At 71.3% G+C, this 115,343-nt stretch carries 85 protein-coding genes and 1 pseudogene (2 of these 86 only partly in view); 57 read left to right on the top strand and 29 right to left on the bottom strand.

From position 1 onward, the window contains the following. The 3 genes in view from RUR_RS04645 to RUR_RS04635 are tightly spaced (each overlapping or abutting the next) and all read right to left on the bottom strand, a layout consistent with a single transcriptional unit that may run on beyond the window. Positions 1 to 2,080 carry the 5' portion of a transglutaminase TgpA family protein gene (locus RUR_RS04645; protein WP_283133591.1) on the bottom strand. The gene continues 290 nt to the left of window position 1, outside the view, so only the first 2,080 of its 2,370 coding nucleotides appear in the window; the start codon lies at positions 2,078 to 2,080; the stop codon falls past the left edge of the window. Further along, positions 2,077 to 3,330 carry a DUF58 domain-containing protein gene (locus tag RUR_RS04640; protein WP_283133590.1) on the bottom strand — a complete coding sequence of 418 codons (1,254 nt, stop codon included), beginning with the start codon at positions 3,328 to 3,330 and terminating at the stop codon, positions 2,077 to 2,079. Before RUR_RS04640 ends, RUR_RS04645 begins: the two co-directional genes overlap by 4 nt. Continuing rightward, positions 3,327 to 4,223: an AAA family ATPase gene (locus tag RUR_RS04635; RefSeq protein ID WP_283134013.1), complete on the bottom strand. Its 897-nt coding sequence runs from the start codon at positions 4,221 to 4,223 to the stop codon at positions 3,327 to 3,329. The genes RUR_RS04640 and RUR_RS04635 overlap by 4 nt, the downstream gene beginning before the upstream one ends. A gap of 639 nt (positions 4,224 to 4,862) precedes the next feature. Between RUR_RS04635 and mraZ the strand changes: the two genes are divergently transcribed. The 18 genes from mraZ (at position 4,863) to RUR_RS04545 (ending at position 24,836) form a co-directional block, all read left to right on the top strand. Further along, the gene (gene mraZ / locus RUR_RS04630; RefSeq protein ID WP_283133589.1) at positions 4,863 to 5,294 is read left to right on the top strand and encodes a division/cell wall cluster transcriptional repressor MraZ; all 432 of its coding nucleotides are present in this window, start codon (positions 4,863 to 4,865) and stop codon (positions 5,292 to 5,294) included. Between the two features lie 197 nt (positions 5,295 to 5,491). Further along, positions 5,492 to 6,475: a 16S rRNA (cytosine(1402)-N(4))-methyltransferase RsmH gene (gene rsmH, locus RUR_RS04625; RefSeq protein WP_283133588.1), complete on the top strand. Its 984-nt coding sequence runs from the start codon at positions 5,492 to 5,494 to the stop codon at positions 6,473 to 6,475. Between the two features lie 106 nt (positions 6,476 to 6,581). Beyond that, positions 6,582 to 7,190, top strand: coding sequence for a cell division protein FtsL (ftsL, locus tag RUR_RS04620; RefSeq protein ID WP_283133587.1), 609 nt, complete (start codon positions 6,582 to 6,584; stop codon positions 7,188 to 7,190). 309 nt (positions 7,191 to 7,499) lie between these two features. Next, complete coding sequence (locus RUR_RS04615) at positions 7,500 to 9,185, top strand: peptidoglycan D,D-transpeptidase FtsI family protein (protein ID WP_487250712.1); 1,686 nt, start codon at positions 7,500 to 7,502, stop codon at positions 9,183 to 9,185. A 22-nt stretch (positions 9,186 to 9,207) separates the two neighbouring features. Then, positions 9,208 to 10,755, top strand: coding sequence for a UDP-N-acetylmuramoyl-L-alanyl-D-glutamate--2,6-diaminopimelate ligase (locus RUR_RS04610; protein WP_428846967.1), 1,548 nt, complete (start codon positions 9,208 to 9,210; stop codon positions 10,753 to 10,755). Next, positions 10,752 to 12,140, top strand: coding sequence for a UDP-N-acetylmuramoyl-tripeptide--D-alanyl-D-alanine ligase (locus RUR_RS04605; RefSeq protein ID WP_283133585.1), 1,389 nt, complete (start codon positions 10,752 to 10,754; stop codon positions 12,138 to 12,140). The genes RUR_RS04610 and RUR_RS04605 overlap by 4 nt, the downstream gene beginning before the upstream one ends. Further along, complete coding sequence (gene mraY, locus RUR_RS04600; RefSeq protein WP_283133584.1) at positions 12,137 to 13,195, top strand: phospho-N-acetylmuramoyl-pentapeptide-transferase; 1,059 nt, start codon at positions 12,137 to 12,139, stop codon at positions 13,193 to 13,195. Before RUR_RS04605 ends, mraY begins: the two co-directional genes overlap by 4 nt. Then, entirely contained in the window at positions 13,177 to 14,571 is a 1,395-nt protein-coding gene (gene murD / locus RUR_RS04595; protein ID WP_283133583.1) for a UDP-N-acetylmuramoyl-L-alanine--D-glutamate ligase, read from the top strand. Before mraY ends, murD begins: the two co-directional genes overlap by 19 nt. Further along, positions 14,568 to 15,941 (top strand): putative lipid II flippase FtsW, encoded by a 1,374-nt coding sequence (gene ftsW / locus RUR_RS04590; RefSeq protein ID WP_283133582.1) that lies wholly within the window; start codon positions 14,568 to 14,570, stop codon positions 15,939 to 15,941. The genes murD and ftsW overlap by 4 nt, the downstream gene beginning before the upstream one ends. Continuing rightward, positions 15,938 to 17,026, top strand: coding sequence for an undecaprenyldiphospho-muramoylpentapeptide beta-N-acetylglucosaminyltransferase (murG, locus tag RUR_RS04585; protein WP_283133581.1), 1,089 nt, complete (start codon positions 15,938 to 15,940; stop codon positions 17,024 to 17,026). The genes ftsW and murG overlap by 4 nt, the downstream gene beginning before the upstream one ends. After that, positions 17,023 to 18,426 carry a UDP-N-acetylmuramate--L-alanine ligase gene (murC, locus tag RUR_RS04580; protein WP_283133580.1) on the top strand — a complete coding sequence of 468 codons (1,404 nt, stop codon included), beginning with the start codon at positions 17,023 to 17,025 and terminating at the stop codon, positions 18,424 to 18,426. The genes murG and murC overlap by 4 nt, the downstream gene beginning before the upstream one ends. Then, complete coding sequence (locus tag RUR_RS04575) at positions 18,423 to 19,088, top strand: cell division protein FtsQ/DivIB (RefSeq protein ID WP_283133579.1); 666 nt, start codon at positions 18,423 to 18,425, stop codon at positions 19,086 to 19,088. The genes murC and RUR_RS04575 overlap by 4 nt, the downstream gene beginning before the upstream one ends. Positions 19,089 to 19,287: 199 nt before the next feature. Next, positions 19,288 to 20,889: a cell division protein FtsZ gene (ftsZ, locus tag RUR_RS04570; RefSeq protein WP_283133578.1), complete on the top strand. Its 1,602-nt coding sequence runs from the start codon at positions 19,288 to 19,290 to the stop codon at positions 20,887 to 20,889. A 97-nt stretch (positions 20,890 to 20,986) separates the two neighbouring features. Further along, entirely contained in the window at positions 20,987 to 21,694 is a 708-nt protein-coding gene (locus tag RUR_RS04565) for a YggS family pyridoxal phosphate-dependent enzyme (RefSeq protein WP_283133577.1), read from the top strand. An 86-nt stretch (positions 21,695 to 21,780) separates the two neighbouring features. Next, positions 21,781 to 22,275: a cell division protein SepF gene (locus tag RUR_RS04560; protein ID WP_283133576.1), complete on the top strand. Its 495-nt coding sequence runs from the start codon at positions 21,781 to 21,783 to the stop codon at positions 22,273 to 22,275. Between the two features lie 71 nt (positions 22,276 to 22,346). Continuing rightward, entirely contained in the window at positions 22,347 to 22,634 is a 288-nt protein-coding gene (locus RUR_RS04555; protein WP_283133575.1) for a YggT family protein, read from the top strand. Positions 22,635 to 22,688: 54 nt separating this feature from the next. Continuing rightward, complete coding sequence (locus RUR_RS04550) at positions 22,689 to 23,555, top strand: DivIVA domain-containing protein (protein WP_283133574.1); 867 nt, start codon at positions 22,689 to 22,691, stop codon at positions 23,553 to 23,555. A 69-nt stretch (positions 23,556 to 23,624) separates the two neighbouring features. Then, positions 23,625 to 24,836, top strand: coding sequence for a hypothetical protein (locus RUR_RS04545; RefSeq protein ID WP_283133573.1), 1,212 nt, complete (start codon positions 23,625 to 23,627; stop codon positions 24,834 to 24,836). Positions 24,837 to 24,861: 25 nt separating this feature from the next. Here the strand turns inward: RUR_RS04545 and ileS are convergent, their stop codons facing one another. Beyond that, the gene (ileS, locus tag RUR_RS04540) at positions 24,862 to 28,017 is read right to left on the bottom strand and encodes an isoleucine--tRNA ligase (RefSeq protein WP_283133572.1); all 3,156 of its coding nucleotides are present in this window, start codon (positions 28,015 to 28,017) and stop codon (positions 24,862 to 24,864) included. A gap of 559 nt (positions 28,018 to 28,576) precedes the next feature. Here ileS and RUR_RS04535 point away from each other — a divergent pair. Genes RUR_RS04535 through RUR_RS04525 form a run of 3 tightly spaced genes read left to right on the top strand, consistent with a single transcriptional unit; the run spans position 28,577 to position 30,472 of the window. Next, complete coding sequence (locus RUR_RS04535; RefSeq protein ID WP_283133571.1) at positions 28,577 to 28,960, top strand: TraR/DksA family transcriptional regulator; 384 nt, start codon at positions 28,577 to 28,579, stop codon at positions 28,958 to 28,960. Beyond that, positions 28,924 to 29,550 carry a signal peptidase II gene (gene lspA / locus RUR_RS04530; protein WP_428846963.1) on the top strand — a complete coding sequence of 209 codons (627 nt, stop codon included), beginning with the start codon at positions 28,924 to 28,926 and terminating at the stop codon, positions 29,548 to 29,550. The genes RUR_RS04535 and lspA overlap by 37 nt, the downstream gene beginning before the upstream one ends. Continuing rightward, entirely contained in the window at positions 29,543 to 30,472 is a 930-nt protein-coding gene (locus RUR_RS04525) for an RluA family pseudouridine synthase (RefSeq protein ID WP_283133570.1), read from the top strand. The genes lspA and RUR_RS04525 overlap by 8 nt, the downstream gene beginning before the upstream one ends. 7 nt (positions 30,473 to 30,479) lie before the next feature. On the opposite strand, the gene RUR_RS04520 is transcribed toward RUR_RS04525, so the two are convergent. From RUR_RS04520 to RUR_RS04510, 3 genes are read right to left on the bottom strand one after another with little or no spacing between them, the layout of a single operon-like run. Next, on the bottom strand, positions 30,480 to 31,958 hold the full coding sequence (locus RUR_RS04520) for a serine/threonine-protein kinase (RefSeq protein ID WP_283133569.1): 1,479 nt from the start codon (positions 31,956 to 31,958) through the stop codon (positions 30,480 to 30,482). A 3-nt stretch (positions 31,959 to 31,961) separates the two neighbouring features. Next, the gene (locus RUR_RS04515) at positions 31,962 to 32,279 is read right to left on the bottom strand and encodes an AzlD domain-containing protein (protein WP_283133568.1); all 318 of its coding nucleotides are present in this window, start codon (positions 32,277 to 32,279) and stop codon (positions 31,962 to 31,964) included. Positions 32,280 to 32,283: 4 nt separating this feature from the next. Then, positions 32,284 to 32,955, bottom strand: coding sequence for an AzlC family ABC transporter permease (locus RUR_RS04510; protein ID WP_283133567.1), 672 nt, complete (start codon positions 32,953 to 32,955; stop codon positions 32,284 to 32,286). Positions 32,956 to 33,132: 177 nt separating this feature from the next. Between RUR_RS04510 and RUR_RS04505 the strand changes: the two genes are divergently transcribed. Further along, complete coding sequence (locus RUR_RS04505; RefSeq protein ID WP_283133566.1) at positions 33,133 to 33,480, top strand: hypothetical protein; 348 nt, start codon at positions 33,133 to 33,135, stop codon at positions 33,478 to 33,480. Between the two features lie 56 nt (positions 33,481 to 33,536). Next, a complete protein-coding gene (locus RUR_RS04500; protein ID WP_283133565.1) occupies positions 33,537 to 35,441 on the top strand; it encodes a hypothetical protein in 1,905 nt (634 codons plus the stop codon). An 11-nt stretch (positions 35,442 to 35,452) separates the two neighbouring features. Here the strand turns inward: RUR_RS04500 and RUR_RS04495 are convergent, their stop codons facing one another. Further along, positions 35,453 to 36,073, bottom strand: a complete 621-nt coding sequence (locus tag RUR_RS04495; RefSeq protein WP_283133564.1) for a hypothetical protein — start codon at positions 36,071 to 36,073, stop codon at positions 35,453 to 35,455. Positions 36,074 to 36,262: 189 nt separating this feature from the next. Between RUR_RS04495 and RUR_RS36700 the strand changes: the two genes are divergently transcribed. After that, complete coding sequence (locus RUR_RS36700) at positions 36,263 to 37,186, top strand: chorismate mutase (RefSeq protein WP_346349013.1); 924 nt, start codon at positions 36,263 to 36,265, stop codon at positions 37,184 to 37,186. Positions 37,187 to 37,194: 8 nt separating this feature from the next. Here RUR_RS36700 and RUR_RS04480 read toward each other — a convergent pair whose 3' ends face one another. Beyond that, the gene (locus RUR_RS04480; protein WP_283133563.1) at positions 37,195 to 38,604 is read right to left on the bottom strand and encodes an amino acid permease; all 1,410 of its coding nucleotides are present in this window, start codon (positions 38,602 to 38,604) and stop codon (positions 37,195 to 37,197) included. A gap of 196 nt (positions 38,605 to 38,800) precedes the next feature. On the opposite strand from RUR_RS04480, the gene RUR_RS04475 reads away from it, so the two are divergent. Both RUR_RS04475 and RUR_RS04470 read left to right on the top strand, forming a co-directional pair. After that, positions 38,801 to 39,043 carry a hypothetical protein gene (locus RUR_RS04475; RefSeq protein WP_283133562.1) on the top strand — a complete coding sequence of 81 codons (243 nt, stop codon included), beginning with the start codon at positions 38,801 to 38,803 and terminating at the stop codon, positions 39,041 to 39,043. Beyond that, positions 39,040 to 40,944, top strand: a complete 1,905-nt coding sequence (locus RUR_RS04470; protein WP_283133561.1) for a hypothetical protein — start codon at positions 39,040 to 39,042, stop codon at positions 40,942 to 40,944. The genes RUR_RS04475 and RUR_RS04470 overlap by 4 nt, the downstream gene beginning before the upstream one ends. Positions 40,945 to 41,812: 868 nt before the next feature. Here the strand turns inward: RUR_RS04470 and RUR_RS04465 are convergent. Further along, positions 41,813 to 44,089, bottom strand: a complete 2,277-nt coding sequence (locus RUR_RS04465; RefSeq protein ID WP_283133560.1) for a transglycosylase domain-containing protein — start codon at positions 44,087 to 44,089, stop codon at positions 41,813 to 41,815. A gap of 75 nt (positions 44,090 to 44,164) precedes the next feature. Then, positions 44,165 to 45,475, bottom strand: coding sequence for a UDP-N-acetylglucosamine 1-carboxyvinyltransferase (gene murA / locus RUR_RS04460; RefSeq protein ID WP_283133559.1), 1,311 nt, complete (start codon positions 45,473 to 45,475; stop codon positions 44,165 to 44,167). Between the two features lie 180 nt (positions 45,476 to 45,655). Between murA and RUR_RS04455 the strand changes: the two genes are divergently transcribed. Continuing rightward, complete coding sequence (locus tag RUR_RS04455; protein ID WP_283133558.1) at positions 45,656 to 46,183, top strand: hypothetical protein; 528 nt, start codon at positions 45,656 to 45,658, stop codon at positions 46,181 to 46,183. Between the two features lie 28 nt (positions 46,184 to 46,211). Here the strand turns inward: RUR_RS04455 and ybaK are convergent, their stop codons facing one another. Then, positions 46,212 to 46,691 (bottom strand): Cys-tRNA(Pro) deacylase, encoded by a 480-nt coding sequence (gene ybaK, locus RUR_RS04450; RefSeq protein WP_283133557.1) that lies wholly within the window; start codon positions 46,689 to 46,691, stop codon positions 46,212 to 46,214. After that, on the bottom strand, positions 46,688 to 47,359 hold the full coding sequence (locus tag RUR_RS04445) for an LON peptidase substrate-binding domain-containing protein (protein WP_283133556.1): 672 nt from the start codon (positions 47,357 to 47,359) through the stop codon (positions 46,688 to 46,690). The genes ybaK and RUR_RS04445 overlap by 4 nt, the downstream gene beginning before the upstream one ends. A 62-nt stretch (positions 47,360 to 47,421) precedes the next feature. Between RUR_RS04445 and RUR_RS04440 the strand changes: the two genes are divergently transcribed. The 9 genes from RUR_RS04440 (at position 47,422) to hisF (ending at position 53,616) form a co-directional block, all read left to right on the top strand. Further along, complete coding sequence (locus tag RUR_RS04440; RefSeq protein ID WP_283133555.1) at positions 47,422 to 47,745, top strand: YidH family protein; 324 nt, start codon at positions 47,422 to 47,424, stop codon at positions 47,743 to 47,745. A gap of 57 nt (positions 47,746 to 47,802) precedes the next feature. Further along, positions 47,803 to 49,107, top strand: a complete 1,305-nt coding sequence (gene hisD, locus RUR_RS04435; protein WP_283133554.1) for a histidinol dehydrogenase — start codon at positions 47,803 to 47,805, stop codon at positions 49,105 to 49,107. Between the two features lie 4 nt (positions 49,108 to 49,111). After that, positions 49,112 to 50,218, top strand: coding sequence for a histidinol-phosphate transaminase (locus RUR_RS04430; protein WP_283133553.1), 1,107 nt, complete (start codon positions 49,112 to 49,114; stop codon positions 50,216 to 50,218). A 49-nt stretch (positions 50,219 to 50,267) separates the two neighbouring features. Beyond that, the gene (hisB, locus tag RUR_RS04425; RefSeq protein ID WP_283133552.1) at positions 50,268 to 50,864 is read left to right on the top strand and encodes an imidazoleglycerol-phosphate dehydratase HisB; all 597 of its coding nucleotides are present in this window, start codon (positions 50,268 to 50,270) and stop codon (positions 50,862 to 50,864) included. Continuing rightward, a complete protein-coding gene (locus tag RUR_RS04420; protein ID WP_283133551.1) occupies positions 50,865 to 51,020 on the top strand; it encodes a hypothetical protein in 156 nt (51 codons plus the stop codon). Further along, positions 51,017 to 51,658 carry an imidazole glycerol phosphate synthase subunit HisH gene (hisH, locus tag RUR_RS04415; RefSeq protein WP_428846958.1) on the top strand — a complete coding sequence of 214 codons (642 nt, stop codon included), beginning with the start codon at positions 51,017 to 51,019 and terminating at the stop codon, positions 51,656 to 51,658. Before RUR_RS04420 ends, hisH begins: the two co-directional genes overlap by 4 nt. Before the next feature lie 129 nt (positions 51,659 to 51,787). Further along, complete coding sequence (locus RUR_RS04410) at positions 51,788 to 52,126, top strand: hypothetical protein (protein WP_283133549.1); 339 nt, start codon at positions 51,788 to 51,790, stop codon at positions 52,124 to 52,126. A gap of 3 nt (positions 52,127 to 52,129) precedes the next feature. Next, on the top strand, positions 52,130 to 52,855 hold the full coding sequence (priA, locus tag RUR_RS04405) for a bifunctional 1-(5-phosphoribosyl)-5-((5-phosphoribosylamino)methylideneamino)imidazole-4-carboxamide isomerase/phosphoribosylanthranilate isomerase PriA (RefSeq protein ID WP_283133548.1): 726 nt from the start codon (positions 52,130 to 52,132) through the stop codon (positions 52,853 to 52,855). Next, entirely contained in the window at positions 52,852 to 53,616 is a 765-nt protein-coding gene (gene hisF / locus RUR_RS04400) for an imidazole glycerol phosphate synthase subunit HisF (protein WP_283133547.1), read from the top strand. The genes priA and hisF overlap by 4 nt, the downstream gene beginning before the upstream one ends. A 33-nt stretch (positions 53,617 to 53,649) precedes the next feature. Here hisF and RUR_RS04395 read toward each other — a convergent pair whose 3' ends face one another. Beyond that, the gene (locus RUR_RS04395) at positions 53,650 to 54,291 is read right to left on the bottom strand and encodes a TIGR03085 family metal-binding protein (RefSeq protein WP_283133546.1); all 642 of its coding nucleotides are present in this window, start codon (positions 54,289 to 54,291) and stop codon (positions 53,650 to 53,652) included. A gap of 146 nt (positions 54,292 to 54,437) precedes the next feature. Here RUR_RS04395 and RUR_RS04390 point away from each other — a divergent pair, with 146 nt between their 5' ends. From RUR_RS04390 to RUR_RS04315, 16 genes are all read left to right on the top strand, one after another. Then, positions 54,438 to 56,255, top strand: coding sequence for an ABC transporter ATP-binding protein (locus RUR_RS04390; RefSeq protein WP_283134009.1), 1,818 nt, complete (start codon positions 54,438 to 54,440; stop codon positions 56,253 to 56,255). Between the two features lie 37 nt (positions 56,256 to 56,292). Further along, on the top strand, positions 56,293 to 58,074 hold the full coding sequence (locus RUR_RS04385) for an ABC transporter ATP-binding protein (RefSeq protein WP_283133545.1): 1,782 nt from the start codon (positions 56,293 to 56,295) through the stop codon (positions 58,072 to 58,074). 15 nt (positions 58,075 to 58,089) lie between these two features. Then, positions 58,090 to 58,428, top strand: a complete 339-nt coding sequence (gene hisI / locus RUR_RS04380; RefSeq protein ID WP_283133544.1) for a phosphoribosyl-AMP cyclohydrolase — start codon at positions 58,090 to 58,092, stop codon at positions 58,426 to 58,428. Further along, positions 58,425 to 58,997, top strand: coding sequence for a Trp biosynthesis-associated membrane protein (locus RUR_RS04375; protein ID WP_283133543.1), 573 nt, complete (start codon positions 58,425 to 58,427; stop codon positions 58,995 to 58,997). The genes hisI and RUR_RS04375 overlap by 4 nt, the downstream gene beginning before the upstream one ends. Continuing rightward, on the top strand, positions 58,997 to 59,203 hold the full coding sequence (locus RUR_RS04370; RefSeq protein ID WP_283133542.1) for an HGxxPAAW family protein: 207 nt from the start codon (positions 58,997 to 58,999) through the stop codon (positions 59,201 to 59,203). Before RUR_RS04375 ends, RUR_RS04370 begins: the two co-directional genes overlap by 1 nt. A 94-nt stretch (positions 59,204 to 59,297) precedes the next feature. Continuing rightward, the gene (locus RUR_RS04365; RefSeq protein ID WP_283133541.1) at positions 59,298 to 59,642 is read left to right on the top strand and encodes a CD225/dispanin family protein; all 345 of its coding nucleotides are present in this window, start codon (positions 59,298 to 59,300) and stop codon (positions 59,640 to 59,642) included. Next, positions 59,642 to 60,079 carry a DUF2752 domain-containing protein gene (locus RUR_RS04360; RefSeq protein ID WP_283133540.1) on the top strand — a complete coding sequence of 146 codons (438 nt, stop codon included), beginning with the start codon at positions 59,642 to 59,644 and terminating at the stop codon, positions 60,077 to 60,079. Before RUR_RS04365 ends, RUR_RS04360 begins: the two co-directional genes overlap by 1 nt. 223 nt (positions 60,080 to 60,302) lie before the next feature. Further along, entirely contained in the window at positions 60,303 to 61,145 is an 843-nt protein-coding gene (trpC, locus tag RUR_RS04355; RefSeq protein WP_283133539.1) for an indole-3-glycerol phosphate synthase TrpC, read from the top strand. Beyond that, positions 61,132 to 62,364, top strand: coding sequence for a tryptophan synthase subunit beta (gene trpB, locus RUR_RS04350; protein ID WP_283133538.1), 1,233 nt, complete (start codon positions 61,132 to 61,134; stop codon positions 62,362 to 62,364). The genes trpC and trpB overlap by 14 nt, the downstream gene beginning before the upstream one ends. Then, positions 62,361 to 63,158 carry a tryptophan synthase subunit alpha gene (gene trpA / locus RUR_RS04345; RefSeq protein ID WP_283133537.1) on the top strand — a complete coding sequence of 266 codons (798 nt, stop codon included), beginning with the start codon at positions 62,361 to 62,363 and terminating at the stop codon, positions 63,156 to 63,158. The genes trpB and trpA overlap by 4 nt, the downstream gene beginning before the upstream one ends. 297 nt (positions 63,159 to 63,455) lie before the next feature. After that, complete coding sequence (locus RUR_RS04340; RefSeq protein WP_283133536.1) at positions 63,456 to 64,037, top strand: MauE/DoxX family redox-associated membrane protein; 582 nt, start codon at positions 63,456 to 63,458, stop codon at positions 64,035 to 64,037. Beyond that, on the top strand, positions 64,037 to 64,783 hold the full coding sequence (locus RUR_RS04335; RefSeq protein ID WP_283133535.1) for a DsbA family protein: 747 nt from the start codon (positions 64,037 to 64,039) through the stop codon (positions 64,781 to 64,783). Before RUR_RS04340 ends, RUR_RS04335 begins: the two co-directional genes overlap by 1 nt. A 20-nt stretch (positions 64,784 to 64,803) precedes the next feature. Further along, positions 64,804 to 65,829 (top strand): prolipoprotein diacylglyceryl transferase, encoded by a 1,026-nt coding sequence (gene lgt, locus RUR_RS04330; protein WP_428846954.1) that lies wholly within the window; start codon positions 64,804 to 64,806, stop codon positions 65,827 to 65,829. Then, positions 65,826 to 66,587 carry a VIT1/CCC1 transporter family protein gene (locus tag RUR_RS04325; RefSeq protein ID WP_283133534.1) on the top strand — a complete coding sequence of 254 codons (762 nt, stop codon included), beginning with the start codon at positions 65,826 to 65,828 and terminating at the stop codon, positions 66,585 to 66,587. The genes lgt and RUR_RS04325 overlap by 4 nt, the downstream gene beginning before the upstream one ends. Positions 66,588 to 66,590: 3 nt before the next feature. Continuing rightward, positions 66,591 to 67,685 (top strand): hypothetical protein, encoded by a 1,095-nt coding sequence (locus RUR_RS04320; RefSeq protein WP_283133533.1) that lies wholly within the window; start codon positions 66,591 to 66,593, stop codon positions 67,683 to 67,685. Between the two features lie 310 nt (positions 67,686 to 67,995). After that, positions 67,996 to 68,727: a hypothetical protein gene (locus tag RUR_RS04315; RefSeq protein WP_283133532.1), complete on the top strand. Its 732-nt coding sequence runs from the start codon at positions 67,996 to 67,998 to the stop codon at positions 68,725 to 68,727. Here RUR_RS04315 and RUR_RS04310 read toward each other — a convergent pair. Next, positions 68,702 to 70,243: a bis-aminopropyl spermidine synthase family protein gene (locus tag RUR_RS04310; protein ID WP_283133531.1), complete on the bottom strand. Its 1,542-nt coding sequence runs from the start codon at positions 70,241 to 70,243 to the stop codon at positions 68,702 to 68,704. The two genes, RUR_RS04315 and RUR_RS04310, sit on opposite strands and share 26 nt — an antisense overlap. A 220-nt stretch (positions 70,244 to 70,463) precedes the next feature. Between RUR_RS04310 and gltB the strand changes: the two genes are divergently transcribed. Both gltB and RUR_RS04300 read left to right on the top strand, forming a co-directional pair. Beyond that, on the top strand, positions 70,464 to 74,987 hold the full coding sequence (gltB, locus tag RUR_RS04305; protein ID WP_283133530.1) for a glutamate synthase large subunit: 4,524 nt from the start codon (positions 70,464 to 70,466) through the stop codon (positions 74,985 to 74,987). A gap of 12 nt (positions 74,988 to 74,999) precedes the next feature. Beyond that, a complete protein-coding gene (locus RUR_RS04300) occupies positions 75,000 to 76,490 on the top strand; it encodes a glutamate synthase subunit beta (RefSeq protein ID WP_283133529.1) in 1,491 nt (496 codons plus the stop codon). Positions 76,491 to 76,603: 113 nt separating this feature from the next. On the opposite strand, the gene RUR_RS04295 is transcribed toward RUR_RS04300, so the two are convergent. Beyond that, entirely contained in the window at positions 76,604 to 77,011 is a 408-nt protein-coding gene (locus tag RUR_RS04295; protein WP_283133528.1) for a type II toxin-antitoxin system VapC family toxin, read from the bottom strand. After that, complete coding sequence (locus RUR_RS04290) at positions 77,008 to 77,265, bottom strand: hypothetical protein (RefSeq protein ID WP_283133527.1); 258 nt, start codon at positions 77,263 to 77,265, stop codon at positions 77,008 to 77,010. Before RUR_RS04290 ends, RUR_RS04295 begins: the two co-directional genes overlap by 4 nt. A 116-nt stretch (positions 77,266 to 77,381) precedes the next feature. Here RUR_RS04290 and pyk point away from each other — a divergent pair, with 116 nt between their 5' ends. The 3 genes from pyk to rpoB all read left to right on the top strand — a co-directional run bounded on the left by pyk (position 77,382) and on the right by rpoB (position 83,967). Further along, positions 77,382 to 78,842, top strand: a complete 1,461-nt coding sequence (gene pyk, locus RUR_RS04285) for a pyruvate kinase (RefSeq protein ID WP_283133526.1) — start codon at positions 77,382 to 77,384, stop codon at positions 78,840 to 78,842. 1,020 nt (positions 78,843 to 79,862) lie between these two features. Next, complete coding sequence (locus tag RUR_RS04280) at positions 79,863 to 80,252, top strand: VOC family protein (RefSeq protein WP_283133525.1); 390 nt, start codon at positions 79,863 to 79,865, stop codon at positions 80,250 to 80,252. A 259-nt stretch (positions 80,253 to 80,511) separates the two neighbouring features. Continuing rightward, positions 80,512 to 83,967, top strand: a complete 3,456-nt coding sequence (gene rpoB, locus RUR_RS04275; protein ID WP_283133524.1) for a DNA-directed RNA polymerase subunit beta — start codon at positions 80,512 to 80,514, stop codon at positions 83,965 to 83,967. 131 nt (positions 83,968 to 84,098) lie between these two features. Here the strand turns inward: rpoB and RUR_RS04270 are convergent, their stop codons facing one another. From RUR_RS04270 to RUR_RS04215, 12 genes and pseudogenes are all read right to left on the bottom strand, one after another. Further along, positions 84,099 to 85,103 (bottom strand): LLM class flavin-dependent oxidoreductase, encoded by a 1,005-nt coding sequence (locus RUR_RS04270; RefSeq protein WP_283133523.1) that lies wholly within the window; start codon positions 85,101 to 85,103, stop codon positions 84,099 to 84,101. Beyond that, positions 85,103 to 85,831 (bottom strand): thioesterase II family protein, encoded by a 729-nt coding sequence (locus tag RUR_RS04265; RefSeq protein ID WP_283133522.1) that lies wholly within the window; start codon positions 85,829 to 85,831, stop codon positions 85,103 to 85,105. Before RUR_RS04265 ends, RUR_RS04270 begins: the two co-directional genes overlap by 1 nt. Positions 85,832 to 86,009: 178 nt before the next feature. After that, positions 86,010 to 91,184 carry a non-ribosomal peptide synthetase gene (locus tag RUR_RS04260; protein WP_283133521.1) on the bottom strand — a complete coding sequence of 1,725 codons (5,175 nt, stop codon included), beginning with the start codon at positions 91,182 to 91,184 and terminating at the stop codon, positions 86,010 to 86,012. 2 nt (positions 91,185 to 91,186) lie between these two features. Beyond that, positions 91,187 to 91,528: an acyl carrier protein gene (locus tag RUR_RS04255; RefSeq protein ID WP_283133520.1), complete on the bottom strand. Its 342-nt coding sequence runs from the start codon at positions 91,526 to 91,528 to the stop codon at positions 91,187 to 91,189. Between the two features lie 41 nt (positions 91,529 to 91,569). Further along, positions 91,570 to 92,499, bottom strand: a complete 930-nt coding sequence (locus RUR_RS04250; protein WP_283133519.1) for a TauD/TfdA family dioxygenase — start codon at positions 92,497 to 92,499, stop codon at positions 91,570 to 91,572. Continuing rightward, the gene (locus tag RUR_RS04245) at positions 92,489 to 93,796 is read right to left on the bottom strand and encodes an MFS transporter (RefSeq protein WP_283133518.1); all 1,308 of its coding nucleotides are present in this window, start codon (positions 93,794 to 93,796) and stop codon (positions 92,489 to 92,491) included. The genes RUR_RS04250 and RUR_RS04245 overlap by 11 nt, the downstream gene beginning before the upstream one ends. Beyond that, entirely contained in the window at positions 93,765 to 100,826 is a 7,062-nt protein-coding gene (locus RUR_RS04240) for a non-ribosomal peptide synthetase (protein ID WP_283133517.1), read from the bottom strand. The genes RUR_RS04245 and RUR_RS04240 overlap by 32 nt, the downstream gene beginning before the upstream one ends. 94 nt (positions 100,827 to 100,920) lie before the next feature. Next, positions 100,921 to 101,106, bottom strand: a pseudogene (locus tag RUR_RS04235) (MbtH family protein); the annotation flags it as partial. 19 nt (positions 101,107 to 101,125) lie between these two features. After that, on the bottom strand, positions 101,126 to 106,582 hold the full coding sequence (locus RUR_RS04230; protein ID WP_283133516.1) for a type I polyketide synthase: 5,457 nt from the start codon (positions 106,580 to 106,582) through the stop codon (positions 101,126 to 101,128). Further along, positions 106,579 to 111,552: a non-ribosomal peptide synthetase gene (locus RUR_RS04225; RefSeq protein WP_283133515.1), complete on the bottom strand. Its 4,974-nt coding sequence runs from the start codon at positions 111,550 to 111,552 to the stop codon at positions 106,579 to 106,581. Before RUR_RS04225 ends, RUR_RS04230 begins: the two co-directional genes overlap by 4 nt. 965 nt (positions 111,553 to 112,517) lie before the next feature. Further along, positions 112,518 to 114,368, bottom strand: coding sequence for a fibronectin type III domain-containing protein (locus tag RUR_RS04220; protein ID WP_283133514.1), 1,851 nt, complete (start codon positions 114,366 to 114,368; stop codon positions 112,518 to 112,520). Positions 114,369 to 114,433: 65 nt separating this feature from the next. Next, a protein-coding gene (locus RUR_RS04215) for a chitinase (RefSeq protein ID WP_283133513.1) crosses the window boundary here: on the bottom strand, positions 114,434 to 115,343 show its 3' portion. 872 nt of this gene lie beyond the right edge of the window; only the last 910 of its 1,782 coding nucleotides appear in the window; the start codon falls outside the window, past its right edge; it ends in the stop codon at positions 114,434 to 114,436.

Below are 115,343 nucleotides of genomic sequence, written 5' to 3'. Positions count from 1 at the left end.
GTCCCGTACACCGCTCGGCCAGCCGCCGCGCCAGTGAGCGCGGACTCTCGCTCCCCAGGCGGGGGATACCGAGATCGGTGAGCGTGTCGGAGAGCTCGGCCCACACCGTCACCACCATCGCGGGCGAGCCCGGCGCCTGACGCCGTACCCGGCGCCGCCGGAGCGCCCGCTGCGCCACCCGGGCGCCCGCGGGAAGCAGCAGGACGGCCGCCGTCGCGAGGACGCCGGCCCCCGCCCAGGCCCAGGCGCCCAGACCCTCGTCCACGGCGACCGGAGCGCCGACCGGGCGGTTAAGCGCATCCGGATCGCGGTTCTCCCGGTTGTCCGCCGAACCCGGGGTGGGTGCCGCGGAGGGGTCGGTCGAGCCCTGGGACGACGCGCTCTGGTTGTTCGTGGGGCCGCCGGTCACCTCCGGCCTGGTGTAGCCGGGTGTGCTCGCGGTGCCCTGCCCGGTGGAGGGGGTCGGCTCGAACCGCAGCCATCCCGCGCCCTCGAAGTAGAGCTCGGGCCAGGCGTGGGTGTCGCGGGTGCTCACCGCGAAGTTGCCCTGGTTGAAGCTGCCACCGGTGTACCCGACGGCGACCCGTGCGGGGATGCCGAGGACCCGCGCCATGACCGCCATGGCCCCGGCGAACTGCTCGCAGTACCCGGTGCGGCCGCGCATCACGAAGTCGGAGAGCGCCTGGCCGCTCTGCCCCTGGGTCGCCAGGCTGTAGGTGAAGTTGCCCGGCTTGGTGAACCAGTTCTGCAGGGCCACGGCCTTGTCGTACGCCGTCCGCTCCGCCCCGGTCACCTCGCGGGCCTTCTCCTGGATGTCCGCCGGCAGGTCGGGCGGGAGGGCGAGGTACCGCTCGGCCAGCGCCGGGGAGGGCCTGCCCGCGGCCCGCAGTTGCTCCCGGGTGGGCCGTACGTCCAGGCCGACGACCCGGTACCCCAGCCCGCCCGCCTCCTGCTGGGTGGAGAACACCATGAGGGTGCCCGCGTCGGCCCGCCAGTCCCCGTCCGCCTCGACCTCGGTGGGGGGATAGGGCATCGGCAGGAAGCTGAGCTGCTTGACCCGCTCGTCGATGCGGATCCGGGAGTCGATCCGGCCGCGTTGGACGTCCGGTGACAGGCCCTCCGGCGGCGGGAGCGGGCCCTCGCTGATCCGGTCCTCGGCCCTGCCCTGGGGCGGTGTCATGGTCCACTGGGTGCCGTCGAAGACGTCGAGTGAGTAGATGCGCAGGTACCTGGCGATCGAGTCGTTGTTCTGGTACGTCATCACGGTGAGCTCGACCGGGAGGTTGAGGTTGCCGCGCAGGCTGGCGATGGGGTTGGGGAAGGTGACCGTGTTGCCGCCGGGCCCCTCGCCGACCCCGAAGGCGAAGATCGGGTTGGGGGTGAGGGAGGGCAGCATCGCGGGCACCACGACGGCCAGGCCCACCGCGGCCACACCGATGCGCTTCCCGGTCACCGCCAAACGGGTCACGTCGGGTCCGGCGGACCCGGGGTTGCGGCGCAGCAGCACCGGCTTGCCCCACCGGCGGACCCGCTCCCGGCCGTCCACCACGAGCAGGACGACGTAGCCGACCGCGCCGAGGATGAACACCGGCCAGCCGATCGGGGCCGTGCTGATCGCGGCGGGCACGGTGAAGAGCCCGAGCAGGGGGAGGCCGCTGAGGGCGGCCCGGCGCAGCCGTATCGCCAGCAGGTCCACCAGCAGGGCGATGACGCCCACCCCGCCGACGGTGAGCAGGATGACGCCGGGGGAGGCGGGGACGGGCGCCGGATAGTTCTGGATCTCGTCGAAGCCCTTGGCCGCGATCTCGGCCAGCCGGAGCAGCGACGTCGTGGTGGGCACGAAGCCGCCCCACGCCTCTTCGCCCGCGTGGGTGACGGTGAGGTAGAGCAGCAGCGCGATCGCGGCGGGGACCGAGGCGAGGGCGGGGGGGATGGACAGGCGCCCCGCCAGCGTCGCCGTCCCGATCACCACGAGGACGGCGCCGAGGGCGGCGAGGAACCAGTCGGCCCCGTCGATGAGGGGGTACAGCGACAGGGTGACCGCCGTGGTCGCCAGGACGGCGGCAATCGGCAGCTTCATGCGACGATCCTTCCGTGCTGGGCCACCGCAGGCCACGCATCGCTCAGGGACTGACCCGCCGCGAGCCTGACGATCCGCCAGCCCGCGCCGCGGAGCGTCTCCGCCGCCCGGTCGACCGCCTGCGCGGCCGGGCCGACCGCGCTCGGATGGAGGTCCAGCCAGGTGGGCAGGTCCAGCAGGACGGCGACCCCGGTGATCCCGCCGTGCCGGAGCCGGGCGAAGGCGGTGAGCTCGTCGTCGGACAGCGAGCCGAGCACGGCCACGATCAGCCCGTCGCCGCCGCCCTCCTTGAGCGCGGAGACGCCCCGGTCCAGGCTGCGCCCGCCGGACTGCCGGATCAGGGCGAGGTGGTCGAGGAGCGACCAGGCCAGGCTCTGCTCCGGCAGGTGGACGCTCCCCTCGTCGGTGACGTAGCGGAGCCCGAGCCCGTCCTTGGCGAGGTGGACGCCGATGGAGGCCGCGGCCGAGACGGCCGTCTCGAACGAGGAGCCGGCGCCTTCGCCGCCGTGGACCTGCCGCCGGGTGTCGAGGAACAGCGCGCCCCGGCTCTGCCGCTGCTGCTCCTCCCGGCGCACCATGAGTTCGCCGTGCCGCGCGGTGGAGCGCCAGTGGACCCGGCGCAGGTCGTCGCCCTGCCGGTACTCGCGTGGGGCGACGTCGTCGTCCCCGGCGGAGGAGACGGCGCGGGTACGGCTTTCGCCGCCACCGGTCCATTCGCCGGAGAGCCGGGCGGGGGGGAGCGCGACGACGCGGGGCATGACGGTCAGCGAGTCGGTGATGGTGAAGGCGCGGACCAGTTCGACGAGGCCGAACGGGTCCGCGATGCGCACCGAGAGCGGGCCGAGCTGGTAGCGCCCGCGCAGGTCGGAGCGGACCCGGTAGACGATCTCCCGGGCGCCCCGCGCCTCCACCCGGTCCAGCACGAACCGGGGCCGGTTGCCGAGGGCGAAGGGGATCTGGTCCTCGATGAGGAGCAGTCCGGTGGGGAGTCTGGTGACGTTCTCCAGCCGCAGGGTCACCTGGCTCTCGGCGCCGATCTCGACCCGGGCCGGGTCGAGCCGCCGGGCGCAGGACAGGCGGTATCTGGTCCGGGCGACCACCATCATCGCCAGGAGCGGCAGGGCGAGGATGAGGACGGCGATGCGCAGCAGGTCGTGCTCGCCGAGGACGAACGCGCAGAGGAGCGCCGCCGACCCGGCCGCGAGGAAGGAGCGGCCCCGCGTGGTGAGGGCCGCCAGCGCGCCTCTCACTTCTCCGGCACCGGGACGCGGTGGACCAGTTCCGACACGACCTGTTCGGGGGCCCTCCGTCCGGCCTGCGCCTCGGAGCTGGGCAGGAGACGGTGGGCCAGTACGGGCACCGCCAGCTCCTGCAGATCGTCGGGGATCACGTAGTCGCGCCCCTCCAGCGCGGCGTGGGCCCGGGTCGCCCGGAGCAGTTGCAGCGTGGCGCGCGGGGAGGCGCCCAGGCGCAGGTCGGGGGAGTGCCGGGTGGCGGTGACGAGGTCGATCGCGTATTTCTTGATCGCCTGGGAGATGTACACGCCCCGTACGGCCTCGATGAGGCGGCGGACCTGGGCGCCGGTGGCGACGGGCTCCAGCTTGTCCAGGGGTGAGGAGGAGCCGTGCACGTCGAGCATCTCCAGCTCGGCGGCCGGGGAGGGGTAGCCCATGGCGATCCTGGCGGTGAACCGGTCCCGCTGCGCCTCGGGGAGCGGGTAGGTGCCCTCCATCTCGATGGGGTTCTGCGTCGCGATCACCATGAACGGGGATTCCAGCTGGTACGTGGTCCCGTCCACCGTGACCTGCTGTTCCTCCATGCACTCAAGCAGGGCGGACTGGGTCTTGGGGGAAGCCCGGTTGATCTCGTCGCCGACCACGATGCTCGCGAAGACGGGGCCGGGCTTGAACTCGAACTCGCGGAGCTGCTGGTTGTAGGCGCTCACTCCGGTGATGTCGCTGGGCAGCAGGTCCGGGGTGAACTGGATCCGGCGTACCTGACAGTCGATCGACCGGGCGAGCGCTTTGGCCAGCATCGTCTTCCCGACGCCGGGGACGTCCTCGATGAGGAGGTGTCCCTCGGAGAGCAGGACGGTGACGGCCAGCCGGACGACGTCGGGCTTGCCTTCGATCACCGACTCCATCGAGCTGCGGATGCGGTGCGCGGTGGCAGCGAGATCCTCCAGCTGGTCTTCGATGTCGTGGGGTACTGCCACCAGGCCTCCTGGAGGTGCGAAGGTCGGATTCCCACGGCGTGTTCCGGCGACCCGGCCGCGGGGGGATGTCTCCATTGTCAGCTTTGACGGTACGTCGCGGTTGGATTCAGGGCGACTTTGGACAATATTCCGGATAATCATCCCTAGTGTGGACAGTTTCTGAGCATTGCCAGCGCCCCGGCGCACCCGGCCAGGTCAGGGGGCTTCACCGCCCCACTTTTCCCCACCCGTCTTCCCGCGCCCGCGCGCTCCGTCCGGACGGCTCCGTACAGGCCTTTCGATCAAGGCGCTGACCTGCACATTCGCGCTGTGTAGCGAAATGGGCACACACGGTTGTCCCAGGTGGGAGGGGGGTGACTCGTGTGGATGAATACCGCGACACACCGGCGCGCCGAGCGCGCTCCACTTTGCTCCACCTGCTGTGACCTGCGAAAACGCACCCATTTTGGCGTCCAATGCGGCTTAGAATCAGTTGACCGTGGGGAGAAGTGGAGTATGGTGGGGGCCAGTGGAGGACAAGAGGCTGCTGCGTGAGGTGTGCTCCACGAGGCACAGGAGGTGGGGCCGGTGTTTCTCGGCACTCACCAGCCGCGCCTTGACGACAAGGGGCGGCTGTTCCTGCCGGCGAAATACCGTGAGGAGCTGGCGGAGGGTCTGGTGATCACCAAAGGCCAGGAGCGCTGCCTCTACGTCTTCCCCGTAGAGGAGTTTCAGCGCCTTACCGAGGCTCTGCGCACCGCGCCGGTGACCGCCAAGGCGGTCCGGGACTACAGCCGTGTCTTCTTCGCCAGCGCATCCGACGAGGTCCCCGACAAGCAGGGGCGGGTCACGATCCCTTCAGGTCTGCGGGACTATGCCGGGCTCAGCCGGGACTGCGTGGTCATCGGGGCCAACACCCGGCTGGAGATCTGGGACGCGCAGGCGTGGGAGAAGTATCTGGCGCAGCAGGAACAGGCGTTCGCCGATCTCTCTGAGGAGGTGCTGCCAGGGGTCCTTTGAGCAGAGCACTCGTCGGTTTCACGTCGTTCGGCGAGGTCTCCACCCGCACCCGGCCGGCTGATGCACCTTCCCCGGTGTCAGACGGCGACTCACATGGCATGCGGATGGGGACCTGGCTGAGCGGTCTGGAGGGGAAACCGGATTTCCGGCGAGTTGGACGCCAATCCGCGAGTAGGTGTCGAGAGGGGGATTCGACGATGCGTGTTTCCGCTGACGAACGGCACGTTCCGGTGATGCTGGAACGTGTCCTTGAGCTCTTCGCCCCCGCCCTGGATGTGGACGCCCCCGTGCTCGTGGACGCCAACCTCGGGCTCGGCGGGCACGCGGGCGCCCTGCTGGCGGCCCATCCCCGGCTCCGCCTGATCGGCGTCGACCGGGATCCGGCCGCGATCGAGCACTCGACGTCACGTCTGGCGCCGTACGCCGCGCGCGCCGACCTCGTCCAGGCGGTCTCCGACGAGATCCCGGACGTGCTGCGCCGCCTCGGCGTCGACCGCGTGCACGGCGTCCTGTTCGACCTCGGGGTCTCCTCTCCCCAGCTCGACGAGGCCGGCCGGGGGTTCGCCTACTCCTACGACGCGCCCCTGGACATGCGGATGGACCCGGGGCAGGAGCTCACCGCCGAGATCGTGGTCAACACCTACCCACCCGGCGAGCTGGCGCGCGTCCTGCGCGTGTACGGCGAGGAGCGGTTCGCGGCCCGGATCGCCGCGTTCGTCGCCAGGGAGCGCGAGCGGGAGCCGATCACCTCGACCAAACGCCTCGCCGACCTGGTCCGCGAGGCCATCCCCGCGGCGACCCGCCGCAGCGGCGGAAACCCCGCCAAGAGAACGTTTCAGGCGTTGCGCATCGAGGTGAACGGGGAGCTGACCGCGCTGGAGAGCGCGCTCCCCGCCTGCCTGGACGCGCTCGCCGTCGGCGGGCGGGTCCTCGTGCTCGCCTACCACTCCCTGGAGGACCGGATGGCCAAGCAGGTCCTCACAGCACGGACCAAGGACACCAGCCCACCCGGGCTGCCCGTCCCGCTCCCCGGTCACCTGCCGGAGTTCCGGCTGCTGACCAGAGGCGCGGAGACACCCGGCGAGGAGGAGCTGGCTCGCAATCCCCGAGCGGCGTCGGCCCGGTTGCGGGCCGCCGAGCGGATCGGGGACCGGGCCGGTGAGCCGGGAGGGACGAAGTGAATGTCGGTGAGTCAGGCGGAGCGGGAGCGCAGAGATGAGCAGTGACCAGCGGGTAAGGCGGCCACGGGCCACACCGGTGCCCTCCAGGCTGTCCTCTTCGGCGCCTGTGTCCACGCAGGCGCCGCGGACCGTGCGCAAGGTGGACGGCGCCGCGCCGGCGGAGGCGGTCCGCCGCCGGGCCAAGGCGGCCGAATCGGCCGTTCCGGCGGGGTCCGCCACGGCCAAGCCCGTACCGGCCCCCCGGCGTGCACCGGCGAAGGCCCCGGTCAAAGCGGCCGAGGCCCCGGTCACCGCACCCCGGCGACCGCGTCCCGCGTCCTCGCCCCGCCCGGTGGTCGCCCCGCGGCCCGCGCCGGCGCGGGCCCCCGGGGGAACGGCCCCGGCGGGTACGGCCCGCCGGCCGGTCGGCCGGCGCAGGCCCGGCCGGGCGCCGTTCGTCCTGCTCGTGGTCGTCCTGCTCGGCGGCGGGCTGATGAGCCTGCTGCTGCTGAACGTGGTGCTCACCCAGGACTCCTTCCGGCTCACGCAGCTCACCACCAGCACGGCCCAGGTCCAGCAGCAGACCCGCAAGGCGCTGGAGGACATCGCCCGGGCCAGGTCGGCGAACCGGCTGGCCGAGAGCGCCCGCAGGCAGGGCATGCGCGACGGCGGCGATCGGCCGGAGTTCCTGGACGCCGGGTCCGGCGCCGTGCTGCCCAAGTCCGGCCGGCCGTAGCGAGGGAGCAGCGTGGAAGAGTCGGGGGGCCGCGGTCCCGGCCCGGGGCGCGGCAGGCCGCCCGGGCCCCGGCGGCCCACCGCCGGTCCCACCGTCCGGCCCGCACGGGGTTCGGGACGTCCCACCCCGGTGGGGCGGCCCCGGCCGCAGCAGCCACCGCGCGCGCCGGCCACCCCGACGAAGGGCACCCCGCCGCCGCAGCCGCGGCGGCCCGCGGCCGCCCGTACCCCGCCACGGCCCAGGAAACGACGGTTCGCCGAGGTCCGGCTGGGCGATCCGGTACGGCGGATCCGGGTCGCGCTGCTCGTCATGGCGTTCGTCCTGTCGCTCTTCGCCGGCCGCCTGATCCAGATTCAGGGGCTGGACTCCAAGACGCTGGAGGCCCGGGGGCTGGAGTACCGGGAGCGGCTGGAGACCCTGAAGGCGCGGCGGGGCATGATCACCGACGTCAAGGGCAATCCGCTCGCCCTGACCTCCGACGCCCGGGAGGTGTACGTCGACCCCAAGGAGGTGGCCAAGAGCACCAAGCCGGGGGCCGACGAGGTGGCGAGGTTCCTCGCGCAGACGCTGCAGCGTTCGCCCGAGGAGATCCTCGCCAAGCTGAAGAAGACGACCACCCAGTACCAGGTGATCGCCAGAAACGTGGACCCCGCCGTGGGCGCCCAGATCGCCGCCAAGAAGTGGGTCGGGGTGCGCGTCAAGCCGCACTATCGGCGGCTCTACCCGGCGGGTGACCTCGCGGGCGGGCTGGTGGGCTTCGTCAACGCCGCCGGCAAGGGCGCCTCGGGGCTGGAGCTCCAGTGGAACGACGTCCTCGCCGGCAAGGACGGGAAGCAGACCGTCGAGGCCGGGCAGCTCGGCGAGAGGATCCCGTTGACCCGCAGCGCCCGCGAGGCCCCGGTCCCCGGCAAGGACCTCCGGCTGACCATCGACGGGGACATCCAGTGGGCCGCCCAGGAGGCGCTCGCCGACCAGGTGAAGCGGACCGGGGCCAAGAGCGGCAGCATCGTCGTCATGGACGTGCGGAGCGCCGACCTGCTGGCGGTCGCCAACGCCCCCGAACTCGACCTGGAGGCGTGGGAGGAGGCGCCGGAGGCCGACCGGACCAGCCGGGCCGTGACCGACGTCTTCGAGCCGGGCAGCACCAACAAGGTCATCACCGCGGCGGCGGCGCTGGAGACCGGGGTCGCGCGTCCGGACAGCGTGATGCGCGTCAGGGACAGGATCAGGTGCGCGGACCGGGTGCTCAAGGACGCCCACGCGCACAAGCCGGAGAACCTCACCTTCTCCGGGGTGCTCGCCACCTCCAGCAACGTCGGCACGGTCATGGCCGCCAACCAGGTGGGCAGCGAGGGACTCCACCGGTTCCTGCGCGCCTTCGGCTTCGGCGACCGGACCGGCGTCGGCTACCCCGGCGAGGCCGACGGGCTCCTGCCCGCGCCCCAGACCTGGTCGGGCAGCCAGCGGTGCACGGTCTCCTACGGCCAGGGCGTCGCGGTGACCGCGTTGCAGATGGCGAGCGTCTACCAGACCATCGCCAACGGCGGGGTACGGCTGACGCCGAACCTGGTGGCCGGGACCACCGGGGAGAACGGCGAGTTCGTCGCGGCGGAGCGGCCCGAGGGGGTCCGGGTGGTGAGCGAGCGCACGGCGCGGGAGCTCTCCCTCATGCTGGAGGCGGCCACCACCCAGGGAACCGGGGCCCGGGCCCAGGTTCCCGGGTACCGGGTGGCCGGCAAGACCGGTACGGCGCAGCGGTGGGACTCCGAGTGCCGGGGCTACTGCGGCTACACGGCGACCTTCGTCGGCTTCGCGCCGGCGGACCGGCCCAGCGTGGTGGCCTTGGTGGTGCTGCAGGCGCCGAGCAACGGATACTACGGCGGCGACATCGCGGCCCCGGTGTTCAAGCGGGTGATGTCGTTCGCGTTGAAGTCCCGCAAGGTTCCACCCACCGGCACCACGCCGCCACAGGTGCGCATTCGCGCCGACGGGTGACGAGTACGGGTACGCTCTCGCCGTGCAGCCCCCAACGCCTTCGACGACACTCCGGCCTTCGACGCCGCCGGTCCGGCCGCTCGCCGGTCTCGCCGGTCTGCTCGGCCTGCCGGAGTCACCACGCGGCGAGATCACCGGGATCACCATCGACTCCCGCCGGGTCCAGCCCGGGGATCTCTACGTCGCGCTGCCCGGCAACACCGCGCACGGCGCGGAGTTCTCCCGCGACGCCCTGAACGCCGGCGCCGCGGCGATCCTCACCGATCCCGCCGGCGCCGACATGGCGGCCGCCACCGGGCTGCCGGTGCTGACGACGCCCGATCCCCGGTCGGTCCTCGGCCGGGTGGCCGCGTGGATCCACGGCGACCCGGCCGACGGCCTGGTGCTGATCGGGGTGACCGGGACCAGCGGCAAGTCCACCACCACCTTCCTGCTGGAGGCCGGACTCCGGGCCGCCGGGCACACCACCGGCCTGGTCGGCGGGGTGGAGATCAGGGTGGGCGACCGGCGGCTCGACAGCGGGCTCACCACACCCGAGGCGACCGACCTGCACGCGTTGTTCGCCCTGATGCGGGAGGAAGGGGTGACCGCGGCCGCGATGGAGGTGTCCAGCCACGCCCTCGCCATGGGCCGGGTGGACGGGGTCCACTTCGACGTCGCGATGTTCACCAACCTCTCCCAGGATCACCTGGACTTCCACCGGGACCTGCAGGAGTACTTCGAGACCAAGGCGAGGCTGTTCCGTCCCGAGCGGGCCCGGGTCGGCGTGGTCAACGTTGACGACGTGCACGGACGGGACCTCGTCGCCCTGTCCCGCATCCCGGTCACGACGTTCTCCGCCCTGGGCGCCGCGGACGCGGACTGGCGGGCCGAGGACGTGCGGATCGACGCGGACGGGGGTGCCTTCCGGGTCGTGGGGCCGGGGGGCGTCGAGGCGGACGCGACGGTCCGGCTGCCCGGCCCGTTCAACGTGGCCAACGCACTCGGCGCGATCGTCGCCCTGGTGGAATCCGGCATCACCCTGCAGAGCGCGGTCCACGGTGTGGGTACGCTGGCCGGTGTCCCCGGCCGCATGGAACGGGTGGACGAGGGACAGGCGTTCCACGCGATCGTCGACTACTCCCATAAGCCGGGCGCGGTGGATTCGGTGCTCCGGGCCCTGCGCACGGTCACGGCCGGGCGGTTGATCATCGTTCTCGGCTGTGGCGGCGACCGGGACCGGGGAAAGCGCCCGTTGATGGGGGAGACCGCGGTGCGGTTGGCGGACATCGCCATTCTCACCAGCGACAATCCCAGAACCGAGGATCCGCTGCACATTCTCGCCGCCATGATGGAGGGGGTGCTGAAGGTGCAGCAGGCCGATCGGGGGCACGTGGTCGTCGAGCCGGATCGGGCCGAGGCGATCGCTCTGGCGGTCGGCCGGGCGAGGCCGGGGGACGTCCTGGTGGTGGCAGGAAAGGGACATGAGCGCGGGCAGTACGTCCAAGGGGAGGTGCTCCCCTTCGACGACCGGCAGGTCGTCCGGGAGGCGATCCGCCGCCATATCGAGGAGAACGGGGAGAATCAGTGATCCCGCTGACGCTGGGCCGGATCGTCGAGATCACTTCGGGCGCGCTCGCCGGTACGGCGGACCCGCACGCGACGGTGACCGGACCGGTTGTGATCGACTCCCGTGAGGCGGCCCCGGGGACGCTGTTCGCGGCGATCAAGGGCGCCAGGGTCGACGGTCACGACTTCGCCGAGCAGGCGTACCGGGTCGGCGCGGCGGCCGTACTCGCCTCGCGGCCCCTGGAGTGCGAGGGGGCCGAGGCGATCCCCACGGTGATCGTCGGCGACGTGGTGCGGGCGCTCGCCGACCTGGCGACCGCGGTCGCCCGTGAGCTGCCCCGGACCACCGTGCTGGGGGTGACCGGCTCCGCCGGCAAGACCTCGACCAAGGACCTGATCGCGCGGCTGACCAGGCGCATGGGGGACACGGTGTCGCCGCCGGGGTCGTTCAACAACGAGATCGGCCACCCGCTGACCGTGCTCCGGGCCGAGGCCGGCACCCGCTTCCTCGTGCTGGAGCTGAGCGCCCGCGAGACCGGGCACATCGCCCACCTCACCCGGATCGCGCCCCCGTCCGTCGGGATCGTGCTCAACGTGGGGACCGCGCACCTGGGGATCTTCGGCGGGAAGGAGGCGATCGCCCAGGCCAAGGGGGAGCTGGTCGAGGCGCTGCCCGCCACGGGCACGGCGATCCTCAACGCCGACGACCCGCTGGTCCGCGCGATGGCCGACCGGACCCGGGCGCGGGTCCTCCTCTTCGGCCGCGCGGTGGACGCGGCGATCCGGGCCGAGCAGGTGACGATCGACGACCGGGCCCGGGCCTCCTTCACCCTGGCGACCCCCTCCGGCTCCGCCCAGGTGCGGCTGCGCCTGTACGGCCCGCACGCGGTGGGCAACGCGCTCGCCGCCGCGGCGGCCGCCTACGAGCTCGGGATGCCGCTGGCGACCATCGCCGAGGTGCTCTCCGAGGCCGAGCCGGAGAGCCGGTGGCGGATGGAGGTGCGCGAGCGCCCCGACGGGGTGGTCGTGGTGAACGACGCCTACAACGCCAACCCCGACTCGATGCGCGCCGCGTTCGAGGCCCTGGAGGCCCTCTCCGCGGGACGCAGGAGGTTCGCCGTGGTCGCCGCCCTCAGCGAGCTCGGCGACCACGGTCCGGAGCTGAACGAGGGCGTCGGGCGGCTCGCGGTACGGCACGGCCTGGCCGGGCTGGTGGTGGTCGGCGCGAACGCCGAGCCGGTGCTGCGCGGCGCCCGGGGGATTCCGGCGATCCACGTCCCCGATGTGGAGTCGGCGGTCGCCGAGCTCGCCCCCCGGTTGCGCGAGGGCGACGCCGTGCTGGTGAAGGGCCCCCGCGCGATGGGGCTGGAACGGGTCGCCGAGGCGCTCACGGGAGGCGACCGATGAGGGATATCCTCGTCGCCGGGGCGGTGGCGCTCTTCATCGCCCTGCTCTGCACACCGCTCGCGATCCGGCTCTTCTCCCGGCGGGGCTACGGCCAGAACATCCGGGACGAGGGCCCGTCGGGGCACCACGAGAAACGCGGTACCCCCACGATGGGCGGCACCGTCATCATCGTCGGGGCGCTGATCGGGTACGCGGTCGCCCACCTGGCCACCTGGACCCCGCCGACCGTCTCGGCGCTGCTGGTCCTGTTCCTGATGACCGGCCTCGGGCTGGTCGGGTTCCTGGACGACTTCATCAAGATCTACAAACGGCGGAGCCTGGGCCTGCGCAGCGGGGCCAAGTTCACCGGCCAGGTGATCATCGGTGTGATCTTCGCGGTCCTGGTGGTCAGGTTCCCCAACGGGTACGGCACCACCCCGGCCATCGCCTCGATCTCCTTCCTCCGCGACTTCCTCCCCATCGGCCTCCCGCTCTTCATCGTCTGGACCCTGCTGTTCATCGCGGGCTTCTCCAACGCCGTCAACCTCACCGACGGACTCGACGGCCTGGCCAGCGGGGCCGCCTGCATGACGCTGGGCGCCTACGTCCTGGTGGGCAACTGGCAGCTCCGCAACGGGTGCGCCCCCGACGGTCTCGGCGACAACTGCTACTGGGTCCGCGACCCCCTCGACCTGGCGGTGGTCGCCGCGGCGGTCCTCGGCGCCTGTTTCGGCTTCCTGTGGTGGAACGCCCCGCCCGCGAAGATCTTCATGGGGGACACCGGCTCCCTCGCCATCGGCGGCGTCCTGGCCGGGCTCGCCATCACCACCCGGACCCAGCTCCTCCTGATCGTCCTCGGCGGGCTCTTCGTCATCATCACCCTCTCGGTGATGATCCAGGTGGGCTCGTTCAAGATGACGGGCCGCCGGGTATTCAAGATGGCCCCCCTCCAACATCACTTCGAGCTCTCCGGATGGGCGGAGACCACGATCGTGGTGCGCTTCTGGCTGATCGCGGCGATGTGCATCGCGCTCGGTCTCGGAATCTTCTACGTCGAATGGATGCCCAAACCGTGAACGTGAACGGCTCCCGGATCTGCGTCGCGGGGCTCGGGGTGTCGGGTACGGCCGCGGCCCGGGTCCTGGCCGAGGCCGGCGCCGAGGTGACCGTGGTGGAGTCCCGGCGGGGCGAGGCCGAGCGGGAGCGGGCGGGCGAGCTCGCCCGCCTCGGGGTACGGGTGCGCTTCGGCGACGTGGAGACCGCGCCGCCCGGCACCGAGCTGATCGTCACCTCGCCCGGGTGGTCCCCGGCGAGCCCGCTGCTGCGCGGGGAGATCCCGGTGATCGGCGAGGTGGAGCTGGCCTGGCGGCTCCGGCCGGAGAAGGCCGCGCCCTGGCTCTGCGTCACCGGCACCAACGGCAAGACCACGGCCGTGCGGATGCTCGCCGCCATGCTGACGGCCGCCGGGCACCGGGCTCTCGCCGTGGGCAACGTGGGCACCCCGATCGTCGAGGCCGTCCACGGGGATCACGACGTGCTCGCCGTCGAGCTCTCCAGCTTCCAGCTGCACTGGTCCGCCACGCTCGCGCCGCACGCGTCGGCCGTCCTCAACCTCGCCCCCGACCACGTCGACTGGCACGGCTCCGTCGAGGCGTACGCGGAGGCCAAGGCGCGGGTCTTCGAGCGGGCCGGGCATGTGGTCCACAACGCCGACGACACGTGGTCGAGCCGCCTCGCCGAGCCCTACCGGGGGAGCGGCGCCCAGGTGGTCGGCTGCACCCTCGCGGTGCCCCGGCCCGGGCAGTTCGGGATCGTGGAAGACCTCCTCGTCGACCGTGCCTATGTGGAGAACCCGGCGGAGAACGGCACGGAGATCGCCACCTTCGCCGACATCCGCCCGCTCGCCCCGCACAACGTCGCCAACGCGCTGGCCGCGGGGGCGCTGGCGCGATCCTTCGGGGTTCCCCCCGACGCGATCGCGCTTGGGTTGCGGGGGTTCGTCCCCGACCCGCATCGGATGGCCGCGGTCGGCCGGGCCGCGGGGCTGGACTGGGTGGACGACTCCAAGGCGACCAACCCGCACGCCGCCGCGGCCTCCCTGGCGGCCTACCCCTCGATCGTGTGGATCGCGGGCGGCCTCATCCGCGGCGGCGGGTCCGACCTGGACGACGTCGTCCGCCGGGCCGCTCCCCGGCTCCGGGCCGCGGTGCTGATCGGTACGGACCGGGCAAAAATTCATGAGTCTCTCGCGCGACACGCGCCCGATGTCCCCGTGATCGAGCTCGCCGAGACCGACACTTCTGTCATGGATCGCGTCGTGACCGAGGCCGTACGGCTCGCCGCCCCCGGCGACACAGTCCTGCTCGCCCCCGCGGCGGCGTCGCTCGACATGTTCACCGACTACAAAGCCCGGGGGGAAGCCTTCGCCGCGGCCGTCCGCCGGCTTCCATGAGGGCGGGGGACGGGTCCGGGAAGACCGCCGCCACCGCCAAGACCGCCGCACGGCCCAAGGCCTCGCCCGCGTCCGCGACGCGCCTCGCGAACCCCGCCGAGGCGCTCGGCGGGCAACTGGCGGCGGTACGGGAGCTGCTCGGCCGTCCGCTCACCTCCTACTATCTGGTGATCGGCTGCGGCAGCCTGCTGCTCGCGCTCGGGCTGATGATGGTCCTCTCCGCCTCCAGCGTGCACGCCCAGCAGACCTGGGGCACGCCGTTCGAGCTCTTCGGGCGGCAGGCGATCTCGGTGTCCGTCGCCCTGCCGGTGATGTGGTTCTGCGCCCGGGCCTCGCCCCGCTTCTTCCGCCTGGCGGCCTACCCGCTGATGGCCATGGCGATCATCGGGCTTACCCTGGTGCTGTTCATCGGCAGCGAGGAGTTCGGCGCCCAGCGCTGGATCTACCTCGGGCCGCTCAACTTCCAGCCGTCCGAGCCGGCCAAGCTGGCGCTGCTGCTGTGGGGCGCGGACCTGCTGGCGCGCAAGGAACGGCAGGGCACCCTCAAGGAGTGGCGGCACCTGCTCATCCCGTTGATGCCGGGTGTGGTGCTCATGGCCATCCTGGTGATGGTGGGCCGCGACCTCGGTTCGACGATCATGCTTCTGCTCATCTTCCTCGCCTTGCTCTGGGTGGTCGGCGCGCCGATGCGGCTGTTCGGCGGAATGGTGGGCGTCGCAGGCTCCGCCACCGTCATCATGATCATCCTTGAGCCGTTCCGCCTGAGTCGGATCCAGGGGTGGCAGGATCCGTGGAAGTACGCCTCCTCCGACGGCTTCCAGCTGGTCCAGGGGCTGATGGCGATGGGCTCGGGCAAGTGGTTCGGCCGGGGGCTCGGCGCGAGCCGGGCGAAGTGGAACTACGTGCCGCACGCGGAGACCGACTTCATCTTCTCCATCCTCGGCGAGGAACTCGGGCTGCTCGGCACCCTGGTCGTCGTCGGGCTCTACGGCCTGCTCGGCTACGCCGGGCTGCGGATCGCGGCCCGGGCCGACGACACCTTCGTCCGTCTCGCCGCCGCCGCGGCCACCGCGTGGATCACCGGCCAGGCCATCGTGAACATCGGTGCCGTCATCGGCCTCCTCCCGATCACCGGAATCCCGCTCCCCCTCGTCTCCTACGGCGGGTCGGCGCTCTTGCCCACGCTCGCCGCACTCGGCATGCTGCTGTCGTTCGCCAAGCGCGAGCCCGGGGCGCAGGCCGCTCTTGACGCTCGTGGACCCGGACCGCTGGCTCGGGCTCTAAGCTGGCTTGGCGTGAGAACCGGGAAACCACGGATTCCCGGGGCTCCTCAAGACCCGAGATCTGCGAACGCGAAGGGACCGAGATGAGAGTGGTCCTCGCCGGTGGCGGCACCGCCGGCCATATCGAACCGGCGCTGGCCCTCGCCGACGCTCTGCGCCGGGAGGACCCAAACATCGGCATCACCTGCCTCGGCACCGAGCGCGGCCTGGAGAGCCGCCTCGTCCCCGGCCGGGGTTACGAGCTGGCGCTGATCCCCGCGGTGCCGCTGCCCCGGGCGATCACCCCGCGCCTGCTGACCGTCCCGGGCCGGCTGGCCAGCGCCATCAACGCGGCCTCCCACGTCCTGGACCGGGTCCGGGCCGACGTGCTCGTGGGCTTCGGCGGCTACGTGGCCACCCCCGCCTACCTCGCGGCCCGGCGCCGGGACGTCCCGCTGGTGGTGCACGAGGCCAACCCGCGGGCCGGCCTGGCCAACCGGCTCGGCGCCCGGCTCACCGAGCACGTCTTCACCGGTCACCCCGACGCGGCCCTGCCGCGCGCCGAGTACATCGGCATCCCGCTCCGGGAGCAGATCGTCTCGATGGACCGGTTCTCCCTCGGGGACAAGGCCCGGTCCTACTTCGGGCTGGAGTCCGACCGGCCCACCCTGCTGGTCTTCGGCGGCTCCCAGGGCGCGCGCACCCTCAACCAGGCGATGGTCGACGCCGCCCCCCACCTGCGCCGGGCCGGGATCCAGGTCCTGCACGTCATCGGGCCCAAGAACACGGTGGACAACGAGCCGCCCGAGGGCGACCCGCAGTACGTCGTCCTCCCGTACGTGGACCGGATGGACCTGGCCTACGCCGCGGCCGACTTCGCGCTCTGCCGGAGCGGCGCGATGACCTGCGCCGAGCTCACCGCGGTCGGGCTGCCTGCGGCGTACGTGCCGCTGCCCCACGGCAACGGCGAGCAGCGGCTCAACGCGCAGCCGATCGTCGCGGCGGGCGGCGGCCTAATGGTCGACGACGCCGACCTCACCCCGGAGTGGATCATCGCCAGTCTCCTGCCCCTCCTCTCGGACCTGGACAGGGTCGCCGCGATGTCGGACGCGGCCCTGCGCATGGGCCGTCGCGACGCCGACGTCGTGCTCGCCCGCAAGGTGCTGTCGATCGTGAGGAGCAGGCGCGGATGAATTCGGGGCGGGGGGCGACCCGATCGGCGGACGAGCTGGGGCGGGTGCACTTCATCGGAATCGGCGGGGCCGGGATGTCGGGGATCGCCCGCATCCTGATCAAGCGGGGCGTGCCCGTCTCGGGGAGCGACTCCCGGGGCTCGCAGATCCTCGCGGACCTGCGCTCGATGGGCGCCAGGGTCGAGGTGGGGCACGCCGTCTCCCACATCAGGAACGTGGACACGGTCATCGTCTCGACCGCCATCCGGGACTCCAACCCCGAACTCGGCGAGGCGCTCCGGCAGGGGCTGCGGGTGCTGCACCGGGCCGCCGCGCTCGCCGCCCTCATGGAGGGCCGGCGCGGGATCGCCGTCGCGGGCACCCACGGCAAGACCACCACCACCTCGATGCTCACCGTGGCCCTGCAAAAGTGCGGGGTCGACCCGTCCTACGTGGTGGGCGGGCAGCTGGTCACCACCGGGCTGGGGGCGGACGAGGGCACCGGGGACGTCTTCGTCGCGGAGGCGGACGAGAGCGACGGCTCCTTTCTCATGCTCACTCCGGAGATCGCGATCGTCACCAACGTCGAGGCCGACCATCTCGACAACTACGGGGAGCCCCAGGCGGTCCACGACAGCTTCGCCCGGTTCGTCGACCGGGTCTCCGCGACCTTGGTGGTCTGCGCCGACGACCCGGGTGCCGCCGCGCTGATCGCCCCGGCCCGGGCCAAGGGCCTGACCGTGATCACCTACGGGGAGTCCGCCGGAGCCGACTACCGGGTGACCGGGATCGTCCCCAACGGGTTCGGGGTAACCTTCACGGTCGAGGGGCACGGCACGCTGAGGCTCTCGGTGCCGGGGCGGCACAACGCGGTCAACGCGACCGCGGTCGTCGCGACGGCCCTCGCCCTGGGGTTCGGCTTCGAGGCGGTGGCGAGCGGGCTCGCCGCGTTCACCGGCGCCAAGCGCCGCTTCGAGCTCAAGGGCTGCGCCGGGGGCGTCTCGGTCTTCGACAGCTACGCGCACCACCCCACCGAGCTCGCGGCCGACCTGCGGGCGGCGCGGGACGTGGCGGTGGGGGACGGCGCGGGGACGGGCCGGGTCATCGCGGTCTTCCAGCCCCACCTCTACAGCCGCACCCGGTTCTTCGCCGCCGAGTTCGGCGCCGCGCTCGGCCTCGCCGACGAGGCGATCGTGCTGGACGTGTACGGCGCCCGCGAGGATCCCGAGCCCGGGGTCTCGGGGGCGCTGATCGCCGAGCGGGTGCCGCACGGCCGGGTGGTCTACGCTCCGGCGACGACCGAGGTGCCCCGCCTGGTGGCGGCCCGGGCGCGCCCGGGCGACATCGTGCTGACGATGGGGGCGGGGGACGTCACCGAGCTCGGCCCCAAGATCGTGGTCCTGCTCGAAGAGCGCGGATGAACTGGAAGGCCGCGGTTTCCGGCCTGGCGGCGGCGGCGCTGCTCGGCGGCGCGGCCTGGGTGCTGCTCGTCTCCGATGTGGTGGGGGTGGCCAGGATAGAGGTGGTCGGTCGGGATCGGCTGCCGGAGAGCCAGGTGGTCGCCTCGGCGGGGGTTCCGCTGGGCTTCCCCATGCTCCGCCTGGACCTCGACGACCTGGAGCGCAAGGTGAAATCGATCAAGCAGGTGGAGACGGCGGAGATCGTCCGCGAGTGGCCCGGAACCCTCCGGATCAGCATCAAGGAGCGGGTTCCGCTGGTCATGGCCGAGATCGCGGGCAGGTTCGTGCAGATCGACCGGCACGGTGTGGCGGTCGAGATCACCGCCACCTCCCCGGAGCGGCGGCTGCCCCGGCTGAACGTCGCCCGCATCGGTCCGGACGACCCCGCCACCAAGTCCGCGCTGACCGTGCTGAACACGCTCCCGGACGAGATCGTCCGCCGGCTCTCCGCGCTGGAGGCGCCGACCCCGGAGGGGGTGACCCTGCGGTTCACCGACGGCAGGTCGGTGATCTGGGGCGGACCCGAACGGGCCGCGGAGAAGCTGAAGGCTCTCTCGGCGTTGTTACGGCTCCGCGGGACGATCTATAACGTAAGCTCTCCGGGGGCGGTGAGTGTCAAATGAGCCGCTCGCGGGACGAGACGCAAATCAGACAGGACGCGACACGCCGGGTCGCATTGTGCGAGGTTAGTTGACCCTGGGGAGGCGCAACCCTACTGTCCCTATCAATCCTCAGGTTGACATAACTCTAAATCTCAACTTGAGGGTGAGGGTTTCTCGCGCCCGAGAATCCGGAAGTTAGCGATCGGAAAGGCCCTTCGTCGTGGCAGCACCGCAGAACTACCTCGCGGTCATCAAGGTCGTCGGTATCGGCGGCGGCGGCGTCAACGCCGTCAACCGAATGATCGAGGAAGGCCTGAAGGGTGTTGAGTTCATCGCCATCAACACCGACGCCCAGGCCTTGCTGATGAGCGACGCCGACGTCAAGCTCGACGTGGGGCGGGAGCTCACCCGCGGGCTCGGTGCGGGCGCCAACCCCGAGGTCGGGCGGAAGGCCGCCGAGGACCACCGGGAGGAGATCGAGGAGGTCCTCCGCGGGGCCGACATGGTCTTCGTCACCGCGGGTGAAGGCGGCGGGACCGGCACCGGAGGCGCCCCCGTGGTCGCCAACGTCGCGCGTTCGCTCGGCGCGTTGACCATCGGCGTGGTGACCCGGCCGTTCAGCTTCGAGGGACGCCGCCGGGCCAACCAGGCGGAGAAGGGCATCGAGATCCTCCGCGGCGAGGTCGACACCCTCATCGTCATCCCGAACGACCGCCTGCTCTCGATCTCCAACCGACAGGTGAGCGTGCTCGACGCCTTCAAGGCCGCCGACCAGGTCCTGCTCTCCGGTGTGCAGGGGATCACCGACCTCATCACCACGCCCGGCCTGATCAACCTGGACTTCGCCGACGTCAAGTCGGTCATGTCGGGGGCGGGCTCGGCGCTCATGGGCATCGGCTCGGCCCGGGGCGACGACCGTTCGGTGGCCGCCGCCGAGATGGCGATCTCCAGCCCGCTGCTGGAGGCGAGCATCGACGGCGCCAAGGGCGTGCTTCTCTCGATCTCCGGTGGCTCGGACCTCGGCCTGTTCGAGATCAACGAGGCGGCCCAGCTCGTCTCCAACGCCGCTTCGATCGACGCCAACATCATTTTCGGTGCCGTGATCGCCGACGAGCTCGGCGACGAGGTCCGGGTGACCGTGATCGCCGCGGGCTTCGACGAGGACAACGGCAACGAGCGTTCCGACGCCAGGACCGAACCCCAGCCGGCGCAGTCGCAGGCGGTGAGCGCGCCGACTCCGGCGGCCCCCGCCAAGTCGCCCGCCTTCGCCCCGGCCCGCCCGTCGGCCGCCGCGACCCCGCAGGCCAGGACCGAGACGCCGGCCGCCCCGGTGAGTGCGCCGGTGGTCGCCGCCTCCCCGGCCTCCTCGACCCGCCCGCCGGCCACCCCGTCCGCGAGCGCCACCCTGGCCGTCTCGGCGGCCGCGGTGAGCGCGGCTCCGCCTGCCACGGCACCCTCCCTCGCCTCCGCCGCCGGTGCGCCCGCGCCCGGTCAGGCGGCGCCGTCGCCCGCCCCGGTCACGCCGGTCACGCCCGCCTTCGGTGACGGGCAGGCGCGGGAGCGCGACACCTCGCCGGTGCGTGAGGTGGGGCGGGACACGCCCAGGGAACCGCTGCGGGACTCCGCCCGGGAGGGCGGCGTCGCGTCGTCGGCCTTCTCCGGGTTCGGCGGCTCGGATCAGCCCGTCACCTCCACCACGGCTTCGGTGCAGCCGCTCACCCCGCGGGGGGCCGCCGCCCGCCGGAGCCCGGTGGTCTTCGAGGAGGACGACGAGCTGGACGTCCCGGACTTCCTCAAGCCCAACTCCGAGCCGGGCCGATAAGTGGGGCTGGTTTTCCACTTGGGGTGAGGTTTCTCCACCTGGTCCAGGTGGGGGGACCGCGTCCGGATCGGAGGCCGCGACCGTGCACGATAGAGATGTGACTGATCTATCGCGGTATGAGCAGATTGCGGCAAATCTCACAATTGTTGAGAAGCAGATCGTGGAGGCGTGCGCGGCCGCCGGGCGCGACCGGGGTGAGGTGACCTTGATCGCCGTCACCAAGACCTACCCGGCCTCCGACGTCGCGGTGCTCGCCTCGCTCGGGGTCCGCGATGTGGGGGAGAACCGGGACCAGGAGGCCGCGCCCAAGGCGGTGGACTGCGCCGAACTCCCGTTGACCTGGCACTTCATCGGTCAGCTGCAGACGAACAAGGTCCGGTCGGTGGCCCGTTACGCCGATGTGGTCCACTCGGTGGACCGGATCCGGCTGGTCGAGGCGTTGAGCCGGGCCGTGGCGGAGGCCGGCAGGCCGCCGCTGCGGTGTCTGGTTCAGGTGGCCTTGGACGACGATCCCGCGCGGGGCGGTGTGATCCCGTCCGAGGTTCCCCGGCTCGCCGAGGCGGTCGCCGGGACGCACGGGCTGGTGCTGGCGGGCGTGATGGCGGTGGCCCCCCTGGGCGTGGACCCGGCCGGGGCGTTTGCCCGGCTCGCAGAGGTTTCGGCGGCCGTGACCGGGATCGCGCCGGGGGCCGGTGTGATCTCCGCGGGGATGAGCGGGGACCTCCTTCCGGCGATCGCGCACGGTGCGACACATGTAAGGGTCGGTACGGCGTTGCTCGGCCGTAGAAAGCCCTTCGTCAGGTAATGTCCCTTCACATGGGCTCAGCGGCCCATAAGTGGTCGATCAGCGGAGATCCGCTACCGCGAGAGGACGACGGAGGACGGGCACGAATGGCCGGCGCGATGCGCAAGATGGCGCTCTACCTCGGTCTCGTGGTTGACCACGATGAAAAGCCCGAGGATTACGACGACTACGACGACTACGACGAGCACACGACGGTGCACGACCGCGGGGTGCTCAACCCGGTTGACCCAGACGTCGAAACGGAGTCAGTGGTGCCGTCACCCCGTAACGCCGCGGCTGTGATCGAGCGAAGGCAGAGCGATCTGGCCCGGATCACCACGCTGCACCCTCGCACCTACAACGAAGCCCGTACCATCGGGGAGCATTTCCGCGAAGGAACTCCGGTCATCATGAATCTGACCGAAATGGTTGACAGTGATGCAAAGCGGCTCGTTGATTTTGCGGCAGGTCTCATCTTTGGCCTACATGGCAGCATTGAACGTGTTACCAACAAGGTGTTCCTGTTGTCCCCAGCCAATGTCGAGGTGACTGCGGAGGATAAGGCCCGAATCGTGGAACGCGGGTTCTTCAATCAGAGTTAGAGTTCCAGTATGAACAGTGTCCGGCCGCAGATCCGGGAGTGGCGGCGGGGAGAGGGAGGCGGGACGCGACCGTGACGATCATCAAACAGGTCCTGGTCTTCGTCCTCTACATCTACCTGCTGCTTCTCATCGGAAGGATGATTTTCGAAACGGTGCAGGCCTTCGCCCGGTCCTGGCGTCCCGCCGGGGTCGTGTTGGTGATCGCCGAGGCCACCTACACGGTGACCGATCCCCCGCTGAAATTCCTCCGCCGTTTCATTCCGAACCTGCGGTTGGGTACGGTGGCTCTCGACCTGAGCTTCACCTTCCTGTTCATATTGGTCTGGTTCATGATCCAATTCGTGTCCAACGCGCTCTAATCTGATCGGGTACCGTTCTTCCGGACAGACTCCCAGCGCGCCAAGGAGACCAGCATGCCGCTGACCCCCGCCGATGTGCGGAACAAGCAGTTCAGTACGACCCGGCTAAGGCCGGGTTACGACGAGGAGGAGGTGGACGCCTTCCTCGACGAGGTCGAGGCCGAGCTGGACCGCCTCATTCAGGAGAACGAGGAGCTCCGCGCCAAACTGGCCGAGTGCCTCCGGGGCAAGGTGCCCGGGAACATGGCGGCGATGTCGTCGGCCCCGGTCATCGAGTCCAAGGCGGAGATGCCCGAGCCGATGAAGGCGCCCGACCCCATCCGCCCCCCCGAGCCGGTCGCCCCGCAGCCCATGCCCGTCGGCATGGGGATGCCCCCCGCCGAAGACAACATGGACACCGCGGCCCGGGTGCTCGCCCTCGCGCAGCAGACCGCGGACCAGGCCATCGCGGACGCCCGGCGCGAGGCGGACGAGACGGTCACCCGTGCCCGTCGTGAGGCCGACGACATCCTCGGCAAGGCGCGCCGCCAGGCCGAGCAGATCATCGGTGACGCACGCGGCCGGGCGGAGACCCTGGAACGCGACGCGCAGGAGCGGCACCGCCAGGCCATGGGCTCCCTGGTGCAGAACCGCGAGCAGCTTGAGCGCGAGGTGGAGAACCTGCGCTCCTTCGAGCGGGAATACCGCAGCCGGCTCAAGTCCTACTTCGAGATCCAGTTGCGGGAGCTGGACGCCGCGTCGGCCGACAGCGGTGCCTTCCCCGCGCTGGGCGCCACGATGAAGGGCGGACCGCAGATGGTGCACGCGGACGCACGGGTCGGGCAGCAGCCGGTCACCGGGCCGAACCCGTTCGTCATCGAGCCCGCGCAGCACACCGGCGCCTTCCAGACGGTGGACGTGCCGCCCCACGAAGGCCGGTAGGGTAACGGGTCATTGGTCACATCGCCATAGACCTATGTCTCGGAGCCTCCCGTGATCATTATTAGCGCAGTGTTGGTGTTCGTCGCGATCGGCCTGCTGATCGCCGGTGTCCTGATCACCATGCCGGTCCTGGTGACGATCTCGATCTGGGTGAGCGTGCTCTCCCTGATCTCCCTGCTCATCGGGGTGATCCTGCGACGGCATGAGTTGTTCGGCAGCGGCGCCCAGACGGCCGTTCCCTCGATGCCGGCGTTCCCGACGCTCCCGGCGCAGCCCTTGGGTGCACCGGTGCAGCCGGCTCCGGTCGTGGCACCGGGAGTGCCGAGCCAGGCGTCCGCCGCCGCGGCTCCGGTGCACACGGTGCCGCTGCAGGCGCCCCAGGCGTCCGGACCGGCGGTCACCGCGCCACCGCCCGATCTCGTGGCGCCGGCCTCACCGGCCTTGGCCGGTCCGGCCGTCCGGGAGTCCGGCCATTCCCTCTCCCCCGACGCCATCGTCCTGGTCATCCCGGGGCGGAAGCGCTATCACCTTCGGGGGTGCAGGCAGGTGGTCGGGCGAGATCACGAGGAGCTCACCCACGAGGAAGCGCGCGAAGAGGGTTTCAGCGCCTGCACGACCTGTCTTCCCGACTCCTCTGCGGTGTCCCCGGTGTCACGCCGTACCGTCGCTCCGGACACCGAGTCAACGTCGAACCCACCGGGAGCGCTCTCCGCCGAAGGCGGCCCGGCGACGGACTACGTCGTCGAAGCCGTCGTCGTGGAGGACCGCCCGGCCGACGTCACGGTTTCGCGGCCACCGATCAAGCCGGTGTCGCCCACCGTGCCCGCGCCGGTGACCCAGCCTCTCGCCGTACCACGGCCGTCGGCTCCACCCACGGCCGGCGAAGCCGAGGATTCCGCCTCGCGGGCCCCGGAGGACACGGAGAAGGGGGGGACGACGAGGTCCCCCGCCGAGCAGAGGGTCGTCGTGGCCGGGAAATCGGCCTCGGACGAGACCGTCGCCGTCGTCAAACACAAAGAAGCGGACTCCGGAACGACCGGAGCACCCGAACCTGAGACTTCTGGGGGGAAGCGGGTTTCGGGGGGGAAGAGCAGAGAGGACCGGGACGACCGCGAGGTCGTCAAGGTCATCATCGGGACACGGCGTTTCCACAGTTCCGACTGTCCCTTGATCAAGGGCGCCGACGAATCCGGCATTGAGGCGATGTCGCCGCAGGCCGCCGAGGAGGCCGGGCTCACCCACTGCACGGTCTGCCAGAACGACCGGCAGACCGTGAGTTGAGTGGGACCGCTCCGGCGGCGGGCCGTCAGTAGGCCCGTCGCAGGTGGAAGGTGAGTCCGAGATCACCGTCGCTGAATCTGTGGAGATCCGCTGACACCGGGTCTCCCTCAGTGAAGGAGACGGCGAGCACCTCCTCGGAGATCGCCGCACCACCCGACCGCAGCGCCGCCGTCAGGTCCGCCCCGTCGGCGGTCCACCACACCTCGATGCGGTCGGAGATCGACAGGCCGCTCGACTTCCTGGCGTCCTGAACCAGCCGGATGACGTCCCGGGTGAGCCCCGCCCGCCGCAGTTCGTCGGTGAGGGTGAGGTCGAGGGCGACCGTCTCACCGCCACCCGCCTCGGTGGCCCCCGTCTCCACCGCCCAGCCGCTCAGCGGCTGCTCGGTCACGATGAGGTCGTCCGGCCCGAGCTCCACCGTCCCGGCCGACTCCGTCGCCACCGACACCGTGCCGGTCGCGCGCAACCCGGCGGCGAGGGCGGCGGCGTCCGCGCCGGTGATCGCCGCGGCGACGTCCTTGGTGTTCGACCCGAACCGCCGGCCCAGGGCGCGGAAGTTGGGCTTCACCGTGACGGACACCAGGTCGGCGGAGACCCCGGAGAGGTCCTCGAGCGCGACCACGTTGAGCTCGTCGGCGACGAGCTCGCGGAGCGACTCCGGCAGATCCGGCCAGCCCGGGGCGCCGATGAGGGCGCGGCCCAGCGGCTGCCGCGTCTTGACCCCCGAGGAGGCCCGGGCCGAACGGCCGAGCTCCACCAGACGCCGGACCAGGGCCATCCGCCGGGACAGCTCGGGGTCGAGCAGCGTCTCGTCCACCGTCGGCCAGGACGCCAGATGCACCGAGGCCGGCGCCTCGGGGGAGCGGAGGACGTCCCAGAGGTAGTCGGTGAGGAAGGGCACGAGCGGGGCCATCAGCCGGATCACCGTCTCCAGGCACTCGTACAGCGTCGCGAGCGCGGCGCCGTCGCCCTCCCAGAAGCGGCGCCGTGAGCGCCGGACGTACCAGTTGGACAGGTCGTCCAGGAACTCGGCCAGTCGGCGCCCGGCCCGGGTGCTGTCGAACGTCTCCAGCGCGTCGGTCACCTCACCGACCGTGCGATGCAGCTCGGCCAGGATCCAGCGGTCGATGAGCCGCCGGCCGGCGCGGCCGGGCGCCTCGTCGAGCGCGGCCGGGGTCCATGGGGTGGCGTTGGCGTACAAGGTGAAGAACGACGTGGTGTTCCACAGGGTGAGCAGGATCTTGCGGACCACCTCCTCCATCGCGCCGTGGCCGACCCGGCGCGCCGCCCACGGGGATCCGCTGCACGCCATGAACCAGCGGACCGCGTCCGCGCCGTGCTGATCCATCAGTGGGATCGGCTGCAGCACGTTGCCCAGGTGCTTGCTCATCTTCCGGCCGTCCTCGGCGAGGATCAGCCCGAGGCACAGGACGTTCTCGTAGGAGGACCTGTCGAAGACGAGGGTGCCCACCGCCATCAGCGAGTAGAACCAGCCCCGGGTCTGGTCGGTCGCCTCGCAGATGTACTGCGCCGGGTAGGCCCGGTCGAACTCCTCCCGGTTCCGGTGCGGGGCACCCCACTGGGCGAACGGCATGGCGCCCGAGTCGTACCAGGCGTCGATCACCTCGGGTACGCGCCGGGCCTGCTCCCCGCAGTCGGGGCAGGGCAGGACGACGTCGTCGACGTACGGCCGGTGCGGGTCGAGCCCGGAGAGCTCCCTGCCGGACAGTTCCGACAGCTCGGCCAGCGACCCGACGGCGGTGACGTGGTCGGCGGGGCAGACCCACAATGGGAGCGGCGTCCCCCAGTACCGGGCGCGGGAGAGCGCCCAGTCCACGTTGTTCCGGAGCCACTCGCCGTACCGGCCCTCCTTGACGTGGGCGGGGTACCAGTTGGTCCGCTCGTTCTCCGCCAGGAGCCGGTCCTTGATCTGAGTGGTCCGGATGTACCAGGAGGGGAGCGCGTAGTAGATCAGCGCGGTGTGGCAGCGCCAGCAGTGCGGGTAGGAGTGCTCGTAGGCGAGCGAACGGAACAGGACGCCGCGGTCGCGGAGCTCCTCCACCAGGCGGGCGTCCGCGTCCCGGAAGAAGACCCCGCCCACCAGCGCGGTCTCGGGCCGGAACCGGCCGTCGGGACCGATCGGGTTGACCACGGGCAGCCCGTACCGCTTGCACGTGGCGAGGTCGTCGGCGCCGAAGGCGGGTGCCATGTGCACCAGGCCGGTGCCGTCCTCGACCGTGACGAAGTCCGCCAGGACCACCCGGTGCGCCGCCGAGCCCTCGGGGAATTCGACGAGGTCGAGGGGGCGCGCGTAGGGGGTCCCCTCCAGGTCCCGGCCGAGGATGCGGTCCCGGACGGTCCAGCCTTCCCCGAGGACCTTGTCCACGAGCGGCTCGGCCACTAGGACGGGGGTCTCGTCGTCACGCTCGGCGATCACGTAGACGACGTCGGGGTGCACGGCGACGGCCGTGTTGGAGACGAGCGTCCACGGTGTGGTGGTCCAGACGAGGAGGTCGGCGCCGAGCGACGCGGCGGGCATCCGGACGTACACCGACGGGTCGACGACGGTCTCGTACCCGCCGGGCTGGCCGAGTTCGTGGTCGGACAGGCCGGTGCCGCAGCGCGGGCAGTACGGCGTGATGCGGTGGTCCCGGAAGAGGAGCCCTTTGTCCCAGACCTGCTTGAGCGACCACCACACCGACTCGACGTAGGAGGCGTCCATGGTGCGGTAGGCCTGGGAGAGGTCGACCCAGTAGCCCATCCGCTCGGTGAGCTCCGTGAACGCGTCGACGTGGCGGAGCACCGACTCCCGGCAGCGGGCGTTGAACTCCGCGACGCCGTACGCCTCGATGTCCTTCTTGCCGGAGAGGCCGAGTTCCTTCTCCACGGCGACCTCGACGGGCAGGCCGTGGCAGTCCCAGCCCGCCTTGCGGGGGACGTGGTAGCCGCGCATCGACTTGTAGCGGGGGAAGACGTCCTTGAACACCCGGGCCTCGATGTGGTGGACGCCGGGCATGCCGTTGGCGGTGGGCGGGCCCTCGTAGAAGACCCAGGTGGGGCCACCCGCATTCTGTTCAAGCGAGCGTTCGAAGACTTTGCCGTCGCGCCAGCGGTCGAGCACCTCGCGTTCGACCGCAGGCAGGTCTACCTGCGCGGGGAGCGGGCGAAAATAACCTGACATCGGGTGGACCTCCAGGGACGTTTCCGCGGACCCGGAGGGACGAGGCGCGCACGCCCCGCGGTACCACCCTCCTTGACCACGCGTTCGGACGTGGTCCTCTCGTTGTGTTTCGCCGCAGCCGGTTCTACTGGGTTTCAGGCCGTTCCTCCGGCGGCTCCGGGGTGATGTTCCTTCCGTGCACGTCCCCGGGCTCGCACCAACCCCGGTTCGCTTCGCACGTGGCCTCGGAAGTACTCGTCCCCATCGACGCCTTGCGGTCTTGCGGTGAACCATAACGCAGGACCGGGGCGAATGCTTCCCCTTAACCAGGGGACATGCCAGGCGATGTCCGGACGCGCACCCCGGATTCCGGTACGGGCAGGGGCGGAAAACCCCGGCCCGGGGGTGGGCGGGAGATTGCCGGAAACGAACGAGAGCTTTATCGACGCCGCGGTGGGGACCGGGATGAGACACGCGAGAAACGGGCAGGTCATTTGCTGCCCGGGCATCGGCGACCTAAGCTGCCCGCAGTCTCTCATCGCCGGGTACTTTCACCCGTCTGATCAGCCAGGAGGCCAAGATGGCCGGTATTTCCCCGGTGACCACGGACTGGTCGCAGAAGGAGCTCACCGCTGTGCGGGAGCGCCTTGTCAGAGAGATCGAGGAGCTGCGCCGCGACATCATCCGCGCGGAACTCGAGATCGCCTCCGGGGACAGCAGCGAGGGCGCGGGGGACGACCAGGCCGACGCGGGCGCCAAGACCTACGAGCGCGAACACGAGATCTCGCTCGCCCTCAACGCGCGGGATATGCTGGCACAGAACGAGCGGGCCATCGCCCGGATCGACACGGGCACGTACGGGATCTGCGAGTCGTGCGGCAAGCCCATCGGCAAAGAGCGCCTGCAGGCGTTTCCCAGGGCCACCCTGTGCGTCTCCTGCAAGCAGCGGGAGGAGCGTCGCTGAACACCGGTGAAGCCGCGAGGGCGGACGGAACGGAGATCAAGGAGAACGCCGGCGGGCCGGCGAAGCCGGTGGGCGGACGGCGGATCGCCGTACTCGCGGCCGTGGCCGTGACGGCGTACCTCCTCGATCTGGTGACGAAGATCATCACGGTTCGGCTGCTTGAGGGGCGGGAACCGATCGAGCTCCTCGGCGGGCTGCTCACCCTGCGGGTGATCCGCAACCCCGGTGCGGCCTTCAGCATCGGCACCGGGCTGACCCTCGTGCTCAGCCTGATCGCGATAGGCGTGGTGATCGCCATCGTGCGGACCGCCCGCCGCCTCCGAAGCACCCCCTGGGCGATCAGCCTCGGCCTCCTGCTCGGCGGGGCGCTCGGCAACCTCACCGACCGGATCTTCCGCGCGCCGGGCCCGCTGGAAGGGCACGTCGTCGACTGGATCGAACTCCCGAACTGGCCCGTGTTCAACGTCGCCGACTCGGCCATCGTCTGCGGCGGGATCCTCGCCGTCGTCCTCGCCTGGCGGGGCGTCCAGCTCGACGGGACCCGGGAGACCCGCACCACCTCGCGCCGGAACGAGAACCCCCATGAGTGAACAGCGGTCCCTGCCCCTTCCCGACGGCCTGGAAGGCGAACGGCTGGACGCGGCGCTCGCGCGCCTCTTCGGCTTCTCCCGGACCCGCGCCGCCGAACTCATCGCCTCCGGCGACGTCCTCGTCGACGGCACCTCGGCGCTCAAATCCGACCGGGTCTCCGCCGGGGCCTGGCTTGAGGTGACCCTGCCGCCGCCCGTCTCGGCGCCGGTACCGGTGGCCGAGCCCGTTCCCGGGATGGGGATCCTCTACGAGGACGACGACATCGTCGTCGTCGACAAGCCGATCGGGGTCGCCGCCCACCCGACCGTCGGCTGGACCGGGCCCACCGTCCTCGGCGGCCTGCTCGGCGCCGGTCACCGTGTCGCGACCAGCGGCTCCGCCGAGCGGCAGGGCATCGTGCACCGGCTCGACGCCAACACCACCGGGGTGATGGTGGTCGCCAAGAGCGAGGCGGCCTACAGCAGGCTCAAGCGGGCCTTCAAGGAACGCCGGGTGGACAAGGTCTACCACGCGCTCGTACAGGGGCACCCCGATCCGCTGCGCGGGACCATCGACGCCCCCATCGACCGGCACCCGTCCGGCGACGGACGGTTCGCCGTCGTCGCCGGAGGCAAGCCCTCGGTCACCCACTACGACACGATCGAGGCGTTCCGGGCGGCCTCTTTGCTGGAGATCGGCCTGGAGACCGGGCGCACCCACCAGATCCGGGTGCACATGTCGGCGGTACGGCGGCCGTGCGTCGGCGACCTGCTGTACGGGGCCGACCCGAGCCTGGCCGCCCGGCTCGGGGTGACCCGCCAGTGGCTGCACGCCGTCCGTCTCGGCTTCGAACACCCCGCGACCGGCGAACCCGTCGAGTTCCAGAGCGAGTACCCCGAAGACCTCGCCCGAGCCCTCAAACTGGTCCGCGCCGAATCCTAGAAGCGGGTCAGGCGACCCTCCCCGGGTCGGGGGCGGCCAGCTCGCCGCCGTGCTCGCTCTCGCCGTCGACGGGCGGGTCTTCGGTGGCGCCGCCGCTGCCCGGGTGGTTGGGATCGGGGGTCGTCGAAGGAGCGGGGGTCTCCGTCGGCTCCTGGCTCGGGGTGCTCGACGGCTCGGGGGTGGGCTCCGCCGACGGGGTCGGCGTGGGACGCGGCTGCTCGGGCTCCCGGGTGCGCCAGGTGGGTTCGATCGGCGGAGGGACGTCCACCGACGGAGGCGGCGGAGGCACCTCGGCCGTCGGCTCCTCCTCGGTTTCGGTCACCGAGGGGGTCACGGCGGGCACCGGCGGGCGGGGGGTGGCGACGCCGGTGTCGCGGGTGGCCATCCAGGCGCCCACCCCGAGGATCACCGCCACCAGGGTCACGGCCGAGGCGACCAGGAACAGGTGCACGCGGGACAGCCCGGTCCCGCTTTCCGGGCGGGCGGCGGGCGCCGTACCGGTGTGCGGGATGGCGGCGGCCCACACCGCGCCGGTGGAGACGGGGCTCCCGGCGGGCGGGACGGCGGCCACCGGCCGTACCGGATCCAGGTCGAGGGCGGTCACCGGGTCCGGGGCGGTCGGCTCCGGCCGGGGGTTCTCGGCGGTCTTGGGGATGTGACCGTCGGCGGGGGCCTCGGCGGCGATGCGCTCCAGCATGAGCCGGACCTGGTCGGGGGGGAGCCGTTCGGCGGGTTCCTTGCGGAGCAGCCCGAGCAGGACGTCGGTGAGGGCGCCGGCCCTGGTGATGGGCTCGGGAGGGTCGTGGATGACCGAGGCCATGGTGGGGATGGCCGAGCCGCGTTCGAACGGCGGGCGGCCTTCCACCGCGGCGTACAGGGTGGCGCCGAGCGACCACAGGTCGGATTCGGGTTTGGCCTGGCCGCCCAGCGCCCGTTCCGGGGCGATGTAGGAGGGCGTGCCGACGAGTGTCCCGGTCCGGGTGACCGAGGGGTCGCCCTCGAGGGTGGCGATGCCGAAGTCGGTGAGGACGACCCGCCCGTCGTCGGCGATGAGGACGTTGCTCGGTTTGACGTCCCGGTGGAGCACCCCGAGGGTGTGCGCGGTGCGCAGCGCCGACAGGAGGGTCAGTCCGATCTGCGCCACCCGCCAAGGGGGGAGCGGCCCGTCCTGGCGGGTCACCTCGGCCAGGCTGCGCGACGGGATGAGGGCGAGCACGATCCAGGGCCGCCCGTCCTCCTCGACCATGTCGAAGACGGCGGCGACCGCGTGGTGGCTGACCCGGCCGGCCGCGCGGGCCTCCCGGATCGTGCGCTGGGTGAAGACCTCGCGTTCGGCGTCACTGAGCTCCCGGGGGAGGATGACCTCCTTGACGGCGACGTCACGTCCGAGAAGCTCGTCGACGGCACGCCAGACGGTGCCCATCCCGCCCCGGCCGAGCGGTTCGACGAGCCGGTAGCGCCCGGCGAGTAGGCGCTGCTGGGTCATGCGCTATCCACCTGTTCCTATGAGGCGCAGCCCGGCGGCGACGGCTGCGGCGACGGCGAGGACGACGAGAAACGGAGCCCGGAGGACCAAGGCGAGAACGGCCGCGCCCAGGCCCGCCAGCCGCGGGACGTCCAGGTGGAGCGCCTGGCCGTGGGTGAACGTCTGTACGGCGATCAGCGCGGCGAGAAGCGCCACCGGGACGAGATTGGCGAAACGCTGTACCTCGGGGTGGTCCAGGATCCGTTGTGGTGCTGCCAAACCCGCATATTTCAGTAAATAGCATCCTAGACAGGTGGCGATAACGGCGGGCCATAAGGTCACTGGATCACTTCTCCGTGGCGCGGTCGCTTCGGGGGCGCAGAGTGACGACGAGTACGGCCGACGCGGCGAGGAGCACCGGAACCCCGGGAGGGAGGAACGACGCCGTCGCCACGGCCGTCACCGCACCCAGTACCGCGATCAGCCTCACCTGTCCGGACTCCTTTAAACGCGGCCACAGCAGCGCCAGGAACGTGGCGGGCCCCACCACGTCCAGCCCGAGCGCCGCCGGATCGGCCACGAGCTCGGTGCCCGCGGCACCGATCAACGTGGTGAGGTTCCAGCACAGATAGAGGGAGACGAAGGTCGCGGTGAAGGCGGTTCTGGCCGCTTCGGGCGAAGGCTGGGCGAGGGCGACCGCGGTCGTCTCGTCGATCACGCCCTGCGCGGCGAGACCCCGCCTGGCCCCGCGCACCCCGAGCAGTCCGGCCAGACGGAGTCCGTACAGGGTGTTCCGCCCACCGAGCAGCAGGGCGCCCGCGGTGCCGGCGACCAGGTTGCCGCCGCCCGCCACCACCCCGATGAGCGCGAACTGCGAGGCGCCGGTGAACGCGAACAGACTGAGCGCGCAGGCTTGCAGCACGTCGAGTCCGGCGGTCACGGCGGCGGCGCCGAACGCCACCCCGGACACCCCTACGGCGATCCCCACGCCGAGGCCGTCTCGAACAGGTGCTTTCATGTCGAACGACTTTACGGGCATCCGGATACCCCCGATGACAGCGGTCCGACACCGGCCATCCGATCCCAGGGGCGGCATACCCGGTAGTTGGGGGCCAGGTACCTCATGTATGGGGGTACCTGAAGCGCTGAGGGTGACGTAATTTACATCCAGAGCAAAGGTGGTTACGCGGGGTAGATGAATTTCATCATGGGGGAGGAGCAGGGGATGGGTTCCCCCGAACCGATGGTGGAGAACCCCCTCCACGTCAACCTGATCCGGCTTCGGGCCCGGCTCGTCGAGGAAGCGGAGACGTTGCGCGGGGCTCTCGGCAAGGCCGAATCGGACATGGGCGGGGGACAGGTCTGGGTCGGCCCGTCGGCCGACCGGTGGAAGGACGAACTCGGCGGCCGGCGGGCTCAGCTGAAGCGGGCGGTGGAACGGCTCCTCGGCGATGTGGACGAAGCCCTGGCCCGGCATCCGGCCATGGTCCCGGCCCACCAAGCCGAACTGATCCGCCGGCGCCTCTCCGGGCGGATGGGCTGACCGTGGCGCCCCTTCCGGCCGGGTTCCGCGGCGTCAACCCCGATCGACTCGCGCCCATGATCGAATCCGTGGAACGGGACGGCCGCACCCTGCGCGGATTCGCCGGTGAGTATCGGCGCCTCTTCGCCGGCTACGAGGTCGCCACCGGCGCGCTCACCGAGCTGGATCGGATCGGCGGCTGGGCGGAGGACCAGCTCCCGTCGCTCCGCCGCAGGCACACCCTCTCCCTCGCCGCCGCGAGGATCGGGGACACCCCGTTCACCGCCGTCACCGAGAAGATCCTCACCCTGGGTGAGGCCCGCGAACACGGCCGGGCCCTCGGCCTCGTCCACAACCAGATCTTCCGCGAGTTCTCCGGCGATTTCCAGGCCGAGGCGATCCACCGATGGTCCGAGAAGATCGCCGGACTCGCCAAGGATCCGGACGCCGCCGCGGCCTTCTACACCGCGCTCGATCCCCAGATCCGCGACGTGCTCCCCGCGTTGATCGCCGACTCAGGAAGCAGGACGGCCAAAGGCGACCTCGAACGTCTCGGACGGGCCCTCGGCGCCGCACTCCGCTCCGGCAGCCGACCGCCCGGATTCGACCGCGTCAAACAGGACTTCCTCCGCCCCACCAACCGGGTCACCGCGTGGAACCGGCTCGCGCTGCTCCGCTCCGCCGGCGCCCCCACCGCCTTCCGCAGCGAAGCGGCCCGCGCGCTGGCCTTGGACGGATTCGCCCGCGCGCCCCGCGGCGATCAACGCGGCGCCGGCCGGGCCCAGCTCCGGGCCTTCGGCTACCCGGGCGACACCGTCGCGCTCGCCTTCGACGTGCTCGCCGGAGACGGAGCCGCCGTACGCGACGCGTTCGCCAAGATGGGCGGGCCGTCGAGCCGCCTCGGCCGGATCGAGAAGATGAAGCTCGTCCTCGACCACGCCGGACGACCCGGAAACGAGAGACTGGCCGAGTCCTTCGGCCGGGCGGCCGAATCGGGCGCGGAGGCCGGGACGGAACGGCCCGGCAAGCACAGCCGGGAGGCGGCGGCCTTCACCTTCGACCTCATCCGGGTCGCCTCCGGATTCCGGGAGAACCTGCCCGCGGGGGCGAGACCGTCTATGGCGCGGATCGGCGCCTCCTACGTGCACGAACTCGTCAGCGGCGGCCGATTCGACAAAGCAGCGCTCCGAGAGTCGGGAATGACGCGACCCCCGCACTGGGAGGACGCCCCCGGGGTGACCCCCGCGTTCTTCCTCAGCCCCAAGGACACCTACGGCTTCCTCCGCACCTTCGCCGGAGACGAACGCCTGACCGAGGAGTTCGACGAATCCCTTGGGTCGTTCCGGCAGGAGGCACTCATGGCGGCGGCACGCAGGGATGCGCAGCAGGGCGGATTGACCAAGCAGTTCCGCGGCGCGAACATCATGTTCGGCGATTTCGGTGGGCTTCAATTCCTGGCAGAGGTGGAAGTCCGCGGGCAGCAGGACGCCACGGAGGCCCTGGTCAGAAACTTCCTCAAGAACACTGCAGGGCTCGGACTGGAGATTGGCTTCAAACATCCGGCCGCGCAGGTCGCATGGACATTGACCAAGGCATATGGTGCCAGCGCCGTCCTCGACGACTGGGCGGGTGACTTCGAAAAGCGCGTGGAGAAGGTGACCGAAGCTCGGGTTGCGTGGTCGGTGCGGATGAAATATGACCTCGCGCAGATTCTGCATCAGGCGGGATTCCCAGCGACCCCTCCACCAGCGGAACTGGTAGACAAGAGAACAGGTGGATTAAAGAGTTACGATCAGTTTGTTGCCGAGGCCAAAGTAGACGCCAGTACTGGAACCAGAAGCTGGGACCAGGTTCTTCTCAGCAAGCTGGCTCCCTACGAGGAGTGGCTTGATGCCAATGAGATATTCGATGAGAAGGTTGAAAGCGGCTCGCGACTAAGAACAAGTGATTATGCTAAAAATCTGATCAGGAAATCCAGCTAATCTTTGCCGTTCTAGTGTTGAAGGCAGAGTGTCTCTGCTCGCAGTCGGTAGGCTGGTGAACCTGGTCGAACGGCCACATTGACAGTGATACCCAGCTCCTTCTTGTCGGCACGGATATCGCGGCCGTCCAGCCTTTCCAGCTGGTTCATATCGTAAGTCACCTCATAGCCAAACAATGCCAGTGTGCTTTCCATGATGCGCTGGGCTCCATATAGATCATTCGGCGTCAGTGGTGTGCCACCGTCCTCCGCCGTCGCGGCGAAGACTCTCTTGAATCGACCGTCTCCGCAGGGGATGTCCCGATCGGGTTGCTCGACGACCTTGAATGCGGCCAGCTCGTTCTTGAACACGTCGTCGGTTTCGAATCGCCGGAGGTCCTTCTGGAGTTCCGCCGCCGCTTCATCCAGGGTGGGTCCGCTCGTGCAGGCCGCCACAAGGGCGACAAGGGTGAGCGCCGCGAGCAACCGCCGCATGGGTACCTCCGCTGCGTGTGCCGATCGCCACAGGAGAACCCTGGAGTGCACGATCCGCCGGATGACTACCGTGAACCCGTCAATCCTCTCGTTCCCGGCGGGGAATGTCATCGCTTTGCGCGGGACCGCCGGGACGGCGGGTGGAGGGTAGCGTCGCATCCCGGGTAGAGTGACCGATGTGTATCGCTCTTTCACGTTTATCGGGCCGGCTCTGGGTGAGCCGGTCGTGACCTGATCGAGCGACCACCCAGAGCCGGCGTGGAAGGCAGAGGCGTATCGCCTCTGCCTTCTGTCTTTTCCCCGCCGGCTCGCGTGGGCCGGCCTGTCCCCATGAAGGAGCTCACACACATGTCTACGTCGATACGGGCACAGTGCCGGGCCGTGGACCTCGGGTCCGTCCGGGTCGGCGCCGGACCGGCCGTGGTGATCGGGGGTCCGGTGGCCGGGTCCGACGCGTGCCGCCTCGGGCTCCGCGACCACCACGGCGGGGTCTCCGCGGCGGAGGCGATCGCCGAGCTGCGCTCGCGTTGGCCCGGGCCGCTCCTGGTCGAGCCGTTCTCCGCCGCCGACCTGCCCGCCGTGCGCGAGGCGGCCGACGGGGTGATCGTCGGCGCGGCGTGGATGCAGGACTTCCAGCTGGTCCGGGCCGTCGCCCGGCTCGGCCTGCCCGTGGTGGTGCAGCGCGGCCCGGGGGCGACCTTGGCGGAGTGGCTGGCGATCGCCGAGTACTGCGTGGCGGAGGGCAACGAGCAGGTGGTGCTCTGCGAGAGCGGGACCCGTACCCACCTGGGCGGGGTCAGCCTCGACCTCGCGCTGATGCGGGCCGCCAAGGAGCGTTCCGGCCGCCCGGTGATCGTGGATCTGGGCGGCGATCCCGCGCTGGCGGCGGCGGTCGTCGCGGCGGGCGCCGACGGGCTGATGCTCTCGGCCGACGCCGATGTGGCGGAGGCGTCGGAGGCGGTGACGGTCGTCGGGGCGCTGGTACGGCCGGAGGCCCCGGATTCGGTGGACGCGGCGCGGTCGGCCATCGACAAGGTGGACGCCGCGCTCGCGGTGCTCCTGGAGCGGCGGGCCGGGCTCGCGGGGGCGGTGCAGCGGCTCAAGCCGGTGGGCGGTTTCGCCGGGCGGGATCCGGCGCGGGAGCGCGCCCTCGTCGCCGCGATGGCCCGGCGGGCGCCGCGCCTGGGCGCCGGGCGTCTCGGCCGGGTGATGAAGGCCGTCATCGAGGCGGGCCTGGAGGTGTCGGAGGAGGAGCGTCGCGCGGGCGGCTGAGCCGGAAGTCAGGTCGTCGTGGTGTCGGCGGGCGGGAGGGGAACCGCGTCGGGTTCCCGCCCGGCGTCGGCGCCGCGGCGCCTCCGGCTCACCAGCCGCCAGCCGAGCGCGATGAGTCCCACGATGAGCGGCAGGGAGTAGAGCGCGACCCGTTGCGCCTCTTCGGCGAAGGCCATCAACGCGAGCACCAGGGTCAGGAAGCCGAGGGTGAGCCATCCGGTCACGGGGGAGCCGGGCATCCGGAACGCCGGGCGGTCCACCAGGCCGTGCCGGGCCCGCGCGTGCAGCCGCATCTGGCAGACGATCAGCGTGGCCCAGGTGGTGAGGACGCCGAGGGAGGCGACGGCGACCGCGATCTCGAAGGCCTGGGCGGGGATGAAGTAGTAGAGGATCACTCCGCCCAGGAAGACCACGCTGGTCAGCAGGATGCCGCCGACCGGCACCTGCCGGGAGCTCATGTAGGCGGTGGCGATGGGGGCCTCGCCCTTGAGCGCCATGCCGCGCAGGATCCGCCCGGTGGAGTAGAGACCGGAGTTGCAGGAGGACATGGCGGCGGTGAGGACGATCAGGTTCATCGCGTCCCCGGCGAGCGGCACCCCCAGGGCGGCGAAGAAGGTGACGAACGGGCTCTCTCCGGCGCTGTAGGCGGTCCAGGGCAGGACCATGCCCATGAGCAGCACGGAGCCGACATAGAAGATCGCGATCCTCCAGACGACCCCGTTCACGGCTTTGGGCAGGACCCGGTACGGGTCGCGGGTCTCGCCCGCCGCGATGCCGACGAGGTCGATGCCGGAGTAGGCGAACACCACCGCCTGGAGGCTGATGAGGACGACGCCGAAGCCGTGCGGGAGGAATCCGTCGTGGGCGACGAGGTTGGCGGCGGACGCCCCGTGCGTGCCGAGGATCACCAGAGTGAGCCCGGTCACCAGGAAGGTCACGATCGCCAGCACCTTGAGCAGGGCGAACCAGAACTCCAGTTCGCCGAAGAGCCGCACCGAGAGCAGGTTGACCACGAGGACCAGGCCGAGCGCGGTGAGGGCGGTGATCCACCGGGGGACGTCGGGGAACCACCGGTGCACGTAGGTGGCGATGGCCACAAGCTCGGCGACCCCGGTGGCGGCCCAGTTCACCCAGTACATCCAGCCGCTGGCGAAGCTCGCCCAGGGCCCGATGAACTCGTGCGCGTAGTCGACGAAGCTGCCCGAGGTGGGCCGGTGCATCACGAGTTCGCCGAGGGCCCGCATGACGAAGAAGGCGGCGACTCCGGCCAGCGCGTAGGAGAGCACGAGCCCGGGGCCCACGGCCTGCATCCGGCCGCCGGACCCGAGGAAGAGCCCGACGCCGATGGCGCCGCCGATGGCGATCATCCGGACCTGGCGTCCGGTCAGGACATGTGCGTACCCCGCGTTCTGGCTCACAACAGGTGACGTTAATATCACCGAACGTGGGAGACGCCGGGACACGCTGCCGATACCCTTGCCGATTGCCCGGTCGCCCGTTCGGCGACACCCTGGGAATGAGGGTTGAGGGTCCCGCTATCCGACATATCATTGCGATCTACAGCAAAAACCCCTGTAATAGCAGACTCCCGCATCACGCAGCGAGGAGCAGAAGTTGTCGGCGCACGAACTGCAGGACGCGATTCGTGACAAGCTGGTCGTCGAGTCCGCCACTCAGGACATCCGGCACGCGTTGACCTATGCTGAGCATCTGATCGGGTCGCAGACCTGGCAGGGCGCGCGGGCGGACCAGTGGGCGGGGGAGTGGAAGCGCAGGAGGCACGACCTGGAGAACCTCCTCGCCGAAACCCTCGCCGAGCTCAACGCCAGAATCCAACGCCTCTCCGCCGGTCCATGAGCGGAGACTTCGTCGGTGTCCGCCCCGACAACGTCGAAGAACTCGCCCGGCGGCTCCGCACCGTACTCGACACGCTGGAGACCCACGCCCCGCGGATCCGCAGGCTCTCCGAACAGTGGACCCAGACCGGACTCGCCCGGCTGACCGAACTGACCAGGGTCGCCGGGGACGACGCACGAGACATGACCCACCGGGCCCGGCTCGCCCGGGACCTGGAGCGGATGAGCGTCCCCGGTGGGACGAACCCCACCGGACCCGGGCAGCTCCCACCCGGATGGCAACTCGTCCAATGGGGTGCCGTCAGCGAAGGCGGGGCGCAGGGCCAGGTGGACGCGGCCCGGCTCAAAGCGGCGTTGAAAGGGGAGGACCCGGCGCTGCTCCGCGCCGAGCTCGCCGCGCTCGCCGTCACCGCCGGGCTGTACGGCGAAGACCACTCCTACCTCGCCTCCTTCTGGGCCACGATCGGCGCGGAAGCCCCGTCCGCGGTCACCGCCGTCGCCGAACCCGTCCCCGCGGCGGCGCCGGCGGCCGGCGGCGAGCCCGTACCGGCCCTCGGTTCCGGGGTCGCGCAGGCGGCCGCCGCGTTCGGCGCGTCCATGGCCGCCGCGTCCCGGCGCCGGCTCCTCGGCGACAAAGCCGTCCGCGCCATCGTGCACCCGCGCGAGGAAGACCGCTGGGCCGTCGGGATGCTGTTCAAGTACGGCGCGCACGGCTTCGAATGGGACGCGGAATTCCTCGCCGAGGCCGCGAGGTCGGTCCTGGACTGGCGGCGGGAAACCCCGGCGGCGCGGCGGCGGGACGTCGAACCCTGGCAGTACGCGCTCCGGCTCAACCCCGGGCGGGAAGGCTTCGCCGAGGCGCTGGTCTCCCCGGGCCTGGCGCGTTCGCTCGTCGAGTACGACCCCGTCCACGCCGTGCTCACCCGGGTGGCCGAGAACCCCGCCGCCTCCCGCGCGCTCCTGCGGGACCGCCGGTACGCCGACGACCTGGTCGACGACGACTGGTGGGTCACCTTCGAGGTGGGCGGGCGGAGCAGGCGGGTCGACGTCTCCGGCGACCCGGCCGGGATCCTGCTCGCGGGAGCCCGCGACGTCGAGGGATCCGAGGCGGCCCGGAACGTCTTCGACGCCGCGGTCGCGGCCGGGCGCGGGGAGCCGCCGCGCACCCCGCAGCCGGAGGTCACCCGGGCGCTCGGCGCGCTGGGCCGCACCTGGGCCGTGCCGCTGGCGCGGTCGGTCGCCGGAGACGACCGGGAGCCGGTCTTCCCGGGTACGGACGTCGTCCCCTTCCTGGAGCTGGTCGCGCGGGACGTCGCGGCCATGGCCGTGTTCCGGGCCGGTCTGGACGGCACGCTCGTGGCGCAGGCCAAGATCGCTCTCACCTGCGGGGAATCCTTGCTCCGGGAGCTTGGCGCCCTGAGCGGGCTGGTGGCCGCCGCCACCGCGGGCTACGACGGCGCCCGGCGCCGGGACCTCGCGGCGGGCCGGGCGCTCGCCGGCTACAACGTGCTGCTCGACTTCGGGCCGCAGACCGTCCCGGCGGAGGTGAACCCCGTCGCCGCCGTGGCCCTGGAATGGTGGTCCCTCGCCGGGGCGGGCACCGCCGTCCCACCGATGCGGGTCCCCGTCCGGGACGAGACCGAATGCCTGGCCAAACTGGACGACTTCCGGCTCCCCGTCGCGCAGGCCCTCACCGACCTCGTCGAGGAAGGCCGTCCCCAAGCCGTCCCACCCCTCCCCGCCCACCTGCGGGTCGAAGGCAGGGTCGTCCCGACCACCTCCGAACACTGGACCGCCTTCGACACCTGGCACTCCACCCTCCCCACCCTCTATCGCGACCTCCACAAAGTCCCGCGCGCCGCCTGGCTCGCGATCTTGGCCAACAAACCACAGCAGGGCTGACCGTACCCACCCGGATAGGCGTGGTCGGGGTGAGGACAACGGACGTGGGGACCGTGTTAGGTGAGGTCGCCGTTAAAGCCGGTGTTTTCTAACATTGACTGCGGGGTTCGTGCCGGACAAAAAGCGTCCGGCACGAACCCCGCACGCTTTCGCCCGCCGCAAAGAGCGCGGCGTGCGAAGAGCGGACTTAGCGCCTCGGGCACCTAAAATCCAGCCACGCTTACAACAAGAATGTGCAGGCAGACACCGTTTGGTACGGCCGGAGGCGGCGAAAATCCTCACCAGACGCCGCCGCGTTTCGAGCGCACACGTGCCCACCCCGGCAGCGACGATTCAGGTAATTGCTGAATCCAGTAAGCCTGAGGTTTCTTACGGGTTCCAGGTCATTGTTGTAAGCGTGGCTGGATCCTAGGTGCCCGAGGCGCTACGTCCGCACTTCTCGCGCTGCGAAAGTCATTCATTCCAGACGCTGCCGCGTTTCGAGCGTGCACGGCTTACCCTGGTAGCACCGATTCGGTTGATGGCTGAATCCAGTAGGCTTAAGGTTTCTTACGGGTTCCAGGTCATTGTTGTAAGCGTGGCTGGATCCTAGGTGCCCGACGCGCTACGTCCGCACTTCTCGCGCCGCGCTCTTTGCGGCGCGAGAATGCGCGCGGTGGTTCGTGCCGCGCGCTTTTTGTGCGGCACGAACCACCGCGGTCAATGTTAGAAAATACTGTTCCTGTAACCCGGACTTCTCTTAACGGGGTACCGCACGTCCGTTGTCGTCACCCGAACGGCTCCTTCCCGCCTCTCCCCACCAAATCCGGGTAACCCCGCTGGGCGGCCGGGATGCGGCTCCAGCCCGTACGGCTCCGGAGGTCAGGGTCTAGTTCCAGGGTTGGGGCCAGGGCTGGTCGTGGAAGCGGGGTGGCAGGTCGCGGTCGGGGCGGTGGAAGCGGGGCCGGGCGAGGTCGTCGCGGAATCGGCGGGCGCCCCGCCGTGTCCGTTGTTCGTCCCGCTCGGGGGAGGCCAGCACCTCCCCGGTCTCCGGGTCCCGTCGCACCTTCCGCTCCTTGTCCTTCTCCTCCAGGCCGGGGGTGACGCCGCCGCCGAACCGGGCGAGGTTGGGGCGGTGGAAGTAGGTCGGGTAGGTGCCCGCCAGCGCGCGGCGCATCGACTGGACCCAGATGGGGCCGGGCAGGCTCGCCCCCTGGACCTGGCCGAAGTAGGTGTCGCCGATCCGGGTGCCGGTCAGCGGGTACCGGTAGGGGCCGCGGATGTCGCCGACGCTGACCGCCGCCGCCAGGTCTGGGGTGTATCCGGCGAACCAGGCGGAGGTGTACCCGTTGTTGGTGCCGGTCTTGCCGGCGGCGGGCCGCCCGATGTCCTGCCCGCGCATGGTGCCTTCGGCGAAGACTCCGCGCAGCACGTGGCTGACCGCGTCGGCGACCTCGGGGTCGATGGCCTGCCGGCAGGTGGGGCTCACCGGGGTGCGGGTCCCGTCGAAGTCCGTGATCTCGGCGATGGCCAGCGGCTCGCAGTACCTGCCGCGTGCGGCGAAGGCGGCGAAGGACGCGGCCACGGTCACGGGGTCCATCTCGTTGACGCCGAGGGTGAAGGTGGGGACGGGGCGCAGGGGCCCGCCGTCGGCGCGCCTGACGCCGAGGGCCTCCGCCGTCTTCATCGTCGCGCAGAGCCCGACCTTGCGCTCCAGCATCATGTAGAAGATGTTGACCGATTCCCAGGTTCCGGTGGAGAGGCTGTACGGCCCGCCGCGGCCTTCTCCGGAGGCGTTGTAGATCTGCACGTCGGGCGCGTTGACCGGCCGCCCCGCGCAGTCCCGGTAGCCGGCGGAGGGGGTGAGCACCCCGGGGGTGTCGAAGCCCTGGTTGAACCGCCAGCCCTGGGCGAGCGCGGTGGCGAGGGTGAAGACCTTGAAGGTGGAGCCGGCTTGGAGGCCGACGCCGCCGCCGTGGGCCGCGTCGGCGGGGAGGTTGAAGTTGGTGTAGGGGCCGTTCTTCTTGTTTCCGGGGTTGCGGCCGAACAGTTTGCTGCCGGCCAGGGCCCGGATGTATCCGGTGCCGGGTTCGATCATGGCTTCCGCGGCGACCTCGGTGTCGGCGGGGCTGACCCGTTCGCGGATGGCGTGTTCGGCGGCGCGCTGGATCCGGGGCCGCAGGGTGGTGCGGATCACGATGCCGCCGCGGATCAGGCGCTTGGCCCGTTCCGCGGGGTCCTGGCCGAAGGCCGGGCTGTTGAGGATCTCCCGCTGGACGTATTCGCAGAAGTACGGGTGCCCGCTGTCCTCGCAGCTGGCGGGCTGGACGTTCAGCTGGAGCCGGAGCGGCCGGGCTTTGGCTTTGGCGGCTTCCTCGGGGGAGACCATCTTCAGTTCGGCCATCCGGTCGAGGACGACGTCGCGCCGCTCTTTGAGCCGGGCCCGGCTTTGCGGGCCGAGCGAGGGGTCGGTGTGGTGCGGTGACCGTACGGCTCCGGCGATGGTGGCCGCCTCGACGAGGGTGAGCTGCGCGGCGGTTTTGCCGAAGAAGCGTTTGGCCGCGGCCTGCACGCCGTAGGCGCCCGCCCCGAAGTAGGCGACGTTGAGGTAGCGTTCGAGGATCTCCTGTTTGGAGTACTTCTGCTCCAGCGCGAGCGCGTAACGGAGTTCGCTGATCTTCCTGCCGAGGTTGGGCGCCCGGGCCGCTTCCCGCTCCTTCTCGGTCTCGGCCGCCTCGACCAGGACGTTCTTGACGTACTGCTGGGTGAGCGAGGAGCCGCCCTGCCGGATTTCGCCCGCCTGGGCGTTGGTGATCACCGCCCGGATGGTCCCTTTGACATCGAGTCCGGCGTGTTCGAAGAAGCGCGAGTCCTCGATGGCGACGACGGCCTGCCGGGCCAGGGGGCTGATCCGGTCGAGCGGGACCGCCTCCCGGTTCTCGTAGTAGAACTGCGCGAACTGGGTTCCGGTCGCGTCCAGCAGCCGGGTCTTCTGCGGGAGCGGGCCTTCCCGCAGGGACGAGGGGAGGTTCCGGAATCCGTCGATGACGTCGCGGAGGGTGAAGCCGACGCCGCCGACCACGGGGAGGGCGATCCCCGCGGCGATGACTCCGGCGGCGACACCACCCACGGCGAGACGGCCCACGTTGGCCAGCACATGCTCCACGATCCCGACATTACGTCGGGGGCTCGCCGCCTTCCCGGAGGAGGACGCGGCCCGTCGGCAAAGCCTCGCCCAGGATTAGGCGACCGTTTCCCGCCGGATTTTCAGTCCGAGGGAGCTGAACTGCTCCAGGGGCCGGTGGTAACCGCGCTCGATGTGCTGGATGCCCCGGAGCGTGGAGGTGCCCTCGGCGGCGGCGGCGGCGAGCACGGCCGAGAAGCCGGCCCGCACGTCGGGCATGGTGACGTCGGCGCCGCGGAGTTTGGACACCCCGCGGACCACGGCCGAGTGCTTGGCGTTGGTGTCGTGGAAGCGGCAGGCGGGGCCGCCGAGGCAGACGTCGAAGACCTCGATCTCGCAGCCCATCTTCTGCAGCGCGGGCACGTACACGAGCCGGTTCTCAAACACCGTCTCGTGCAGCACCGACATCCCCTCGGCCTGGGTGAACAGCACCATGAGCGGGGTCTGCCAGTCGGTCATGAAGCCCGGGTGGGTGTCGGTCTGCACCGCGGCGGCGCGGAGCCCGTTCGGGGCGGAGGCGGTGAGCCAGTCGTCGGTGATCTCGAACTGGGCACCCATCCTGGCCAGGGTGGTGATCGCGGTGACGAGCCGGTCCTGGGGGCAGCCGTGCACGCGCACCTGCCCGCCGGTGATGAGACCGGCGACCAGGTAGGAGAAGGCCTCAAGCCGGTCGCCCGCCAGCCAGGTGGAAGCGCCGCGCAGCCGTTCGACCCCTTCGACCACGACCCTGCGGTCGGGGCTGAGTTCGATCCTGGCCCCCATGCGCTGCAGGAAGAGGGCGAGTTCCACCACCTCGGGCTCGGTCGCGGCGCCGCGGATCACCGTCTTGCCCTCGGCGAGCACCGCCGTCAGCAGCACGGTCTCGGTGGCCCCGACGCTCGGGTAGGGCAGGTCGATCCGGGTGCCCCGGAGCTTGGCCGCCTTGGCGTGGATGCCGTCGTCGCCGATGTGGACCTCGGCGCCCATCGACCGCAGGGCCTCGACGTGGAAGTCGATCGGGCGGTGGCCGATGGGGTCGCCGCCGACCAGCGGGACGAACGCCTCGCCGGCGAGGTGGAGCAGCGGGCCGAGCATGAGGATGGGGATGCGGTTGAGCCCGGTGAAGGCGTGGGGTACCCGTGGCTCCACGTGGGTGCCGGGGGCGACCGTGATCTCCCCGTGCCCGGTCTCGACCTCGAAGCCGAGGGACCTGAGCATCGCCGCGGTGATGCCGACGTCGCCGACGTCGGGGGCGTTCTGAATCGTGCTCGTGTCGACGCCGAGCATCGCCGCGACCATGTGCTTGGTCACGGCGTTCTTCGATCCACGGACCTCGACGTCGCCGCGGAGACGTCCGGACGGTTCGATCTGCCACACCTGATCGGTCACGATGTCACAGCATAGGAGATGCCACCCGAGGCGCCCCTTTCCGGGACCTCGGGTTCTTATTCCGGCTTGACATAGTGCATGGCGTAATGGGGAGATGCAGGCCATGGCCCCATTCCCGACTGAAGCGGTATGACTCATGTACTCCAGTGCTGGTTTCGTTGGCATGGGTAAGGTCGGGTGATGGGCTGGATCCGGCCGGTACGGGCCTTCGCCGTCACCCTGGCCGTGCTCGCGCTCTCCGGGGTGGCCGCCGGGCTGCTCTGGGGGGTGGTCGCCCCGCGTGTGTCGTACGTGGTGACCGCGAGCGGGCCGCGGCTGGCCGACCCCACCACCCAGGACATCATCGCCGGAGACGGCTGGTTCGCCGTGGTCACCGGGGCGGCCGGGCTGGTCAGCGGGGTCGTCGGTTATCTGCTCGGGCGCGGTCGCCCGGTGGCGGTGCTGCTCGGGCTGGCGGCGGGCGGGCTGCTCGGCGCCTTCGTCGCGTTCCAGGTCGGCGGGATGATCGACGCCGAGCCGGTGGCGCTGACCCTGCGGGCCACCGGGGTGCTCTTCGCCTGGCCGTTGATCGCGGTCGCGGTGTTCGGCCTGATCGAGGGGTCCTACGCGTACCGCGACACCCCCTGGCGCAGGCCGTACGCCGGCCTGGACCCCCAGACGCCGCTTCCCGACCGCCTCCCGGGGCGGGACGGCCGCGCGACCCCGTGAGGCACCGCCCGCCGCGGGCCGTACGGGGTCAGTCGGTCCGGGAGATCCGGGCGGTCTTGGCCTGGGTGAGGCGGATCAGCTCGGCCGGGGGCAGCTCGATCTGCAGGCCGCGGCGCCCCGCCGAGCAGTAGACGGCGGCGAAGTCCAGCGCCGACTCGTCGACCACCGTGGGCAGGCGTTTGCGCTGGCCGAGAGGGCTGATCCCGCCGACCACGTAGCCGGTCGCCCGCTCCACCACGGGGGCCTCGGCCATCGCGGCGCGTTTGCCGCCGAGCGCCGCGGCGAACGCCTTGAGGTCCAGCTTGCCGGCGACGGGGACGACGGCGACCGCCAGCGCGCCGTCGACGGCGGCCACCAGGGTCTTGAAGATCTGCTCCCGGGGCACGCCGAGCGCGGCGGCGGCCTCGTCCCCGTAGTTGGACGCCCCCGCGTCGTGCTCGTACGGGTGCAGGGTGAAGGTGGATTTGGCCTTGGTCAGCGCGACCGTGGCCGGTGTGCCCTTGCTCAATTGGGGTTGACCCCTCCGGTCGGGAAGTCCGTCACTGGAACAGACCGTAGCGACCCGAGCAACCGGATTTCCCGGTTGAGCAGCCCGAGTTCGGCGGCGAGGCGGGTGGCCGCGTCCTCCGCGGCGAGGAGCCGCTGCTTGACCCCCCGGTCCGCGACGAGCCCGGCGGCGACGAGGTAGGAGAGTTCGACCGGGTCGTGCGGGAGGTCGCCGGGGACGAGCGCGGACGCCGGGCCCGCGTCCGGCGCGGCGGCGAGCATGAGGCCGTGGTAGCGGGCGAAGGCCTCGACGACCTCGCGCACCAGGCTCGCCGAGACGTCGCCCGGATTCTCCGGCAGCCGGGTGACCCGCCCGGTCGGGTACGGCGTGCCGTGGTCGACGGAGTCGAGGCGGAAGCGGTCCCGGCCCACGGTGATCAGGTGGTATCGCCCGCCGGGGAGCTCGGTGACCTCGTGGACCTGCGCGGTGCATCCGACGGCGGCGAGTTCCCGGGCGGCTCCGGCGCCGACCTCGTGTCCCTCGACGATGGCGACGACGCCGAAGAACGGCTCGCCTTCGAGCAGGTCGCGGACGAGCAGCCGGTATCGCTCCTCGAAGACGTGCAGGGGGAGGGGCACCCCGGGGAACAGGACCGTCCCCAGGGGGAACAGGGGCAACCGCTCGCTCACGACCTCCAGCCTATCCGTGTCCCCCGTTCCCTGGCGGAATTGCATGATCTACAATGTAAAGCGTGGAACCGGACTACCGATACACCCTCGCCAACGAGCGGACCTTCCTGGCCTGGATCCGGACGTCCCTGGGGCTGCTCGCCGCCGGCGTCGCCGTGGACCGGCTCATCACCGACCTCCCCGGCGGGCTCCGGGTGGCGGGCGGCCTGCTGCTGGTGGCGGCCGCGATCGCCTCCTCGGTCGCGGGGTTCCTGCGCTGGCGCCGGGTCCAGCGGCGGATGCGCCTCGGTCAGCCGCTGGGGGAGTCGCCCGCCGTTCCGATGATGATGGTGCTGATCGTGGTACTCGCCGTCCTCGTGACTTTAATGATCTTTTTGGTGAGTTGACGGTCCGCATGATGGACTTGGCGGGCGATGGTCTGTGTGGCTCCGTAGACTGATGGGGTGATTTCCCGTATCGACCTGCGCGGAGGCCTTCCGGAGGATCTGCGCGACGTGCTGCCCCGTGCCGAGCTCGACGTCGAGGCCGCCTTGGAGAAGGTGCGCCCGATCTGCGAGGACGTCCGCCATCGCGGCGCCGACGCCGTACGGGAGCTGACCGCGCGCTTCGACGGGGTCGACCTGGAGTCCGCCCGGGTGCCGCCCGCCCGGATCGCCGAGGCCCTGGAGAACCTGGACCCCGTCGTCCGCGCGGCGCTGGAGGAGTCGATCCGCCGGGCCCGCCTGGTCCACCGGGACCAGCGGCGCGCCGACATCGTCACCGAGGTCGTCCCCGGCGGCCGGGTCGTCGAGCGGTTCACGCCCGTGGGCCGGGTGGGTCTGTACGCGCCCGGCGGGCTCGCCGTCTACCCGTCCAGCGTCGTGATGAACGTGGTGCCCGCCCAGGAGGCCGGGGTGCCCTCCCTCGCGGTGGCCTCGCCGCCGCAGCGGGAGTTCGGGGGATCCCCGCATCCGTCCATCCTGGCCGCCTGCGCGCTGCTCGGCGTGGACGAGGTGTACGCGGTGGGCGGAGCCCAGGCCGTCGCCATGTTCGCCTACGGGACGCGGGACTGCCGCCCCGTCAACATGGTCACCGGTCCCGGCAACATCTGGGTGGCCGCCGCCAAGCGGCTGCTCAAGGGGCGGATCGGCATCGACGCCGAGGCCGGGCCCACCGAGATCATGGTCATCGCCGACGACACCGCCGACCCGGTCCACGTGGCCGCGGACCTGATCAGCCAGGCCGAGCACGACACCCTCGCGGCGGCCGTGCTGGTCACCGAGTCACCCACCCTCGCCGAGGCGGTGGAGCGGGAGCTCGCCCGCCAGGTGGAGGAGACCAAGCACCGGGAGCGGGTCGCCGAGGCGCTCGCCGGACGGCAGTCCGGGATCGTGCTGGTGGCCTCGGCCGAGGACGCCCTGGCCGTGGCCGACGCCTACGGCGCCGAGCACCTGGAGATCCAGACCGCGGACGCCCACTCCCTGGCGGCGCGGGTCCGCAACGCCGGTGCGATCTTCATCGGGCCGCACGCCCCGGTCTCCCTCGGCGACTACCTCGCCGGGTCCAACCACGTGCTGCCGACCGGCGGCTGCGCCTGCCACTCCGCGGGCCTGTCGACGGCGACCTTCCTGCGCGGGATCCACGTGGTGGACTACACGCGGGAGGCGCTGCGCGAGGCGGAGCCGCACGTGAGCGCCCTCGCCGACGCCGAGGACCTCCCGGCGCACGGCGCCGCGGTCCGCGCCCGGTTCTCCGGCGGACGGAGCTGAGCCCGTGACATTCGACGATCTGCCGATCCGCGAGGACCTGCGCGGGCTCACGCCGTACGGGGCGCCGCAGCTCGACGTGCCCGTGCAGCTGAACACCAACGAGAACCCGTACCCGCCCCCGGACGCCCTCGTGGCGGACCTGGCGGACGCGGTCCGGCGGGTGACCGGGACGCTCAACCGCTACCCCGACCGGGACGCGGTGGAGCTCCGCAAGGATCTCGCCGCCTACCTCGGGCACGGGCTCGGCGCCGACCAGGTCTGGGCGGCCAACGGCTCCAACGAGGTCCTCCAGCAGATCCTGCAGGCGTTCGGCGGCCCGGGGCGCACCGCGCTGGGCTTCGAACCGTCCTACTCGATGCACCCGATCATCACCTCGGGCACGTCCACCCGGTGGATCGCCGGGGCGCGCGACGACGACTTCGGGATCGACCCGGCGCGAGCCGTCCAGGCCGTACGGGAGCATCGTCCCGACGTGGTCTTCCTGACCTCGCCCAACAACCCCACCGGCACGGCGCTGCCGCTTGAGGTGATCCGGGCGGTGCTGGACGCGGCGCCGGGGATGGTCGTGGTGGACGAGGCGTACGCCGAGTTCGCCCGGACCGGGACCCCGAGCGCGCTCTCGCTGCTGCCCCGATCCCCACGGCTGATCGTCACCCGGACCATGTCCAAGGCGTTCGCGATGGCCGGGACGCGGCTGGGCTACCTGGCGGCCGACCCGGCGGTGGTCGACGCGCTGCTGCTGGTGCGCCTGCCGTACCATCTGTCGACGCTCACCCAGGAGGCCGCGCGGGTGGCCCTCGCGCACCGGGAGGCGCTGCTCGGCACGGTGGACACGCTGCGCGCCGAACGGGACGCGACGGTGGAGTGGCTCCGCGGGCGCGGGCTCACGGTGGCCGACTCCGACGCGAACTTCGTGTTCTTCGGGCGGTTCGTGGAGAAGGCGACCGGTCCTGGGGAGGTCGCCGTCGACCGGCGGACGCTCTGGCAGGGAATACTCGACCGGGGGGTGCTGATCCGCGAGGTCGGCCCGCCGGAATGGCTGCGCGTCTCGATCGGGACCTCGGCGGAGATGGCGGCCTTCCGGTCCGCGCTCGCCGAGGCGATGCCGTGATCGGGGCGATCCGGGCGGAGGGTCCGCGCGGGAAGTGGAGGGTGTGGCGATGAGTCGCGTCGGCAGGATCGAGCGGGAGACCAAGGAGACGTCCGTTCTGGTCGAGGTGGACCTCGACGGGACCGGGCGGGTGGACGTGTCGACCGGGGTCGGCTTCTACGACCACATGCTGGCCCAGCTGGGCAAACACGGCCTGTTCGACCTCACGGTGAAGACCGACGGCGACCTGCACATCGACTCCCACCACACGATCGAGGACACCGCGCTCGCCCTCGGCGCCGCGTTCCGGCAGGCGCTCGGCGACAAGGCGGGCATCCGGCGGTTCGCGCAGGCGTTCGTCCCGCTCGACGAGGCGCTCGCCCAGGTCACCGTGGACCTGTCCGGCCGTCCGTACCTGGTGCACAGTGAGCCCGAGGGCATGGCCCCCATGATCGGGCCCGAGTACGACACCACGCTCACCCGGCACATCCTGGAGTCCTTCGTCGCCCAGGCGGCGATCTGCCTCCACGTGCACGTGCCGTACGGGCGCAACGCCCACCACATCGTGGAGGCCCAGTTCAAGGCGCTGGCCCGGGCCCTGCGGGACGCGTGCGCGCACGACCCGCGCGCCGCCGGGGTCATCCCCAGTACCAAGGGCGTGCTCTAGATGTCCGACAACTGGTCGGCGATCGCCCTGGTGGGGGTCGGTCTCTTCCTCCTCGGCGGGGTCTTCTCGTTCTACAAGCAGGGGCTGAAGCTGTGGTCGGCCGTGCTGCTCGCCGGGGCCGTCATGTCGATCTGGGCGGGGGTGCTTCGGTGGTGAGCGGTCGGCGGATCGTCGTACTGGACTACGGTTCGGGCAACCTGCGGTCCGCGGAGCGGGCGCTCGCCCGGGTGGGCGCGGAGGTCACCGTGACCTCCGACATGGAGACGGCGTTGAACGCCGACGGCCTGGTCGTCCCGGGAGTGGGGGCCTTCGCCGCGTGCATGGCCGGGCTGCGCGCGGTCCACGGGGACCGGATCGTGGCCCGGCGGCTGGCCGGCGGGCGGCCGGTCCTCGGCATCTGCGTGGGGATGCAGATCCTCTTCGAGAAGGGGGTCGAGCACGGCGTGCACACCGAAGGCTGCGGCGAGTGGCCCGGCACGGTGGAGCGCCTGCACGCGCCGATCCTCCCGCACATGGGGTGGAACACGGTCAAGGCGCCCGAGGGGTCCGCGCTCTTCGCCGGGATCGACCCGGGCACCCGCTACTACTTCGTGCATTCGTACGGCGTGCGCCGCTGGGAACTGGAGCCGGGCCCCGGGTTCACGCCCCCGCTGGTCACCTGGGCCGAGCACGGCGAGGAGTTCGTGGCCGCGGTGGAGAACGGGCCACTCTGGGCCACGCAGTTCCACCCGGAGAAGTCGGGGGACGCGGGTGCCGCGCTGCTGAAAAACTGGCTGGCGACTTGTACGGGCTAGTCGCGCGTCGTCCGGAATCGCCCAGGTGAAACCGTGTTGATCGGTCGCTTGACGGGGGCATATGTGTTGACTGGGCCCATGGTGGGACCATCTGTCAACAGGAGTCCGGGGGTAGCCCGATGAGCGATAATGAGTAAGGAACGCGCCCGGCGTCGCGCCGAGCGCGAGGAGGCTCAGGCAGTGGCGGCGCTGGCCCGGGCCGAGCATCAGGCCAAGCTCGAACGCTGGCGCCGCAGACGCGCCCGGCTCGCCGAGGCGGTGCCGCGCCCGGTCCGGGTCGCCCGGCAGGGCGGCATCATCGCCCGGCGGCGCAGGGCGCAGAACGCCGGGATGTTCATACTCTTCGTGCTGGTCCAGATTCTGGGCTGGCTGCTGCTGGAGGGGTGGGCGGCGCGGGCCGGGCTGTTCATGCTCTCCGTGCTGCTGGTCCCCGTACTCGTCACCGTACTGTTCGACCGGAGGTCGTAAGAGATGTCGCTTGAGCTGCTGCCCGCCGTGGACGTCGCGGGCGGTCAGGCCGTGCGCCTGGTCCAAGGCGAGGCCGGCACCGAGACCGGGTACGGCGACCCGCTCGCCGCCGCGCTCGCCTGGCAGGAGGACGGGGCGGAGTGGATCCACCTCGTCGACCTGGACGCCGCCTTCGGCCGTGGCTCCAACCGCGACCTGCTCGCCGAGGTGGTCGGCAAGCTTGACGTCAAGGTGGAGATGTCCGGCGGGATCAGGGACGACGCCTCCCTGGCCGCGGCCCTGGCCACCGGCTGCGCCCGGGTCAACATCGGCACCGCGGCGCTGGAGAACCCGGACTGGGTGGCGCGGATCGTCGCCGAGCACGGTGAGCGGATCGCGGTCGGCCTGGACGTGCGGGGGACCGTCCTGGCGGCCCGCGGCTGGACGCAGGAGGGCGGGGACCTCTGGGAGGTGCTGGACCGGCTGGAGATCGCCGGCTGCCCGCGCTACGTCGTCACCGACGTCACCAAGGACGGCACGCTGCGCGGGCCCAACCTGGACCTGCTCCGCGACGTGTGCGCCCGCACCGACAAGCCGGTGGTCGCCTCCGGCGGGGTCTCCTCGCTGGACGACCTCCGGGCGATCGCGACGATGGTGCCGCTCGGGGTCGAGGGCGCCATCGTCGGCAAGGCGCTGTACGCGCAGGCGTTCACCCTGCGTGAGGCGCTGGCGGCGGTGAGCGGGCCGTGAGCGTCGCCGTACGGGTGATCCCGTGCCTGGACGTCGACGCCGGGCGGGTGGTGAAGGGGGTCAACTTCCTGGACCTGCGCGACGCCGGGGATCCGGTGGAGCTGGCCGGCCGCTACGACGCCGAAGGCGCCGATGAGCTGATATTTCTGGATATCACGGCGTCGAGTGGCGGGCGGGAGACCATGCACGACGTGGTCCGGCGGACCGCGGAGCAGGTCTTCATCCCGCTCACCGTCGGCGGCGGGGTCCGCGCCGTCGACGACATCGACCGCCTGCTCCGCGCCGGCGCCGACAAGGTCTCCCTGAACACCGCGGCGATCAACTCGCCCGAACTGCTGTCGCAGGCCTCCCGGCGGTTCGGGGCCCAGTGCGTCGTGCTCTCCGTCGACGCCAGGAGGGCCGAGGGCACCCCCTCCGGCTACGAGGTGACCACCCACGGCGGCCGGCGGGGCACCGGCATCGACGCCGTGGAATGGGCCGCCCGGGGCGAGGAGCTCGGTGTGGGCGAGATCCTGCTCAACTCCATGGACGGCGACGGCACCCGCGAGGGCTTCGATCTGGAGATGATCCGGGACGTCCGCGCCGCGGTGAGCGTCCCGGTCATCGCCAGCGGAGGCGCCGGCGCCCTCGATCACTTTCCCCCGGCCGTGGACGCCGGAGCCGACGCCGTCCTCGCCGCGAGCGTCTTCCACTTCGGCGCCCTCACCATCGGCGACGTGAAGGACACCCTGGCCGCGGCCGGTCATCCGGTACGGCGCTGAGGGCCGCCTGCCGGCCGTACCGCGATCTCGGGGTCACATCCCCAGCGACGCGGCGTTGAGGAGGGCGATCGAGGTTTCGTCGCCGTGCAGGGCCACCCGGGCGTGGGCCTGGCGGCCGAAGGCGTAGAGGAGGAGCTCGGCGGGGTCGCCGGTGACGACCACGTGGGGTTCGGCCTTCCTGGCGCCGACGAGGTCGCCTTCGGGGCGGCGCAGGACCACGCCCACCGGGGCTTTGCGGAAGCACAGGCGGGCCATCCGGCGGAGCCGGGCCCACAGGTCGTCCTGGACGGCGGCGGGCAGGTCGCGGGGTTCCCAGGCGGGCTGGGCCCGCCGCACGTCCTCGTGGTGGACGAAGAGCTCCACCGCGTTCACGGCGGCGTCGACCGGCGGGATGGCGTACGGCGACCACGCGGGTGGGCCCTGGCGCACGAGGTCCACCAGCTCAGGGTAGGGGCGCCCGTTCTTCAACCCGGTCTGGACCGATTCGGTGTAGCGGGCGAGGGGCTTGAGGATGATCCCCCCGGCGGCGTCCGGGCGGCGCTCCCGCAGGACGAGGTGGGCCGTCAGGTCGGCGGTGGTCCAGTCCCCGCAGAGGGTGGGGGCGTCGGGGCCCGCTCGATCCAGGGTTGCGCATATCGCGGCACGTTCCGCGCGGACATTGCTCACCTTTCGCATACTAACTAGGGCTTCAGGTGGGTTCTTCGGTGGGCAGATTGGCCGCATCGGCGGAATAAAACTGGGTGACACGGATGATAGGGAGATAGGAGTCATCCCCCTCGAAAGGAACCCTCCGCGTGCCGACGAAGGTCACCCCCGCCGTGATGAGCCAGGGGCTCCGAGTGATCGGAGTGGCCATCAGAGCAGAAAAGTCGGTCTTCACCGGAGCGGTCCTCGCCAGCGCCGTCTACGGCGTGATGACCGTCGGATCGGCCTGGGCCGTCGGCTGGGCGACGGAACACGCCATCCTTCCCGCGTTCCGGGACGGGCGGACCACCGCCGGGACGCTCACCGCCGCCGCGCTGCTCATCGTCGGCGTCGCGGTGCTGCGCGCCTTGGGGGTGATCGGGCGGCGGATCCTCGCCGGCGTCATGCAGTACCGGATGCAGGCGTGGTCCCGGCGGGAGGTGACCGGGCAGTATCTCAGGCTTCCGCTCTCCTGGCACCACCGGCATCCGACCGGGCAGCTGCTGTCGAACGCCAGCGCCGACGCGGAGGCCGCCTGGGCGCCGCTCGCCCCGCTCCCCATGGCGGTGGGCGTGATCGTCATGCTGGTCACCGCGGCCGTCGCGATGGTGATCACAGACCCGGTGCTCGCGCTCGTCGGCTTCCTCGTCTTCCCGGCCATCGCCGTGCTCAATCTGATCTACCAACGCAAGCTCTCACCCCTGGTCACCCAGGCGCAGCAGCTCAGGGCCGAGGTCAGCGAGATCGCCCACGAGAGCTTCGACGGCGCGCTCGTCGTCAAGGCCCTCGGCCGCGAGGAGGTCGAGACCGGGCGGTTCGCCGCCGCGGCCGGGGCGCTGCGGGACGCCAACGTCGCCGCCGGCCGGATCCGCGGCCTGTTCGACCCGCTGCTGGAGGCCGTCCCCACCCTGGGCGTGCTGGCGGTCCTGCTGGTCGGTTCGGCCCGGCTCGGCTCGGGCGCCGTCACCGCGGGACAGCTCATCGAGGTCGCCTTCCTCTTCACCATGCTCGCCTTCCCGATCCGCGCCCTCGGCTGGGTCCTCGCCGAGCTGCCGCGGAGCGTCGTCGGCTGGACGCGGATCGGCGAGGTGCTCACCGCCACCGGATCCCAGGAGTACGGCGACGTGCGGCTCTCGCCGGAGGGCCCCGCCCGGGTCGAGGTCCGGGGGGTCGGGTACGCCTACAACGACGACGACCGCATCCTGCACGACGTCGACCTCGACCTCGCCCCCGGCCGTACCGTCGCCCTGGTCGGGCCCACCGGGTCCGGCAAGTCCACGCTGATCCAGCTGCTCGTCCGGCTCACCGACCCCGCGGCGGGGACGGTCGCCCTGGACGGGGTCGACCTCCGCCGGATCGCGGCGGACGGGATCAGCCGGGTCGCCGCCCTCGTCCCGCAGCAGAGCTTCCTCTTCGACGACAGCGTGCGCGGCAACGTCACCCTGGGCCTTTCCATCCCCGACGAGGACATCTGGGCGGCGCTCCGGCTCGCCCAGGCCGAGGGCTTCGTCAGCGCCCTCCCCGACGGCCTGTCCACCAAGGTCGGCGAGCGGGGCGCCACGCTCTCCGGCGGTCAGCGGCAGCGTCTCGCCCTCGCCAGGGCGCTGGTCAGGCGGCCCCGGCTGCTCATCCTGGACGACGCCACCTCCAGCGTGGACCCGCAGGTGGAGGCGCGGATCCTCGCCGGTCTGCGCGAGTCCTTCGACGAGGGCGGCGGGGCGACGGTGCTCGTGGTGGCGTACCGGATGGCCACCATCGCCCTCGCCGACGAGATCGTCTACATCGAGCGGGGCCGGATCCTGGACCGGGGCACCCACCCGGAGCTGCTGGACCGCTGCGCGGGTTACGCCAACCTGGTGACGGCCTACGAGCGGCAGGAGGCGGAGCGGCGGGCCGTGGCGGGGAACGGGCTCGTGGTCGACCTGGACGAACTCGACGAAGAGGTGACCGCGTGAGCGGTCCGGCCGTTACCCACACGAGGATGGTGCACCGGTGAGCCTGCTCAACGACCTCGCGGTCGCCCAGCGCGGCGGCGTGGCGACCCTGCGCCGGGGGCTGAGCCTGTCCCCGGAGTTCCGCAAGGGGCTGATCGGGACGCTCGCGCTCGCGCTGGTCGCCACCGTCGGCAAGGTGATCGTGCCGATCGCGATCCAGCAGACGATCGACCACGGGCTCCGCGGTCCCGCGCCGGACCTGGGCTTCATCCGGGACGCGGTCCTGGTCTGCGCGGCGGCGGTGCTGCTCACCGCGCTGGCGGGGTACCTGACGAACGTCCGGCTCTACCGGTCGACGGAGGCCGGGCTCGCCACGCTGCGGACCAAGGGGTTCCGGCACGTGCACGACCTCTCCACGCTCACTCAGAACTCCGAGCGCCGCGGGGCGCTGGTGTCCCGGGTGACCGGTGACGTCGACCAGATCAGCACGTTCATGATGTGGGCGGGCATGCTGATCGTCGTCCTGTTCGGGCAGCTGCTCGTCGCCACCGTGCTCATGGCCGTCTACTCCTGGCAGCTCACCCTGCTGGTGTGGGCCTGCTTCGCGCCGCTCGCCTTCGCGCTCCGGTTCTTCCAGCGCAGGCTTTCACGCGCCTACACCCAGGTGCGGGAGCGGGCCGGGGACATGCTGGCCGCGGTCAGCGAGTCCGTGGTGGGTACCTCGGTGATCCGGGCGTACGGCTCACAGGCGCACACGGCGCGCCGCATCGACACCACGATCGAGGCGCACCGGGTGGCCCAGACCCGCGCTCAGAAGATCGTCGCCTTCACGTTCTCCTCCGCGGAGGTCATCGCGGCCGTCGCGCTCGCCGCGGTGGTCGTCCTGGGCGTCCGGCTGGGCGTCGCCGGGGAGATCACCGCGGGGAGCCTGGTGGCCTTCCTCTTCCTGATCACTCTGTTCATCGGGCCGTTGCAGATGGCGACCGAGGTGCTCAACGAGGCGCAGAACGCGATCGCGGGCTGGCGGCGGATCATCGGGGTGCTCGACACCCCGCCCGACGTCGCCGACCCCGGCCCCGAGGGGACGGTCCTGCCCCGGGGGCCGATCTCGGTGTCGTTCCGGGACGTCTCCTTCGCCTACGGGGACGGCCCGACGGTCCTGCACGGCCTCACCGCCGACATCGCCCCGAGGTCGCGCATCGCGGTGGTGGGGGAGACCGGCTCGGGCAAGACCACCTTCGCCAAGCTCCTCACCCGGCTCATGGACCCGGTCTCGGGACGGGTTCTGGTGGACGGGACGGACTTGCGCGACGTGCGGTTCTCCTCCCTGCGGGAGCGGATCGTGATGGTGCCGCAGGACGGGTTCCTCTTCGACGCGACCCTGGCGGAGAACATCCGGTACGGGCGTCTGGACGCCACCGACGAGGAGATCGCGCTCGCGCTGACCGAGCTCGGCCTCGGCGACTGGCTGGAGGGCCTTTCGCAGGGCCTGGACACCCCGGTCGGCCAGCGCGGCGAGTCGCTCTCGGCGGGGGAGCGGCAGCTCGTCGCCCTGGCCCGCGCCTACGTCGCCGACCCGGATCTGCTCCTGCTGGACGAGGCCACCTCGGCGGTGGACCCCGCGACGGAGGTACGGCTGGCGCGGGCGCTGGAGGGCGTGACCCGGGGCCGTACCGCGGTCTCCATCGCCCACCGGCTCTCCACCGCGGAGGCGGCCGACGAGGTCTTCGTCTTCGAGGCGGGCCGCCTGGTGCAGCGGGGGCCGCACGCCGACCTGGTCGCGCTCCCCGGCGTCTACGCCGACCTGCACGCCTCCTGGCGCTCCTCCGCCCGGTCGTAGCCCTAAGCTTGAGATATGCCTCTTGACCCCAAGATCGCCGCTCGGCTGAAGCGGTCCGCAGACGGTCTGGTGCCCGCGGTGGTCCAGCAGCACGACACCGGCGAGGTGCTCATGCTCGCCTGGATGGACGACGAGGCCCTGCATCGCACGCTGACCACCGGCCGGGCGACGTACTGGTCGCGGAGCCGCTCCTCGTACTGGGTCAAGGGCGAGACCTCGGGCAACGCGCAGCATGTGAAGCAGGTGGCCCTGGACTGCGACGGCGACACCCTGCTGGTCAAGGTGGACCAGGTGGGTGCGGCCTGCCACACCGGCGATCGCACCTGTTTCGACGCGGACGTGCTGTTCCCGTGAACCGCTCCCTCGGCGTCTTCCTCGCCGCCGGCGGTCTCGGCGCCGCACTGGCGCTGCTCTCCTCGGGGCGGGAATGGGCGAGCGTCTCGGCCGGCGGGCTGCCGCCTGTCTCGCTGACCGGCGGCGGGCTCGCCCCGGCGCTGAACGCGGCGGCGATCGCCGCCGCGGCGGGCCTGGTGGCGATCCTGGCCACCCGGGGCACGGCCCGGCGCCTGGTGGCGGTGCTGATCGCGTTGTGCGGTGCGGCGGCGGCGACGGCTTCGCTGATCGGGATCGGCCGGGACGCGATCGGCGACGCCGCGGCGGCCGGTCGCGGTGTGCTCGCCCAGGCGGGGGTGGACGGGGGCGGCACCTCGGTCGCGCTGAGCCCCTGGCCGTACCTTGCGGTGGCCGGCGGCGTGCTGATCGCGTTCGCCGGGATCCACGCCGTGCTGCGCGCCGGGACGTGGCCCGGCATGTCCGCCCGCTACGATCGGTCCCCATCCGAAGGCCCGGCCTCCGGGGCCGGTCTGTGGGACGCGCTCGATCGAGGCGCCGATCCCACCGTGGACGAGACGAGGGAGCGTTGATGGCCGAGACCTCCGCGCACGCCGAGCACGGCAACACGCCCGCGGCCTGGACCGCCGTGGTGATCGCGTTGGTGGGGTTCACCGTCTCCGGCGTGGCGATCACGGCGGCACAGACGTTCTGGGCCGTCGCCGGCGGGGTCGTGGTCCTCCTGGCCGGGGTCGTCGGCAAGGTGATGCAGCTGGCCGGATTGGGTAAACGCGCTTGATGTAATCGTCATGATTTTGAAAGGTTTCGGTGGTTCCCGACCGCTAAGCTGCCCGAGCAAATTGGACATCATTTCCCCTAATTAGGAGACATCCATGAGCTACGGACACCCTGGCGACGGCGGCTACGGTCCTCCTCCCGGAGGCCCGGCCGGGTACGGCGCGCCGGGCGGGCCGGCTCCGGACAACCACCTGGTGGCCGCGATCCTGACCACGCTCTTCTGCTGCCTCCCGTTCGGGATCGTGGCGATCGTCAAGTCGTCGCAGGTGAACTCGCGGTGGTCGGTGGGTGACTACCAGGGCGCGCACCAGGCCTCGCAGGAGGCCAAGACCTGGTGGAAGCGCGCGCTCATCATCGGGCTGGTCATCAACGTGGTCGTCGTGATCCTGTACGCTGTGTTCTTCGTGCTCATCACGGGTGCCGCGGTCAGCGGATACTGATGGCGACGGTCCCGACGCAGGCGTCGCGGCGTGGGGGGGACAGGGTCCGGTCCCTTCTCGCGCCGCTAGGCGTCGCCGCGCTGTCGGCGTCGGTGGTGACCTTCGTCGGCCTGGTCGACCCGAACGAGCCCGGCCACTATCCGACCTGCCCGTTTCTGTGGATCACCGGCTTGTACTGCCCGGGGTGCGGAACCCTGCGCGGAATCCACGCCCTCGCCCAGCTGGACGTCCCCGCCGCACTGGGTCTCAATCCGCTGATGGTGCTCACCGTCCCGTTCCTCCTCTTCTGGTGGGGGAGATGGACCCTGCGGTCCTGGCAGGGCCGGCCGGTACGGACGACACTCGCGCACCCGGCGGTAATTTGGGGGTTTCTCGCACTCGTTATTGTGTTCTGGGTAGTGCGAAATCTGCCATTTGGCGAATTTCTCGCGCCTTAGTAGCGTGAGATTGATTGTCTGTCGCCCCCGGTGGCCAACCGTCCTCGCCGAGGCCGATAACATCGCAACGCGAGGCGAGGGAACGCGACGGCTCGGTATCCGGGGGCGGGTGAGGTGACACGCCCGGAGTTGAGGGTCGCCGGCGGATAACCGCGAACCCCCATGATCTCGCATGGGTATTACCAGCACGGGCACTGTCGTCGACCGGAGGGGACCCTGATCCGTGAGCGAGCGGAGCGAGCGAGCAAATGAGCGCGGCAATGTGCTCGACGACATCCTCGACGGAGTACGGGCCGACCTCGCGGAGCGTCAACGGGCCACCCCGCTCGACGTCCTGAAGGACCGGGCGGCCAAGGCGCCTTCGCCCAGGGACGTGTACCGCGCCCTCGGCGGCGACAAGGTCTCCGTCATCGCGGAGGTGAAGCGGTCGAGCCCGTCCAAGGGCGCGCTGGCGGCGATCGCCGACCCGGCCGCGCTCGCCGCGGACTACGAGTCGGGCGGCGCCCACGTCATCAGCGTGCTGACCGAGGGACGCAGGTTCGGGGGGAGCCTGGCGGATCTCGCCGCCGTACGGGCGGCCGTCGACATCCCCGTGCTGCGCAAGGACTTCATCGTCACCGCGTACCAGCTCTGGGAGGCCCGGGCCCACGGCGCCGACCTCGCCCTGCTGATCGTCGCGGCGCTGGAGCAGAACGCGTTGATCTCCCTGGTCGAGCGGGCCGAGTCGATCGGCCTGGTGCCCCTGGTGGAGGTGCACACCGAGGAGGAGCTCGAGCGGGCGGTGGACGCGGGGGCCAAGGTCATCGGGGTGAACGCCCGGGACCTGAAGACCCTCGAGGTGGATCGGGAGGTCTTCGCGAGGCTCGCCCCGAGGATCCCCGACGGGGTTATCAAGATCGCGGAGTCCGGGGTGCGGGGACCGCACGACCTGCTCGCCTACGCACGGGCCGGCGCGGACGCCGTCCTCGTCGGGGAGAGCCTGGTCACCGGGAAGGACCCGCGGGCGGCGGTCGTCGACCTGGTGACCGCGGGGGCGCACCCGGCATCACGCCATGACAACGGATGAGGTGGCAGTGAAGACAGATTCCCCGGCCACGCCCGGTGGGGGGCCGGAGACCGGACGATTCGGCCAGTTCGGCGGCCGGTTCGTGCCCGAGGCGCTGATCCCGGCACTGGACGAGGTGGCCGCACTCTACGCGGAGGCCCGGCAGGACCCCGAGTTCGTCGCCGAACTCGACGACCTTCTCGCCAACTACGCGGGCCGCCCCACACCCCTCACCGACGCCTGGCGCTTCGGTGAGCACGCGGGGGCGCGGATCCTGCTCAAGCGGGAGGACCTGGCCCACACGGGCTCGCACAAGATCTGCAACGTGCTCGGGCAGGCGCTGCTCACCCGGCGGATCGGCAAGAAGCGGGTGATCGCGGAGACCGGCGCCGGACAGCACGGTGTGGCCACCGCGACCGCCTGCGCCCTGCTCGGCCTGGAGTGCGTCATCTACATGGGCGAGGTGGACACCGAGCGGCAGGCGCTCAACGTCGCGCGGATGAAGCTGCTCGGGGCCGAGGTGATCCCGGTCAAGAACGGCAGCCGCACCCTGAAGGACGCGATCAACGAGGCCTTCCGCGACTGGGTGACCAACGTGGACGGCACCCACTACCTCTTCGGCACGGCGGCCGGACCGGCGCCCTTCCCGGCGATGGTACGGGACTTCGTCCGGATCATCGGGGTGGAGGCGCGCGGCCAGGTCCTGGACCGGATCGGGCGCCTGCCCGACGCGGTCGTGGCCTGTGTGGGCGGCGGCTCCAACGCCATGGGCATCTTCGACGCCTTCATCCCCGACGAGGGGGTCCGGCTCTACGGCTTCGAGGCCGGGGGCGACGGGGTCGAGACCGGGCGGCACGCGGCGAGCATGTCCGGCGGCTCGGTCGGGGTGTTCCACGGCGCCCGGACCTATGTGCTCCAGGACGACGAGGGCCAGACCATCGAGTCGCACTCGATCTCGGCCGGACTCGACTACCCCGGGGTCGGCCCGCAGCACGCCTGGCTCAAGGACAGCGGCCGGGCGACCTACCGCGCGGTCACCGACAAGGCGGCGATGGACGCGTTCTCGCTGCTCAGCCGGACCGAGGGCATCATCCCCGCCATCGAGTCCGCGCACGCCCTGGCCGGCGCGCTGGAGCTCGGCGCCGAGCTCGGCCCCGACGCCGTGATCCTGGTCAACGTCTCCGGACGCGGCGACAAGGACATGCACACCGCGATGAACTGGTTTGGGCTGGGCGAATGACGACGCTGGCTGAGGTTTTCGAGAAGACGCGCGGGGAGAACCGCGCCGCGCTGTTCGGGTATCTGCCCGCCGGTTTCCCGACCAAGGACGGCGCGGTGGCCGCGGCCGTGGCGATGGTGGAGGGCGGCTGCGACGTCGTCGAGATCGGGCTGCCCTACTCCGATCCGCTGATGGACGGGCCGACCATCCAGGACGCGGTGCACCGCTCGCTGGAGAACGGCACCCGGATCGCCGATGTGGTCCACATGGTGGGGAAGGTGGCCGCCACCGGCGCCGCCACCCTCGTCATGACCTACTGGAACCCGATCGACCGGTACGGGGCCGGCCGGTTCGCCGCCGAGTTCGCCTCGGCCGGCGGGGTGGGGACGATCACCCCGGACCTGACCCCCGAGGAGGCCGGCCCGTGGTGCGCGGCGTCCGCGGAGGCGGGGATCGACACGGTCTTCCTGGTCGCGCCGAGCTCCACCGACGCGCGGATCCAGGCCGTCGCGCAGCGGTGCACCGGTTTCGTCTACGCCGCCTCCCTCATGGGGGTGACCGGGGCGCGGACCACGGTGTCCGCCGCGGCGGAGGGGCTGGTACGGCGGACGCGGGCCCACACCGGGCTGCCGGTGTGCGTGGGGCTCGGGGTGGGCACCGGGGCGCAGGCGGCCGAGGTGGCCGGGTACGCCGACGGGGTCATCGTGGGTTCGGCGTTCATCCGCAGGCTGCTGGACGCGCCGGACGAGGCCGCGGGTCTGGCCGCGGTCCGGGAACTCGCCGCCGAGCTCGCGGAGGGCGTCCGCTCGCGCTGAGATTCCTTACGCTCTGTGATCGGCCGGATGGAGCCGTCCCGAGGAGGGGCGGGCTCCGCCGAGCCGGATAAGACCCATCCGAACAGCTGATTCCCTGCGATTTCGCTCGGTTGTTTTCCCACGGGCTCTCCCCCTCATCGGCGGAGGGCCCGTTCCCGTCCGTAGGATGTGAGCGCACTCACGGTATCGGGGGCGTACGGGGGGCGACGGCTTACCGCACACTTATCCGGGCCGTGGTGGGGTTTGCACTGTGATGTCAGGGGCTCGGAGGCGTCCGGCCTCGCCCGAGGACGGGTGGTGATCGGAGCAGTGGTGATGGTGGGTTCCCCCGAGAAGACCCAGGTTGAACCGCGCACTGTCGTGCAGGTACTACCCTGGGTGACGACCGCGTGCCGACTGGGGCTCGCGGGTGTGCTGATCTGGGCCGGAGCGGCCAAGATCGGCGCCCCCGCGCTCTCGGTGCAGGCGGTCGAGGCCTACGAGCTCCTGCCGGAGAAGGCTGCGGAGATCGTCGGCTACGTGTTGCCCGTGTCGGAGATCGTCTTAGGGGTGCTGCTCGTTGTCGGCCTGCTCACGCGTATCACCGCCGTGGCCTCAGGGCTGCTCATGGCGCTGTTCGTGGCGGGGATCGCCTCGGCGTGGGCCCGTGGCCTCAACATCGACTGCGGTTGCTTCGGGGGTGGCGGTCAGCTGGCACCGGGTGAGAGCCCGGAGTACCTGCAGGAGATTCTCCGGGACCTCGGGTACATCGCGCTGGCCGCATGGATCGTGTGGCGCGCTCCGGGGCGACTGGCCCTGGACACCGTCCTAGGTCTTGCCGCCAAGCGGGACACGGGCGGTGAAGAGGACGTCAACGACGACGATGAGGAGAGGCACTGATGGGCAAGTCCGCGCGGGATTCGGCACGGGAACGGGTGCGTGCCGAGCGCGAGAGGGAGGAGAAGCGGGCCAGGCGCAACCGCCGGATCGTCGTCTCCTCGGTGGTGCTGGCCGCCGTCGTCTTGGTCGGTTTGTTCTCCCTGGTGCAGTACAACCGGAACTTCTCGGCGAAGTTCACCGGAACACTCGCCCCGATCACGGTCCAGCCGGACGGCACGGTCGTGATGGCCAAGCCCGGTGTGCAGAAGCCGGTGCTCGACATCTACGAGGACTTCCAGTGCCCGGCCTGCAAGACGCTGGAGGACGCGAGCGGCGAGACCGTCAAGGAGCTGGCCGCGCAGGGCAAGGTCAAGGTCGTCTACCACCCGATCACGATCTTCCAGCAGGACCCGCTGAAGAGCAACTCCGTGCGCGCGGCCTCCGCCCTGCGGTGCGTCCCCGGCGGGACCCCGTGGATGAACCTGCACGACAGACTCTTCGCCGAGCAGCCGACGGAGGGCAAGAACGGGTTCGAGCTCGCCGACCTGGTCGCCTGGGGCAAGGAGGCCGGGGCCGCCGGCGCCGACTACGAGAGCTGCGTGAAGAACCAGACCCATGCGCCCGCGCACATCAAGTTCAGCGAGGACACCGTCGCCGGCTCCAAGATCGAGGGAACGCCCACGGTCCGGCTGAACGGAAAAGAGCTGGGCAACGAGGCATTCGTGCCCGGTGATCTGAAAGAGACCATCATGAATGCCGCCAAGTAGCCATGGACACGGTAGCCTCCATGGCCATGCAGCTCGCCTTCATTCCGAGCCCGTCACAGGGGGTCTGGTACCTCGGACCGATCCCCATCAGGGCGTATGCGCTGTGTATCGTCATCGGGGTCATCGTCGCCGTGTTCATGAGCGAGCGGCGCTGGCGGGCCCGAGGCGGTCAACCCGGGACCATGGTCGACCTGGCGGTCTGGGCGGTGCCCTTCGGCCTGGTCGGCGGACGTCTCTACCACGTCCTGAGCGACTGGCAGCTTTACTTCGGCAGTGACGCACCCAACCGGCCGATCGAGGCACTGTACATCTGGAACGGCGGGCTGGGGATCTGGGGGGCGATCGCCCTCGGCGGGGTCGGGGTGTGGATCGGCTGCCGCCGACGGGGCATCTCCCTGGGCGCGGTCGCCGACACGGTCGCGCCGGGAATCGCGGTGGCCCACGCCATCGGCCGGATCGGCAACTACTTCAACCAGGAGCTCTTCGGCGGCCCCACCGACCTTCCGTGGGGGTTGGAGATCGACCCGGGTAGGCCGGGGACGGTCGAGGGGGTCTCCACCTATCACCCGACCTTCCTGTACGAGCTGCTCTGGAACCTCGGCGTCGCCGTCCTGGTGATCTGGGCCGGGAAGAGGTTCGGGCTCCGCCACGGACGGGCTTTCGCGCTCTACGTGGCCGCCTACACCGTGGGCCGCTTCTGGATCGAGGGGCTGCGCGTCGACCCCGCCAACGAGATCCTCGGTCTGCGCTTCAACCAGTGGACCTCGATCGTGCTCTTCGTCGGGGCGGTCGCCTACATCTGGATCATGCGCAATCGGACCACCGAGGAGAAGCTCGGCGAGGCACCCGAGGACGACTCGGGGAACGACGTCGACTCGCTGCTCGGCATCGCGGGGCCGTCCGACGACGCACCCGAGGGTGCGGCCGGCGCCGACACGCCCGGTGAGGGTACGGGCCCGGCCGGGCCGCGGGATGAGATCGCGGACGAGGAGTCGGCGAAGGCCGAAGGCACTTCGGTGAAGGTGCGCGAGGCGACCGAGAAATGACCTCGGGCGGCTCGGGGGACCGCGACGGAGCCGGTGGCCGGCCAAGCGGTCTCCCCGGCGGCCGCGCCGAGATCCACCACGCTCATCGCGACGTCACAGGCGGCTGGCTCCGGCCGGCCGTCTTCGGCGCGATGGACGGACTGGTCTCCAACTTCGCCCTGATCGCGGGGGTGGCCGGGGGGACGTCCGACGCCGGGATCGTGGCGCTCGCGGGGCTCGCCGGGCTCGCCGCGGGCGCCTTCTCCATGGCCGGGGGCGAGTACGTCTCGGTGGCCTCCCAGCGGGAGCTGGCCCTGGCCGAGCTCGCGGTCGAGCGCCGTGAGCTGACCATCCGGCCCGAGGACGAGGCCGAGGAGCTGGCCCAGCGGTACGTCTCCCAGGGTGTCGAACCCGGGCTGGCCAGGGAGGTGGCCCGGCAGATCTCGGCCAACCCCGACCGGGCCCTGCACGTGCACGCGCGGGAGGAGCTCGGGGTGGACCCCGGGGACCTGCCCTCTCCCGTACTCGCCGCGGGTTCGTCGTTTCTGGCGTTCGCGGTGGGCGCGGCCGTCCCGCTGCTGCCGTATCTTTTTGGGTTCACGGTGTTGTGGCCGTCCGCGGTCTGCACCTTCGTCGCCCTCTTCGCCGCGGGTGCGCTCGCCTCGCGGGTGACCGCGCGGAGTTGGTGGTACAGCGGGCTGCGTCAGCTGGCGGTCGGTTTGACGGCGGCCGCTTTGACGTTCGGCTTGGGGAATCTGATCGGTGCGGGGGGCTGGTAAGACGTGAACGAGGATCCCGAAGGCCGCCGGCGTGGCCGTACCCGGACGCGGCGGCCGGATTCGGCCAGGCGGCCGGCGCGGACCCGGCGCCCGGCCCGGCCGGAGCAGGCCGAGGAACCGCAGGAGGATCTCGACCGGCAGGACCGGGTCCACGACGGGTACCGGGGGTCGGCCCGCGACCCCCGCCCCGGATCCAGGAGGTCCACCGCGGCGGACCGGGCGGCGCGCTTCGAGCTCCCGCACGAGCTGGGCGGACCGGCTCCGGCGGAGTGGGAGGAACCGGAGCGCCTGACCAGGCGGTCGGGGCGGGACCGTCACGACGACGGGGACGGCGCCGGGGTGGTCGCGGCCTTCGCCGCCTTCGGCGCCCGGCATCGGCGGGTTCTCCTCGCCGTCGGGGTGGTCGCGGCGATGGCCCTGGTCTCGATCGGCGTGGTATACCTCGTCGGGGTGCTCACCGCGCGCGAGGGCGTCTCCGGCTCGGCGGACGTCTGGACGGAGGGCGGGGTCCGCGCCCCGGAGGGCTATCAGGCCTGGCCGCCCTCGAAGATCTTCAAGCCGATCGGCGATCGCCGGTCCGACCCGAAGGCGATGTCCGTGGGCGAGGTCTTCGCGGAGCAGACCCTCCGGTACGAGGGCCAGGCGCTGAAGCTGGCGGCCAAGCACGCGGGCAAGGACTGCGCGGCGGCGGTGCACGGGCAGCGGCTGGTGGACGAGGTGGCCGCGGCCGGGTGCACCCAGGTGCTCCGGGGGCACTACGTCAGCGAGAACAAGCGTTACGTCGCCCAGTTCACCCTGCTCAACGTGCGGGACGCCGCCGCGGCCGAGGGCCTGGTCACCTCGTTGAAGACGGGGTACAAGAGCGGCTGGGTGGTTCCGCTGGGAACCAAGGGCCCGGCGTTCCCCAAGGGCGGGTACACCGAGGCGAGCGGGTACGCGATGGGGCACTACGTGGCGCTGTCCTGGGTGGGCCGGGCGGACGGCGCCTCACGGACGGAGAAGGACGACTTCGTGAACCTCTCCCTGACGGTGCGCGGCGCGGAGAAGGCGGTCTTCCGCCGGTTGGTCTCGGTGATCGGACCGTCCGCCAAGCCCTGAAACCTGGGTGGTCAATTCGTTACCTTACGGGGCTATCGTCTCCCTCGTGCAGGACGGACCTCACGGGGGGCCGGAGCAACGGCCGTGGACACCGCCGCAGCAGCCGTACGGCAATCCTTATCAGCAGCCGGGGTCGGCCGGTCCGGGACCGCGGTATGGGTCTCGGCCTCAGGGTCCACCCCCACCACCCGGCCCGTACGGCCCGCAGCCCCAGTACGGCCCTTCGCACGCAGGACCGTACGGGGCACAGCCCGGCACCTGGCCGGGGTCGCCCGGCGGACCGCCCAAACCGCCGAGGCGCGGTGGAGGGGTGCTGGCCGGGCTGCTGGTGGGAGGCGGCGCGCTGCTGGTCGCCCTGGTGATCGTGGTCGTGTTCGCGGTGAGCCGGCAGTCGGTTCCGGAGCCCGTCGCCGGCGTGTCGGCCCCGCCCTCCTCGGCTTCGCCGGAGAGCCGGACGAAAGGGCCGGTGCCGGACCTGTTCGTCACGACCGACGCCAAAGACTCCTACGCCAAGCTGGCCGATCGCGCGGACGACCCGGACCCGGTCACCGAGAACGAGGCCTTCGCGGACGACGCGCGGACGCCGTCCTACAAAGGCTTCGACCTCAAGCTGGAGGACTCGCGCATCGACTCCGACTGCGCGGCCGGGGTCTGGGGCGATCGGCTGGAGGCCCTGCTCGTCTCCGGCGGGTGCACCCAGCTGCTCCGGGGATACTTCTACAACCGGAACCGCGAGTACGTCGCCCAGATCGCCCTGTTCAACATGGCGAACGAGACGTCGGCGCGGGCGGTGGCGGTCGGCCTGGACCCCGACCCGAATCCGGGGCAGGACGGTGCGCTGGGATTCATGTTCCCCATGGCGGATTCCATCCTGCAGGGCCCGAGCAAGGCGTACGCCGAGGCGCGCGGCCACTACCTGATCGTCTCCTGGGTGGCCCGGGCCGACAACTCCGCCTACGGCGACGGCGACGACCTCATCGCGCTCTCGGTGACCGCCGAGGACTTCAAGGACTTCATCACCCGTCGCCTGAACCGGCGGTAAGCCGCTCGATCAGGTGGGCGACGACCTCGGGGAGCTCCCGGAGCCGGTGCAGCGGGAGCTCCAGGGCGGTCGCCCCCTCGGCCCAGGGCGCGCACTCCGCCACCAGCGCCCTGGCCTGGTTCTTGGTCAGCGAACCCCCGGTGGCCCTGACATAGGCGATCAGCCCTTCGCGCAGGTTGTTCGGCACTTTGCCGTGGGCGTTGTCCAGGACGCGCCGCACGATCGCCTCCGGGGTCGCCGGATCGGGCCGCGGCAGCCGTACCGCGCTCAGCCGCCCGGGGACCCCGGCGAACTTGTAGACCGACGAGAGGAACCCCAGGTCGCTCACGGGCTCGGTGGAGACCACGTCGACGTGGGGGGAGCGTGAGGCGAGCAGGAGCCGGGGGAAGGCCGCGGTGAGCCCGGCGGGGACGGCGACGGCGACCCGGTCCACGTCCGCGGCGAACGGCCGGGCCAGCCAGGTGGAGAGCCGGGTCCTCGGCAGGTCGCCGGGCGGCCAGTCGCCGACCAGGAGCGAGGGCTTGAGGAAGTCGACCAGGTCGGTGCCGAGGGGGGTGCCGGCGTGCGCCGTGGACTCCACCGACTGCGGCCCCTGGGTGTAGATCGCGAGCCGCTCCGGCAGGCCCGCGATCGCGGGCCAGGTCTTGCTGGTCGGCCGGAGGACGTACAGGTCGGCGGCGCTGCCGATCGCCTGCGCGCCGTGGTACCGGTTGAAGTCCGGCCACATCGCCTCGGTGGCGAGGTTGAGGCCGACGATGGTCTCCTGGACCTTCAGCGCCAGCGCGGGGGTGCGCTCGCTCACGCCGTACGCCAGGACGAGCCTGCCGTGCTCCCGGTCGCGCAGGGCCTCGGCGGAGCGGGCGAGGAAGAGCCCGACGCCGCCGGGCGAGTACGGCGGGTCGGTGACCGTCAGGTCGGCCCATCCGGCCGCGGACGGGGCGAGGCCGAGGCGGAGGTCGGCCCAGCGGCAGGTGACGGCGTCCCGGGTCACCTCGGCGATGTACCGCAGGATCCGGTCGTCGATGTCGACGACGAGCACCTCGGCCTCGGGGTGGATCATGGAGACGGCGACCGAGGTGAGGTCGTGGTCGCCGACGAAGAGGATCCGGGAGCCGGGGAGCCAGAACCTGGCTCCGAGCAGGAGCGCCCGGCGGACCACGGTCTCGGCGGTGGCGGAGACGTGGTCGAGGCGGGCCCGGCCGCGGGGCCCCCGGGCGATGAGCCGCTCCATCGAGGCGACGGTCTCGGCGTGCGCCGCGAGCAGGTGCCCGACGGGGTCGGCGAGGGCCTGGTCGTCGTAGCGCTCGGACCGGGTCAGGCGGAACCGGTCGCCCTCGTGGTCGAGTTCCACGGTGCGGAGCAGCGCCTCGACGGTCCGGCGTGAGGTGGCGGTCTCCCGGACCAGGTCGCCCACGGTCCACCACCGGCCGTCGGCCAGGAGCGCGAGCGCGTGCCGGAGGCGGCGCGCGTCCACTCCGGCGTCGCTGAGCAGTTCCGAGAGTGCGGGCGTGGTCATTGATTCAGCCTATTGCGCCGGGATACGTCAGTCGGCGATCTCAGGGGGTGAACCGGGAAGAGTTAAGGTGATTTCGCCGTTATGCAGGGTAAATGTAGTGAAACGCCCCCCAGCGGGCATAAGTCCAACGGTGAGGTAACCTCTACTCACCGAAAGGCAGCAGGGCCAATGTCGTCCCATCTGCGAGCACCACCGGCAGCAACGACGACAGGAGGGTTCCATGCCCGCTGCCCGTCATGGGCTACCTGCGCCGCAGGGCCTCTACCACCCCGACCGTGAACACGACGCGTGTGGCGTCGCCATGGTGGCCGATGTCGCGGGACGCCGCAGCCACGACATCGTCGAGAAGGCACTGACCGCGCTCAGAAACCTCGATCACCGTGGGGCCAAGGGAAGCGAACCGGACACCGGCGACGGAGCCGGCATCCTTACCCAGATTCCCGACGCCCTGCTCCGCGCCGTCACCGGCTTCCCGCTTCCGGAGCCCGGGACGTACGCCGTCGGCCTCGCCTTCCTCCCCGCCGACGGGCAGGCCCGGGGGATCGCGGAAAGCATGATCGAGGAGATCGCGGCCGAGGAGGGCGTCACCGTCCTCGGCTGGCGGGACGTCCCGCACGACCGGGCGCACGCCGGGCCCAGCGCCCGCGCCGTGATGCCGTCCTTCCGCCAGCTGTTCGTCACCGTGCCCGGCCGGAGCGGCCTCGAACTCGACCGGGAGGTCTACGCCTTCCGCAAGCGGGCCGAGCACGAGGCGGACGTGTACTTCGCCTCGCTCTCCAGCCGGACCCTGGTCTACAAGGGCATGCTGACCACGCCGCAGCTCGAGCCCTTCTTCCCCGACCTGTCCGACCCGCGGTTCCACACCGCCCTGGCGCTGGTGCACTCGCGGTTCTCGACCAACACGTTCCCGTCGTGGCCGCTGGCCCACCCGTACCGGTACATCGCCCACAACGGCGAGATCAACACGGTCCGGGGCAACCGGAACTGGATGCGCGCCCGGGAGGCGCTGCTGGAGAGCACGCTCATTCCCGGCGACCTGGTCGCGGGGGAACGCACCGACAAGCTGGAGCGGCTCTTCCCGATCTGCGACCCCGACGCCAGTGACACCGCCTCCTTCGACGAGGTGCTGGAGCTGCTCCACCTCTCCGGCCGCTCGCTCCCGCACGCGGTGCTGATGATGATCCCCGAGGCGTGGGAGAACCAGCCGGGGATGGACCCCGCGCTCCGCGCGTTCTACGAGTTCCACTCGACGCTGATGGAGGCGTGGGACGGCCCCGCGTCGATCAGCTTCACCGACGGGACGGTCGTCGGCGCGGTGCTGGACCGCAACGGCCTGCGGCCCGGGCGGTTCTGGGTGACCGCGGACGGGCTGGTCGTGCTGGCCAGCGAGGCGGGGGTGCTCGACCTCGACCCGGCCTCGGTGGTCCGCAAGGGACGCCTCCAGCCGGGCAAGATGTTCCTGGTCGACACCGCCCAAGGCAAGATCATCGAGGATGCGGAGATCAAGGCCGCGCTCGCGGCCGAGCACCCGTACGCCGACTGGCTCCACGCGGGCCTGGTCCGCTTCGAGGAGCTGCCCTCCCGCTCCCGCGAGCTCGTCACGCACGAGCAGCTGGTCAAGCGCCAGCAGACCTTCGGCTACACCGAGGAGGAGCTCCGCGTCATCCTCACGCCGATGGCCGCCACCGGCGCCGAACCGGTCGGCTCCATGGGCACCGACACCCCGGTCGCGGTGCTGAGCGAGCGGCCGAGGCTCCTGTTCGACTACTTCTCCCAGCTGTTCGCCCAGGTCACCAACCCGCCGCTCGACGCCATCCGGGAAGAGCTGGTCACCTCGCTGGCCTCCACGCTCGGCCCCGAGGGCAACCTGCTCGACCCGGGCCCGGCCTCCTGCCGGCAGCTGGTGCTGCCCTACCCGGTGATCGACAACGACGAGCTGGCCAAGCTCATCCACATCAACGACGAGGGCTCGCTGCCGGGCTTCCAGCCGTACACCGTCTCGGGTCTGTTCGACGTGGCCGGCGGCGGGGACGCGCTCCTGCTCCGGCTGGAGGAGATCCGCGAGGAGGTCTCGGCCGCCATCGCCGACGGGGCGAGGATCATCGTCCTCTCCGACCGCGACTCCTCCGCCTCTCGGGCGCCGATCCCCTCGCTGCTGCTGACCGGGGCCGTGCACCACCACCTGATCCAGGAGAAGACCCGGACCAGGGTGGGGCTCGTCATCGAGACCGGCGAGGCGCGCGAGTGCCACCACATGGCGCTGCTGATCGGGTACGGCGCCGGCGCGATCAACCCCTACCTGGCGCTGGAGACCGTCGAGGACCTCGGGTACGGCGCGAAGGGCATCCGGAACCTGATCAAGGCGTACGGCAAGGGCGTGCTCAAGGTCATGTCCAAGATGGGGGTCTCCACGGTGGCCTCCTACACCGGGGCGCAGATCTTCGAGGCCCTCGGACTCGGCCAGGAGGTCGTCGACGCGTGTTTCACCGGCACCACCTCGCGCCTGGGCGGCGTCGGCTTCGACGTGCTCGCCCGCGAGGTCGCCGAACGGCACCGTCTCGCCTACCCCCGGGTCGAGAACGCGCACCGGCGGCTGGAGATCGGCGGGGAGTACCAGTGGCGGCGCGAGGGCGAGCCGCACCTGTTCAACCCCGAGACCGTCTTCAAGCTGCAGCACGCCACCCGGACCAGGCGGTACGAGATCTTCAAGGAGTACACCTCGCTGGTGGACTCCCAGTCCGAGCGGCTGATGACCCTGCGCGGGCTCTTCACCCTCCGCGACGGGGCGCGCCCGCCGGTTCCGCTGGAGGAGGTCGAGCCGGTCGCCGAGATCGTGCGCAGGTTCTCCACCGGCGCGATGTCCTACGGGTCGATCTCCAAGGAGGCGCACGAGACGCTCGCCGTCGCGATGAACCGCCTCGGCGGCAAGTCCAACACCGGCGAGGGCGGGGAGGACGCCGAGCGCTTCCAGCCCGACGCCGGCGGCGACCTGCGCCGGAGCTCGATCAAGCAGGTGGCGTCCGGCCGGTTCGGGGTCACCTCCGAGTACCTGGTGAACGCCGACGACCTGCAGATCAAGATGGCCCAGGGGGCCAAGCCCGGTGAGGGCGGCCAGCTCCCCGGCCACAAGGTCTACCCGTGGATCGCCAAGACCCGGCACTCCACACCCGGCGTCGGGCTGATCTCGCCGCCGCCGCACCACGACATCTACTCGATCGAGGACCTGGCCCAGCTCATCCACGACCTGAAGAACGCCAACCCGGCCGCCCGGGTGCACGTCAAGCTGGTCGCCGAGGTGGGGGTCGGCACCGTGGCCGCCGGGGTCTCCAAGGCCCACGCCGACGTGGTGCTGATCTCGGGACACGACGGGGGTACGGGCGCCTCGCCGCTCACCTCCGTCAAGCACGCGGGCGCCCCGTGGGAGCTCGGCCTGGCCGAAACCCAGCAGACGCTCCTGCTCAACGGGCTCCGGGACCGGATCGTCGTCCAGGTCGACGGCCAGCTCAAGACCGGCCGCGACGTGGTGATCGCCGCACTGCTCGGCGCGGAGGAGTACGGCTTCGCCACGGCGCCGCTGGTGGTCAGCGGCTGCGTGATGATGCGGGTCTGCCACCTGGACACCTGCCCGGTGGGCGTGGCCACCCAGAACCCCGAACTGCGCAAGCGGTTCTCCGGCAAGCCGGAGTTCGTGGTCAACTTCTTCGAGTTCATCGCCGAGGAGGTCCGGGAGTACCTGGCCGCGCTGGGATTCCGCAGCCTGGACGAGGCGATCGGGCACGCCGAGTGCATCGACGTCCGCTCGGCGGAGGAGCACTGGAAGGCCGCCGGGCTCGACCTGTCGCCGATCCTGCACCTGCCCGAGCTGCCGGCGGGCACGCCGCTGCGCAAGACGGTCGACCAGGACCACGGGCTGGACCGGGCGCTGGACAACACCCTGATCCAGCTCGCCGAAGGGTCGATCGCCTACGGGACCCCGGTCCGGCTGGACCTGCCGATCCGCAACGTGAACCGGACGGTGGGCACGATGCTCGGCCACGCCGTCACCGCCAAGTGGGGCGGGGCCGGCCTGCCCGACGACACGATCGACATCTCCTTCACCGGCTCGGCGGGGAACTCCTTCGGCGCGTTCGTGCCGCGGGGGATCACGCTGCGGCTCACCGGGGACGTCAACGACTATCTCGGCAAGGGGCTGTCCGGCGGCCGCATCGCCGTACGCGCCCATCCCGAGGCCCCGCTGGAAGGCCACATCATCGCCGGGAACGTCGCGCTCTACGGCGCGACCTCCGGGGAGGCGTTCGTCCGCGGTGTCGCCGGGGAGCGGTTCTGCGTCCGCAACTCCGGGGCCACCGCGGTGGTGGAGGGCGTCGGGGACCACGGGTGCGAGTACATGACCGGCGGGCAGGCGGTCATCCTCGGGCCCACCGGCCGCAACCTCGCAGCCGGCATGTCCGGCGGCGTCGCCTATGTTCTGGATCTGGTGCCGGACCGGGTCAACCCCGAGATGGTGGAGATCGAATCGCTCGGCGCGGACGATCTCGCCGTGCTCAAGACCCTGGTGGAACGCCACCGGGCCGAGACCGGCTCGGTCGTCGCGCGGGCGCTGCTCGCCGACTGGAACCAGGCCGCCGGGCGATTCAGCAAGATCATGCCCCGGGACTACAAGCGGGTGCTCACCGCCCGCGCCGCCGCCGAGGCCGAAGGCCGCGACATCGACGAGGCCGTCATGGCCGCTTCCCAGGGATAGGAGGATCCGCAGATGGCCGACCCCAAGGGTTTTCTGAACCACGACCGCGAGCTGCCTCGGCGGCGCCCCGTCGACGTCCGGATCCGGGACTGGCGTGAGGTGTACGAGGAGTTCCCGCCCGCCCGCCTGGAGCGGCAGGCCTCCCGCTGCATGGACTGCGGCATCCCGTTCTGCCACAACGGCTGCCCGCTCGGGAACCTCATCCCCGAGTGGAACGACCTGGTCCACCGGGGCGACTGGCGGGAGGGGATCGAGCGGCTGCACGCGACGAACAACTTCCCCGAGTTCACCGGGCGGCTCTGCCCCGCGCCCTGTGAGGCCGCCTGCGTCCTCGGGATCAACTCCGACCCGGTGGCGATCAAGCGGGTCGAGGTCGAGATCATCGACCGGGCCTGGGCGGAGGGCTGGGTGACCCCCCGGCCTCCGGCGAAGGCGACCGGTCACCGGGTCGCGGTCGTCGGCTCGGGCCCCGCCGGGCTCGCCGCCGCGCAGCAGCTCACCCGGGCCGGGCACGAGGTCGTCGTGTACGAGCGGGCCGACCGGATCGGCGGCCTGCTCCGCTACGGGATCCCCGAGTTCAAGATGGAGAAGCGGCACCTGGACCGCCGGCTCGCCCAGATGCGGGCCGAGGGGACCGAGTTCCGCACCTCGGTGAACGTCGGCGTCGACGTCACCGCCGCCGACCTGACCCGGGACTACGACGCGGTGGTGCTGGCCGGTGGGGCGACCCGCCCCAACGACTTCCTGCGGGGTGCGCCGGGCCGCCACCTGGCGGGTGTCCACCAGGCGATGGACTACCTGCCCCGGGCCAACAAGGTCCAGGAGGGGGACCACGTCCCCGACCTGATCAGCGCCGCGGGCAAGCACGTGGTGGTCATCGGGGGCGGCGACACCGGGGCCGACTGCGTGGGTACGGCGGTGCGCCAGGGCGCGGCCTCGGTCACCCAGCTCGAACTCCTGCCCAGGCCTTCGGCGTTCCGGTCCAAGGAGTACCCCTGGCCGACCTACCCGATGCTGTTCAAGGTCGAGAGCGCGCACGAGGAGCTGCTCGGCGGGGAGCGGGACCGGGTCTACGGGGTCAACACCCTTGAGTTCCTCGGGGACGAGCAGGGCCGGGTCCGGGCGCTGCGCGTGGTCGACGTGCGGGGTCCGGAGACGCGCTTCGAGCCCGTGCCGGGGACCGAGCGGGAGATCCCGGCCGACCTGGTCACATTCGCGCTCGGCTTCGCCGGGCCGGAGCGGGAGGGCCTCCTGGAGGACCTCGCGACCCAGGCCGCCGACCCGGACTCCTTCTTCGACGCCCGGGGCAACGTCGCCCGGGACAAGTCGTACATGTCAGGAGTGCCGGGGGTGTTCGTCGCCGGGGACATCGGCCGGGGCCAGTCGCTGATCGTCTGGGCGATCGCCGAGGGCCGCTCCGCCGCCGCCGCGGTGGACCGCCACCTCACCGGCCACACCGCCCTGCCCGTCGCCATCCCCCCCACCGCCAGGTCATTGGCCTGACGGTCCCCGGCCACCTGGTCCGCTGTCGCGCACCGCAACGGCGCGGTGCGCGACGGCCCTGGTGCGCCGTCACCCGCGCAGCCCGTACGGCCGATCGGGGAGCTGTGGACCCGTCAGGGATGGAAACCTTCGAGGAGTCGGATCTCACAACGTGGTCCGGTTGATCGTGCGAGCTTTCCATCGGCGGTGATCAGCGCACAACCCAAGGCTTCGGCCGCCGCGACGTACGCGGCGTCGTAAGCTGTCAGGTTGCTGCGCAGGTCCCAGATCCTATGGAGGAGAGTCGACTCGTCCACTCGATCCACCACGATGTCACCGAGGGCCTTGATCGCCTCCTCCGCGACCGCCGGAGAGATCTTGTGACCGAGGAGGCGTCCTCTGACAACGGAGACGGTTTCGAGAAGAAGGTGGGATGGCGCGGCCCACCGGTGATCCGCAGCCAAGGCGGATCGGGCTTCTTCACCGACCGCACCGTTTCCCGTAAGGGCCTCCACCAAAGCTGAAGCATCAACGACAATCACGGGAGGTCTTCCCATGCGGCCTCGCGTTCAGCTCGTGCGGCTGCGAGCTCGGCTGCCGCTTCACCGGGCCGGGAGTCGTACTTTCCGGTGATCTGGCGGGCTCGGTCCAGCGCGGCGAGATTTCGTGCACGCCGGGCTTCGGTGGTGACCAGCTCCAGCAACAGCCCCTGAAGCGACATCCCACGCACTTTCGCGGTGTCGGCGAGGGCGTCTCTCACATCTTCCGGTACATCACGGATCTGCAGTGCAACCATGCATGCATTTTACATGTATGGGCGGCCGGGTGTCGGTGAAGTTGGGCACCCGGTTTTCTTCCGCAGGTCTGGTGGTCGTCACAATCAAGTGGTCTGTACCAATTAGGCTTGGGCGTGTGAGTCGTCGAGCGAAAATCGTATGCACCCTGGGCCCCGCCACCGCCTCTCCCGAGCGGATTCGTGAGCTGGTCGCCGCGGGGATGGACGTGGCGCGGATCAACCTCAGCCACGGTACGCACGAGCAGCACCGCGAGGTGTATGACCGGGTACGGGCCGCCGCCGCCGAGTTGGGGCGCGGGGTGGGCGTGCTCGCCGACCTCCAGGGCCCCAAGATCAGGGTCGGGAGGTTCGCCGAGGGGCCCGTCCGGCTGGGGTTCGGCGACGTCTTCACCGTGACGACGGAGGACGTGCCGGGGGACCGTCAGGAGGTCTCGACCACCTACGCGGGGCTGCCGGGAGACGTGAAGCCCGGCGACGGGATCCTGGTGGACGACGGCCGGGTCGCGCTCGAGGTCATCTCCGTGGACGGTCCGCGGGTGCGGACGCGGGTGGTCGTCGGGGGGATGATCTCCGACAACAAGGGTCTCAACCTGCCGGGGGTGGCCGTCTCGGTCCCCGCGCTGACCGAGAAGGACATCGCCGACCTGCGCTGGGCGCTGCGCACCGGGGTCGACATGGTCGCGCTCTCCTTCGTCCGGGCACCCGAGGACGCCGACCTCGCCTACGCGATCATGGAGGAGGAGGGTCTCCGGCTCCCGCTGCTGGCCAAGATCGAGAAGCCGCAGGCGGTGGACCTGCTGAAGGAGATCGTCGAGGCCTTCGACGGCATCATGATCGCCCGGGGTGACCTCGGCGTGGAGCTCCCGCTGGAGCGGGTCCCCCTGGTGCAGAAGCAGGCGATCCAGTATTGCCTGGAGAAGGCCCGGCCGGTCATCGTCGCCACCCAGATGCTGGAATCCATGGTCAGCGCGCCCCGGCCCACCCGGGCCGAAGCCTCCGACGTCGCCAACGCCGTGATCGACGGCGCCGACGCGGTCATGCTCTCCGGCGAGACCTCCGTGGGCGCGTACCCCGTCGAATCGGTCTCCACCATGGCCCGCATCGCCGCCACCGCGGAGGAGCTGAGCCTGCGCGCCACCCACACCCTGGAGCGGATGCCCGAGACCACGGGTGGGGCGATCGCGCGGGCCGCCGCCGAAGTGGGCGCCATCGTCAAGGCCAAGGCCCTCGTCGCCTTCACCATGACCGGCGAGACCGCGCGCCGCCTGGCCCGCTACCGGTCGCCGATCCCGCTGCTCGCGTTCACCAGCGAGCAGCACATCCGCTCCCAGCTCGCCCTCACCTGGGGCGTCGAAACCTTCCTCGTCCCGTTCGCGAACCACACCGACGAGATGGTCCGCCAGGTGGAGTCCGCGCTCCTGCACCTGGGCCGGCTGGAGAAAGGCGACAAGGTGGTCATCGTCGCCGGCTCGCCCCCCGGCACCGCCGGCTCCACCAACGCCCTCCGCGTCCACTGCATCGGCGACGCCGTCACCGGCCCCCGAGTCCCCCTGGAAGCCCCCCCGACCGCACACTGACCCGGTGTCTTTGGACCGGAGCATTCGCTAAGCCGAGATGCCTGAACCGGGCAGGCCCGAATTTCCGTAAGGGGTTCCCGAGTCCGGGTCGTAAGCACGGCTGGATCTTAGGTGCCCAAGGCGCTACGTTCGCACTTCTCGTGCCGCGGTCTTTGCGGCGCGAGAATGCGCGCGGCTGTTGGTGTCGGACGTTCTTTGTCCGGCTCCGACAGCCGCGGTCAATGTTAAAAAATACTGTTCTTGTAAGCGTGATCGTGCCTAGCGGGGTACTGCACGTCCGAGGTTGTCACCTGGACGTCTCTTTCTTGTCTGGCCGCTTTCCTTAGGCCGGGTAGGTCGGGAGTGCCTCTCGATAGGCGTAGGCTCAAGCGACGACAACGCACGTGGGGACCGTGTTAGGTGAGGTCGCCGTTGAGAGCCTGTATTTTTGGGCCGAGCCTTCGCTCGGCCGGCTCGAAACGCCGGTAACCCGCGTCTTCCCTCGTGATCTTGCGCCGCCGGCGCGACGCAAGATCGCTCAGTCCAGATCGCGGGGGCGTTTCGAGCGCGCACGTGCCCACCCCGGTAAGAACGATCCGAATATAGGGCCCAGCCCGTAAGCCCGAGTCTTCTTTCCGGCTCTCCGGGTCGATGTCGTAAGTGTGGCTGGATCTTAGGGCTGGTCAAGCTACGTCCGCACTTCTCGCGCCGCGTTTTTTGCGGGGCGAGAATGCGCGTGACGGTTCGTGCCGCGCGCTTTTTGTGCGGCATGAACCGTCACGGTCAATGTTAGAAAGTACTGTTCTTGTAAGCCTGGGTTCACTTACGGGGTGCCGCACGTCCAAGGTTGTCACCCAAACGGCTCTTCCCCGAACGACCGACCGACTTTCCGCTTTCCACCGGAAGTCGTGACGACCGCTTGGTGAATCTCCCGCTTTTCTTTCCTCCCGGTCGGCGGGACGCCAGCTTTTCGTCACGTCGTGCGAGAGCTCGGCCGCAGGGGGAATACTTCCGGTAAGGGTTCTATGGAGGTGTTCCGCCATGTCGATTGACCTGAACCACACCATTGTGCATGCCCGGGACCGTCAGGCTTCGGCGGAGTTCCTCGGCCGCATCCTGGGTCTTGAGGTCGGTGCGCCCTGGGGGCCGTTCATACCGCTGACCACCGGCAACGGTGTCACCTTGGACTACGCCACCGCCGAGGAGGAGACGATCGCGCCGCAGCACTACGCCTTCCTCGTGCCCGAGGACCAGTTCGACGTGATTCTCGCCCGGATCGAGCGGGCCGGGGTGACCTACTACGCCGATCACCGGTTCGAGCGTCCCGGCGAGATCAACCACAACGACGGCGGCCGCGGCGTGTACTTCCTGGACCCGGACGGTCACGCCATGGAGGTCATCACCCGTCCCTACGGCGCCGCCCCCTACTGATCAGAGGGGTGGCGGGCGGCCGCAGCCGGTCATCGCGTACCGCGACCGGAAGACGCGACCAGAAGAGTTGACGAGTCCACCTGGCTTGTGACACCATGGCCGTGGCACCGAGGTTGACAACCATAGTACTTGTTGACACTCGTTTCTAATTTGGCCTATGCTGCCCTCTCGTGCTACCTACTCGACGTCCCGGATTCCGTCCGGGGCGTTTGGCGTGCGCGCAGTTCGATTCCATCCGCGCTTTCCGGAAGGGCATCTGTTGGCAGCCTCACCCAACGCCTCCGCCGTACCCGCCGGTCCCCGTCGCGTCTCTTTCGCGCGTATCCAGGAGCCCCTCGAAGTTCCCGACCTACTTGCCCTGCAGACCGAGTCCTTTGATTGGCTGCTCGGAACCGGGAAGTGGAAGGCCCGGGTAGAGGCGGCTCGTCAGGCCGGGCGCAGGGACGTCCCCACCCAGTCGGGCCTTGAGGAGATCTTCGAGGAGATCAGTCCTATCGAGGACTTCTCCGGGACGATGTCGCTGTCGTTCCGCGACCACCGGTTCGAGCCGCCCAAGCACTCCGTCGAGGAGTGCAAAGACAAGGACATGACCTTCTCCGCCCCGATGTTCGTCACGGCGGAGTTCATCAACAACACCACCGGTGAGATCAAGAGCCAGACGGTGTTCATGGGGGATTTCCCGCTCATGACCCCGAAGGGCACCTTCATCGTCAACGGCACCGAGCGTGTCGTGGTCTCGCAGCTGGTCCGCTCGCCCGGTGTCTACTTCGACCGCAACATCGACAAGACATCGGACAAGGATCTGTACGGCTGCAAGGTCATCCCGTCTCGGGGTTCCTGGCTGGAGTTCGAGACCGACAAGCGCGACAGCGTCGGTGTGCGCGTCGACCGCAAGCGCAAGCAGCCTGTCACCGTGCTCCTCAAGGCGCTGGGCTGGACCGACGAACGGATCCTCGAACGGTTCGGCCGGTACGAGTCCATGCGGGCCACCTTGGAGAAGGACCACACGGTCGGTCAGGACGGCGCACTGCTGGACATCTACCGAAAGCTGCGGCCCGGTGAGCCGCCGACCAGGGAGTCGGCGCAGACCCTGCTGGAGAACCTCTACTTCAACCCCAAGCGCTACGACCTCGCCAAGGTCGGCCGCTACAAGATCAACAAAAAGCTCGGGGTCGACTCGGAGATCACCCAGGGCACCCTGACCGAGGACGACATCGTCTCGATGATCGAATACCTGGTCCGGTTGCACGCCGGCGAGGCTTCGACGGGTGAGGTCGTCGTGGAGGTCGACGACGTCGACCACTTCGGCAATCGCCGCGTACGCAGCGTCGGCGAGCTGATCCAGAACCAGGTCCGCCTCGGCCTGGCCCGCATGGAGCGCGTCGTGCGTGAGCGGATGACCACGCAGGACGTCGAGGCGATCACGCCGCAGACATTGATCAACATCCGCCCGGTGGTGGCGGCGATGAGGGAGTTCTTCGGCACCTCGCAGCTGTCGCAGTTCATGGACCAGACCAACCCGCTGGCCGGGCTGGCGCACAAGCGGCGGCTGAACGCGCTGGGCCCCGGCGGTCTGTCCCGTGAGCGGGCCGGCATGGAGGTGCGCGACGTGCACCCGTCGCACTACGGCCGGATGTGCCCGATCGAGTCCCCGGAAGGCCCGAACATCGGCCTCATCGGCTACCTCGCGTGCTTCGGCCGCCTCAACGCCTTCGGCTTCGTGGAGACCCCTTACCGCAAGGTCGCCGACGGCAAGGTGACCGACCGGGTCGACTACCTCACCGCCGACGAGGAGGATCGGTACGTCATCGCCCAGGCGAACTCGCCGCTCACGCAGGACGGCGGGTTCGCGGAGAGCGGCGTGCTGGTCCGGCGCAAGGGCGGCGAGTTCGAGTACGTGGGCTCCCACGAGGTCGACTACATGGATGTGTCGCCGCGCCAGATGGTGTCGGTGGCCACGGCGATGATCCCGTTCCTGGAGCACGACGACGCGAACCGGGCCTTGATGGGCGCGAACATGCAGCGCCAGTCGGTGCCGCTGCTCAAGAGCGAGGCGCCGCTGGTCGGCACCGGCATGGAGTACCGTGCCGCGAGCGACGCCGGGGACGTCATCAACGCGGAGAAGGCCGGTGTGGTCGAGGAGGTCTCGGCCGACTACATCACCGTGATGAACGACGACGGCACCCGCACCACCTATCGTGTCGCCAAGTTCAAACGATCCAACCAGGGCACCTGCTTCAACCAGAAGCCGATCGTCGCCGAGGGCGACCGGGTCGAGGTCGGGCAGGTGATCGCCGACGGCCCGTGCACCGACCAGGGTGAGATGGCCCTCGGCAAGAACCTCCTGGTGGCGTTCATGCCGTGGGAGGGCCACAACTACGAGGACGCGATCATCCTGTCCCAGCGGCTGGTCCAGGACGACGTCCTGTCCTCGATCCACATCGAGGAGTACGAGGTCGACGCCCGCGACACCAAGCTGGGCCCCGAGGAGATCACCCGCGACATCCCGAACGTCTCCGAGGAGGTCCTGGCGGACCTGGACGAGCGCGGGATCATCCGGATCGGCGCCGAGGTCGTCCCCGGGGACATCCTGGTCGGCAAGGTCACCCCCAAGGGCGAGACCGAGCTGACGCCGGAGGAGCGGCTGCTGCGCGCGATCTTCGGGGAGAAGGCCCGCGAGGTCCGCGACACCTCGCTCAAGGTGCCGCACGGCAAGCACGGCACGGTGATCGAGGTGCGGACGTTCACTCGTGAGGAGGGCGACGAACTCCCTCCGGGGGTCAACGAGCTCGTCCGTGTGCACGTGGCCCAGAAGCGTAAGATCACCGAGGGTGACAAGCTGGCCGGCCGGCACGGCAACAAGGGCGTCATCTCCAAGATCCTCCCGGTCGAGGACATGCCGTTCCTGGAGGACGGCACCCCGGTCGACATCATCCTCAACCCCCTCGGTGTCCCCGGCCGGATGAACGTCGGCCAGGTCCTGGAGACCCACCTCGGGTGGATCGCCGCAAGGGGCTGGGACATCTCGGGCGTCGAAGAGGCCTGGGCGGAGAGGCTGCGTGACAAGGGTTTCGAGAAGGTCGCGCCGCGTACCAACATGGCCACCCCGGTCTTCGACGGCGCCCACGAGGAGGAGATCGTCGGTCTGCTCGGCAACACCGTCCCCAACCGCGACGGGCACCGGATGGTGCGTCGGAGCGGTAAGGCGCACCTGTTCGACGGCCGCTCCGGCGAGCCGTTCAAGGACCCGATCGCGGTCGGCTACGTCTACATCCTCAAGCTGCTTCACCTCGTCGACGACAAGATCCACGCGCGGTCGACCGGCCCCTACTCCATGATCACTCAGCAGCCGCTCGGCGGGAAGGCCCAGTTCGGCGGCCAGCGATTCGGCGAGATGGAGGTGTGGGCCCTTGAGGCCTACGGCGCCGCCTACACCCTGCAGGAGCTGCTGACCACCAAGTCCGACGACGTCGTCGGCCGGGTGAAGGTCTACGAGGCCGTCGTCAAGGGCGAGAACATCCCCGAGCCGGGCATCCCTGAATCCTTCAAGGTGCTCATCAAGGAGATGCAGTCGCTCTGCCTCAACGTCGAGGTGCTCTCCGGCGACGGCATGTCCATCGAGATGCGCGACACCGACGAGGACGTGTTCCGCGCGGCGGAGGAACTCGGCATCGACCTGTCCCGGCGTGAGCCGAGCAGTGTCGAGGAAGTCTGACGGTCCCCACCAGGGGTGCCGCGCACAGCCCGTACCGAGGTCCGGAAAAGGGTACGGCCGATGGGGGTTGTGGGATGCAGCGAAGGCGGCAACCCCCATCGGCCGTGTACGGGTGCCCGGCCGGGCCGGGGTCAGACCAGGTCCGCGATGAGGCGGAGCTGGTCGATCTTCATCCGCAGGGTCGGGACGACGAGTCCGACGACGAGGGTGGTCGCCCCGGCTTCGCGGTAGGCGTCGAACCGCTCGCTCACCTTGTCCTCGGGCCCGCAGATCGTCATGGCGTCCAGGAGTTCGTCGCTGATGTGGTTCATGGCTTCGCCTTGCCGTCCGTCCAGGAACGCCTCCTGGACGGCGAGGGCTTCCTTCTCGAAGCCGAGACGCCCGGCGAGCCGGTTGTAGAAGTTGGTCCGGCGCGAGCCCATGCCGCCGAGGTAGAGCGCGAGGTTCGGCCGCATCATGTCGTAGGCGAGGCCTTCGTCCTCCTCGACGAGGGTGAGCATCATGGGCGCCACGTCGAAGCCGGGCCGGAACCCGCCGCGGTGTTCGGCGATGAGTTCGGGCGGGGTGTGGATGGAGAGCCAGCCGTCGGCGAGTTCCCCGGCGAGGGCGATGTTGCGGGGCCCCATCGCGGCGAGGTAGATCGGGAGCCGCTCCTGGACGGTGCTCACGCCCAGGGTGAGCTCCTTGCCCTGTCCGCCGGGCACCGGCACGGTGATCGTCGGGCCGGTGTGGCTGACCGGCCGGTGGTCGAGCGCCATCCTGGCGACGGTGAGGTAGTCCCGGGCGAATTCCAGCGGGCGTTCGAACGGGACGCCGTGCCAGCCTTCGACGACCTGCGGGCCGGAGACGCCGAGGCCGAGCCGGGCCCGCCCTCCGGAGATCTGGTCGAGGGTGGCGGCGGCCATCGCGGAGACCACGGGGCGGCGGCCGGGCATCTGGAGCACGCCGGTGCCGAGGCCGATCCGGGTGGTCTGCCCGGCGATCCAGCCGAGCAGGGTGACGGGGTCGGTGCCGTAGGTCTCCGCCGCCCAGACCGAGTCGTAGCCGAGGGCTTCGGCCTCTTTGACCAGGGTGAGGTGGTCGGCGGGTCCGAGTCCTTGGCCGCCCCAGTAGCTCAGGCTGTAGCCCAGGCGCATCAGATCTCCTCGGCGATCGCGGCGACGAGCTCGTCGGGGGCGTCGTCGACGAGCCAGTGGGTGGCCGGGAGTTCCCGCATGGAGAGCCGGTGGGCGCTCTGCCGTCGCCAGCCGAGGAGGCTTCCCCGGGAGAGGGAGTGGTCGTCGCGGCCGTACAGCACGGTGATCGGGGTGGTCATCGGCGGGCCGGGTTCGTGGTGGTATCCGGCGAGGAGCCCGAAGTCGGCGCGGAGGGCCGGCTCCAGGACGGGGCGGAGGGCGACCCGGTCGGCGAGTTCGCGGGGGAGCCCGCCCAGCTCGATGATCTGCTCCCAGAAGATCTCCGAGGGGAGGGTGGGGAGCCGCCGGAGCAGGAGGGCCACGTCGGGCGCGGCGAACGATCCGACGTACAGGCGGGCGGGCGGTCTGCCGAGTTCGCCGAGCCGCCGGCAGACGAGGTAGGCGAGCATCGCCCCGCTGCAGTACCCGAAGAGCGCCTGCGGCGCCCGGGCCCGCCCGGCGAGGTCTTCGGCGAGTTCGTCGACGAGGGGGCGCAGGTCGGTCCGGGGTGTTTCGGGGAGTCTGGCCTGCCGCCCGGGGAGGTTGACCGCCCACGGCTCGATCGCACCGGGGATCTTCGGGGTGAGGTCGATCAGCGAGGCGGGTCCGCCGCCGGCGTGCGGGAAGACGAACAGCGTGGCCGTGGCGTCCGCCCGTTCCTCCAGCGGGACAAACCAAGGGGGCGTCATGAGTCCTCCGCCATACGGGCTAAGCCGGATTTTTCAGGAACTATGGGGTACGGGCTGCGCCGGTCCGGGCGGTCGCACCCCGCCCGGACCGCTCGGCCCGCCCGTCGTGGCGCACCGGCCGGGCCGGGCTCGGCCGGAACGCGTCCTCGGTACCGTGGAGACGGCCGCCGCCCGGCGCTCACGGGGCCTCCGCGAGGTGGGCGGCGAGCTCGGCCGGGTTGGGATGGTCGAAGATCGCCCGCACCGCGACCGTCTTCCCGGCGATCTCCTCGATCCGGCCGATGAGCCGGACCGCGAGGACGGAGTGGCCGCCGTGCAGGAAGAAGTTGTCGTACTCGCCGAGGTCCGGGTTGCGGAGCGTCTCACGCCAGAGCCCGACGAGCTGCTTGACCGTCTCCGGGTCGCCGTCGACGGCCGCCCGTACGGCGGTGTCGGCGGTGGCCTTGAGACTGCCGCCGTCGACCAGGCCCTTGTAGTCGATCTTGCCGTTGGCGGTGGTGGGGAAGCCGTCCACCAGCGCGATCCCGGAGGGGACGGCGTAGTCGGGCAGCTTGGTCCGCGCGTACTTCCACAGCTCCTCGCCGAGCCCGGCCTCGGCGCCCGGGTGCGCCTGCACGAACGCGACGAGCCTGCCGTCGGTCTGCGGGTCGCCGGTCACGGTGACGGCGGCGACGCGGACCGCCTCGTGCTCGTGCAGGACCGCCTCCACCTCGCCGAGTTCGATCCGGTGCCCGCGGAGCTTGACCTGCCGGTCGTTGCGGCCGAGCATCTCCAGCTCGCCGTCGAAGCGGCGGCGGGCCAGGTCCCCGGTCCGGTAGAACCGCCCGTACCGGGGGTGTTCGCCGAACCGCTCCGCGGTGAGCTCGGGCCGCTCGACGTAGCCGGCGCTCACCCCGTCCCCGGCGATGCACAGCTCCCCGGGGACGCCCGGCGGAAGCTCCATGCCGCGCGGGTCGAGGATGAAGGCCTCCTGGTTGGCCAGGGGCCGGCCGATGCTGACCGGGTCGCCCACCGAGTCGTCGATCTTCGCCGCGGTCGACCAGATCGTGGTTTCCGTGGGCCCGTAGACGTTGTACAGGGTGCAGCCCCGGGCGAGCAGGTCCCGGCCGAGCGCGGCGGGCATCGGCTCGCCCCCGCACAGGACGGTCCGGCCGGTCAGCTCGTCCCGGGCCTCGGGGACGACCATCCGCCAGGCGGTGGGGGTGGCCTGCACCACGTCCACGTTCCCGGACACGATCAGGTCGAGGAAGGTCCGCGGGTCGAGCTGGGCCTCGTCGGGCGCGATGACCAGCCGCCCGCCGCGGCACAGCGGCAGGAAGAGCTCGAGCGCGGAGATGTCGAAGGAGGTGGTGGTGGACCAGAGCGCCGACTCCCCGCCGACCCGCTCGGCGAAGTCGAACACCAGGTTGGCCAGGTTGCCCTGGGTGACGGCCACCCCCTTGGGCTTTCCGGTCGACCCCGAGGTGTATATCACGTAGGCGACGTCGGCGGTGCGCTGCGGGACGTCGTCGAGCGGCTCGGTCCCCGGGGCGGCCGCGGGGAGGCGGACCACCGGGGTGCCGCCCGCCCAGGCCAGGTCGCGGTGGTCGTCCTCGTCCACCGCGACGACCCGGGCCTTGCAGTCGGCCACCTGGTAGGCGAGGCGCAGTTCGGGCTGGTGCGCGTCGAGCGGCAGGTAGGCGGCGCCGAGCGCCCACACCCCGAGTACGGCGGCGACCATGCCCGCGGTACGGCCGTGCGGCAGCGCCACGATGTCGCCAGGTCCCACCCCGGCGCCGCGGAGCGTCTCCCGTACGGCCGCGGCCCGGGTCAGCAGCTCGCCGTAGGTGAGCTCGCGGGCTCCCTCGACGACGGCGACCGCGTCGCGTGGCCGTCCCTGGATCCGCTGGAGCACGGTCGGGGCGCCGGACCACTCCCGGGCGGTCCGGTTGACCGCCTCCATGGTCGCCCGGTCTTCGTCGGTGCACAGCTCCAGCTCGCCGACGGCACGGCTCGGGTCTTTCGCGACCTCCACCACCAGCGTCTGCATGCGCCGGAGCAGCGCCCGTACCTCGTCCTCGTCGTGGACCTCGGTGCTGTGCCAGGCCTGCACCTCAAGGCCGTAGCTGTGCTGGACGATCACGCACTGCAGGTCCAGGCGGCTGCGGTCGGGGGTGTGGTACATGTAGTCGGGTTCGTCCCCGTCGAGGGCGATCCCCTTGTTCGACCAGGGCCGGTAGTTGAACATGTGCCGGAACAGGGGCACCCGCCAGTCGCCGGTGCCGTGCCCGCGCTGGGTGAGCACCGCCTCCACCGAGGCTTCGGCGTTCTCCACCCCGGTGAAGAAGACGTCCTCGACCTGCCGTACCAGGTCGACGAAGCTCATGCCCGGGTTGGCCCGGATCCGCAGCGGCATGGTGCTGACGCCGTATCCGACGAGTCGGCGGCTGGCGGCGCGCCGGGTGGTCACCGGGACCCCGACCACCAGGTCGGGTCCCGCGCCGTGCCGGAGCAGCATCGCGTAGAACGCGCTGAGCAGGATGATGTTGTCGGTGACCTTCAGCTCGGAGCGGAGGGACTCCAGGGCTTGGACGAGCCCGTCGATCCCGGTCCAGAAGCAGATGTGGCCGGCGAAGGTGGGGTTGGCCGGGGAGGGGCGGCTGCCGGGCAGCAGCATCCCTTCGGGGTCGACGTCTTCCAGGGCCTTCAGCCAGTACTCCATCACCTCGGGTGAGGGGGATGGGACCGGCAGCAGCGGCGCCTCGCCTTCCAGGCCGGGTGGGGTGGTTCCCCGGGGTGCCTCGTAGAACCGGCAGAAGTCCTCCATGAGGAACTGGAAGGACGGCGCGTCCAGCACGATGTGGTGGGCGGTGATGCAGATGACGCTGCGCCCGTCGGGCATGGTGAAGCTGCCCACCCGGACGGGCAGGTCCCGGCCTAGGTCGAACGGCCTGCGCTGGAACTCCTGCAGATCCGCGGTGAGGGTTTCGTCGGTGGAGGACCGCACCTCCACCTTGAGCTTGGCGTCGGCGGGCGCGGTGAGGTGCTGTACGGGCACGCCGCCGACCTCGGGGTAGCGCAGGCGGAGCGCGGGGTGCCGTTGCAGCAACCGGTTGACGGCGTTCTGCATCGGGAACCAGCGGACCGGCCGGGCGGGGCGGAACGCGACCGAGAGGTTGGACACGCCGCTGCCGGGCGAGAGCTGCTCCAGGATCCAGAACGCGTGCTCGATGTGGTTGAGCGGCTTGAGCGGGGCGGCGGGTTCGGGGAGCCAGGGGACCCCGGTGACGGGTTCCGGCTCGGCGGGCCGCGGTTTGGGCACGGGTTTGACCGGCGGCGGGGCGGCCCGCTCGACGACCGGCTCGCGCCGGGGCTCGGGGACGGCGGCGACGGGGGTCGCCGCGCATCGGTACGGGTACCCGGGGACGGCGATCCGCAGCGCCGGGTGGTCGGGGTCGAGGACGTGCCAGCGGACCGGGTGGCCGAGGCTCCAGAGCCGGGCGAGGGCGCGGGTGAGCGTCGCCCGGTCGTCCGCGGGGTCGGCGCCGAGCGAGGCGACGGTGTGCACCCCGTCCCCGGCGCGGGCGATCGCCGGTCCGGGCCCGATCTCCACCAGGATGTGCGGGCCCGGACCGGCGGGCGCCTCGGCGGGCCGCCCGTCCGTGTCCCACTCCCCGGCGGCGAGCCGGATCGCCTCGTCGAAGGAGACCCGCCCGGCGACCAGGTCGGCGACGAGCACGCCGATGCCTTCGCCGACGAGGGCGCGCGGGTTGACCCCCCAGTCGAGCCAGGTACGGGCCAGGGAGTACTCCACGGCGAACAGCAGGGCCCCGGTGGGCTCCGCCCCGCCCGCCCACGCGTCGTACAGGTCCACGCCCGCCTGTTCGAACGCCTCCAGGCAGAGGTCCATCTTCTCGGTGAAGACGCGCTCGGCGCCGTACAGGCCGTGGCCCATCCGGGCCGGGCCGCGCGCCGGGAAGACCAGCGTCACGTCGGGTGGGCCGGCCGTGCGCTCCGCGGTCGCGGTGCGCAGGAGCCGCGCGGCCTCCGCGGGTCCGCCGGCGACGACGGCACCCCGTACCGGGTGGGCGGTCCGGCCGCGTTGCAGCACGTCGACGGCGTCGGCGAAGGACTCCTCGGGGAGGGCGGCGAAGTACGCGGCGAGCCGGTCGCGGGCGGCGTCCGCGGCGGCCGGGGTCTTGGCCGACCAGGGCACGATCCGGGGCCGGCGGGAGGCCGGGGCGTGCGGCTGCCTCGGCCCTTCCGTCACGATCAGATGCGCGTTGGACCCGGACAGGCTGCGGGAGCTGACCCCGGCGACGCGCGGACGGCCGTCGACGCGGGGGTAGGGGCGGGGTACGGCGTCGGCGACGACGAAGGGGGTGTCGCCGAGCCCGAGCCCCGGGTGCGGGGCGCCGATCGCCGGCATGGGGGCGATCCGCTCGTGTTCGAGGGAGAGGACCACTTTGAGCAGGCCGACGATCCCCGCGGCCTCGAAGAGGTGCCCGACGTTCGCCTTGACCGAGCCGATGGCGACGGAGTCCGCGCCGCGGTAGACCTCCCGCATGGCGGCGATCTCGGCGCGGTCCTCCGGGACGACGCCGGTGCCGCAGGTTTCGACGTAGGAGACGTCGGACGGCTCGCAGTCGGCGAGGGCGAGCGCCTCGGCGATCGCGACGGCCAGCCCGTCGTCCCCCGCTCCGTCCGAGGAGAGGGCGCCGCCCCGGATGACGGCCCGGATCCGGTCGCCCTCCAGGATCGCGTCGGAGAGACGCTTGAGCACGACCACGGCGGCGCCGTTGCCGGGTACGGTCCCCGAGGCCGCCGCGCCGAACGGGAGGCACCGGCCGTCGGGGGAGTACCGGCCGCCGGGGGTCCAGCGGTAGTCCTCCTCGGTCTCCAGGTGGGCTCCGCCGGCGAGGGCGAGGTCGCAGTCTCCGGAGCGGAGCGCCTGGCAGGCCAGGTGGACGGCGGTGAGCGAGCAGGTGCCCAGGGTCACCGACGGGCCGCGCAGGTCCAGGGCCCGGGCGATCGCCGCCGCGGGGTCCCGGCCGGGGTCGTAGGCCGCGGCGCCGTAGACCGCCGTGCCGTCCCCGACGGCGGCCGGGTCGTACCCGGCGTCCTCGACGGCGGCGTGGGCGAGTTCGACCAGGAGCCTGATCTGCGGGCTCTCGGCTTCCAGCGCGGGGAACAGGGCGTCGTCGAAGGCTTCCGCCCCGGGGTCGAGCGCCCTGATCACGACGTGCGACGACGTGGTGACGGGGGTGACCCGGCCGGGCCCCGCGAGGGCCTCCCAGAACTGGGTCACGTCCGTGGCGCCGGGCACTCGGCAGGACAGGCCTACCACCGCGATCGGCTCACCGCCTGAGGTCATGGTCAGCCGTCCTTGCGGAGTCGGGAGCGGATGTCGCGGCGGCTGCCGCCGATCGGACGCGACGACCGTTCCGGGGCCGCCTGGCGGGCGTTCGCGCCGGAGTCCTTGAGGTATCCGCCGAGGAGCCGCAGGTTGGGGTAGCGGAACAGCGTCGTGATGGGCATGTCCACACCCAGCTTGCCGGTGATCTCCTCATGGAGGTCGACGAGGGCGAGGGAGTTCAGGCCCGCCTCGAAGAAGCTCTCATCGAGCCCGATCTGGCGGCCGAGTTTCGCTTCCACCAGGTCGCCGACCTGGTCGACTATCGAGCCGGTGGGTTTGATCGGGGGAAGACCCTGAGTCATGCCATGTCCTTCACGTGTGGTTCGTCCGGTGTGCAGGGGGGTCAGATCATCGCGACGAGGGTCTTGCGAGCGCCGGTGTAGGCGTGCCGTCCGTGCAGGACGCGGTAGTTGTCGATCATGAGGACCTCGCCCGGTCGCCAGGGGGAGAAGCACTCGTTCCCCTTGGCCACGGCCCGGACGTTCGCGAGGTCCTCGTCCGGGATCGGGCTGCCGTCGCCGTACGTCGCGTGCAGCGGCAGCTCCTCCTCGGAGGAGACCATGGAGAGCAGCGCCTCGGCCTGCTCGGCGGGCAGGCTCGTCACATGCCACTGCTCGGCCTGGTTGAACCAGACGCTCTCCCCGGTGACCGGGTGGTGCCGGACGGCGGGCCGGAGCTGGCGGGTGCGCAGGTCGCCGTCGGCGGTCCAGGCGAAGTCGACCGAGGCCGAGCGGAGCAGCTCCTCGACCTCCGACCGGTCGTCGGTCTCGTAGGTCTGCTGCCAGGACTTGCCCGGCCCGAATCCGCCGTGCAGGGTCTGCAGGTAGCAGACCCCGCGGGAGACGAACCGCTCGCGGACGTCCGGGTCGAGCCCCTCCAGCAGGGCCCGTCCGTCGGTGACCGGGGTCGCCCCGCCGGTCTCGGCGGCGATCACGGAGGTGAAGAAGAGCCGGTCCGGCCAGATCGCGGCGTAGGAGAGCTCGTTGTGCAGGGAGATCTCGAACTCGGCCGGGTACTCGGTGGAGGTCCACACCCCCACCCCGACCGAGCTGCGCGGGGAGTTCCCGTGGGCGTAGGTGGTGAAGGGCGCGCCGAACGCCCCGGCGACGTCGTGGAAGTCGCCGGGGGTGTGCACGCCGAGCCCGCGGAACAGCACCGCCCCGGTGGACACCAGGAGCTTGTCGGCCTCCTCCCGCAGGTCGCCGATGCCCGCGCCCTCGGCCTCGATCACCGCGATGGAGGTCGGTCCCGAACTGATCGCGTCAACTCGCACGGCTCGGCTCCTCCTCGTCGGGGGCGACCAGCTCCTTGGTGCGCGGCAGCGGCGAGAACCAGAAGATGATCAGCGGAATGATGGTCCCGGCCGCGCAGACGATCATCACCGGGCGCATCCCGATGGAGGGGATCGCGGCGATCAGACCGGCGAGCAGGGCGCCGACCGGCGCGGCGGCGAAGGCCATCGCCCGCTGGCTGGCCATGACCCGGCCCTGCAGGCGGAGCGGGGTGACGGTCATCCGCAGGGTGTTGGCGTTGACCATGGAGACCTGGCCGCTCAGCGAGAGCAGGAAGATCGTCGCGCCGACCATGGTGACCTTCAGCCAGGTGGGCCCGGTCGCCAGCGCGACGAGGAACAGCGAGAGGTTGCCGACCACACTCGCCCAGAACAGGCCGGGCCCCGCGCCGAGCCGCTTCAGGATCGGCACCGAGATCAGGGCGCCCAGGATCGCGCCGGGTCCGCCGATGGCCATGATGATCCCGAACCAGTAGACCGGGAGCGCGAGTTCCTTGATCAGCCACAGCGCGAGCAGCGCCTCGATGCCGCTGTAGAAGAACATGTAGAACAGGCTCGCGATCAGGGTGGGCCGGACCAGCGGGTGGCGCAGCGCCCACTTCAGCCCCTCGGCGATCGAGGGCAGCACCTTGGGCGGCTTACCGCCCTCGTGCTGGGGCACCGGTTCCGGCTTGCGGATCATGGCGATGGCGATGGCCGACAGCACGTAGGTGACCACGTTGACGATGAGGACCAGCGCCGCCGAGAAGACCCCGACCAGGAAGCCGCCGAAGGACCGCCCGACCACCTGGGTGATCGAGGAGCTGAGCTGGAGGTGGCCGTTGCCGGGGCCGATGTGCTCCCGTCCCACCAGGAACGGGAAGTGCGACAGGTTGGCTATCTCGAAGAAGACGAAACAGGTCACCAGCAGGAACGAGATCACGCCGAGCCAGAACAGCGAGAGCACGTCGGCGAGGTAGAGCAGCGGGATGACCAGCAGCAGGACCGACCGCGCCAGGTCGGTGGCGATCATCGTGGGCCGCTTGCGGAACCGGTCCGCCCAGTAACCGGCGAACAGGAACAGTAGGAGCGGCGCCTTCCCGACGAAGCCGAGGATGCCCACCTCGGCCTCGCCCGCCCCCAGCAGGACCACGGCGACCAGCGGGAACGCCACCACCGTGACCTGGCCGCCGAAGGCCGAGGTGGTGTAGCCGGCCCAGAGCCTGACGAAGTCCTTGTTCCGCCAGATGCTGGCTGGCTTGGCCTTCTCAGTTGCCGGTGGTTGGGTGTCCGAGGCCACGGTCCATCCATCTCCTCGTCTCGGTGGCCGTCTTGGCGACCAGGGGTTCGTATAGGGCGCTGAAACGCGCGCCGGGGATGAGGCCTGTCTCCAGGCGGGGGACGACCTTGCGCCAGCCGTAGTCCTCGTCGGCGTCGGCGCCGTCGTCCTCGGGGATCAGCAGCACGGCGTAACCGTCGTACGGCTCATGCCGGTACCAGCCCACCGCGTGGGCGTTGGCCCGGAAAACATTGACGTATCTGCGCATCTGCTCAAGGTCGGCGGCGTCGCTGCGGAGCGACCCCTCCTTGGTGGCGGCGCCCACGATCGCGAGCAGCTGCTCCTCGACGTCCATCTCCGCCAGGTCGCGGGGGTCGAGGGTGTTCAGGCTGCCCGCCAGCGCGTGCACCATGAGGCTCCGGTCGTCCTCCAGCGAGGAGCGGATCACCGGTTCGTCCGCGTCCGACCAGGCGAGCAGCACCAGGGGGACCTCCGCCCCCTCGGCGCGCAGCTGCCGCGCCACCTCCAGGGAGATGTTGCCGCCGATGCAGAAGCCCCCGATGACGTACGGCCCCTCCGGGCGGGTCGCCCGGATGTATCCGGCGTACACCTGCGCCATCTCCTCCAGCGTGGCGTGCGGCTCGTCCCCCTCGGTCAGCCCGTGCGCCGGGATCGCGTACACCGGCTGGTCGTCGCCGAGGTATCGGGCGAGCGGCTGGTAGCGGAAGACCTGGCCGCCCAGGGCGTGGATGAAGAACATCGGCGGCCGGTCCCCGGTGGTCCGCAGCGGGACCACCCGGCCCTGCGACTCCAGCGAGGGGGTGTCGTCGTACATCGCCTCGGCCAGGCGTTCCACGGTCGGCGCGGCGATGACCGTCGCGACGGGCACCTCGCGCCCGAACTCGGCGCGCAGCCGCATCGCCAGGCGGAGCGCGAGCAGGGAGTGCCCGCCCAGCTCGAAGAAGTCGTCGTGGATCCCGACCCGCTCCACGCCGAGGATCTGCTCCCAGATCGCGGTGAGCCGCGCCTCCACCGGGCTGCGCGGGGCGACGTACTCGCCGCTCGGGCCCTCCGCCGCCGGTGCGGGCAGCGCGTTCCGCCGGATCTTGCCGGTCGCGGTGAGCGGCAGCTCGGGCAGGAAGGTGTAGGTCGAGGGGATCATGTGCTCGGGGAGCCGTTCGCGGAGGTGGTCGCGGATGCCGGCGACGGCCGGCGGGTCCCCCGGGTCGGCGGGGATCAGGTACGCGTTGAGCACGGTGCCCGCCGCCGTGGTTCCCGCGGTGAGGGTGGCGGTGCGGATGGCGGGGTGGGTGGCCAGGGCGTGCTCGATCTCGCCGAGTTCGACGCGCATGCCGCGGATCTTGATCTGGTGGTCCATGCGGCCCAGGTATTCGATGCTGCCGTCGGGGAGCCATCGGGCCAGGTCGCCGGTGTGGTAGAGGCGGCTTGCGGGGGGTCCGTAGGGGTTGGGGGTGAAGCGTTCGGCGGTGAGGGCGGGCCGGTTCAGGTAGGCGTGGGCGAGTTGGATTCCGCCGATGCACAGTTCGCCGGGGGTGCCGATGGGGGTGCGGGCTCCGGTGGGGTCGAGGATTTCGATGCTGGTGTTGTCGACGGGGGTGCCGATGGGGGTGTGGGTCTGGCCGGGGGTGCAGTGGTGCCAGGTGACGTCGACGGCGGCTTCGGTGGGGCCGTAGAGGTTGTGCAGGGCGATGCCGGGCAGGGTGGTGTGGAAGCGGTCGGCCAGGGTGGTGGGGAGGGCTTCGCCGGAGCAGATGACGCGCTGGAGGGTGGGCAGGTGGAGGCGGGGGTCGTCCAGGAGTGCGTCGAGCATGGGGGGGACGAAGTGGATCGTGGTGATGTGGTGGGTGTTGACGAGGTCGGCCAGGGCGGTGGTGTCGCGGTGGGTGCCGGGTGGGGCGACGGCGAGGGCGGCTCCGGTGAGCAGGGGCCAGAACAGTTCCCAGACCGAGACGTCGAAGGTGTAGGGGGTTTTGTGGAGGACGCGGTCGCCGGGGGTGAGCTGGAAGGTGTTCTGCATCCAGGTGAGGCGGTTGACGATGGCGCGGTGGCTGATCTGGACGCCTTTGGGGTTGCCGGTTGAGCCGCTGGTGTAGATGACGTACGCCGGCGCGTCCTCGGGGATCGCGCCGATGCCGGGATCGGGTTTCGGGTGCGCGGCGAGGTCGAGGGTGTCCAGGTTCAGCGGGTTGCCGAACCGGGTGGCGCCGGCGGTGTCCGTGATCACCAGTTTGGCGCCGGTGTCGCCGATCATGTAGGTGAGGCGGGCGTCGGGGTCGGTGGGCTCCAGGGGGAGGTAGGCGGCTCCGGCGGCCTGGACGGCGTGGACGGCGACGACTTCGGCGGGTCCGCGGTCCAGGCAGACGGCGACGACGTCGCCGAGGCCGACGCCGAGTTGGCGCAGGCGGTGGGCGAGGGTGTTGACGCGTGCGGTGAACTGGGCGTAGGTGAGCCAGGTGTCGCCGTCCAGGAGGGCGGCGGCGTGCGGGGTCGCGGCGGCTTGGGCGGCGACGAGGGCGGGCAGGGTGCCGCCGGGGTGGTCGACGGCGGTGGAGTTCCACCGCTCGATCGACGCCGAGTCCTCGTCGGTCAGCATCCGCAGCCGGGAGATCGGCAGGTCCGGCTCCGTCGCCGCCGCCTCCAGCAGGGCGGTGTAGTGGGCGGCGAACCGGCTCATCGTGGCGGTGTCGAAGATGTCGGTGCGGAATTCGACCGCGCCCGCCAGGGCGCCGGGCCTGCGCCACAGGTAGAGCGTGACGTCGAACTTGGCGGTCGTGGTGCCGAAGGGTTCCCAGGTGAACCGGGTGCCGCCGGTGGAGACCGTGGGCCGCTCGTCGTTCTCCAGGGAGAACAGGACCTGCACCAGCGGGGTGCCGCCGAGGTCCCGGCGCGGCTGGAGGTCCTCGATCAGCGCCTCGAACGGCACATCCTGGTTGGCGTAGGCCTCCAGGGTGGTGTCCCGTACCCGCTTGAGCAGGTCCCGGAAGCTCGGGTCGCCGGAGGAGTCGGTCCGCAGCACCAGGGTGTTGAGGAAGAAGCCGATGAGCGATTCCAGTTCGGGTCGCGGCCGGTGCGCGGACGGGGTGCCGACCACGACGTCCTCTTCGCCGGTGTAGCGGGACAGCAGGATCACGAAGCCGGCGAGGAGGGTCATGTAGAGGGTGGCGTTCTCGTCGGCGCCGAGGCCGCGGAGGCGTTCCACGACGGCGGACGGGATCCGCAGCGGGACCTGGCTGCCCGCGTGGCCGCGGGCCGCGGGGCGCGGCCGGTCGGTGGGCAGCTCCAGGCGTTCGGGCATGTCCGCCAGGCGCTTGCGCCAGTAGCCCAGCTGGCTGTCCCGGAGCTCGCCGGCGATCATCCGGCGCTGCCACGCGGCGAAGTCGGCGTACTGGACGGGGAGTTCGGGCAGTTCGGCGGGGCGGTTCTCGCGCAGCGCGCCGTACAGCTCGCTCAGTTCCCGCTGGAGCAGCACGGCCGACCAGGCGTCGTTGGCCACGTGGTGCAGGGTGATCAGGAGCAGGTGGTCGGTCTCGGCGAGTTTGACGACCATGACCCGGATCGGCGGTTTGGTGGTCAGGTCGAACCGCTTGGCGGCCTCGGCGGCCAGGAGTTCCCGGGCCTTCGCCTCCGGCATCGGGGAGTTGATCTCGCGGTACGGCACCACCGGGTCGGCGTGGATCACCAGGGCCAGGTCGTCGTCCTCCTCGGCCAGGCGGGTGCGGAGCACCTCGTGCCGGGCGACCAGCGCCGTGACGGCCTGCTTGAACAGCGTGGTGGAGAACTCGCCGTGGACCCTCAGGTGGATCGGGGTGTTGTAGACGGCGGAGCCCTGCTCCAGCCGGTCGAGGAACCACAGCCGCCGCTGGCCGTAGGAGGCGAGCAGGGTGCCCGTACGCGGGATCGGCTCGACCGGGGGCAGCTGGTCGCTCCGCTTGCGCAGCCCGGCTTCGACCGCGGCGGCGAGTTCGGCGGGGGTCGGGTGCTCGAACACGGTGCGCAGCGGCATGCCGACGCCGAATGCGGCGCGCATCCGGCTCATCAGTTTGATGGCGAGCAGCGAGTGGCCGCCGAGGGCGAAGAACCCGCTGTTCCGGCTGACGTGCTCGACGCCGAGCAGGTGCCCGAAGAGGGCGGCGACCATCTCCTCGGTCTCACCGCGGGGCGGTTCGTCGGCGGCGGTGTCGGCTTCGGGGACGGGCAGGGCGGCCCGGTTCACCTTGCCGTGCGCGAGCAGGGGCAGCTCGGGGAGCCCGACGAACGCGGACGGGATCATGTAGTCGGGGAGGTGCCCGGCCAGGCGCTCGCGGATTCCGGCGTGGTCGGCGGTGCCCACGACGTAGGCGACCAGACGCGTGTCGTCGCCGTCGCCGTACGGGAGCACCACGCAGTCCTCGACGCCGGGGTGCCCGGCGATCGCCGCCTGGACCTCCCCGGGCTCGACCCGGAACCCGCGGATCTTGAGTTGGTCGTCGGCCCGGCCCAGGAACTCCACGGCGCCGCTCGCGAGCCTCCTGACCCGGTCGCCGGTCCGGTAGAGCCGCTCGCCGGGGACGAACGGGTGCGGCAGGAACGCGGCGGCGGTGGCGCCGGGCCTGCCCAGGTAGCCGCGGCTCACCCCGGCTCCGCCGACGTACAGTTCGCCGACGACGCCGTCGGGGACGAACTGGAGGTGTTCGTCCAGGACGTACGCCTGGGCCTGGGCCATCGGCCAGCCGATCGGGGTGAGGGCGCCCGCGTCGGCGGGCTCGGCGTCGGCGGGCAGCGCGAGCACGCCGACGGTCGTCTCGGTGGGGCCGTAGTGGTTCACCACCTGGCAGTGGCGCCGCAGCTCGCGCACCCACTCCCAGCGGGACGCCTCGCCGCCGAGGATGAGGGTACGGCGGGGGAGCAGCGCCGCCGGGTCGGGGTCGCCGGCCCGCAGCGCCGCCAGGTGCGACGGCGTGATCTTCAGGTAGTCGATCCCCTCGCGGCGCAGGTGTGCGGAGACCCACGCGGCGTCGGCGGCGCGGTTGGCGGAGACGAGATGGAGGGTGCCCCCGCTGAGCAGGGCGCCGAAGAACGTGGTCACCCCGAAGTCGAAGGTGAGGGACTGCAGGAGGGAGAACGACCGGCCGGCCTCCAGCCCGAGCAGGGCGGTGAGCCCGCCGACGTAGGCCATGAGCTGGCGGTGCGGGACCCCCACCCCCTTGGGGCGGCCCGTCGACCCGGAGGTGTAGACGACGTAGGCGAGGTCCCCGGGGTCGGGTACGGCCCCGGCGGGCGGCTCGGGGTGTTCGGGGCGCGCGGTGACGTCGATCACCGGCAGGCCGGTCTCGGGCAGCCGGCCGGCGAGCGCCGGGGTGGTGATCACGGCGACGGCTCCCGCGTCACCGAGCACGTACCGGAGGCGTTCGCCGGGGTGTTCCCGGTCGAGCGGAAGGTAGGCGCCACCCGCTTTGAGCACCGCGAGCACGGCGACCGCGAGGTCGACGTCGGTGTCGAGCAAAAGCGCGACGGGTGTGTCGGGCCCGACGGCGGCGACGGTCCGCAGGTGGCCGGCGAGGCGCCCGGCCCGGCGGTCCAGCTCGGCGTAGGTGAGGCGGCGTCCCGCGGAGTCGGCGACGGCGACCGTGTCCGTACAGGTGGCGGCCACCCGGGCGAACGCCTCGGTGACGAGCGGCTCCGCCAGGGCGAGCGGCACCGGCGGCCTGCCCGCCTCGACGAGCCGGTCGTGCTCCTTGCCGTCGACCACGCCGACCCGTCCGACGGGGACGCCGGGTTCGGCCAGGAGTCCGCCGAGCAGGTGGTGGAAGCGGGTGAGGAGGTTCTGCGCCCAGGGTTCGTCGAAGAGCGCGAGGCTGTACTCAAGCCACCCGGTGATCTCCCCGTCCTTCTCGGCGAGGTCGAACAGCAGGTCGGTCTTGGCGGTCCCGTTGCGCACCTGGCGGTTGTACGACTGGGGCAGCAGGTTGAAGACGATCTGGTGCAGCGGCGAGCCGCCGCCGTCCGCGCGGTCGGGGGCCGCGATCTCGACGAGCTTCTCGTAGGGCACGTCCTGGTGGTCCAGCGCGTCCAGGAAGCCGGCGCGGACCCGGTCGACGACCTCGGCGAAGTCGGCCTCGGGGTCGGTGTCGGTCCGCAGGACCACGGTGTTGACGAACATGCCGATGAGCGGGCGCAGTTCGGCCCGCCCGCGTCCGGCCACGGGGGACCCGACGATGACGTCCCGCTGCCCGGACATCCGCATGACCAAGACCTTGAGCGCGGCGAGCAGGACGACGAAGGACGTCGTCCCCCGGCTCGCGGCGAACCGCGCGACGTCGGCGACGACCTCGCGGGAGAGGGAGAACTCCAGGGCCCCGCCGTGGTGGCGGGGGACGGCGGGGTCCGGCAGCCGTCCGCCGAGCACCAGGGGGGCGGGCAGCTCGGCGAGGCGGTCCCGCCAGTAGGCGACCTGGCCTTCGAACTCCCCGTCGTCCCAGCGCCCGCGCTGCCATTCGGCGAAGTCGCCGTACTGGACGGCGAGCTCGGGCCACCTCGGCGGGCGGTTCTCGTAGTGGGCCAGGTAGTACTCGTGCATCTCGTCGAGGAGGTTGGCCACGGAGGTGCCGTCGAAGGCGACGTGGTGCACGGTGATGACCCAGGTCCAGGAGCTGTCGTCGAGGTACACCTGCCGGACCCGCCACAGCGGTGCCCGGTCGAGGGGGATCGGCTCCGCGGCGTCGGCGAGGGCGGCCTCGGCGAGCGCGGCCTCCTTCTCCTCGGCGGGGACCCCGCGCAGGTCGGACCGGGCGATGACGATCGGCACCCGCGGGTGGATCACCTGAACCAGGTGCCCGTCCCGGACCTCCAGCGACGTGCGCATCGCCTCGTGACGCCGTACGACTTCCGCGAAGGCCGGCTCGAAGAGGGCGGGGTGGACATCGGTGATCGGGAGTCCGGTGGCCCCCACGTTGTAGACCGCGAGGTCTGGGACGAGCTGGGTGAAGAACCAGAGCCGCTCCTGGGCGAACGACGCCGGCAGGACGGTCTCGCCCTCCTGGTTGAAGTCCATCGACTATCCGTTTCTCCCGCGCTGTGGTGCTTGGTCGGTCGACGCCGGACGGCCACGGCCAGGTGGCCGTCCGGCGACTCGGTCACGCCCTCCGCTACCTCATCGCCTCACGGAGGCTGCGGGGCCGCATGTCCGTCCACACGGTCTCGATGTGGTCCAGACACTCCTGCTTGCTCCCCGAGAAGCCCTCGTCCCGCCAACCGGCCGGGCCCGGCTGTTCGGCGGACCAGATCGAGTACTGCTCCTCGTCGTTGAGAACGACCTTGTACATGGCTGAGCCCTTTCGTTCCGGTCGGCGGCTACCGTGCGAGCTTGGGGATCGTCGATCCGCCCGAAGGGGCGGGGTCCGGCTCGGGGGACGGCCCGGACTCGGCCCGGGACTGCTCCACGAGCGCGGCGACCCCCGCGACGGTCGGCTCCTCGAACAGGCTGCGCATCGGCAGCCGGACCCCGACCTCCTTGCGGATGAGCGCGATGAGCTGGACCGCGATCAGGGAGTTCCCGCCGAGTTCGAAGAAGTCGTCCTCGACCCCGATCTCGGTCCCGCCGAGCACCTCCTTCCACAGGCGCGCGATCGTCTTCTCCAGCTCGGTCCGCGGCTCCAGGTAGTCGCCGGCGGAGCTCCGGGCGGACTGGTCGGACAGGGCGGTGGGCTCCAGCTCGGTCTCGATGCTGGACTGGGTGAGCGCCCGGACCCCGGCGACGTACTCGGCGAGCCGCTGCGCCGTGATCACGACCTGGGAGCCGAGCCCGGCGGCGAGGAGCCGGTGGTAGGCCTCCGCGCCGTCCTTGGGGGAGATGCCGGCCTTGGCCTCGGCGCCTGCGGCGGCCTGCTCGACCGGCGCCGGGACGTCGGCCTCGCCGAGCCGCCCGCCCGCGGAGACGGTCTCGGCGACCGCGCTCGCGTCGATGCGGCGGAGCACGTAGTCGCTGATCTCGACCAGGAGTTCCCCGTCGTCGTCGAGGAGGGTGACGTCGAGGGGGATGACCTCCTCCGTGCTCGCGTCGCCGAACCGGACGTGGCTCCAGACCCGGGCGGGCAGCCGCCGGTGCACGGTGATCCGCCCGTAGCCCAGCGGCAGGTAGTGCCCGTTCGTGCCGACCAGGGTCGTGGTGGCGATGTCCAGGATGGCGGGGTGGATGTCCCAGCGGTCGAGGTCGGCGGCGATGACGCCGAGGGCCTCCAGGCAGGCGAGTCCCTCACCCTGGCCCATGTACCAGCCGGTCAGGTTGTCCCAGTGCGGGCCGAGGGTGATCAGGCTGGACAGCCCGTCGATGGAGTCCTCGTTCCCCTTCACGCAGCGCGCCTTGATGGCGTCGATGGGGCTCGGCGCCGCGGGTTCGGGCCGAACCCGCGACGCGGTGCCCCTGGCGTGCGTTCGCGACACTCCGCCGACCAGGCTCTTGACCTCGAAGTCCGCCCCGTCGGTGTCGGGGCTGAACTGGACGCGGATGTCCGCCACGACTCCGTCGCCGATCGAGAGGGGTTCGACGAACACCACGTCCTTCAGCTCCACGACGCCCTCGCCGGGCAGGACCTCGTGGGCCGAGCGGTGCGCCATCTCGATGTGCGCGGTGCCGGGCAGGACGGGCACGTCGGCGAGGCGGTGCTCGTCGAGGACCCAGTGGGTGTCGGTGGAGAGCGTCCCGCCGCACCAGGGGGCCGAGCCGTCCTCGCCGTCGTATCGGGCGGTGATGACCGGGTGGTCCACCGGGGTGATCCGCTCGCCGCGCTGGAGGGCGCGGAACGCGGCCGGGGCGGCGACCTCGGCGGCCATGCCGACCTCCAGCCAGCCGCCCCAGTTCGCCGAGACGACCGGCGCGCGCCAGCCGTGGGCGCCGCGGGCGTGCGCGTCGAGGAAGTTGTTGGCGGCGCAGTAGTCGACCTGGCCGAAGCCGCCGGCCACGGCGGTCACCGAGGAGCAGAGCAGGACCGTGTCCAGCTCGTCCTCGCCGAAGGCGGCGCGGAGCGCCAGGGTGCCCAGGATCTTGGGCGCCATGACGGCCTCGGCGGCGTCCCGCTCCTTGACCTCGGCCATTCCGCCGCCGGGCACACCGGCCGCGTGCACGATCCCGTTGACCTTGCCGAAGCGGTCGAGGGTCTCCCGGCGGACCCGGCGCATGTCCTCGGCGGCGACCACGTCGGCGGCCAGGACCAGGACATCGGCCCCGGACGCCTCCATCCGGCGGATGGCCGCGATGGCCCGGCTCGCCCGGTCGCCCGGCGGGTACCCGTCCCAGCGGTCGCGGGGCGGCAGCCCGGCCCGGGACAGCAGGACCAGCTTGACCCGTGCCCGCCGCGCCAGGTCCTCGGCGAGGGTGATGCCGATGCCGCCGAGGCCGCCGGTGATCACGTAGACGTCGCCGTCGCGGGGACCGGGTCCGGCCTCGGTGACCGAGGCGGGCACGGTGACCGGCTCGTAGTGCTGCTCCCAGCGCCTGCCGCCGCGCAGGGTCACGGTGTCGAAGCCGGGCTCGGCCCCGAACTCGGCGAGCACCCCGGCGGTGCGGGCGCCCTGGTCGTCGGCCGGGTCGACGTCGACGTGCCGGACCCGCAGCCAGGGCAGCTCCAGCGGGACGACCTTGCCGATGCCGGCGACGGTGGCGTGCTCGGGCCGGACCAGGTCGTGCCCGGTGACGTCCTGGGTGCCGGCGGTCAGCACGGTGAGGACGACCTGCTCGGTCGGCTGGGTGGCGGCGAGCGCCTGGGTGAGGGCGAGGAGGCTGAAGAAGCCGCGGTCCTGGGCCCGCCAGGTGCCGTCGGCGTCGCCCGCGGCCGGGCCGTCGAGCGCCCAGGCGTGGATCACGTCGGCGGGTACGCCGCCGGCGGCGGTCAGCTCCTCGGCGAGGGCTTCGTAGTCGTCCCGCTCGGCGGGGCGCAGCGTGTAGCCGTCCGCGGTCCGTTCGAACCGCTCGCCGGGCAGGACCTCGATCACCTCGGCGCCGCGGGCCCGCAGGGCGTCGCGGAGCCCGGTGGACTCGGGGCCGCCGAACAGCAGCGCCCGGGTGAGGGTGAGGGCGCGCGGCGGCAGGGGCTTGGTCTGGCGCCAGCTCGGCACGGTGAAGTAGTCGTCCAGGACGAGCGGGCCGGTGACCTCGGCCTCGGCGGCCTCGTTGCCGGGGGTGGGGGCGATCCACGCCCGCTTGCGCTCCCAGGGGTAGGTCGGCAGCGGCACCCGCCGGCCGGTCTCGCCGAACCCGTCCAGGTCCACGCCGTTGACCCAGAGGGTGCCGACGGCGGTGAGCAGCGTCTCGGTGTCGGACTTGGCGTCGCTGGGGCCGGCCAGCGAGGGCAGGGGACGCTGGGCCTCCCGGGACAGCTGCGTACGGGCGAGCCCGACGAGCTGCTTGCCGGGACCGCATTCGATCATGATCCAGTCGCCTTCGGAGACGAGCGTGGCGACGCAGTCCCCGAATCTGACGGCTTCCCGCAGGTGCCGCGCCCAGTAGGAGGGGTCGGTCGCCTCCTCCGCGGTGATCCAGGTGCCGGTGAGGTTGGACAGGAACGGCACCCGCGGCGCGGAGCGGGGCACGTCGGAGACCAGCTCCCGGAACTCGGCCAGGATCGGGTCCATCATCGCCGAGTGGAAGGCGTGCGAGGTGCGCAGGAGGGTGCAGCCGGTGCCCGCCTCCTTGAGCGCCGCCGCGTACGCCTCGATCGGCTCGGTGGGCCCGGCGACCACGCAGGTCCCCGGCCCGTTGATCGTCGCGATGGTCAGGCCGTCGGGCAGGGTCCCGGCGACCTCGTCGGCGTCGAGCCGGACCGCGAGCATCGACCCGGCGGGCATGCTCTGGATGAGCCGTCCCCGGGAGGCGACCAGCCGGAGCGCGTCGGCGGGGTCGAACACCCCGGCCACGGTCGCGGCTACGTACTCGCCGATGCTGTGCCCGATCATGGCGGCGGGCTCCAGCCCGTACGCGCGCCAGAGCCGGCTCATCGCGTACTCGATCGTGAAGAGCGCCGGCTGGGTGAGCGAGGTCTGGCGGAGCCGTTCGTCGGCGGCCTCGTCGCCCTTGGCGAACAGCAGCGGCCGGATGTCCTCGCCGAGCTCGGCGAGCAGGATGCGGGCGCACTCGTCGACCGCGTCCCGGAAGACCGGCTCGGTCCGGTACAGCTCGGCGCCCATGCCCGCGTACTGCGCCCCCTGGCCGGAGAAGAGCAGGGCGACCTGCGGGGTACGGCGGCCGGCGGTTCCGGTGATCACGCGTTTGGGGGCGGTGAGCGCGGTCGCGGCGTCGGCCGGTCCGGAGGCCACCACGGCGGCGCGGCGGCCCATCCGGCGGCGGCCGACCCGGAGCGTGTAGGCCACGTCGCCCAGGTCGGTGTCGCCGTGCTCGGCGAGGTGGGCGGCGAGCCGCTCGCAGGAGGCGGTGAGCGCGGTCTCGGTCCGGGCGGATAGCTGCAGGAGCTCCGCGGGGCGCCGGACGCCGGTCCGGGGCTCGTGCTCGGGCGGCTGCTCCAGGACGACGTGCGCGTTGGTGCCGCCGATGCCGAACGAGCTCACCCCGGCGCGGCGGGGGAACCCGTTCGCGTCCCACTTGGTGAGGGAGGAGACGACGTGGAACGGGTTCGTCCCGAAGTCGATCTTCGGGTTGGGCGACTCGTAGTGCAGGCTGGGCGGGATCAGCCCGCTCTCCAGCGCCAGGACGGCCTTGATGACGCTGGGCATGCCCGCCGCCTGGCCGAGGTGCCCGATGTTGCTCTTGACCGAGCCGATCCCGCACCAGCCGACGTCCTTGCTGGACTGCTGGTAGACGGTGGACAGCGCGGCCACCTCGATCGGGTCGCCGAGGGAGGTGCCGGTGCCGTGCGCCTCCACGTAGGTGACGGTGCGCGGGTCCACCCCGCCCACCCCAAGCGCCTGGGCGATGACCGCGGCCTGCCCCTCCACGCTGGGCGCGGAGAAGCCGACCTTGCTCGCCCCGTCGTTGTTGATCGCGTTGCCGAGGACGACCGCGCGGATGTGGTCGCCGTCGGCGATCGCCTCGGAGAGCCGCTTCATGACGATCACGCCGCCGCCGCTGCCCCAGATGGTGCCCGCGGCCTTGGAGTCGAACGGCCGGCAGTGCCCGTCGGGGGAGACGATGCCCTCGTCCTCGTACATGTAGCCCTGCCCCTGGGGCAGGTCGATGGTGACGGCGCCGGCCAGCGCCATGTCGCATTCGCCGTTGCGGAGCGCCTCCGCCGCGATGTGCACGGTGACCAGCCCGGTCGAGCAGGCGGTGTGCAGGGTGTAGCTGGGTCCCCGCAGGTCGAGCTTGTAGGAGGCGAGGGTGGCGCAGTAGTCGGCGTGGTTGCCGGTCATGACGGCGAGCCAGCCGGCCGACTTGTGCGCCTGCGGGTTGCCGCGGATGTTCATCCACTGATACGAGGGCGAGCCGATGCCGGCGTAGACGCCGATCTCCCCGGAGTAGCGCGCCGGGTCGTAGCCGGCGTTCTCCAGCGAGGTGTGCGCGAGCTCCAGGAAGATGCGGTGCTGCGGGTCCCGCACCTCGGCCTCGCGGATCGACATCCCGAAGAAGGCGGCGTCGAAGTCCTCGGTGTCGTCGAGGGGCATCGCCGCGGGGACGAAGTGCGGGTCATCCAGCGTGTGCTCTTTGATCCCGTTGGCGAGCTGCTCCTCACGCGTGTAATAGCGGATGGACTCGACGCCGTCCACCAGGTTGCGCCAGAACTGCTGCGAATCCCCGGCCCCGGGGACGCGGCAGGCCAGCCCGATGATCGCGATCGGCTCCACCGTCGGGTCGTCGGTCATGGATGATTCCCTTCCTGAGACAACCGGGGCTCCGCCTGCCGCGGGCCGGTCTTCCTAAGCCGATCCCGGCGGACCGCGAGCCGTCGTGCGGCCCGGTCCAGTCCGGGACTGCTCGCTGCGCCGTCGAGGTATCCGGCGAGCGTGCGGATCGTGGGATGCCGGAACAGGTCCACGACGGGTATTTCGCGGCCGAGAAACTCGGTGAGCCGGGACTGCACCGAGATGATCGCGAGCGAGTGCCCGCCGATCTCGAAGAAGTTGTCGGTCGGCCGGATCCGCGGCAGACCCAGCACCGCCCGCCACGCCTCCGCGACCGCGATCTCGGTACGGCCGGTCGGCGCCTCGGCGGCGTCGGCGGGCGGTCGGAGCGTGGGACGGGGCAGCGCGGCGCGATCGACCTTGCCGTTGGGGGTGAGCGGGAGCGCGGGGAGCAGCAGGACGTCGGCCGGTACGGCGTACTCGGGGAGCGTCGCCCGCAGGTGGTCCAGGATGTGGCGGCTCAGCAGGCCGGGCCGGGAGGGCACCGCGTACGCGATCACCACCCGCTCGGCCGACTCCCCGGTCGCCGTCGCCGCCGCGGCGGCCGTGCGGACTCCGGGGTGGGCGGCGACGGCGGCCTCCACCTCGCCCAGTTCCACCCGGAACCCGCGGATCTTGATCTGGTCGTCGGCCCGCCCGGCGAGCACCACCGCGCCGTCCGGCCGGTAGCGGCCCACGTCGCCGGTGCGGAAGATCCGGGCGCCGCCGGGCGCCCCCTCGAACCGGAGTCCCGTCAGCTCCGGGTCGAGGTAGCCGTCGGCGAGGTGGCGGCTGTGGATGACCACCTCGCCGAGCTCTCCGACGCCGGCGGGCCGGCCGCCCGCGCCCACCACGACGAGGCGGCTCCCGTCGACACCCCGCCCGGCCGGGATCGGCTCCCCGCTCTCGGCCGCCGCCGCGCCCGGCTCGTGCCAGGCGTGGGCCTGGGGGGTCTCGGTGGTCCCGTAGAACGCGACGATCCGGGCCCCGGGCATCAGCCGCCGCAGCCGGGCGACGTCCGCCTCGGTCAGCCGGTCGCCGCCGATCGCCACCAGCCGGACGCCGGGGAGCGGGGCGGTCTGCCCCTTCCCGGTGAGCAGCCGGGCGAGCTGCGGCGTCAGGTGCAGCACCGTGATCGCCTCCTGGCGGAGCCAGGCCGCCAGCCGGCCGGGGTCGCGGACCAGAGCCTGGTCGGGGACGTGCAGCCGGGCGCCGGTCAGCAGCGGGACGAACACGTCGCGCAGCGCCGGGTCGTGGGCGAGTCCCGACAGGAACGCGAACCGGTCGACGGAGGTGATCTCGAAGGTCTCGGCGTACCAGGCGACGAAGTGGGCGAGCGGGCCTTCGGAGGTGCGGACCGGCTTGGGGTCGCCGGTGGTGCCCGAGGTGAAGGAGAGGTAGCCCCGCTCGGCCGGTTCGGGCTCCGGCCCGTCTGCGGAGCCGGGGAGGTCGAGTGAGGGCAGGTGGGCCAGTTCGGCGGGGACCTCGGCCCCCGGGACGGCGAGCAGCGCGCGGGCCCGTGCCGCCGCGGCCTGCCGGGCGAGCAGGGCGGGCGGGTGCGCCGGGTCGAGGACGGCCCAGTGGGTGCCGGGCGTGAGGACCCCGAGCATCAGCGCGGGCAGCGTCGTCTCGCGGCGGGCCAGGATCGCCACCGTCTCGCCGGGGGCGATCCCGGCGCCTGTGACGGCACGCGCGGTACGGCGGCGCAGCGCGTCCAGCTCGCGGTAGGTGAGGTCGCCGCCCGGCCCGGTCACCGCGATCCGGTCCGGTTCCGCCGTCGCCGCCGCGGTGAAGCCCGCCACCACGCCGGGGCCCGCCCACTCCGGGAGCGGGTCGTCGAAGGCCGGCAGGTCGTCCCGGCCGCCCCGCGCCGACGCGGCGGACACCGGGGCGTCCGGGGCCGCCGTCAGGTCGGTCAGCAGGCCGACGTAGCTCTCCAGCAGCGCGTCCATCCGTTCCGCGGTGAACAGGGCGGGGTTGTGGACGAGCTGGAGGACGTACCCCGCGGCCTGCTCGCTGACGTACAGGGTGAGGTCGAACAGGGAGCCGGGGAGGCCGGCCGGCAGCGGTTCGGCGGTGCAGCCGGGCAGGTTGAGCCGGGGTTCGGCGAAGTTGTACATGTTGAACATCACCTGGGTGACCGGGGTCCTGGACAGGTCCCGGGCCACGCCGAGGGAGTCGACGATCCGTTCGAGTGGAACATCGCAGTGGGCCATCGCCTGGGTGAGCTCCTCCTGACAGGCACGGACCCGCTCGGCGAAACTCCCCTCGCCCGCCGCGGAGATCCGCAGCGGCAGGATCTGCAGGCACATCCCGATCAGCTGCTCGAAGGCGACGTGCCTGCGATCCGCGAACGGCGTGCCGATGATCAGATCGTGCCGGCCGGTGAGGCGGTGCAGCAGCTCGGCGAAGCCGGCCAGCAGCACCGAGTACGGCGTGGCGGTCAGCCGGGCGGCCAGCCCGCGCACCGCGCCGCCGAGCTCGGGCCCGATCGCCGCGTGCCGTACCGCGCCGTGGAACGACTGCACGGGCGGGCGCGGGGCGTCCCGCGGCAGGTCGAGCACCGTGGGCGCTCCGGCGAGATGCCCCCGCCACCAGGTCAGGTGTTCCGCCGAGCGACGGATGTCGCGTTCTCGCAGCCAGGCCACGTAGTCGGCGAAGGCCAGCCCGGCGGGGGCCGCGGACCCGCCGGAGTACGCCTGCGCGATGTCCCGGTAGAGGACGTCCTGGGACCAGCCGTCGAAGACGATGTGGTGCACGGTGACGGCGAAGACGTGGTCGTCCGGCGCCAGCCGGATCAGCCGGGCCCGGATCAGCGGCCCCCGCGCCAGGTCGAACCGGTCCTTGGCCTCCCCGTCGAGCACCTCGGCGAGCTTGTCCTCACGGTCGGGGGAGGGCAGGGTGGTCAGGTCGACCAGGGGCAGCGGGACCGGCCCGGGGGGAGCCACGCTGACCTTCGGAACCCCCGTGGGGTGGGAGATCCGCCAGCGGAGCACCTCGTGCCTCGCCACGACCGCGCCGAGGGCGGACCGCAGGGCCCCGGCGTCGAGCGGGCCGCGGATCCGTTCCGCCATCGCGATGTTGTGCGCGGGGCTCTCGGGCGCCAGCCGCTCCACGAACCACAGGCGCCGCTGGCCGGGGGAGAGCTCGGGAGCGTTCCCACCGAGCGGCGCGGACTCGTCGGCCTCCTCGGCGGTCTCCACCCGATGGGCCAGGCCCCCGCAGGTCCGGCCCTCGTAGACGTCCTCCACGCACACCTGGCGTCCCAGCTCGGCCCGGATCGCCGAGACGAGCCGCATCGCGCGCAGGGAGTGGCCGCCGGAGGCGAGGAAGTCGTCGTCCAGCGACGGGTCGGGCGTGTCCAGCACCCGGGCCCAGATCGCGGCCACCGCTTGCTGCACCGGGGTGACCGGAACACGGCCCGGCCGCCCTGTGGCGTGATCCCGCACCGGGCCGAGGGCCCGAAGGGCCGCCATGTCGACCTTGCCGGAGGAGTTCAGCGGGAGGGAGTCCAGGTGGACCACCCCGGTGGGCAGCATGTACCGCGGGAGCCGCTGCGCGGCGTGGTCCCGGAGCCCGGCCAGGTCCGGGGCGTCGCCCGGGGCCACGTAGGCGATGAGCTCGCCCACCCCGTCGACCACGCACTGCAGGACGCCGGGGTGGGCGCGGAGCACCGACTCCACCTCGCCGATCTCGACCCGCTGCCCTTGGATCTTCACCTGCCGGTCGAGCCGTCCCATGAAGGCGATCCCGCCGTCGGGCTCCCACACCACGTGGTCGCCGGTGCGGTAGAGCCTGGCGCCGGGTACGTCGGAGAAGGGGTCGGGCACGAACCGTTCCGCGGTGAGCGCGGGGCGGCCCAGGTATCCCCGGGCCACCTGGGGGCCGCCGATGTGCAGTTCCCCGGGGACGCCCGGCGGGCAGGGGTTCATCCGCTCGTCGAGGATGTAGGCCTGGCATCCGGCGAGGGGGCGGCCGATCGGGAGGGGGCGGGTCCACGTCCCGGTGAGCTCGGTTCCGACCACGCACACGGTGGTCTCGGTCGGGCCGTACCAGTTGTGGAACCGGCAGTGCGCGGACCAGCGGGCCACCTGCTCGGGGCCGGGCGGCTCACCCGCGGTGATCAGGTCCCGCAGGCGGGTCAGGCGGGACGGGTCGAGTAGCGGGAGGAGGGCGGGGGGGATGAACCCCCAGGTCACCTCGTGGGCTTCCAGGAACCGCTGGAGCCGCGCCGGGTCGACGCGGTCGTCGTCCGGGATCAGCTGGACGGACCCGCCGCAGGTCAGCGGGGTGAGCATGTCGAGCACGGAGACGTCGAAGCCGAGCGCGGAGAAGGCGATGGAGCGGCAGGTCTCGTCGAGCGCGTGGTGCGCGGCGGAGGCGGTGGCGAAGGCCGCGACGCTGGAGTGGTTCACCGTCACGCCTTTGGGGCGGCCGGTGGAGCCGGAGGTGTAGAGCACGTACGCGGCGCCGCCGGGGAGGGCACGGCCGGGGCCGGGGGTCGCGGTGCCCACCGCGGCCGGGGTGTCGACCAGGGTCCGGTCGGTGCCGTGCAGGAGTTCGCGGCCGTGCCGGTCGGCGACGACGATCCGGATTCCGGCGTCGTCCAGCACGTCGTCCAGGCGCCCTCGCGGGTGTCCGGGGTCGAGCGGGACGTAGGCGCCGCCGGCGAGCATGATTCCCAGCGCGGAGGCGGTGAGCCAGGGGGTCCGGCGCGCGCAGAGGCCGACCTTGGTTTCCGGGCCCACGCCGAGGTCGGTGAGGCGCCGCGCCAGTTCGGCGGCGGTGCCGATCAGCTCCCGGTAGCTCAGCACGGTGTCCCACTGCCGGATTGCGGGGGCGTCCGGGGTGCGGGCGGCCTGTGCGGTCACCAGGTCGGTCAGGAGGGCGTCGGGGGCCTCGCGGGAGGGCCCCTCGGTCCAGGCGTGCGGAACTACGTCGATCACCGTCATGCGGGGGCCTCGCTGGTCGTCAAGGGCTGTGCGGTACGGCGACTCGACCGGCGCGGGGGTCGGAGGGGGAACGGCGTGGGCGCGGTGGGCGGCGGGAGCGCCCTCCGGACGGGTGCGGGTACCCGTATCAGGGCATGCGTAATAGCCGTTCACCTCCAATACACCAGGTAACGAGGTTTTCGATACCGGATGCATACGCGGGCAGAGGACCTCGAACGGGCGCGGATTACCCGTTTGAGCGCTATAGGACCGGTAAGCGAGATTATCTATATCTGGTCCGTCGGGGAAAGTCGAGTCCTCTTTACTGCCTTTGTGGACATAAATAGGAATTTCGGATTTTTAGGAAACGGCCAGCTCCGCAGCGGTCTTTACCTTGTGTCCCAGCCGAAACCTGGCCGGATCCGAACCGCACCGGCGTGCCCCGCCGCCGGTCGCGGCTTTGTCGGCAAGCAGCAGGTTTCTCACTGTCCGCCATATATTTCGCGTATATTCATCACGCTGGGTAATCGACCGAAATTAGAGTTTCGGGCGAGATGTAAAGGGCGAGGTGAAGGTTACCGTGGGAGGACCCGTGTGACGTGCCGCGGCGAATCCCGTATAGGTACTGGGCTTTTGCACGTGCAGATGCACGAGAGCATGCACTGGCATAGAGATCGGCGGGGGCTGCGCGGGGGCGGGCCGGTCTCTTTAGTCAACCGAATACCGCGCCGGCGGCCTCGCGGCGAACGGGCCCCGGACGCCGAGAGGCCGCCGCACCCGATGTCCGAGCGTCTCGACCGGCTCGGGGGAGTTCCCCTCTGACATGCCGGTCGGTCGCTTTCGCATCGGCGGGCGACGGCCCCGTGGGCGGTGTCGGCATTTCGCCGACATCCGTATACAACCTGAGATCAATTGTTAAGTAGGTATTCTGTTTATTTACCGTATTGCCGGGTAGCTGTGGCGTTCCGGTTGACCAATTCCCGTAATCAGAAGCCCGCGGTGATGCGGGTGAACTCCCAATCGGGCTGCGCGATTCCACTGCAGGCCGACTGGACGCCGCCACCGGGGCAGGGACGGTCCCGGTTGACCGACCAGAACGCGAGCCTGGCCAGCCCCTTGGACTTCGCCCAGTCCCGGATCTGGGTCCAGATCTCCAGGGAGGTGAGCTCCTGCTGGTCGCTGAGGCCGTTCATCCCGGAGATGCCCATGTGGGAGTAGGCCTGGGCGTCGGACCAGCCGAAGGCCGTCCTGAGGTGACCCTTCAGGGCCTCGGAGGCGTTGACCGTGTTCTGGTACATGTTCGCGCCGCCGTTGAAGTCGAACGGCATGATGGTGAACACGTCGATCCCGGCCTGGATCGCCGCCGCCTGGTTGATCAGCCGCACCCCGGTCGGGGTGGGCCCGGTGGTCTCGGTGCCGAAGGTGACGATGGTCTTGACGGTCGGGTTGTTCTGCTTGATGATCTTAAGTGCCTGCAGGATCCGGTCCTGCACCGTCAGGTTCTCGAACTCGTCGAAGTTCTCGATGTCGATGTCGATCGCCTTGAGGTTGTAGGCGTCGATGACCTGCTGGTACGCCGCGGCGAGCGCCTGCGGCGTGGCGCAGTTCGGGCCGAGCTTGTTCCCCGACCAGCCACCGAAGGAGGGCACGACGTCCCCGCCGGCCGCCCGGATCGCGGCGATCGCGGCCGCGTCCTGACCGCCCTGCAGCGGACGGCCGCCGTCCCAGGCCGGGTTGCAGCCGTTCTGGGCGAGGACGAAGGCCATGGTGAACCACTTGATCCCGGTCGCGTTCATCACCGTGGCCGGGTTCGGCGGGCTGCCCCAGCCGGTGTAGAGGTACGGCGCGGCGACGCCGGGGTTCGTCGGGCAGTCGCCGGTGGTGTGGCTGAGGGCATTGCTCTGCGGGGACTCGCCGAAGGTGTTGTAGGCCGACACGGTGAAGCTGTACGGCGTGCAGGCCGACAGCCCGCTGACCGTGGCGGCGGTTCCGGTGACCGTGGTCTTGAGCATGCCGTTCTGGTACACGCGGTAGCCGGTCACGGTACCGGTGGGGGTTTCCCAGGCAAGGGTGACCGAGGTGACCGTGGCGGCGGTCGTCCTCAGGCCGGACGGACGCCCGGGGAGGTTCTCGCAGCCCGTCGTCGTCCCGGTGACGGGCTGGCTGCGCGCCGACTGGTTGCCCGAGATGTTGTGGGCCGTGACCGTGAAGGTGTGCGCCGAGCACGGGTTCAACCCGGTGACCGTGGCGGTGGTGCCGGTGACCGTGGCCGCGAGGGTGTTGCCGTTCCACACCCGGTAACCGGCCGGCGGTCTGCCGGAGGAGGCGTTCCAGGCCACGGTGATCGAGGTGTCGGTGACGCCGGTGATCCTCACGCCGCTCGGGACCTCGATCAGGTCACCGCCGTCGCAGGCGTAGTTGTTGATCGAGCAGTTCTGCGGGACGGCGCCGGAGCCGCCCGGGCTGCCGATGAGGCCGAAGCTCCGGGTCCCCCCGTTCGGGATCGTCCCGTTCCAGCTCAGGTTCTCGAAGATGAAACGCTGCCCGTTGCGGGTGAGCCGCGCGTCCCAGGCGGAGGTGACCGCGTACCCGGCCGGGAGGTCGAACTCCACCCGCCAGTTGAGCAGGCCGGCGCCCGAGCCGTTGGTGATCGTGACCTGCCCCTGCCAGCCGGAGCCCCAGTCCTGGGTCTTGACCACGGTGGCGGTGGGGGTGAGCGGCGGGACGACGGCTTGGGCCGAGCCGGACGCGGCCCGGGTAGGCCCAGACCAGATCAGAGTGGTCGCCGCGGCGAGCAGCACCGCGGCGAACACGCCGGTGAGCTTTCTCAGTCGCATTGTCGTTGCTCCCTGAAAAACAGGGCCGCCCCCTCCCGGCGCGGGGAAGGGGCGGCCGTGGGGGGTTAGGGCAGGGCGTTGAGGTACGCCCTGTGGTTCCGGGAGAACTCGAAGCTGTTGTAGCGATCCCAGTTGATGGACCAGGTCATCAGCCCGCGCAGAGCGGGGTAGACCCCGCGGGGGCGGTAGGGGCCGCAGTTGGTCCCCTTGGCGAGACAGTCGTAGGCCTTCTGGACCTCGCCGACGGTGGTGTACCCGTTCCCCGCCCACGGCGCGGCCGGCAGCCCGATCGCGACCTGCTGGGGGCGGAGCGGGGGGAACACCATGCTCGCGTTGCCCTGGACCGGGAATCCGGCCAGGAGCATGTCGGTCATGGCCACGTGGAAGTCGTGGCCGCCCATCGTGTGGTACTGGTTGTCCAGGCCGATGATCGGCCCGGAGTTGTAGTCCTGCACGTGCAGCAGGGTGATGTCGTTCCGCAGGGCGTGGATGACCGGCAGGTAGGAGCCGGACCGCCGGTCGGAGGTGCCGAACCGCCCGGTGCCGTAGAACTGGTAGCCGAGCTGGACGAAGAACGTCTCGGGCGCCATGGTGAGCACGAAGCGCTGCCCGTACCGGGCCTTGAGGGTCCGGATGGCCGAGATCAGGTTCACGATCACCGAGGTGGTCGGGTTCCGGAAGTCGTTGTCACCCTGGTCGAGGTAGAGCGACTGGCCCTCGAAGTCGATGTCCAGGCCGTCCAGGCCGTACTTGTCGATGATCGCTCCGACGGACCGCACGAACGCGTCCCGCGCCCCGGTCGAGGTCAGCTGGACCTGGCCGTACTGCCCGCCGATGGAGATGAGCACCTTCTTGCCGGCCGCCTGCTTGGCCCGGATCCCGGCGATGAACTCGGCCTCGCTCTCCACGTTCGGGCACTCGGCGACCGGGCACTGGGCGAACCTGATGTCCCCGGAGGTGGACGTGGTGGGCTCG

It is taken from the genome of Rhizohabitans arisaemae (genome assembly GCF_025996515.1).
Classification (GTDB): domain Bacteria; phylum Actinomycetota; class Actinomycetes; order Streptosporangiales; family Streptosporangiaceae; genus Rhizohabitans; species Rhizohabitans arisaemae.
Note: the sequence above shows the minus strand (reverse complement) of the source record. Positions and strands in the feature narration are given on the sequence as shown.

Excerpts from the sequence above, each read along its gene's own strand:
- RUR_RS04360 (WP_283133540.1), top strand. The coding sequence starts at position 59,642 with ATGGCGACGGTCCCGACGCAGGCGTCGCGGCGTGGGGGGGACAGGGTC.
- RUR_RS04265 (WP_283133522.1), bottom strand. The coding sequence starts at position 85,831 with ATGACGCCCCCTTGGTTTGTCCCGCTGGAGGAACGGGCGGACGCCACG.
- RUR_RS04420 (WP_283133551.1), top strand. The coding sequence starts at position 50,865 with ATGTCCGACAACTGGTCGGCGATCGCCCTGGTGGGGGTCGGTCTCTTC.
- RUR_RS04335 (WP_283133535.1), top strand. The coding sequence starts at position 64,037 with ATGGGCAAGTCCGCGCGGGATTCGGCACGGGAACGGGTGCGTGCCGAG.
- murC (WP_283133580.1), top strand. The coding sequence starts at position 17,023 with ATGAATTCGGGGCGGGGGGCGACCCGATCGGCGGACGAGCTGGGGCGG.
- ileS (WP_283133572.1), bottom strand. The coding sequence starts at position 28,017 with ATGTCAGGTTATTTTCGCCCGCTCCCCGCGCAGGTAGACCTGCCTGCG.
- priA (WP_283133548.1), top strand. The coding sequence starts at position 52,130 with ATGTCGCTTGAGCTGCTGCCCGCCGTGGACGTCGCGGGCGGTCAGGCC.
- RUR_RS04500 (WP_283133565.1), top strand. The coding sequence starts at position 33,537 with ATGATCGAATCCGTGGAACGGGACGGCCGCACCCTGCGCGGATTCGCC.
- RUR_RS04495 (WP_283133564.1), bottom strand. The coding sequence starts at position 36,073 with ATGCGACGCTACCCTCCACCCGCCGTCCCGGCGGTCCCGCGCAAAGCG.
- RUR_RS04410 (WP_283133549.1), top strand. The coding sequence starts at position 51,788 with ATGAGTAAGGAACGCGCCCGGCGTCGCGCCGAGCGCGAGGAGGCTCAG.
- RUR_RS04300 (WP_283133529.1), top strand. The coding sequence starts at position 75,000 with ATGGCCGACCCCAAGGGTTTTCTGAACCACGACCGCGAGCTGCCTCGG.
- RUR_RS04325 (WP_283133534.1), top strand. The coding sequence starts at position 65,826 with ATGACCTCGGGCGGCTCGGGGGACCGCGACGGAGCCGGTGGCCGGCCA.
- RUR_RS04225 (WP_283133515.1), bottom strand. The coding sequence starts at position 111,552 with ATGACGGTGATCGACGTAGTTCCGCACGCCTGGACCGAGGGGCCCTCC.
- RUR_RS04520 (WP_283133569.1), bottom strand. The coding sequence starts at position 31,958 with ATGACCCAGCAGCGCCTACTCGCCGGGCGCTACCGGCTCGTCGAACCG.
- RUR_RS36700 (WP_346349013.1), top strand. The coding sequence starts at position 36,263 with ATGTCTACGTCGATACGGGCACAGTGCCGGGCCGTGGACCTCGGGTCC.
- trpA (WP_283133537.1), top strand. The coding sequence starts at position 62,361 with ATGACGACGCTGGCTGAGGTTTTCGAGAAGACGCGCGGGGAGAACCGC.
- RUR_RS04535 (WP_283133571.1), top strand. The coding sequence starts at position 28,577 with ATGGCCGGTATTTCCCCGGTGACCACGGACTGGTCGCAGAAGGAGCTC.
- RUR_RS04230 (WP_283133516.1), bottom strand. The coding sequence starts at position 106,582 with ATGACCGACGACCCGACGGTGGAGCCGATCGCGATCATCGGGCTGGCC.
- RUR_RS04310 (WP_283133531.1), bottom strand. The coding sequence starts at position 70,243 with ATGACCACGCCCGCACTCTCGGAACTGCTCAGCGACGCCGGAGTGGAC.
- RUR_RS04240 (WP_283133517.1), bottom strand. The coding sequence starts at position 100,826 with ATGGACTTCAACCAGGAGGGCGAGACCGTCCTGCCGGCGTCGTTCGCC.
- rsmH (WP_283133588.1), top strand. The coding sequence starts at position 5,492 with ATGCGTGTTTCCGCTGACGAACGGCACGTTCCGGTGATGCTGGAACGT.
- RUR_RS04365 (WP_283133541.1), top strand. The coding sequence starts at position 59,298 with ATGAGCTACGGACACCCTGGCGACGGCGGCTACGGTCCTCCTCCCGGA.
- RUR_RS04575 (WP_283133579.1), top strand. The coding sequence starts at position 18,423 with ATGAACTGGAAGGCCGCGGTTTCCGGCCTGGCGGCGGCGGCGCTGCTC.
- RUR_RS04560 (WP_283133576.1), top strand. The coding sequence starts at position 21,781 with ATGGCCGGCGCGATGCGCAAGATGGCGCTCTACCTCGGTCTCGTGGTT.
- RUR_RS04255 (WP_283133520.1), bottom strand. The coding sequence starts at position 91,528 with ATGACTCAGGGTCTTCCCCCGATCAAACCCACCGGCTCGATAGTCGAC.
- gltB (WP_283133530.1), top strand. The coding sequence starts at position 70,464 with ATGCCCGCTGCCCGTCATGGGCTACCTGCGCCGCAGGGCCTCTACCAC.
- RUR_RS04635 (WP_283134013.1), bottom strand. The coding sequence starts at position 4,223 with ATGGAGTCGGTGATCGAAGGCAAGCCCGACGTCGTCCGGCTGGCCGTC.
- RUR_RS04550 (WP_283133574.1), top strand. The coding sequence starts at position 22,689 with ATGCCGCTGACCCCCGCCGATGTGCGGAACAAGCAGTTCAGTACGACC.
- RUR_RS04525 (WP_283133570.1), top strand. The coding sequence starts at position 29,543 with ATGAGTGAACAGCGGTCCCTGCCCCTTCCCGACGGCCTGGAAGGCGAA.
- RUR_RS04470 (WP_283133561.1), top strand. The coding sequence starts at position 39,040 with ATGAGCGGAGACTTCGTCGGTGTCCGCCCCGACAACGTCGAAGAACTC.
- RUR_RS04260 (WP_283133521.1), bottom strand. The coding sequence starts at position 91,184 with ATGACCTCAGGCGGTGAGCCGATCGCGGTGGTAGGCCTGTCCTGCCGA.
- ftsW (WP_283133582.1), top strand. The coding sequence starts at position 14,568 with ATGAGGGCGGGGGACGGGTCCGGGAAGACCGCCGCCACCGCCAAGACC.
- RUR_RS04505 (WP_283133566.1), top strand. The coding sequence starts at position 33,133 with ATGAATTTCATCATGGGGGAGGAGCAGGGGATGGGTTCCCCCGAACCG.
- RUR_RS04290 (WP_283133527.1), bottom strand. The coding sequence starts at position 77,265 with ATGGTTGCACTGCAGATCCGTGATGTACCGGAAGATGTGAGAGACGCC.
- RUR_RS04510 (WP_283133567.1), bottom strand. The coding sequence starts at position 32,955 with ATGAAAGCACCTGTTCGAGACGGCCTCGGCGTGGGGATCGCCGTAGGG.
- RUR_RS04390 (WP_283134009.1), top strand. The coding sequence starts at position 54,438 with ATGAGCCAGGGGCTCCGAGTGATCGGAGTGGCCATCAGAGCAGAAAAG.
- mraY (WP_283133584.1), top strand. The coding sequence starts at position 12,137 with ATGAGGGATATCCTCGTCGCCGGGGCGGTGGCGCTCTTCATCGCCCTG.
- RUR_RS04270 (WP_283133523.1), bottom strand. The coding sequence starts at position 85,103 with ATGCGCCTGGGCTACAGCCTGAGCTACTGGGGCGGCCAAGGACTCGGA.
- lgt (WP_428846954.1), top strand. The coding sequence starts at position 64,804 with ATGGCCATGCAGCTCGCCTTCATTCCGAGCCCGTCACAGGGGGTCTGG.
- RUR_RS04280 (WP_283133525.1), top strand. The coding sequence starts at position 79,863 with ATGTCGATTGACCTGAACCACACCATTGTGCATGCCCGGGACCGTCAG.
- hisB (WP_283133552.1), top strand. The coding sequence starts at position 50,268 with ATGAGTCGCGTCGGCAGGATCGAGCGGGAGACCAAGGAGACGTCCGTT.
- RUR_RS04615 (WP_487250712.1), top strand. The coding sequence starts at position 7,500 with ATGGCGTTCGTCCTGTCGCTCTTCGCCGGCCGCCTGATCCAGATTCAG.
- hisI (WP_283133544.1), top strand. The coding sequence starts at position 58,090 with ATGCCTCTTGACCCCAAGATCGCCGCTCGGCTGAAGCGGTCCGCAGAC.
- RUR_RS04455 (WP_283133558.1), top strand. The coding sequence starts at position 45,656 with ATGGGCTGGATCCGGCCGGTACGGGCCTTCGCCGTCACCCTGGCCGTG.
- RUR_RS04220 (WP_283133514.1), bottom strand. The coding sequence starts at position 114,368 with ATGCGACTGAGAAAGCTCACCGGCGTGTTCGCCGCGGTGCTGCTCGCC.
- RUR_RS04395 (WP_283133546.1), bottom strand. The coding sequence starts at position 54,291 with ATGCGAAAGGTGAGCAATGTCCGCGCGGAACGTGCCGCGATATGCGCA.
- murG (WP_283133581.1), top strand. The coding sequence starts at position 15,938 with ATGAGAGTGGTCCTCGCCGGTGGCGGCACCGCCGGCCATATCGAACCG.
- trpB (WP_283133538.1), top strand. The coding sequence starts at position 61,132 with ATGACAACGGATGAGGTGGCAGTGAAGACAGATTCCCCGGCCACGCCC.
- murD (WP_283133583.1), top strand. The coding sequence starts at position 13,177 with ATGGATGCCCAAACCGTGAACGTGAACGGCTCCCGGATCTGCGTCGCG.
- RUR_RS04370 (WP_283133542.1), top strand. The coding sequence starts at position 58,997 with ATGGCCGAGACCTCCGCGCACGCCGAGCACGGCAACACGCCCGCGGCC.